Here is a 113,555-nt window from a genome sequence, read left to right as displayed (position 1 = left end):
ACGAAGCTCCCGTTCCCTATGATTTTTCGGACAAACCCGGATCGGGCAGGTTCACGCCTGCGATTCGGAATACGGTTAACGGTGTGTATGCCGTATCGGAAGGGGCCGACCGGTTCGGTGATCAGGTGGCGCTGCGCTGGACATACACCCACGATGGTGCTGATACGGTTCATTCGCTATCTATTTTCTCGGGCGTGGGAGCCGGTTTTTTCAGCCTGGAAATCAATCAGCAGGCCGATTCACTGGCTGTCAGCGGTTTCTGGCGGAAGCTGGTAAACGAGGATACCGGCCTCGCTCGTTTTACCTTAAAAGCTAAGCGAAACGGTCAATTACAACCCTATACGGGTCAGTCGCTGGAAGGCGACACGTTGGTGCTGGATGGGTATTATGACACGGGTACGGGCTCTCCCCAGCAAAAAATGACGCTGACCTACGTTCGTCCACTGAATCCGGAACCGTTCGAAGTGATTGCGCACCGGGGAGGGGGGCGTACGTCCGACCTACTGAGTGCTTCCGAAAACTCCCTCCGGATCATCCGGCTGGCCTCGCGGCTGGGTGCTCACGGTGTAGAGCTGGACGTTCAATACACCAGGGATAGTGTGCCGGTCTTGTACCATGACAACAAGCTGAATTTGCGGCTGGTACAGAAGAACGGGCTAAGTGGTACGATCAATCAGTATACCTATCAGCAGTTGAAGACGTTTGTGCGGCTCATTAACGGGGAGGAAATTCCAACGCTGGAGCAGGCCCTGCAAACTATCGTCGAGAATACAGCACTCGATTTTGTCTGGCTGGATTCCAAATTCGATGGCCCGATGGCCCGCGTACAGGCGCTGCAGCAACGGTATAACGAACGAGCAAGACAGGCCGGACGTAATGTGCGAATTGTGATTGGCCTTCCCAGCACTGAGGCCATTGCCGCTTATCAGGGGTTAGCTAATAAAGCCAATACGCCCATTCTCTGCGAACTGGATACGGCCACAACGCGTGGGCTGGGCGCCAATATCTGGGCACCCCGCTGGACTCTGGGGCCGCAGACGGAGGAAGTAAACGCCATGAAAGCTGAAGGACGCTCTGTTTTTGTCTGGACACTGGACGAAACACAGTTCATCGAGCGGTTTATCGGCGAGGGAAAATTCAATGGAATTCTGTCCAATTATTCGCCCGTGGTTGCCTATTATCATTACACCGCCCAATAATCCTATGAAGCCATTCATTGCTATGTTACTGGGGTTACTGCTGTTCGGTAGTAGTTTTTCCAGTCAGGCACAGTATTCGCCCCACGTCGATACGACGGGTGCCAAACGGGGACCGTATAATCTGGTGATCACGGTGGGCGGGGGTATTTCCTACTATCCCAAACACATTGGTATTCCGACTACGCTCGAACAAACGCATAATGGCCGCTGGGGGGGCCACTTACCATTCGGGCGATGTGGTACCCGGATCACCGCTTGCGGGCGGGTATCGAAACCGGTTGGACGACGTTGTATTCCTACCGCGGGCGGGTGAATGGGGAACGGGCGCGGGTTTACGTATCAGGGGTACCCATGCTGCTGGTGTTTTCAATGCCGCTGGCCTGGTTGAGTGGCACTGAGCGAAGTCTGGCCCGGCGGCTGGCCATTACGGGCGGTACGGGCGCGTATTTGATCAATTCCCGACTCAATTATCAGGGAATCGTCGATGCGCAGGAGCTTAGCATCGGCTGGATGGTCGCTGGTTCATACGTTCAGCCCGTTGGTAAACGGGTGCGAGTTGCAACTGAACTGAAGTGGCTAAACGCAACCGCTACACAGGATGCCGACTTTTCACTGCAACTTCAGTTGCTTTGGCGGGCCTTTTCGTGGTAAAAATGGTTATGTACATTAGGAGACCCTATGACGTAGCACTCCGATGATTGATAAGGTGATTACGATATGAGCGAGCAAAATCCGGAAGCGAAGATACTTTTCCTTAGTGATACCCAGGCACCTATGTTCGTAGAACGGCTGGTGCTACGTACCCATCAGAACACAAAAGCAACGCAGACAATTTTTGACGAAATCCTGCGGATTCGTCCTGATGTATTGTACTGGCTGGGCGACATTGTTTCGCTGGGGTTTCGTAATGACAAATGGCCAATGATTGACCGATTTCTGGAGAAATGCCGGGAGTTTGGTACGTCGGTGTATGCCATTATGGGGAATCATGACGTAATGGGACGCCCCAGAAAGGGTGCTCGCAACTTTCAGCGCCGATTTCCTGAACACGTGCACACGGGTTACGTGCAGATGACGGATCACATTGCGGTGATTATGCTGAATTCAAATTTCGCTACGTTGTCGGTGGCGGATATGGTAAAACAGCAGACCTGGTACGAGCAGACCCTGAAAGACCTGGACGAGAACCCGGACGTAAAAGTGGTAATCGTTACGTGTCACCACGCCCCCTACTCGAACAGCAAGCTGGTTGGCTCGTCGAAACTGGTTCAGCAACGATTCGTACCCTGTTACATCAAGTCGAAAAAAGCGCGGCTGTTTATAACGGGTCACTCCCACGCGTTTGAGCGGTTCCAGTTCGAAGGCAAAGAGTTTCTGGTAATTGGCGGGGGCGGTGGCCTGCGTCAGCCAATGAATACGTCACCCACCCGCCTGCCTGACCTGGCGTCGTACTATAAACCCATGTTTCACTACCTGGACGTTCGGCGTGAAGACGAAGACCTGATCCTGACATCCCACTGTCTCCACAGCGATTTTTCGGGCTTTGATGAATGTTACGGCTACCGGATTCGGGCTAACGCCCTATTTGAAGCCGAAAAAAGCGGTAAGGACGAGCGGGTTACGCCGTAGATAACTAGCGTTCCTCAATGCTGGCTGCGCCTAGCTCGGTAAATAGCGTCTCCCAGTATTGCGTAACGGCGGGATTGTTCTGTTTGGCGGAGGCATTGGGGGCGAAAGGCAGGATCATAGTAATGTCCGGATTGCCGATGGCATAACGTTTTAGCTGTTCTTTGTCGGCCATGGCCCAGTCGTCGGCCTGTGCGTTGCTCTGGGGTGGCTGAACCTCAAAATCCCGACGAAGCTCTTCACTGCCGGGCTTGGCTTTAACACTCTCCAGCATATCACTGAGATAATAAACTTTCACCGTAGCGCCCGTCTCACTAGCCTTTGTAATAACGGGTAGACTGGCCCATATATCCGTTGACTGGTTGGACGCTCCTTCATTTTCTTCGGCCAATTGTTGTAGAGCGCGCTGCCGGATGGTGGCTTTTTCCCGTTTTAGCATCAGTTCGAACTCGGTCTGGGCGGCTTCGCGGTCGGTGGGGCTGGCGCTGCTCACATCTTCCATTTCTGTTCGGGCCGTAAAGGAGAGTGCGCGGGCTTTAGAGGTATTTTCGTGGATATAATAGATCTCCAGTTTGTCGCCCTTTCGACGGATGTTCTGATCAATAATATCCGAAAGGGCCTGTTTGTATTTTCCAGCAACGAACGCCTGATTGACGTCAACGCTGCGGGTTTTGTCCAGAAAAACGAGCGTGTAAACGGGTTCGCTAACAACGGCTTTGGTTTTCTCGTCACCACTGGAGCAGCCGGTTGCCAGAACGACAGACAGGCCAAAGAGCAGAAGTTTTTTCATTGGATAAGCGTGTTACTTGAATGGAGCACGGTATAAAGTACTGTCAACGGATGGATCGGATTGCTGAAAATCAGTCTGTACCGTTTTCTGTAAAACGGCCCGCGTGGTCAGAAGGTTGTCTCGACTCTGGTAGATTTCCTCCCAACCCATAATCCGATGGGGGAACAAACGCTCGAATACAATCGTCAGTGTCCGGTCATTAGTGGGATATCTAATGGTGTAGGCCTGGAGGTATTCGCCGGGGTACAGTACGCCTTCGTAGTCAGTCAGACTTGTTTGCGCCAGCATAGGCATGAGCCTCCGTCGACGCAGCTGCGCGGTCAGGCTACCCGATAACAGGGTTACTTTCCCAACGGGTAGTTTGGCCGGATCGACCCGAATCTGACTCCAGATTTCGTCTTCCAGCACCGCGTCATCAACAGTATATCCTTTGTTGATAGCGCCAGTCGAGTCGGTGCTGATCTGGTAGCCGCCGTCTTGACGTATCAGTTGAATAACCCGCTGTCCCGTCCAGCTCTGTTCCGTGGAAACAACCTGTAACGAGCGTGGGAAAGACGGATTATTGATGGGGGTCGATACCGACGTCAGGAGCGAGTAGTCGTTACGTCCTACACGAAAGGTTCGGCTCAGATTGGTCAAAAAGGCAGGAAATGAGCCTGATTTTTCAAGGGAAGTGGTGTCAGAGGTAAACGCCAGTGTGGCCTGCCCCTTGTGAATAGCGCCATCCTGCGCTTGGTTGAGTCGGTAGTAACTTAGTTCGGTTTTGTGCAGCGGCCAGTACGCAGCAAAAGCAGGCGACGGTGGGGCCGGGGGAGGGGCTATTGGCACGGTAACCTTGGGTGTCATGGTTTTCAGCAGCGAAAAGGCTGCGACCACCACAATGGCCAGCGTCAATAGCAGCAGGTTTCTCGACATAAATCGGCGTATTGATGACGCCCAAGGCGTCTGGTTCGCAAAATTCAGGTTGTTTTGTCTATCTTACAACTGTTTGACCAACCGATCGTTTGCTTATGCGCTTACGTTTACTTGCCGCGAGTCTGTTCCTGTTTGCTGGTTTTGGCCATACTTCCCGGGCCCAGGTTGAGAAGGCACCCGCCCGCCACGAAGGTGAAGGCCCATTCGGCCGATTGATCGTTCGGGGTGTTACGTTGATCAATAGCACGGGTGCCCCGCCAATGGGCCCCGTCGATGTTGTAGTCGAAAAGAACCGCATTACGCAGATCAAACAGGTTGGTTATCCGGGTGTTCCCATCGACCCAAAATCTCGCCCGAAAGCATCGCCCGGCGATAAGGAACTGAACTGCGAAGGGATGTATTTGATGCCAGGCTTTATTGACATGCATGGGCACATTGGCGGGCAGGGACAGGGTACTCCGGCTGAGTACGTGTTTAAACTATGGCTTGGTCATGGCATAACTACCATTCGTGATCCGAGCTGTGGTAATGGGCTCGACTGGGTTCTGGAACACCGCGCAAAAAGCGACCGTAATGAAATAACAGCCCCGAGAATAAAAGCTTATACCGTTTTTGGACAAGGCGCAAAAGAACCAATCAGCACTCCCGAGCAGGCCCGGACCTGGGTACAACAGAATGCCAAGCGGGGTGCCGATGGGATCAAATTCTTCGGTGCTGAACCTGAAATCTTCAAAACGGCGCTGGCCGAAAATAAAAAGCTGGGATTACGGTCGGCCTGCCACCACGCGCAGCTCGAAGTAGCCCGAATGAACGCGCTGGCAACGGCCAAAGCGGGACTAACCTCGCTGGAGCACTGGTACGGTCTGCCCGAAGCGCTTTTCGACGACAAAACCATTCAGAACTATCCTGCTACGTATAATTACAACAACGAGCAGGACCGCTTTACGGAAGCCGGTAACCTCTGGCAGCAGGCTGCTAAACCCGGTACGGATCGCTGGAACAAGGTGATGGACGAGTTGATCGCTCTGGACTTTACGCTCGATCCAACCTTTAACATTTACGAAGCCAACCGTGAACTAATGCTGGCCCGGCGCGCCGAGTGGCACGAAGATTATACGCTACCCAGCCTATGGCGTTTCTACGGTCCCAGCCGAATTTCGCACGGATCGTACTGGCACTCGTGGGGAACAGAGCAGGAGGTAGCTTGGAAAAAGAACTACCAGCTCTGGATGGCCTTCATTAACGACTACAAAAATCGGGGTGGTCGCGTAACAACGGGTTCTGATTCGGGCTTCATCTACCAATTGTATGGCTTTGCCTACATCCGCGAACTGGAACTGTTACGGGAGGCCGGTTTCCATCCACTCGAAGTTATCCGGGCCGCTACGTTGAAAGGAGCCGAAGCGTTGGGCATGGCCGATCAGATCGGCTCGGTCGAAGTGGGCAAGCTGGCCGACTTTGTTATCGTCGATCAAAATCCGCTGGCCAACCTGAAAGTGCTGTACGGAACTGGAGCGATCCACCTGAACGATAAAAACGAAGTAGAGCGCGTGGGTGGCGTTACGTATACCGTGAAAGATGGCGTGGTGTACGACGCCAAGCAGCTCCTGGCTGACGTTCGTAAATTGGTTGCCGACGCGAAACAAAAAGAAAACTTCGAGATCTCTCAACCCGGCGTTCCAGCTAAAGCGGGCAAAGTTTCGGGCGGGAAGAATTAAGATTTAGGGGTAACGAGCTTTACTGAAGTAATCTCACTGATCTTCTTATTTCGTATTTGTTGTGTGGACCTCTGAGAATCTTGTTCAGACTGTTTCCAGCGACTAATTAACAATACTACTTGGGGGTATAGGTGAGTTGAACAACTACTGCTTGCTGGCCATCCCGGTTCGAGCGACGCCAGCCCAGTGCCAGCGGTAAGTGCTTATGCAGATATATTTCAAGGCCTAAAATGAGCTGCCCGTTTTCATTCTTGCCGCTAGCCCAGTCACCCAGTACATGTAGCTTTTCGTACCAGATACCGGCATCGAAACCTGCGTGCATGCCTATCGTTGTTCCATCGCCTAAATAACGATTATTGCCAGCATACCCACCGATTACTGTTTTGTAATGTTCATCAGCAAAACTACCTCCTAGATTCACATAGCCCCAACCCACCCATGAACTACCGTGTGCAGTAGGATACAGATTCAGGCCAGTTTGTCCACCTATTCCCAGATGCAGGTTCTCGGTTAAGTCAACCGTTTTCTGGGCGTTAACCAATAACAAGGGCGCGTAGGGCATTTGAGTAGTGGTATCATTACGTAGCCAACTGTGCTGCGGGGGGAGATAATCCAGGTTGTACAGGTTAACCCCAACTTCCCAGTCGCGACCCAGACCAACATTTAACGTAGTCGTCGAACGCCATTCCTCGCCGTTGATGTCTACCTGCTGCTGAGCCAGAATCTTGTGCTTGGGCGTCATGTCTGAGGATGGAACATTGAAGATTGTCTGCTGAGCCACTACGCTCGAGCTACAGGTCAGAAGACCTAGAATGAAAATCGCCGGTTTTGTTGCGGGTCTGCAACGTGGAAATGAGTTATTTACCTGTTTCACGGTTAGGGGCATAAACGGGTTTAGATTTGGGGGAGGCTTTCTAAAAAAGATTGACGGTCAGCAGTACCTAGAGGCCCATCTGCAAAAACTCACTTTCCCAGTTTTCAAAAACGGCCTCAATGCAATGGCCGCTCGTAAGATAAGTTGATAGCCGGGCGGCCGTAATTATTGAGATCATCATTAAAATCATGCCAGCCTATGTCCGGCCAGCGTCACCTCACCATGGTAGTGAAAATTAGAACCAGTGACAGACGGTTTTCGCGTAAAAATTTTTTCATCAGTAATCAGATTACGTAACGTTGAATGTTGCGTTGTTTCGGTTGGTAAGCACTAAATCTACGGTATCCGGATTTGTTACTGAAAGTCGTACATCGCATAGCATGACAAAACTTTTCTGGTTTTAACAAAGAGTTAGTTGTGTAACTCAACCGACTTTGTGTCAAAAAAGAAAGCCCCGATTTTGTTGTAAACCGGGGCTTTCTTTTTATTCCTTATTACTGTCGACTACCAGACGCTGGTCGCGGTTGGCGATTTCCCAGGCGGTGTAAAACACCAGTCGGGCTGACTTCTCGGCCAACTTGAAGTCGATTTTTTCGACGTCGTCTGTTGGCTGGTGATAGTCAGCGTGCAGGCCATTGAAGTAGAAAATGATGGGTACTTTGTGCTTGGCAAAGTTGTAGTGATCGGAGCGGTAATAAATACGTTGTGGATCTTTCGGGTCATTGTATTTGTAATCCAGCTCCATCTTCGTGTATTTCTGGTTGGCGTCTTCGCTGATCTTATGCAATTCCGACGACAGCTTGTCTGAACCAATTACGTAGATATAATTGTCCGACTTGCCCTGGTGCAGGTCATCGACCCGGCCCACCATGTCGATGTTGAGGTCGCAAACCGTTTTCGCCAGTGGAATAACCGGACTCATGTCGGCGTAGTATTCCGAACCCAGTAGCCCTTTTTCTTCGCCCGATACCGTCAGGAACAGGATTGACCGGCGGGGACCTTTGCCTTCGGCTTTCGCCCGCGCAAACGCCTGCGCAATCTCCAGCACCGATACTGTACCCGAGCCGTCGTCGTTCGCACCGTTGTTAATCTGGCCATCGGCACTGATACCAATATGGTCGTAGTGCGACGAGATAATCATCACCTCGTCCTTCTTGTCAGTTCCTTCGATGAAACCCACCACGTTCGATGATTCAACCTGCTCGTCTTTCCGTTCGGCTTTTACGCTGGCCGTTCCTTTCTGCGCCGACGTAACGGGTTTGTCCGATTTAGCCAGTTGGTCTTTCAGCTGAGCAACTGCCGCTGGCGTTGTGTTCAGCAAGGAGGCTCCCATATCGGCCGAAATCATGAAAACACCCACTGAACTGACGTTCTCGGCACCGGCTTTCAGACCAAGGCGGTTGAAACGACCCTGCAGAGCGCTCCGTTGCGACAGCATCTGCTTAAACGCTTCGGGCGTATCGGCCGAGATGATAAAGATCTGCGCAGCTCCTTTTTCTTTGGCCAGCTGGCTTTTTGCGCGCCAGCCGTTTGGACCACCCCATTTTGACGGCTCACTGGCACCGCCTACAACCGATTTTCCATCCGCCGTTTTTGGCTCGCCATCGAACAGAACAACCGCTTTTCCTGTAACGTCACGGTTCGCATAATCGTCATACGTACCGTCGGTGATGCCATAGCCCGCAAACACAGTTTCGTATTTCGTTTCGGTCGGTACGCTCAGCAGACCGTTGGTCAGAAAATCCTGCAGGTACGTAAAACGCTTGCCGTTGGCGCTGACGTAGAAGTCACCCCAGGTTTTTTTGTAGAGCGTGTACGGCTGAATATATCCAGTCTTGCTGTTGTTGCCCTTGACGATTGCTTTCAGGCCATTCGCGGCAAACTGACTGGCGATATAATCGGCGGCTTTCCGCTGACCACGGGTACCTGTTTCACGACCTTCCATATCGTCGGCCGCCAGAATACGCAGGTGCTTTTCGAGATCGGCGGCTGTGATAGTGTTGGCAAATTGTTGCTGAGCTACGCTCAAAAAAGGCAGGCCGAGTAAACCTGCGACAATCAATGCATAAGGAGATTTCATTAAAAATGGTTTAGTGTAAATTAAGGTTAGCTTGCGTGAAGACCAGCGATCTTAGAACCAACTGAGGGTACTAGAAGAAAGCGATATTGTAACGAGTATACAGGCTTTGATCAGTATGTATTTTGACCAAATCAGGCAAAGATAATAGTTATCATTCTACCAGACTATCGGGGTGCTTCGTAGCTTTTGTCGTGATCAGCAAAGGGAGCAACAAAAAACTCAGGCTACTAAGCAACAGATTGATGCCAAACCCAACCGCGTGAAGAAAGGTAGCCACGACGGCACCTTCGGCCGACGAAAAACCGTAAAGTACCAGAGCCCGGCTAACCAGGAAATGATAGGTCCCGATACCACCCTGTGTTGGAACGGCCAGACCGCCCAGCGAACTTACCGTCAGGATCGTCAGAGCCGCTGATGGCGGTAGATGTTGCGTAGACTCGACAGCCAAGAGCAGCAAGTAAGTAATGAGCCAGGAGAGGAGCTGATTCAGAAAGGTAAGCAGCATGAACAAGCCTGGCTGGGGGAGCTGTCGAATGGACATAAAGCCCTTCCCGAAGCCCAGTAACAGATTGAAAATTCGAATGGCAAACGGGTGTTGACGCACTAGTGGGCTACGTAGCGTCCGCCATGCTATCAGGCCTATTAAGCCAAACAGGCTAATAACACCTAACACCAAGTAGGCATTAGGTGCTGCCAGATCTAATCCTGCGAGGTAGTTACGCATCCGGCTGAACTCCAGAAGCAGGGTGAGCAGCATCACCAGCGCCAGCATAAACAGATCGACGATACGTTCGGCAACTACAGACCCAATTCCCTGCGAGAGTGGTATGCCATCAGTCCGCTGCAGGGTAGCGCAACGTGTTAATTCGCCGGAGCCGAGCACGATCATACTTGATATAATTCCTGTCTGCATGGCAATGGTTGTCCGGAAGGCGGTAGGGCGGTAACCCAGTGCCAGCAAGGGTTGCTGCCAGCGTTTACCCCGTAAAAAATAGCTGCAAACCGTAACTAGTCCAACCAGTGAAATCAGCCCATAATTAGCCTGCTTAAATTGCTCACTAATAGCCCGAAACGAGATGTCTTTGAGAGCATAAGTTAGCAAACCGATTGCCAGTACAACGGGTAATGCCTTCCGGACAAACGATTTTATCATAAAGGGAAACTAGCTTTTTTTGGAAACATACTACTGGATACTGGCAGAAATGGCACGGTATTGGTAGGTTTGCTTGCTGGTTATAGCCTGCAATTTAAGCCCCACAACTAGTTGCTTCTGTCTCCGTTGTTATGTCAAAGAAAAAAAAGGGCCGGCCTGTCGTGGCAACAGATACTCTTCCGACTCCGACTGGTCAGCCGAAAGCGAACCCAACCCCTCCCCCCCCGCAAGTTTCCTCTACTACGTCGCTTAAAACCGTAGAGCCGCTCAGTGCCCGTTCATTTGAGCTAATTCGGTTCGATAAACGGGTAAAATGGTTTTTAGGGATCTGTGCTGGACTGTTTCTGCTGCTATCGCTAGCCAAGATTCATGCAGTTTCTATCCCCATATGGAACCAGATGATGCCTGACGGGGGCGATCCGAAGCGGGGCGTTATCAGCGGGGAATCGCGTCGAATCCGGATGGATGATTACGCAGTCATGGCTCCCTGGATTCTTTCGCAGGCGAACCGGGGTATGCCTCAAGTGAATGAAACGATTGGCGGAGAAAAAGCACCTGTACTGGTTACGCCGACGAATCACTTCAGTGCCTTTTTTCGAATGGATTACTGGGGGTTTTTCTTTCTGAATGTGGAACAGGGCTATGCGTGGGCTTTTAACATGCGGGCTGTCATTTCCATTATAGGCGTTACGTTACTGCTGCTTCTGCTAACCGGTAATAATTTCTGGCTCTCGGTTTTTGGCAGTCTATGGCTATTCCTGTCGTCGGGTTCTCAATCCTGGACAGATATTCCGACGGTTATGATTGGTTCGGGGAGTATGACCGTTGTCGCTGTAATTTATCTGTTGTTTGGTCAACACCGAAGTCATATAGTAATTGCCAGCATAGGACTGGCTTACATGAGTCTTTATTATGCGTTTGTTCTGTATCCTCCTTATCAGATTCCGCTAGCCTATCTCCTGGTTTTGCTGACCGCTGGGTATTGCCTGACCAATTTTAACTGGTCTTTGGTTCGCATGTTATTGCCCGTTAAGATTGGCGGGGGGATACTAGCTGGGTTAAGCATTGGGTTTGTTCTCTACCAGTATTTTACAGATCTTAAACCGACAATTGATGCCATTACGAATACCGTTTATCCCGGTAAACGTAGCGAGTTGGGAGGTACTGGGTTTGTTGCTAACTGGTTTTCGGAGTATTTCAGCTGGCAGTACAAAGACACCCTGTTTCCCAGCAACTGGCTCAACCACTGCGAACTATCCCATTATATTACGTTCGCGCCCATTATTATTCCAGCTTTGCTGGTTGTCTTTGCCTTGTCGAGACGATTTGACTGGACGCTTGTTCTCGTCAGTGCGTTCGTGATATTCGGCTACGTTTGGATCGAAATCGGTTTTCCGTCCTGGTTGGCCAATACAACATTATGGAGCATGAGCCCGACGCGACGTGCTCAGATTCCCTTTGGGATCGGTAACGTTTTCTTGACGGTACTTTATCTGAATTTTCTGCCAACTGTTCAGCTACCCCGTGAACGTAAGACAATCTTGCTCACCATCGGAATAGCAGGTGTTATTGCTTTTATTGCCTACGCGGTCCATGTGAACGTTAACGACTCGGCAGGTTTCTTTAAAACGTATCAACTTTTTGTTCCTGCTGCGTTTTTTGTTGGATTGGGGATATTGCTTCTGCCTGTGTGGCAGCCGCCCTATAGAACGATCATCTTTGCGACAGGAATTCTGTTGTTTTTGCTGCCTAATGCAAAACTCAATCCTATTTCCAAAGGTCTTTCACCAATTACGGAGCACGTATTGTACCGAACCGTTCAGGAAATACACCAACGCGAACCAAATGCGAAATGGGTGGTCTTCGGTGGCCAGTTCGTTTCGTACATGGTGACCGCAACGGGAGTTGATTTACTAAGCGGAGTAAAATATACCCCGCCCCGTAAAATTCTCAGTGTACTTGATCCAACTGCGAAGCGCGATTCAGCCTACAACCGGTATGCCCATACGGTGTATAACACGTACATTGATCCACAGAAACCGGATACGGTTATTATGGCAAATACGTTTGAAGATGGTTACACTGTTGCCATGGATCCCTGTTCACCTCGTTTCAAAAAGCTTAATGTAAAATATGTCGTCTTCGACCATGAAGTCCAGCCAGTGGAGGTTCGTTGTATGAAACTGGTTTCGTCACTAGGTTCTTTGCATATCTATCGGATAAATGACTGAGCGGATGAATGAGCTCAAAATTTTGGTCATTGTGCCGTGTTATAACGAAGAGGAAGCCATAGCTACGGTAGTCGGAGAAATAAACGCGGTAAAAAGACAGTACGGCTTAAACTTATCGGTGTTAGCTGTTAATGACTGCTCGTCAGATCGTACGCTGGCTGTGCTTCGAACGCTGGATTGCTTGTATCTCGACCTGCCGGTTAATCTTGGTATTGGTGGGGCCATGCATGCCGGCTACAAATTTGCGTTTCGTAATGGCTATGATATCGCTGTTCAGATGGATGGTGATGGACAGCATCCGGCAGTTGAGTTGCCAAAGATCTTACAACCCATTTTTGAGAATAAAGCAGATGTAGTTATTGGATCTCGTTTTCTGAAAGGAACAGGTTTTCAGTCGTCGGCAATGCGCCGATTAGGTATCAACTACTTCAGGAGGCTAAACCAACTATTAATCGGACAAACAATTCAAGACAGTACGTCCGGTTTTCGGGCTTTCAATCGCCGGGCCTTAACAGTGGTCAATACGTATTATCCGGATGAGTACCCCGAACCGGAAGCCATCGTGCAGTTTGGTCTAAGCCAGTTACGAATGCTGGAGGTTGCGGTAGAGATGCGCGAGCGCCAAGGCGGGATTTCGTCCATAAATACCAGCAAAGCAGTATATTACATGCTAAAAGTTACTCTTGGGACATTGTTCGTTTATGCCCGCCTGCGGACGAAACGCAGCCGCCAACTAACCTAGCTGATGGAAACGATACCCGTAGTTATACAGATCATTGCGCTGACTGGGGCCAGCCTGTTCATGTTGTATGTCTTCCGACTGATTGTGCGTGGTCAGCTTCGGGAAGAATACTCAATTGTCTGGATTCTGTGCACTATCGTTCTGGTTGTTTTCTCGATCTGGCGACGAGGTCTGGAGCAAATTTCACTGGCACTAGGCGTATTTTATCCGCCTTCGCTTATTTTTCTGGCGGCTATCTTCGCTATCATAATCTTTCTGGTGCACTTGTCAGTAGTCATTTCCCGGTTGCAGAGTCACATTAAAAGCCTTACTCATGAACTGGCTTATCTGAAACAGGAGTTGAATCAACTCAAAATGCAGAATGAACATAAACCAGACGAGGCTTCCTTGCTGTCTGAATGATAAGGCATTATGGAGCTTCCTACTATCAGTGTCATTACGCCCTCTTATAACCAGGGTCGGTTCATTCGGCAGACAGTAGAATCGGTACTAAGTCAGCACTACCCGAAAGTAGAATACATCGTTGTAGACGGGCTATCAACGGATAGTACGCTGGCTATTCTACAGGAATATACCAACCAAATTCAATTAATTGCTGAACGTGACAACGGACAGACAGATGCGTTGAATAAAGGACTCCGGTTGGCCACAGGCGATATTATTTGCTGGCTTAACTCCGACGATTACTTTTTACCTGGCACGCTTCAGCAGGTAGGTGAGTTTTTTGCACGACATCCGCATCAAGTATGGCTGACCGCTGATTGTCTGATCGTTGATGAGCGTGGCAAGACCATTCAGGAGCCTATCCGCTATTACAAACGTCTACTACGGCAACTCCCGGCTTCTTTATATTTAGGCATGACAAACGCGATCTGCCAGCCTGCAACCTTCTGGCGACGATCTACGCATGAGCAGTTGGGATACCTGGACGAATCACTCCGCTACACGATGGATTACGATTGGTGGTTACGGCTGAAGAGTATACAACTACCGACTGTTATGAAACAATCTTTTACCGCTTTTCGAATCCATAGCGAGTCAAAGGGTGGTAGTCAGTTCATTGATCAATTTGACGAAGACTATTCAGTATTGACAAGACATGAATCCGGGAAACCGATTCAGTTACTTCATCAATTGCACAACAAATTAATAATAAGTGCTTACCGGCTACTAAAGTGAGTTTGCGCCCCAAAGTACAGCTCTCGTGTTTTCTGGAAGCCCAGCTGAAATCCGATGAAGGCGTAGATACCAACCCATTTTAACGGGTTTCGTGTATGGGCTAATGCTACCCCCAGCGCTTCCCGCGTTGATTTGTAAATGTTTCCTCCCGTGATATTGTCACTACGCATAGTGAATACGTGCACAAAGCGGTCGGTAAGGCAGGCCGTCTGACGGCGATCAGTTGTCTTTTCGATCATTTGTAGCCACAGGTCATAGTCCATGCAATAACGTAACTTGTCTTTTAACCGAATGCCATGCTGTTTGCAGAATCGGGGACTGAAAAAGACATTGCCGCACATGATCGAATCCGTGAACCACATTAAATGATAATCCAAGTCACGCTTGGAACGGTTCTCAAACTGACCAGATTCGGTCCAGTGAATTTTATAGCCACCGTAGCAGATAACCGGATTGATTCCGGTTGTAATACTATACTGAGTCAGGAAAGTATCAGCATCCTCCAGAACTCGGTTGTCCACTAAATAGTCATCATTACCCAGCCAAAGTGCGTAATCTCCAACAGCCGCCTGGATACCAATATTGACGGCATCCGATAGGCCGTGATCAACTGGCGTGCTAATGCGACGAATGCGTGGATCAGATAGACGCATTGTGTCGACAATACGATGCGAATTATCGGTCGACTTACCGTCAATGACTATAATTTCAAGATTTGTGTACGTTTGCTTCTGAGCGCTCTCAATACATCGTGCAATGAATTGATCACCATTGTAGTTCGGAATCAGGATAGTAAACAGTCGCTTCATGCTGTGGTATAAAGTCGCAGCCGTAACCTATTATTTTTTAACAAAAACAGCATCCTGCTGCAGGACAGCTCCGGTTTTAGGATCGATAAGCTGTTCTAGGGAGCCGTGGTAATCGAAACCTAGGTCGGATAGTAGCTGATACAGATCCCGGAAGGATGAATCGCCTTCGTAGAGGCTTTTTATTGACGTCTCAACTACGACAATGCTAGCTGACCTAATTACGTTATTACCTCCGGCGATTACATTTTTTTCGTACCCCTGCACATCAATTTTGACCAGCATACGAGTCTGTTTTGATAAGTTTAATTCAGCGGCAATATCATCTAGCCGGCGAATAGGCACACTGATCGTAGACGATTCTATCGTCTTGGGATAACTCTTGATATGTTCGTCCGACATCGGTAAGATAGACGAAGCAGGACTGTAGGCATTCTGGTGAAAATCGATCTGTCCGGTCTCGTTTCCTAGCGCGAAGTTGTGAACCGAAAGCGCAGGAAAAGCCGTTGCCACTTTTTTCAACTGCGCAAAACAATCCGGTATTGGCTCAAAAGAATGGACAACTGCTGCTGGGAATAACGTGCAGAAATTGATAGCTGCCTGTCCTACGTTGGCACCAATATCAAGGATCGTATTGATATGTAGATCGTGTATCCACGGGGCTCGGTAAGCACGATTGGGCTGAATCTGTAGACCATGAGGCACCCAGCGGATCAACCGGGGATTCGCCAGCAAAAACAGGGCATCATCCAGGTATTTTGTAAACTTCATAAAAAGCAGGTGCGCTGGAGATTAGATAGCTAGACAGTTATCGGATCGGTAAAAAACGGCTGTACGCATTCTAGTATAGACAATAGGTGAGCCCTCCGGAAGGCAATATGGTAAAATCCTTTTTAACAAGTTAAGACCGTTCTGCATCGCCTGACTGTATTCCAGGTTGTCAACAAGAATGACCTTGTCAGAGGCACCCAATCAGTAGAGTTGACGGTACAATTGTATTAGCCGTCTGGCAAATATCATGCAAGGTTTGGCGAAAGAATAGACAACCGGGTGTTTTTTTTAGGACTTTATCGGGGGAGGATGAACTACTGCAAGGTTTAAGCGAACCAACTATCAAATTCCGCATGTTTCACCGTAAATTTGAGTTTCCAAGCGAACGAAACGTGGGTTTCCCCAGTATGAAACTGAATCTTCACCAAACAGACTTGTTTGAAGACCGTCACCACGGTCAGACTGATGCGGCTCAGACCGAAATGCTGCAGACCATTGGTGTTTCTGCCATCGATGAATTAATTGATCAGACCGTACCAGCCGCTATCCGACTGGAAAAACCACTGGACTTACCGGCTCCGAAATCAGAAACGCAGTTTCTGGGAGATTTTAAGAAGCTGGCGAGTCAGAATAAAGTCTTTACTTCCTATATCGGCACGGGCTATTACGATACCATTACGCCCAACGTCATTCTGCGGAATATTCTCGAAAACCCGGCCTGGTACACGGCTTATACGCCTTATCAGGCAGAAATCGCCCAAGGCCGCCTTGAAGCACTGCTGAATTTTCAGACAGTTATTTCAGATTTGACGGGAATGGACCTGGCGAATGCTTCTCTGCTGGACGAAGGCACAGCCGCTGCCGAAGCGATGAATATGCTTCATGCTACCCGGCCAGCGTCGAAAAAAGGAGCAGATACGTTCTTTGTGTCAGAGCGCTGCCATCCCCAGACGATCGACTTACTACGTACCCGCGCTACGCCGGTAGGAATAAATATCCTGGTTGGCGATCACCGGATGGTTGACCTGACGAATGAGTCGATTTTCGGCGTGATCGTGCAGTACCCGGCGTCTGATGGTGAACTGTTCGATTATACTGATTTCATCGCGACGGCGCACGAACTGAACATAACGGTAGCAGTAGCGGCTGATTTGCTGGCGCTCACGATGCTTACTTCCCCCGGCGAAATGGGTGCCGACGTAGTCGTCGGTTCAGCGCAGCGGTTCGGTGTTCCCATGGGTTTTGGTGGCCCCCACGCCGGATACTTCGCTACGCGCGACGCTTTCAAACGGCAGATTCCAGGTCGGATCATCGGTGTATCGCAGGATGCTCAGGGTAAACCAGCCCTGCGGATGGCGCTGCAGACTCGTGAGCAGCACATTCGTCGCGAGAAAGCTACGTCGAACATCTGTACGGCGCAGGTACTGCTGGCCGTTATGGCAGGTAGCTACGCAGTGTATCATGGTCCTCAACGGTTAAAGGCTATTGGCGAGCGGGTACATGGCTTGACTAAAGTTTTCGTGACGGCGCTACGTCGTCATGGCTACACCGTCGTAACGGAAAATTATTTTGATACGGTCGCGATCGAAATCAACGATATCGAATCGTTGCTGAAATCGGCGCGGGCGGCACAGACAAACCTGCGCTACTTCTCGAATGATACTCATATTGGCGTTTCTTTCGATGAAGTGAAAACCCTACACGATGTCAGCGAACTGCTGGCCGTGTTCGGCGTAAAAGCCGACGTAAACGCGATTGCTGAAAGCCTGGAAATCACTTGGCCGGAGCGACTCGTTCGTCAGTCGGAATACATGACGCACCCGGTGTTCAATACGCATCATACCGAGCACGAAATGCTGCGGTACCTGAAATCGCTGGAAGAAAAAGACTTGTCGCTGGTTCATTCCATGATTTCGTTGGGTAGCTGTACCATGAAGCTGAATGCTACGGCCGAGATGATTCCGGTAACGTGGCCAGAGTTCGGAAGACTGCACCCATTCGCGCCGAAAGAACAGACGGCTGGCTATCAGCAACTGTTTAAGGACCTGAACGATTGGCTCTGCGAAATCACTGGTTTTGCGGCCATGTCGCTGCAGCCCAACTCGGGCGCACAGGGTGAATACGCCGGGCTGATGGTTATTCGCGCGTATCACGAAAGCCGGGGAGATAGCCATCGGAACGTATCGCTCATTCCGCAGTCGGCGCACGGTACTAACCCGGCCAGTGCGGTGATGGCGGGTATGAAAGTCGTGATCGTGAAGTGCGATGATCGGGGAAATATCGACGTGGCTGACCTGAAAGCTAAAGCGGCTCAGTATAGCAACGAGCTGTCGTGCCTGATGGTGACCTATCCATCTACCCACGGTGTATTCGAAGAGAGCATCAAGGAAATCTGCGCGACGATTCATGAGCACGGCGGGCAGGTATACATGGACGGCGCGAACATGAATGCACAGGTTGGCCTGACGTCGCCCGCTACGATCGGTGCCGATGTTTGTCACCTGAACCTGCACAAGACGTTCTGTATTCCTCACGGTGGCGGTGGGCCAGGTATGGGACCAATCGGCGTTGCGTCGCAGCTGGTCCCCTTCCTGCCGGGCCACGTTTGCCAGGGTACGACCGGTGCTGTTTCGGCAGCGCCTTACGGATCGGCCAGCATCCTGACAATTTCCTACGCCTATATTGCTATGATGGGTGGGGAAGGGCTGACCAACGCAACAAAACGGGCTATCCTGAACGCTAACTACATTAAGGCGCGGCTGAGCGGCCACTACGATACGTTGTACACCGGCACAAACGGCCGTTGCGCCCACGAAATGATCTTGGATTGCCGTCCGTTCAAAGCAGCGGCTGGTGTTGAGGTGGAGGACATCGCCAAGCGGCTGATGGATTACGGCTTCCACGCACCAACGGTATCGTTCCCAGTGGCAGGTACGCTGATGGTTGAGCCAACCGAGTCGGAATCGAAAGCTGAACTGGATCGTTTCTGCGACGCGATGATCGCCATTCGCAACGAAATCCGTGAGATCGAAAACGGCACCGCCGACCGCATGAGCAACGTACTGAAGCATGCGCCACACACAGCTGACGTCGTGCTAGTTGATGACTGGAGCCGGCCGTACAGCCGGGAGAAAGCCGTTTATCCATTACCTTACGTCCGGGCCCGAAAATTCTGGCCAAGTGTGAGTCGGGTTGATTCGGCCTACGGCGATCGGAATCTGGTCTGCGCCTGTGTTCCAACAGAAGCGTACGCGGAAACGGAAACAACCGAAGAACGCAGCGTAGCGCAGCAGGCGTAATTAAAAATTAAATTAATGCAGGGCCAGCCGTTGAAAACGGCTGGCCTTTTTTACGCTTCCTGCTCAACAGAATGGTGGGAGCTTTGGGGCGGAGCAGACTGGGTCAGTGTTTCTCGAACGAAGCTGCTTTTGAGGTGCTCGTAAAAAGAATGAGGGTCAACCAGCGAAGCCGCCCCCTGGGCCATCAGTCCACCCAGTAATAATTGAAAAATGGCCGAATGGCGGTCCGTCATTTCAAGCACTAGAATAGCGGCTGTAAAAGGGGACCGCACAACACCCGTCAGGAAACTGACCATACTGACGAGAATAATCAGATTATGGTCTGCCGGGTCAATGTCGATCAGCCGGGAAAGCCCATTTCCCAAGACGGCTCCCGCGCTCAACGACGTAGCAAAAACGCCACCGGCCCCGCCACTGCTGTAACTAAGTGCCATCCCCGCAAAACGGACCGGAAACAGGTACCAGGGTGGGTCGTTATCGGTAAAAAGGAGTTGATTGATAATGGGTTTACCGGTGCCGATGGCCGTAGGGCCAATCCAGAACGCCAGCCCAGCCAGTAACAGCCCGCACGCTGCTACCCAGCCTGCCTGGGCTGATAGGGTTTTAAAGCGACGGCGGTAATCATTGATCCAGAGTAGTGTTTTTGCAAACAGGGCGCCAGCCAGCCCGCAGACGATAGCCATCAGAATAACAATGCCCAGAAACCAGCCCGATGAAGCCGTAACTTTGGGGAAACCAAGATACAGATACGGGCCCAGAATAGCCTGCGCTGTCATACCGGCAATGATCACGGCCGAAAAGACCGCCGTTCGGAATCGGGTAATGTGGGTCTGCGTCAACTCCTCGACGACGAATACGATTCCGCCAAGGGGCGTATTGAAGGCTGCGGCTAGTCCGGCAGCTCCGCCCGTAATTAAGGCGATCTGGCGGGACAACTGGGGCCACCCTTTGGGTTGCAGGCGATTGATGGCCCGAAAAATGGCCGCCGAAATCTGGATGGTTGGTCCTTCCCGACCAATAACGCCCCCACCTAACAAAAGAATGAAACTGCTTAGTACTTTAACGAGAGCTACCCGAAGGCTCAGCAGGTAGGCTGTGTGGTGATGCGTTGTTGGGCTGGACAGCTCAATACCGGCCATGACCTGGGGAATGCCACTACCCCTGGCGGCCGGGGCAAACCATTTTACGAGAAACCAGGAACCCAGAAAGGCCGCTGGTGTGATCAAAAAGACCAGATAAGGCTGGGCGCTTAGCCAGGCGAAGCTGGTCTTTTCAGCCCAGATAAACAGTTCCTCGTAGCCAACGGCTACCAGGCCCGTTAGCAAGGAAGCTACCCAGAAGGGTAGACTTTGCAGAATAATTCGGCGAACGCGCTCATTGTACAGACGGCGGATAACATACTGGTCGAGCCAGGCCAGCACGCGTGCGTAGCGAGACGATTGATCAGACATTCATTGGATTGAGTAATTGATACGTGATTACTAGTTTAACAGTTCTGGCTATAAACTGATTAGATAAATATCGAATTATAAGCGGTTTTTAAGCCAGAACCGTCTGGAAAACAGATACTCAATACCGTATTTGGTTTAACGACGAGGTCGAAACAAACCCGAAAGTTTATCGGACGTATCACACGAGCCGCAAAATTCACGGGATTTTTGGGAAGGCTGCTGGTTTTTTGAGTTAGACAAAGAAACCCCTACAACTAATGGAGACACTCAACTTTAAAACCAATATTAAAACCAGTGATGATGTAGCGGCAGTAACGCTGGGGCTGAACAATATTGAACAGGTCGATGGCTGGAACATCGATACTGAAAACCCGGATTATCTACTGACAGTCCAAACTACCGATAATCGGATTGGTGACCTGGTTCAGCAGGCGGTTAATAAGGCCGGCTTTACGGCCGAGCCAACCGACGCTTAATCGTGAGGTGCCCCGGTTTTATTAGAAGCTGGGGCACCTCACTAGTATATCAATTCTTTACCCACTGCCGGGCTTGTTCCTGCTCGGAAAATTTGAAAAACTTGACGTCCAGGCCTGGGACAATGTTAGCTAGCCTGGCCGACAATCCAACCCAGGCTTTGTCGGTGACGACGGCCGCTTTTTCAAAATCGGTCAGATGAGCCAGGTCAAACTTTAAATCTTTCCAGAGCGCTTCCCACTCAATGCCATCAATTTCGATGTATTCAGCATAGACGCGCATTTTGTCGTGTTGTTCCAGGCGGGGCGTTAACTGGTCGTAAAGCGATTGAAGTTCTGCTGCTGTAACGGTTCCCTCAATATGGCAGCCGATTACATTATCGGCTTGAAGGTCAATGGGTGTAATCATGGTTTTGTCGATTAGTTGAGTACTCTAATAACCAGGTAGCAGCAGTCAGGTTTTCGAAAGCAGGAAAAGCCAGCTATACGGTCGAAAAAAGACTCTCGGAAGGCCCCTCCGGAGCTGGTTATTTCTCAATAAAACCAAATCATAATCGTTATTTGTAGTAGCCGCCCGGATTCCTTTTCTATCTTGGCGGCTGTATCGGTTTTTGCTCCGTTAACTTTATGAACATCAATACGTCGGCTACCTGGCTGGTGGCGTTGGGTATGGCTTTTGGCATGGCCGGTTGCAACTCAGCCATGCAGGCCTACAAGAAAGGCGTTCGGCATTACGACGCTGGCGAATATAATCTGGCTATCAGTCAGTTTCAGAAAGCTGAGAAAGGAACCATTGATCCCGCCCGGCTGAATTATTACCTGGCCGAGTCCTACCGTCTATCGAACCGGTTTGGTGATGCGGTCCCGTTTTATCAGAAAGCGGTGGAGGCCAACTCAACCGAACCCGATGTTCGGCTAAACTACGCTTACGCCCTAAAGTCGCAGGGTAATTATGGGGGGGCACTCGACCAGCTTCAGCAGTACGTAGCCAACGCACCGAAGACGACGCCCAAAAACACGCTCGATAAAGCCAAAAGCGAAATCGAGACACTAAAGGCGATCAATATCATTGCCCAGAAGAAAACGCCCATCAACCTTAAAAACATGGGTAATCTCAACTCACCGGGCACGGAATTCGCGCCGGTGGTGCGGGGGAATGAGTTGATTTTTACGGCGTCGCGTAAGGACGTAACGTACAAAAACAATGGCCTGCCGATGCTGGGCCTCTATAAAACTAAACTCGGTCAGCAACCCGACGAGACGGGCAATGCGCCGGAACTGTTCAGCACGAACGTATTCCAGAACGATGTCAACGAAGGAACGCCAGCGTTCTCGAAAGACGGAAAAACCATGATTCTGGCGCGGGGCAACAACGGAAAACGTAAAGGTGGACTGGACGTTGACTTATTCATCAGCCGGCTGGGGGCGGACAACAATTGGAGTCAGCCGTTGCGATTACCCATCAGCGATTCAACGGCCTGGGACGGCTCTCCCGCTTTCTCGGGTGATGGAAAGACGTTGTATTTTGCCTCGAACCGGGCCGGTGGCGCGGGCGGAACCGACCTGTACCGGACAAGTATCGACGCATCGGGCCGTTTTAGCCGCCCCGTGAATATGGGTCGCGACATCAATACGCCGGGTAACGAAATGTTTCCTTACGTTGGTCCCGATGCCAAGCTGTACTTTTCGTCCGACGGTCATCCGGGCCTGGGTAAGCTCGACATTTTCGTGGCTACCCGCTCGGGTGGTGTTACGCGGGTGGAAAACATGGGACAGCCAATTAACTCGGCATCTGACGATTTTGGTCTGATCTACACCGACGATGATAAAGGGTACTTAGCCTCGAACCGCGCTGGTGGCAAGGGCGACGATGATATTTACTTCTTCCAGGAAGGTTCGGGTGACGATTCAACCACGATTGCCCAGAACCCGCCAAAAGAAGGCGCGCCCAAAACAGTACGTTACTTCCTGGCTGGAACCGTCGGCAGTAACGATAATCCCAGTAATCCGCTCGACTCGGCCCGAGTACGGATTATCGACGACGCCACTGGTCAACCTATTGCCGAGGTCGTGACAGGGCAGCCCGGTACGTTCGGAAAATACCCGATACAGGAAGGGAAAGACTACACCATTTTGGCTGAGCGCCGGGGCTATCTGACCCATCGCGAGCCGTTTACGATGCAGGGTAAAAGCATTCCGCAGATTTTCCTGACCAAACCGCAGACCGATACGACGTTCAACGTAGCGCTGCTGCTTGATCGCTCAGAACTGAACAAAACCTTCGTACTGGAGAATATCTATTACGATTTGAACAAGTACAACATTCGTTCGGATGCCGCGCCGGAGCTGGACAAGATCGTAACGATTCTGAAAGACAACCCGACGCTGAAACTGGAGCTAAGTTCGCACACCGATGCCCGTGATACGGATGCTTACAATATGAAGCTCTCCCAAAACCGGGCGAAATCGGCGGTAGATTACATTGTGGCGCAGGGTATTGCGGCCGATCGGCTGGTGGCTAAAGGCTATGGCGAAACCCGTCTGGTGGTGAAAAACGCCAAAACCGAAGAAGAACACCAGCGTAACCGCCGGACCGAGATCAAGATTCTGGAGCTGTAAAACAGCGGGCGAGAAGTCGACAAACATAAGTGCGTGGCCATTGGTTGAACAACACATCAATCAATGGCCACGCACTTTTATATGGGTACTGATAAACTTCGACAAGTTATGGTGGTGTTCAGCGTCGTCTCGATGATCGTGATGAATGCGCTATCTAACACAGGCGTATTTGGAGGAAAGACGAACGCCGATATCTCCGCCAAATACGAAACGCTGATTACCCCGGCGGGCTACGCCTTTTCCATCTGGGGGCTTATTTTTTTGGGTGTGCTGGCCTTCGCCATCTACCAGGCGCTACCATCGCAGCGAACAAATCCCCGGTTTCGGGCGGTTGGATGGCTGGTTGTTATTAACGCTTTTTGCAACGCAATCTGGAGTCCTATCTTCAATCAGGAGTGGATTGGCCTGGCTTTGGTGGTGATCCTGGTTATGCTGTTTACGCTGATGATTATCGAACAGCGCTTACTCGCCCAGGCACGGGTACCTATCGTCGCCCCAGATTTAGATGCTACCCTGCCCGAATCGCCCGCCGGTCCGGCACAGACCTGGCTGGCCCGAATTCCTTTTTCAATCTACTTCGGCTGGCTGACGGTAGCCACGATCCTGAACGTAGCCGTGTATCTGAAAGCTACCCAGTTCAGTACGATGGGGCTGAGTGAGGCAACCTGGGCCGTGGCTGTTCTGATTGTTGGCCTGGTTGTTGGCGCTGTGATCTTTAACCGGTATCGTAGTATTGCCTATATTCTGGTGTTCGCCTGGGCCTATGCCGCTATTGCTGCCAAACAGGGCGACTATCCATTGGTGCAGGGCGTAGCGGGTGTGGGTGCTGTTGTCGCTATTGGCTTGGCTATAACCGGACTGGCTTCGAAAAAGACGCCCTCCTTTGCGTAACGGATGTACATACAAAACCGGCCCGATAGCATCATCTGCATACCGGGCCGGTTTTCTTTTACAGAACGTTTGCCTTAAGCGGCTGTTTCGTCTTCCAGCACCTTGATGCTGTTGATTTTGTCGCCCTGACGGATCTCATCAATAACGTCCAGACCTTCAATCACTTTACCAAAAACGGTATGGTTGCGGTCGAGGTGCTGGGTATTCTGCCGGTTGTGGCAGATGAAGAACTGCGAGCCACCCGTGTTCCGTCCCCGGTGCGCCATCGACAGGACACCCCGGTCGTGGTACTGGTTATCGCCGGTCAGTTCACAATCGATGGTATAGCCGGGGCCACCAGCACCAGTGCCGGTAGGATCACCACCCTGAATCATGAAGTTCGGGATAACGCGGTGGAACGTAACGCCATCGTAAAACCCTTTTTTGGCCAGCGTAATAAAATTGTTTACTGCTTTAGGGGCATCTTTCTCGAAAAATTCGATGAGCATAGTGCCCTTATCGGTATTCATTTCTGCCTTCATGGCTATCTACGTTGATTGTTTAACTAACAAAACTACAATGAATCGGACGTAAACGTTTCGTGACTTATCTGCTGGTACTGGCTAAGGCAGAGTAATATCAGATAAAAACTATCGATGATAAGGCTATTTATTGCCCGAATAATGCAATCACATATGCGCTAAATCTGGGTATATTGCGAAGGGGAACAACAACCATTCTTGAGAAACATAAAATATTGTTTGGTTTTAGCGCTAAACCATGCAATTATACCCGAAACAGTTTCAGTAACCGGGTACTAATACGGATGTAATTTTACTGCTTGTTCAGCTTGCAACAGGAAGAGAACAACAGCGAGCTTATTGTATGAAATTCATTTACCATGTTGTGCCTGTCAATGACTGGGCTGCCTCCGAAAACCAGCCTGTGTACACGGCGGCCAGTTTTCTAGTAGAAGGGTTTATTCATCTGTCCGAAAAGGAACAGGTTGCCGGCGTACTTGAGCGGTATTACAAGGGACGACAGGATCTACTGCTGTTACAGATCGCGCCCGACAGGCTGACGGCCGAACTGAAATACGAACCTGCGACGAACGCCGAGTACTTTCCACACCTGTACGGGCCTATCAATAAAGACGCCGTTATGGCCGTCGAAAAAATAATGCAAGATTAGTTCGCTAATGAAGAAACTAGTTACAAGTCTGTTTGTGGTCGGTATGCTGGTAAATCTGGCAACGGCGCAGACAACACCCCTGAATGCACCGGGCGGAGCCGTTACGCTCGATCCTGCTCCCGGTACAGTTAAACCGGCAACGCCTACGCCGACTACGGGTCCGGTTTCAACATCATCGGCGGCCCCAAATCCAAATGAGCCGGCACCTGCCCTGACAATTAGTGGTTTCCGGCGGTTCAATGACCCTATTCTCGAAGAATATATTCAGCAGGGACTGGCCAACAGTCCTAATCTGAAGACAGCGTTAAGCCGACTGGAGGAAGCCCGGATTCGGGTGCGGGTAGCTCAGTCGTATCTGTCACCTTCCTTACGCAGCTCGGCCCTGATTACTACACAGAGTTTGTCGGAGCAGCGCCCCGTGGCAGTCCCGACAGCGAGCGATCGACTGCCGCGTTTTCAGTTAAATACATTTCAACTGCTGCCTATCGATGTAAGCTACGAGCTGGATCTCTTCAAGCGGATTCGAAGCAGCATCAACGTGGCCAACCTACAGGCCCAGGCCAGTGATGCCGATTATCAGTCGTTCCGGCTAACCCTGGCGTCAGACATTGCCCGAACGTATCTGCTCATCCGCGGGAACGACACCGAACAGGCCGTTTTTCTGCGTAACATTCAGTCGCGCGACACAACCCTGTCTATCCTGCGCGAACGGTTCCGGGTGGGTCTCATCAACCAGATCGACGTACAGCGCGCCGAAACAGATTACGCCGGTTTACAGGTAACGCTGAAAGGTTTACAGCGCGCCCGGCTTGAACTGGTTAATGGCCTCGCTCAGCTGTGCGCGCGCAATCCGGCCGACTTTACGGTTCCGGTTGGAGTGTTGCCTGCGAGTGTACCATCGTATCCATACGCTACGGTCCAGGTTGAGCAGCTCCAGCGCCGGCCAGACCTGTTGCAATACAATCGCCAGAATCAGGTGGCTGCTGCACAAGTCGTGCTGCAGCAGGCCAGTACCCAGCCACGGGTCACGCTGGTAGGGTCGGGCGGAATCCTATCGGGACGGATCGGGCCCTGGTTTACGCCAAGCAGCGCTACGTATCTGCTGGGAATTAACGCGTCGGTCCCGATCTATGAAGGACACCGGGCTAAACAGAACATCGCTCTTTCCCGTCAGTTGGCGCAGACTAATCAGCAAACTTATGACCAGGCCCTGCAACTGGCCCAACGGGATGCCGAAACTGCCCTGGATAACCTGACGTTACTGCGCGAGCAGATCGACTTACAGGCGCAAACGCTGGCCCTGGCCCGCCGGACCGAACAATACAACCGGGAACTGTACATACGGGGACTAGCTACGTATCTGGAAGTCCTCGATGCGCAGCGCACGATCCTGACCGCCGAACAACAGACCGCTCAACTGCGTAGCCAGGAAGCGCAGTATGCGGTAGCGTTGCTGCGGGCTGTTGGGGGGGATTTTTGAGTAAACTTTCTGTTAATCAGTAGTCTGTTGCTTGATTAGTAAGGGCTGATGATGTAGCTTAGTACAATCGCTCCCTAAGAAACCTGTCAGTAAATAAACTTTTCTGAAATTTTTGGGTAAGATAGGGGCAACTTTGGGGAAGCTAATCCCTAGTTTATTGTTCATTATCAATGAATCACACATACGTCATTATTATGGCCGGTGGCATTGGAACCCGGTTCTGGCCATTTAGCCGGACCAGTTATCCAAAACAGTTTCACGACGTACTCGGTACCGGCCGCACGCTTCTGCAACAAACCGCTGATCGTTTCGACGGCATCTGTCCACCCGAAAACCTGTTTATTGTTACCAGCTCGCTCTACAAAGATCTTTGCCAGAAACAGCTTCCGCAACTAAGCGACGACCAGGTACTTTGCGAGCCAATTGCCCGAAATACAGCGCCCTGTATCGCGTATGCCTGCTACAAAATCGCGCAGCGTGATCCCAATGCAAACATCATTGTGGCGCCTGCCGATCATATCATTCTGAAAGAAGACGACTTTAAGCGGACCGTTCGGAAAGGACTTGATGCGGTTGAGGGCAATGATATTCTGGTGACCCTGGGCATTCAGCCAACGCGTCCAGACACAGGCTATGGCTATATTCAGTACATTCCTGAGTCGGGTGATGACATCAAAAAGGTGAAAACATTCACCGAGAAGCCCCACCTCGAACTGGCACGGCAGTTTGTCGATAGTGGAGAGTTTGTCTGGAATGCCGGTATATTCATCTGGAACGTACAGAGTATCATCAAATCGTTTGAGAACTGCCTCCCTGAGATTGCCGAGATTTTTGAAGAAGGTAAGTCCGTATATTACACCGACGGTGAAGAAGCGTTCATTGAGAAGGCTTATTCGATGACAGGCAGCATTTCCATCGACAACGGCGTTATGGAAAAAGCCTCGAACGTGTTCGTAATTCTGTGCGATCTGGGCTGGTCGGACCTGGGTACCTGGAAATCACTGTACGAGGTATCGGATAAGAACGAAGAATACAACGTTGTGGATGGCCACGTACTGTTGTACGATACCAAGAACTGCATCATTAAAACGCCGAAAGAACGCCTGGTTGCTATCAATGGCCTGGATGGTTTTATCGTTGCTGAATACGATAACGTACTGATGATCTGCCGGAAAGAAGATGAGCAGAAAGTCAAAGCGTTTGTGGCGGATGCCAAAGAAAAAGGTACGGAATTTGTCTAGGCATAGACGCTGACCGAATACACACTCGTTAGGAGTGCAGTGGCTGAACCATGGCCCGGTAACTGCCCATCAGCGGGTTGCCCGGCCGTGGTTCTGTTTTTCATTCTCCTGTTAACATGCTGATTTTTTTACGCGTTGCCGTTCTGCTGGGGCTAATCATGGGGCTGACTTACTGTAAAGATCCCAGTATGTCGTTTTCAACGGGCGCGGCTGATGCGCGTATTGCGGGTTCGTGGCGGTTGATCGAACGTCGTTTCCCGAAAGACTCGATTATCTCATACGTCATAAACGACACAACGACGCTCCGGCGCGATACGTCGTTCTATGTGACCCGGCGCTACCCGGCTACGCCACTACAAACGCTTACCTTCAATACGGATGGGACACTGAGCGCCAGCGGTTCAGAGATGTCATATTACTATCCTATCCGCCATTTTAGTATTGATGCAACCTATCCCGACAGCCTATCGCTGCGACTATACATCAATACCAACCAGGCCAATATTTTTTTCCGGCAGCCCATTGCGTTCCGGCAGGATACATTACTGATTACACCCAATTGCGAGGGCTACTGCTTCCTCAAATTTTTGCGTGTCCGGTAGCGAACTGCTTACCCGGCAAGCGGGGTTTTGGTAGTAATTCGCAAATTTGGCTGCTACCAGGGGTAGCTTTTATCCTATGAACAAAAATAGTCTATCGATTGGTCTGTTGATGCTTGGCCTTACGGCCTGCAATCCGGAACGCGTTCAGTACACATCGGAGCTGAAACAGGAGATGTCCGATATGAAGATCAAGAAGATCTCAAACGCCGATCTGCTCGAAACGATAAACACCGCTGGGGCAAAGATCAGTACCGTCATGGAAGACGAACTGACGGCTGCCCTGAAGGAAACAGCCGACCCGGCTAAGCGAGTTCAGCTCTGCCAGCTACAAAACTTGCCAAAAACGAAGGCCGTGGCGGAGCGGTACAAACTGGATATTAATCTGCTGGGCGCGGCTGATGTGAAGAACAAAGCACTGCAACCCAAAGAACAGCAGATTCTGGACGCATATCTGTACAATGCAGAACAGAAGCTGCCACAGACCCCTAACATTCAGCAGATTGACGATACGCTATTCATCTACAACCAGGCCGTACCTGCCCAAAGCCCGATCTGCGAAGTGTGCTTCGGAAAGCAGCAAACTCCACTGGCGGTCTGGCGGTTGGCATTTCACAAACGGGAGGTGATCCGGCACATGAGCGCCAGCCAAAAGAAGAAAAAGTCGGCACAGTAAAGTACCGCGACAGCTTATTGTACTACACCAGCTCACGCCGGTACATCTGGATTGTGTTTTCGAGTCCGAAATAGAGGGCATCGCTGATTAGGGCATGCCCGATGGAAACTTCCAGCAGACCAGGAACCTCCTGGGCGAAATACCGTAAATTTTCCAGGCTCAGATCATGACCCGCGTTCAGGCCGAGACCCAGTTCCTGCGCTTTTTGCGCAGCTTTCACAAATAAAGCCACAGCTTGTTCGGGGTTGTCGGGGTATTGGGTAGCGTAGGGTTCTGTATACAGTTCGATCCGGTCGGTGCCGACCATCTTGGCCCCTTCAACCATCCGCTCATCCGCGTCAACGAAAATAGACACGCGGATTCCGTCTTCTTTGAACGTATCGATCAGCTTTTTCAGGTGATCTGCGTAACGAACGGTATTCCAGCCTGCATTCGACGTAATCGCGTCCGGCGCATCAGGAACAAGCGTCACCTGATCGGGCTTCACCCGCTTCACCAGGTCAATAAACCGCTCGTCGGGATTGCCTTCAATGTTGAACTCAGTAGTTACAACGTCCTTTAGATCCAGTACGTCCTGATACCGAATGTGGCGCTCGTCAGGGCGGGGGTGAACCGTGATGCCTTGTGCACCAAAACGCTCGCAGTCGAGGGCCACCTTAACCAGATTGGGGTTATTGCCCCCCCGCGCGTTGCGGATGGTAGCAATTTTATTGATGTTGACGCTTAACCGTGTCATGAGAATAGCGAAAGAGTGAATGAGCGAATCGCCGGAGCGAAGCGAATAACGTTGTTTGACTTCGTAACTTTGCCAACGGAATGAAGGTTCATGCTATTTATTCACTCAATCGCTCATTCACTCTTTCGCTCATTAAAATATGACACTTAAACAACAAATCGACGCCGATATAAAGCAGGCTATGCTGGCCAAAGATCAGGGAAAACTACGGGCACTGCGTGCAGTTAAATCCATGATCCTGCTCGAAGAAACCAAAGAAGGCGCAACGGGTGAACTGAAGCCCGAAGACGAAACCCGCATCCTGACGAAAGCCGTTAAACAACGGAAAGACTCGGCCGATATTTACCGTCAGCAGAACCGCGAAGACCTGCTGGCTACCGAAGAGTCCGAGATTGCGGTCATTGAACAATATCTGCCTAAACAACTGACGGAAGAGGAATTGAAGGAAAAACTTCAGGCAATCATCAGCCGCGTTGGCGCTTCGGTTCCATCCGACATGGGTAAAGTAATGGGCGTTGCCACGAAAGAACTCGCTGGCCAGGCCGATGGCAAAGCCATCTCCGCCATGGTGAAGCAACTACTGTAAATAAAGAGCGAAAGAATGAAAGAGCGATTTGATGCGTCAGCTTTATTCGCGTCTGCACCTTTCGCTCATTCACTCTTTCGCTCTTTGGCTACTCTCGATCTGCTTATGTTTATTCCCCTGGCCTGGGGAGCGTTTAATGGCTATCGCAAAGGTCTCCTTATTGAGATCATTGGGGTTATTGCGTTTGTGGCGGCCATGATCGTGGGATTCAAATTCCTGTCGTTTGGTATTGATCTGCTGAGCCCTTACATCAGCCGGGAGATGGCCAGGCGATTGCTGCCGTGGCTGGGGTTCTCGGTTATTTTCTTTCCTACAGTTTTCATGATTAACCAGCTGGGGTTCTCGCTGCGTCGGTCGCTGCGGTACACCATCCTGGGTACGTTCGACAGCGTAGCTGGAGCGGCCGTCGGGCTTTTTACGTGGCTGTTTGGAATTAGTGTTATTCTTTGGTTGTTCAGCTATATGGGCGTCCAGATTCCTGATCGTCAGAAGGAAGGCGCTTTGTTATACCCGTATATCCGACCGATAGCCCCCAGCGTTATGGACAGAGTCGTGTTGTGGATGCCGAAAGGGCTGGAAGCGGGGAAAAAGTGGAAACAGGAAAACATAACGAAAGAGTGAAAGGGCAACGCAGTCTTGGCTGAGCCCTTACGTTCTTTCACTCTTGAGATTAATGAAACAGGACATACGGAAGCTAACCGCCCCCCAGCTGAAAGACTGGATGGGCCAGCACGGAGAACAGGGGTTTCGGGCCAAACAGGTACACGAGTGGCTCTGGAAAAAATCGGCCCTGTCGTTCGAACAGATGACGAATCTGTCGCTACCAACACGGGAACTCCTTAGTACGCACTTTGAGATTAGACCGCTCACTGTCGATCAGCAGCAGCACAGCAACGATGGTACGATCAAATCTTCCTTTCGACTGTTTGACGGAAACCTGGTTGAAGGGGTGCTGATTCCGGCGCTGCGGAACGCGGATAACGACAGAATGACGGCCTGCGTATCGAGTCAGGTTGGTTGCTCACTGACCTGTAAATTCTGTGCGACGGGCTACATGGACCGGAAACGCAATCTGGACGCTGCCGAAATATACGATCAGGTAGTTGCCATCGACCGGCAGGCCCGGACGAACTACGACGCACCCTTGTCCAACATTGTGTATATGGGGATGGGGGAGCCGTTGCTGAATTATAAGAACGTACTTGAGTCCGTTGATCGGATCACGTCGCCCGATGGGCTTGGCATGTCGCCGAAGCGTATTACCGTGTCAACGGCGGGTATTGCCAAGATGATCCGTCAACTGGGTGATGATGCCGTGAAATTCAATCTGGCCTTGTCGCTGCACGCGGCCAACGACCAGAAACGCAATCAGATTATGCCCATCAACGAGAGCAACACGCTGGATGCGCTGGGTGATGCGTTAAATTATTTCTACAAGAAGACCGGCACCCGCGTTACGTTTGAATACATCGTTTTCTATAACTTCAACGATACGCTGCAGGACGCTCAGGAGCTCTGGACGTTCACGAAAAAAGTACCGGCCAAGATCAATATCATTGAATACAATCCTATTGCAGAGGCAAACTTTAAGAACACCGATCCAAAAACGCTGGATCGGTTCGCCGATTTTCTTGATAGTAAAGGCGTAAACGTGAATGTACGCCGTAGCCGGGGTAAGGATATTGATGCCGCCTGCGGACAACTAGCTGGTAAAAAGTAGCAGCCTATAACTTTCAAAAGGGGTAACGTGTTAAATTCGTTACCCCTTTTTCGTGTTGGCTTAACAATTTGATAATATCCCTCTGCCGGGTTTGCCGTACTTTTGTGACACTCACCGGCTTGCGGACTTGCCGCCGGCCTCCTTACGAAGCGAAAACAACTCATGTTCGGATTAGAAACGGATGTTTTTATCCTCCTCTTTATCAGCCTCTTTGCCGCCTGTGCGTTTGAATTTGTTAATGGTTTCCACGATACGGCCAACGCAGTTGCCACTGTAATTTATACCAACTCTTTAAAACCAACGGTTGCCGTTGTCTGGTCGGGTATCTGCAACTTTGCGGGTGTGCTGCTGGGTGGTATCGGGGTGGCGATGGGTATCGTCAATCTGCTACCGGTCGAATTGTTAGTCGATCAAAATGTTTATCATAGCGTGGCTATGGTGCTGGCGCTCTTGCTTAGCTCCATCATCTGGAACCTGGGAACCTGGTATTTTGGGCTGCCCAGTTCCAGTTCGCACACGTTGATCGGCTCTATTCTGGGCGTTGGGCTCGCCTTCTCTACGTTGCCTGACAGCCAAGGTAACTCAGCCGTAAACTGGGAAAAGGCCATCGAAACGGGCGAAGCCCTGCTGCTATCACCCCTGCTGGGTTTTAGTATGGCCATTATTCTAATGTTCGTGTTACGTCGGTCAGTTCCGGACGATGTGAAAGATTCACTGTTTAAAGAACCCAAGAAAAATACCGAGCCACCTTCCTGGATTCGCGGGGTTCTGATTGCTACCTGCTCGCTGGTAAGCTTTTTCCACGGCAGCAACGACGGTCAGAAAGGGGTGGGGCTCATCATGCTTATTCTGATCGGTATCGTCCCATTCCAGTTTGCGGTGAAACCAGATATGGACCCCGCTTTGCTGCTGCCCAACATTCAGGCTATTCAGCAAACCACTGCCGTGCTGGATTCGAATCAGCTGGCTCCCGTTAACCGGGCTCGTCTGACCAAAACCATTAATGAACTGGCGGAGCTGAAAACGATGATTGATGGATCGACGGCCAGTGGCCAGATTCCTAACGAAAAGCGACTGGACGTTCGCCGGGACCTGCTGTTGATTAACAGCAACATGAACAAAATTATAGAGGATGAAGGAGCCAATCTGAGTGCCAGTCAGATCGCAACCCTGAAACACAGCCTGAGCGAAGAAAGTGGCCTGCGCCGGTTTACAGACTACGCTCCATTCTGGGTAATTCTGATGATTGCTTTATCACTAGGGCTCGGCACTATGATCGGCTGGCGCCGGATTGTCGTAACGGTCGGGGAGAAGATTGGTAAGCAGCACCTGACCTACGCGCAGGGAGCCTCGGCCGAATTGGTAGCCGCGAGTATGATCGGTATTGCTTCGGGTCTGAAACTGCCCGTGAGTACAACCCACGTACTGTCGTCGGGGATTGCCGGTAGTATGGTCGCCAGCAAAGGGATTAAAAACCTACAGGCTGGAACCGTACGTAACATCGCACTAGCCTGGGTCCTGACCTTACCTGTGTCGATTCTGCTGTCGTTTACGCTTTATATTTTCTTCCGCTGGGTAATGTAACCCAGACGGGATCATACAAATACCACGGGGCTAGACGTATGTTACGTCTGGCCTTCATTTTTTTATTGATCTTCCTTGTGCCAGACCGGGACGTCCTGTTCAATGGCATGGCGTACCTTGGCCACCAGCTCGTCGACGGTCTCGTCGGGGCTGAATTGTAGTGGTTCTTTAAACCGGACGCTCAACAGGGTGTTTCGCTTTTTAAATCGCAGGCCCTTTTTATCAAATGCGCGCCGGAAGCCGTTGATCACAACCGGAACAACAATCGGGTTATTGTTCTTGAGCAAGTGGCCTGTTCCCTTCCGAATAGGCGCATACGGGCTGGTTGTTCCCTGGGGGAAGCTAACGACCCAGCCGTGGGCCAGCGCTTTGGCAATTTTATCGTTGGCCGACGTATCAACCGCCCGCTGCACCTCGCGTCCTTCGGCTCGCCAGGAACGTTCGATGGTTAAGGCACCCGCTGCGGATAAAATGCGGGGAACCAAACCGTTATTCATAGTTTCGGCTGCGGCAACGTAATACTGCCGGGCGCGCGGCCCTAATAAATAAACGGGTGGAACCATTGTATTCTTGAACCCCCATTTTACGGCGCAGAAAATCTGGAAGAAGGCAATAACGTCGGCGAAATACGTCTGGTGATTTGATAGGAAAAGGACATTGTTGATCGGCAGATTCTCCAGATTTTCCGTTCCTTCAATCTCGATCCGGTTCACAACCGTGTAGCGCGCATAAGTCAGTGAACCGACGATACCAATTAATAGGCGCCGAAGCAGCAGCCAGTTGCCAAAAGGGTCGCGCTCGAAAAGTCCGAGAATATCCAGCGGCATCAGGAAAGCGGGTAAGTAGCTGAATTTGGTCGGCTTAACGTATTTCATGGGTTTACAGGAATCGCACTGGCTAATAAAGCCAAAAAACTGTTGCAATGTTTTCTGGTAAAAATACAATTGAGGGCCTACAAAGAAAACGCCCGAACCGGCGCTTTGCAAGTTCGGGCGTGGGAAAATACGGATAAGTGACTAAGCTAATGCCGTCTGCTGCTGAATCTGCGCGTAAACACTGTCCCACAGCGCAATACGGGCCTGCAACGCTGCTTCGACGGCTAACGTGGCTGATTCCCATTTCTGACTATCCTGACCGCAGAGTTCGGCCGTCATGGCTTTCGCCAGGTGGGAATGATGATCGCCATCTACTTCAATGTGCCGCTCGAGGTAATACGTAAAAAGACGCAGCTGTTCGGGTGACTGATCGCGTAACTGACGAACCAGTGCGATAAACATATCTGGAATCAGGTCTTCCCGCCCAAACGTAAAAACGGCGGCTACGTCATGGAGTTGACCTTTCCCAATCAGATCGAAGGTGTAACTAACGAACCGACGGCTTCCTTCCGGCAGAGTTGATTTGATCAGCGCATCCTGCACCGGGCTACCCTGTATCAACCGATCGATGAGTTCATCGATCTGATCGGTACTGGCGCCGGCTTCCTGCATGGCCTGGCGATACAGTTCAAAATGACTCATCCGCCGTCCTTCCGGATCGACGTCGCTTTCCTCGCCCGCCACAATTTCGTTGATCAGGTAACGGGTTTCCGGGTTACCAACGGGGCGCCAGGGTACGTCGACGCAGGTCAGGTTGCGCTGAAGTTCTTTCAACAGCGACATAAAGTCCCAAACGGCCCATACGTGCGATTCCATGAAGATGCGCAGATCATCCAGTGTATTAACCGAGGTATACAATGGATGGGTCGTCAGTTGCTGACGTAATGGCTCAATCTGGTTGGAGAGCCTATCTAAGTGCTCATTCATAACAGCTTACAAACTTTTTTATTGATGCATTAATCCTTTGAACAAACATGTTGTCAAACCGTCAGATTTCACAAAACACCAGCAGCGCCTATTGCCCACGTTTTACTCAATCTACTTTACGCTGACTATTTACCGGGCTTAACGGCCGTCTTACTTATGAAACGTTTTTTGCTTGCTGGCGCTTTTGCTCTTGGTCTTTTTTCCGCACAAACATCGCTGGCCCAGGTTCAGGTCGGGGTTCGGGGCGGGGCTAACTGGGGGTTTGCCTCGAAACCTGATTTCATCGATGGGATGACATCGGCACTCCGGCCGTCGGTAGGACCAACCGGTGCTGTCTTTCTCGATATTCCGCTGAGCGAACGTGTATCGTTCCGGCCTGAAGTTGCTTACGTACAAAAAGGAGTTATGGTTCGCGAGGGTGGCACATTTAATCTCTTCAACGTACCTATCACCGTCGGCGGGAAGATTGCCTACCAGTCGCAGAATCTGGAAGTTCCGCTGCTGATCAAAGTAAACCTTGCTGATGGACCTGTGCAGCCTTACTTCATAGCCGGGCCATCCGTAGGCTATGCCCTGGACGGTCGCATCCGGACGCGGGGAACGGGTTTTCTGTCGACAAAACCTTTTGATATGGAGGTGCCTTATGGCGGTGCGATGACTCGCTGGGACGTTGGTGCTGTTGGCGGCCTGGGGCTGTCGATGGATGCAGGAGCTGGGAAGATTTTTGTTGAAGGACGTTATACACACGGCTTTACCCGGCAGATTCAGGTGCCCATCGTGAACGTCAACGTTCGTAACCGGGGAGTCGCTTTATCGGTAGGCTATTCGTTTCCCATTGGCTATTAATGAATATACCCATCATTCACTTTATTAAGCGTTTTTGTTGAATCAACATGGTCAGTAAAGGCGGAGCCACTTGGCTCCGTCTTTCTTTTTTTTACAAATAATAAAAAGATCTACTTGTAGAAGTAGCCTATTTAGTGGTAGATGATATTCTATTACAATCTATAGAGAAACAGAATAGGTCGAATTTGATTGAGATTCCAGACTGGTAGCAACTTTGGTATTGCCGCCTGTCTGTTCATCCTTGAAACTGACAATCAGGTAAACAAACTTTCCGCTTAACTCCAGATGCGAGTCGACTAACTTAGCTTTGGAGAGTTGTTCTCTGTCGGATGGGTCAGTACGTTTTAAGGCCAGTTTTCTGGCAAAACTGCGTAGTTGTTCACCTTCCAGACTGCCGATGATTTTTCCATCATCAATTCGGGCAAAAAGTTCAGTAGGCTGTATCGGTTGCTTAAGAACCAGATCGGGGGTCCGACAGGATGAAGCCAGAAGGCCGGCCATAACTAGAGCAGCGTAAACGGATTTACTAATCATAAGACAGCATGTTGGATGTGAGATAAAAACGTAATCTGACAACAAGATAGAGATAAATGTAATCGGTGATCTGTTTTCCGGCTATGTAGCGTCAAAGCTTATCGGTAAGACAAATTTGACCGATACCGGTTTTCCGTTCACGGTACCCGGAACCCAGTTAGGCATACTTGATACGATACGAACAGCTTCCTGATCGGCTTCCAGGCCCAGGCCCTTCAAAACGACCAAATCGCTAACCGACCCATCTGCATTGACCACAAATTCGACGAAGACCGTTCCGCTCGCGGCACTGGATAACGGCTGTTGGATTTGGTCAACAAACCGCTGCAAAGCTGAAGCTCCACCGGGGAATATAGTGAACCCTAAAAACTGGACCAGTACCAAAGTTGGATGACGGGCCTAAATTTGGCCCCGTATGAAAGGCAAGAGTAAACGCAAGTTCACCGCAGACTTCAAGTTGAAAGTCGTCCTTGAGGTCCTCAAAGAGAAAGACACGTTAGCCGCTATCAGTAAGCGGTATGAACTTCACCCCAACCAGATTGCCGACTGGAAGAAGCTCTTCATGGAGCAGGCTAGCCAAGTCTTTGACAGGACAACTCATCTGGCAACGACTGCCGAGACGGATCCGGCTCCCCTCTATGAGCAGATCGGAAGGCTGCAAATGGAACTCAGTTTTCTTAAAAAAAACAGGGCCGCCTGAGCGGTTGACTCCATGAGCCTTATCCAACGTCGTGCCTTAGTCGATCCGGCTCACCCGGCCAGCATCCGACAACAGTGCCAGTGGCTTTCGCTACCCCGCTCGTCCTACTATTATCAGCCTTGTCCGGCCTCAGCCGATGAACTGTTACTGATGCGTTTGCTGGATGAACAGCACTTACTAACCCCGCAGTATGGGTACCGTAAAATGACTCTTTTTCTGCGCGATAAAGGGCATGTGGTCAATCATAAACGGGTGTTACGGCTAATGCAGATGATGGGTCTGGAAGCCATTTATCCGCGCCCGAACACGTCTCAACCTGCTGAAGGCCATACAATTTACCCGTATTTGTTGCGGCAGTTGAGCATTGTCCGGGTTCATCAGGTCTGGGCCACCGCACAGGCGGCCCTGCGATATCACCTATGTACCGATGGCCGAAGGTTATATGTACTTGATGGCGATCATCGACTTGTTTAGCCGCTACGTGTTGGACTGGTCGGTGTCGAATACAATGGATGCCGAATGGTGTAATGGACTACTCAAAAAGACACTGGCTACGTATCCGGCTCCGGTCATTTTCAATACCGATCAGGGAAGTTAATTCACTTCTGAAGCATTCACGGCCACGCTGAAAGCGGCTGATATTCGCATCTCGATGGATGGTAAAGGACGAGCTTTAGACAATATTTTTGTGGAGCGTTTATGGCGAACGGTAAAGTACGAACATCTTTACCTATATGCCTATCAAGATGGTTGGCAGTTGGAAAGGGGATTAAGCGACTTCTTTACGTTTTACAACCAGAAACGCTACCACCAGGCGTTAGCTTATCGAACGCCCGAAGCGGTATTCCAAGCCGGACAGTCAGCAGAAAATCAAGTGGACAAATCAATCAACTAACAACCTCGTTATTCAGCTTTCTAGTACAGACGAAGGGGTGCAGTATAGAAGACCGGGTTAATCAATTCTGAATCAGATGGCGTAGGTGTCCTATTGCTGTAGAGTAATCAATCACCTCAAAGGCTTTAAAAAGTAAGGTATTACGTTGTTTTACTAAAGCTGTTCCGAAAAGTTTCGGGATGGGACGGATCGTACGTTGTAACTGGTCTAACCGGAAATCTGTAGCTACTGATGTATATTCTTTCTGAGATTAAAGTAGTCTACTTCGAAATTTCCTTAGGACAGTTAAAAAGCCGTTAAATGACGAATTTGACAAGAAATAGTATTCATTGACTCTCAGAATAAGTATATTTACTGAATTGTTAACTCAGCTTACTACTGGCGACACCCGCTATGGCCTCATTTAATAATTTTGTCCACTCGACGGCTTCTGAACCGCACCGTATTCGGACTCGACAAATACTAAAATCACACCCTGAAATCAAAAAGCTTATTGGGCAGAAGAACCCGACAACATTCTGGGTAATTCTGGGCTGTGTAGCGATGATGACCGGCATGGCCTATCTGCTACGTGACCAATCGTGGTGGCTTGTTGTAGCAGCTGCCTGGTTTATTGGGGCATTCCCGGCGCATACGCTTTTCGTTTGCATCCACGAAGCGGCTCACAACCTGATTTTCCGCAAGCCGGCTGCCAACGCCTGGGCCGCTATTTTTGCTAACCTGCCAACGGTATTTCCAACGGCATTATCGTTCAAGAATTTTCATATCAAACACCACGCCTTTCAGGGAGTACACGAACTGGACGCCGATCTGCCCGACTGGTACGAAGCGAAACTGATTAACAACTACGCGATCGGCAAAGCCCTGTGGCTCCTGCTATTTCCGATTTTTCAGGTCATCCGTACGTTCCGGTGTCGTGAACTGGCCGTGTTCGACAAATGGGTTATTGCTAACATTGTGGTGCAGCTTACGTTCGACGTACTGGTAGTTGTGTTCTTCGGTTGGAAAGCGCTGATCTTTATGCTGCTTTGCCTGTTCTTCTCGGTTGGATTCCACCCGCTGGGTGCCCGCTGGATTCAGGAGCATTACTTGACGCTGGACCCAAATCAGGAAACGTACAGCTACTACGGCCAACTGAATGGTGTAAACCTGAACGTTGGTTTCCACAATGAGCACCACGACTTTCCGTCGATCCCCTGGAATAAACTGCCGCAGATAAAGAAATCGGCGCCGGAGTACTACGATACGCTGAAATTCCACACGTCTTACGTTCGGTTATTTTTCCGCTTTCTGTTCGATCAGGAAATTTCTCTGTACTCACGAATTGTCCGGAAAGAGCGCGGACGGGTTACGCTGGCCGACCAGTCGAAGCCTGATATGGAAATGACGCAGCCCATTTTGAATGAGAAGGTTGCCGCTTAAGTGGCTAACCCATTCGCCTAAAAAAAGCCATCGTTTGTAGCGATGGCTTTTTTTAGGCCCGCCCAATCTGAATCAGGCGGGCTATTGTATGATGTGATTAAGCAACGGCGGGCGTTACATCAACCAGTTCATGCCTCATCAGGTATTCAGCGATCTGAACGGCGTTTGTGGCGGCACCTTTACGCAGGTTATCAGCTACAATCCACATATTCACCGTTTTGGACTGACTCTCGTCGCGCCGGATACGACCAACGAATACTTCGTCTTTGCCATGCGCTGTCAGCGGCATTGGATATTCGAACTGTTTAGGGTTGTCCTGAACGATAACACCTTCGGCCGTGCTCAGCAGGTTAACCAGCTCGCTCAGATCAAATTCGTTCTCAAATTCAACGTTTACTGCCTCCGAGTGACCGCCAATCGTTGGGATACGTACCGTCGTGGCTGTCACCTGGATAGAATCGTCACCCATAATTTTCTTGGTCTCATTGACCATTTTCATCTCCTCTTTCGTATAGCCGTTATCGAGGAAAACGTCAATGTGTGGAAGCACGTTGAGATCGATCGGGTGAGGATACACTTTCGGCACATCCGCTTTCCCTTCGCGCTCCGCGAATAGTTGATCAACAGCCGCTTTTCCCGTACCCGTCACCGATTGATAGGTTGAAACAACAACCCGTTTGATTTTGTACCGGTCGTGCAGCGGTTTCAGTGCTACCACCATCTGAATGGTCGAGCAGTTCGGATTAGCGATGATTTTGTCCTCCGGTGTCAGGGTGTCGGCATTGATTTCAGGAACGACCAGTTTTTTGGTTGGATCCATGCGCCAAGCTGACGAGTTATCGACTACCGTAATACCGGCTTCGGCAAACTTAGGGGCAATGGCCAGGGACGTACTGCCGCCAGCCGAGAAAATCGCAACGGCGGGTTTGGTAGCAATGGCATCCTCAAAGCTAACGACCGTGTGCGGTTTACCCTTGAACAGCACCTGCTTACCAACCGAGCGCTCGGAAGCAACAGGAATAAGTTCGGACACGGGGAAGTTGCGTTCTTCCAATACTTTCAGGATTTCGCCACCGACTAGGCCGGTAGCCCCCACGACTGCGATTTTCATAATTTATTTGACGATTAATAGAAAATTGACCGCAAAAGTACGGCAAAAGTTTGACGGACAGCCATTTTAACCAGATAAAGTTGGGAAAGAAATAGGTCAGGAACCGAACACCCAATATCTATCCGGCGTGACGCAGCTATTTAGCCGAATGTCAGTCTCAACCACATCGTCGATTTGCTCAATCGGCGCGAACAGAGACAGGCCAATTTTCAGGCAATGGGGCTCGCACTGGGCCAGAAAGCGATCGTAAAAACCGCCACCATAGCCAACTCGGTCCCCCTGCCCATCGAATACAAGTAGTGGAACCAGCACGATCGAAAGTTCGTCTGGTTGGAGTTCCAGCCCATCGGCAGGAGGCTCGGGAATTCCCAGGCTATTGGCGAAAAAGGGCGTTTCAGGCGTAATGACGTAGTGCCGCATACACAACTGCGCCATGTCCGTAACCGGTACAGCAATCTGAATCTGTGGGTACCGGTCCCAAATCTGGTGAATAATAGACCAGGTATCGACCTCGTTATGCCGCTGAATGGGCAGAAACGTATGCAGTACTAACCGCCGATCCGCGACCAACGAACTAAGCTGAGCCAGCAACCTGGTTGCAATCTGCTGACTGCGCTGATTGACTTCATCGGCCGATAAAGCCCGTCGTTCGGCGAGATAGTGTTTACGCAGATCTGCTTTCAACATGCTAGGATTCCAGACAAATCTGCATCCGGTAGTCGAGCGGGTTGAACGTAGCCAGTAACTTATTCAGGAACTCCTTATCATTTAGATAGAACGTCAGGTAGTTCTCGCTACGTTCCTGCGGAGTACCGTTTGGGAACAGCTCATTTTTCACGGCCATCAGTTGTCGGACGCCGGTTTCCTGATTCCGTTCCTCAGCCCGGCGCATCTTCTTCTCCAGCCGGGCAACGGCGTTGGCAAAGCGCTTGGTTTCGGCTAAAACAGCTTTTTCGAGCGTCGGGTCAACCATCATAGCCTTGCTCAACATAGCGTCAAGCGCTTTGTTGATCGTCTTGTTCTCGTTATCAAACTTAAGAATGTGCCGCGTGTGGTGCTCGACGTAGGCCCGTTTAAGCGTAATATCGTCCTGAAACAGTTCTTCAGGCGTGAGGCCCAGCCGGAGTATTCGACGCGCGCTGACCGCTGGTACGTATAGGGCAAAGTTACGGGGCATCAGCAACGGAAATGGCGTTTCATAGTGATCAAAAACCCCTTTGAGCTGAAGCCAGTACGGCACCTCCGAGGGACCACCAATGTAGGCCAGGTTCGGCAGAATCGTTTCCTGATACAGTGGACGGAGGACAACGTTAGGGCTAAACCGTTCAGGATGCTCGTCGAGCTGAGCTAGTAGCTCGGCTTCGGTAAACTGAAGCGATTTATGCAGCACCCGATACGTACCGTCGTCGCGCCGTTCGAGCCGTTCGCGAAGCTGATCGTCCAGGTAGAACAGGTTGATGTCGCGGGGAGCAATAACAGTTTTGTAGCCCAGCTCTTCGAGTTGCTCAGTCCGTTGCTGAACCAGTTCCCCGGACTTCTGGATGAGCAATTCATCGCGCATGATGGGGGCAAAAACACGCTTCAGCTCCGCGTCGTCGGCATCCAAGCAGATAAGGCCCTCTGCCCCGAACAACTCATTGATGTAATAGCGAACGGCATCGGCCAGGGTTTCGTGGCTCAGATATGCTTTTTCAAACAGGACGAGTTTTTCGGGAATCTGAACGAAGAGAGACTTAAGTTCCTGCGGATTCATGCGCCCAACCGCGCCCCGTTGTTCTGTTTGCCAGGTGTGCGTACGCCCGAACAGCGAAAAATGGTTGATCTCAGCAAAGTCATGGTCTTCCGTCGCCATCCAGTACACCGGTACGAAATTATAATTCGGGTACGTTTCTTTCAGTTTCCGAGCCAGTTTGATCGTGGTGACCAACTTGTAAATGATGTACAGTGGCCCGGTAAAGATATTCAGCTGATGTCCCGTTGTGACGGCAAACGTGTTGGTATCGAGCAGGACCGAAAAATCTGGTTTGTGGTCAATGGACTGATACTGTCTATTCAGCGCATCGACCAGCACCTTACGCTTTTTCGGGTCAAACGAGCGATTCTGGATCTGCTCCTCAAAAGCGGCTAAATCAGGAAATTGACTGTAGAAGGAACGAAGACTATCTTTCTGAGCTAAGTAATCGAGGAAAAGCGGGGAAAACTGACCGGTTGATTCGAGCGGCAGGTACTGACAGTCCATGCAGGTTGGGATTTATTCGGCTCAACAAATGAAAAACCCGCAAGGTTCGGATGTGCTTGCGGGTTGTAAAACAAGAGTTCACTCAGTAGTTATTAGCAAACTCAACTGATTCTTAAGTGTAGGTAGATTATAATGGATAATATCCCAAATCAACGCTTTATCTACACCGAAATATTCGTGAATGAGCAGGTTCCTTAGTCCAATGACCTTCCGCCATTCAATTTCAGGATTTTCGATCATTGTCTGCTTATCAACGTGGTTGCAAGCTTCGCCAATAATTTCAAGCTGCTTGATACAGGCAAACTGCATCATAGAGTTTTCGAAGAAGTCAGCAAGCTCGATTTCTTCTATGGCATCAATAGCATGACCAATACGTTGTTTATTAGCGAACCGACCTTTCATAAATCAGTTCTTTCTCTTGCTCGATAAACGGACGGATTCGAGTCGACAGACCATTGGCAGAAACTAAGTCCACAGGTTTGTGTAAGTGATCTTCGAGATCAAGTTTCATCCCTACAAATTGTAAACCAATCGGCTGACTGTAATCGAGTTCTACCAGTAGGTCAAGATCGCTCAAATCATTAGCTTCATTACGGGCATAAGAACCAAACACATAGGCCCGTACGACAGGTTTGTCCTGTAGGTAGTGGCGAATGATGGTGAGTTCGTCTGCCGTTAATCTCATAGCTAGTTCATTGGTCAAAAGACCTCACCATAAAGGTCAAACTCTTCGGCCCGGTTGATCTTGACACTGGCGAAGTCGCCTAGCCGGACGTACTGCGAAGCGGGTACCAGGACTTCGTTATCCACTTCGGGCGAATCGGCCTCAGTACGACCAATGAAGTAGCCGCCTTCTTTGCGGTCGAACAGAACTTTATAGGTCTGACCCACTTTTTGCTGGTTCAGTTCATGCGAAATGCCCTGCTGAACTTCCATCAGCGCATCGGCCCGTTCCTGTTTTATATCAGCCGGAATATCGTCCGGCATTGAGAAGGAATGCGTGTTTTCTTCGTGTGAGTACGTAAAGACGCCAAGACGATCAAATCGCATGCGTTCAACGAAATCATACGTTTCTTCAAACATAGCATCCGTTTCGCCGGGATGACCAACGATCAGCGTCGTACGTAGTGTTATGTCCGGCACCCGGTCGCGAATGGTATGGATCAGGCTCTCAGTCTTCTCACGGGTAATCCCCCGGCGCATCAGCTTTAACAGTTCGGTCGAGCCGGTCTGTAGCGGCATATCCAGGTAGTGGCACACGTTGGAACTCTCCCGCATTACATCTAGTACCTCAAGCGGGAAACCGGATGGGTAGGCGTACTGCAGCCGGATCCAGTCAATACCTTCTACGTCAGCAAGTTGATTGATCAGGTCGGCCAGATTCCGTTTTTTGTACAGGTCCAGACCGTAGTAGGTCAGATCCTGGGCAATCAGAATCAGCTCTTTGGTACCACGTCGGGCCAGCGATTTGGCTTCTGTCACCAGATCGTCAATGGAGCGCGAAACGTGACCACCACGCATCAGCGGAATGGCGCAGAACGAACAGGGACGGTCGCAGCCTTCCGCGATCTTCAGGTACGCATAATGAGCAGGAGTCGTCAGCAGGCGCTCGCCTACCAGCTCATGTTTGTAGTCAGCGCGGAGCGTTTTCAGCATCCGGGGCAGCTCGTTCGTGCCGAACCAGGCATCGACCGTAGGCATTTCAACCTCCAGCTCATCTTTGTAGCGGTGTGATAGGCAGCCCGTTACGTACACTTTGTCAACGATTCCCGCGTCTTTAGCGTCGACGTAACGGAGAATCGTGTTGATCGACTCTTCTTTCGCGTTGTCGATAAAGCCACAGGTGTTGATCACCACAATGTTGGCGTCATCCTTTTTCGACTCGTGCGTCACGTCCATTCCATTGCCCTTGAGTTGAGTAAACAGCACCTCCGAATCAACCAGATTCTTCGAGCAGCCGAGCGTGACGATATTTATTTTATTGGTACGTACTCCTTTGGTTTTCAAAACAGCAAAATTTTCGAGCGTCAGTAGTTTCTAACGCTGATTATGAGTGGCAAAGTTCGGTGATTCTGACTTTCTTACGTAATCCAGATCGGTAGTCCACGTTGACGTATGCCAGATAATTGTTCGTGGGGTATTGCTGAAAAAGCGTTCCAGAAATTCTGTGTAGACGAATCCGCTGAGAAAAATAGAATTTACCTGAACGATCTGGTTATCTACTGTATAGATTAGAAAATACCCATAGCCACCCATTAGTTTACTGACCGTCCTCGGGTCTTTTATATGTTCCTCAATACGTAGTACAGAGTCAGGCGTAAGCACCCAGTCCCGAGTTGGACTTTGTACCGTAATGCTTGGTTGAAATGGATTAAGGGTGATAGAAACGTTTCGGGTAATTGTCCAGTACTGCCAGTCGAAATAAAAGTAGAAAGCTATAAAAGCCGTAGAAGCCAGAAAAACCAGGCACAAGAAATAGCCTACTAACATATCCTGCTGAATAGCTGCATTGAACGATATCCAGGCAAGAAGCGGCATCACTACCAAAAGTATAGCCAACATGCATTTCTCAAACTGAACAAAATACTGGCGAGCCGAAAAATGATACGTTCGAATTGTCAGCACTGGAGAGTTCTCACCAATGGTTTCGTCCGTGTACCGTAATACCCGGACAATAAACCAGATAAACGGAATAAAGACGATAGCCAGCAAAATGAAGAACGTCTCCATATATCTCCTAAAAAGCAGCCTGGTGAGAGATTGTAACGCCAATGGTTACCTGGCGGTTCTTCTGTACGGTAACCGGAAAAATGTTGTTCTGACTGTCAGACAGGTTTGCGTATAAGCCACCCGGCTCCTGCACGAGTACTGAGTACTGACCGGCGGGCAAGCTCACGCAAAACCGGCCATCCTTACCTGATTTCACGATCTTAACCGGCTGTTTGTTCCCTACCGACGTAATGAAACCTTTTTCGTTCGTTTGCACCTGACTCATGTTCAGCAGCGGGTAAATCAAGACATCACGTTCAACGGGTTCACCTTTCCGGGGGGGTGCATCGGGGCTGGGCATCTGATTGCCGCGTTTGACGATGACCATCCCACAGATCCCTTGTACGACGCTGGTTTCTGACACTTCTTTCTGTGGAGTTTGTTTCTGGGCGCAGGCAAATGCCGATAAGCATACAAGCGGCACTGCCAGCCAGCGTGTAAGGCTACGTGCCCAGAATTCCCGAGAAGACAAGAGTGCGTTACGCATAGGTCGTTTTCACGTACGTGAGAAAGTTTTCGGCGATTTTAACCACTCGTTGAATTTCATCAATCGGAAAATCGCCATCCATATCATAATCTGCCATTTGCCGACGCTCAAACAGAAGAGCAAAATCGTCTTTGTACATTTCTGGAATTTCACCTGTCTTTATAAAATGCAGGGAAAACATCTCGCGAGCGGCCGAATGACGTTTTGTAAAAACATCTTTGTCTGCGAGCAGCCCACGAACTAACCAGAAAAAGCAATACTAACTTGACGTGATGGCGCCATTGGGGAATTGCGTGGTCAATAACGTTTTCGCGTTCGATAGATAACCTTCAGCCTTCCTAATGCTGTAAAACAGATCCTCGCTCATAAATGCAGACCCCGTCTTTTCGTACCTGACGATAAAAAAAACGATTTGAATTGATCAGCTGGTCATTTGAGACAACTATTGTCGAGACCTCAATACCCGAATCATCAAATACTTCACTGATCGCGGGGCGAGTGTTGGCCGCTTCCATAAAAGCCGATACCTTTTCATCGTGCAGGACAACCAGGTAATCGATGTCCGTCTCTTCATGGAAATCGCCACGGGCGTAGGAACCATACAGAATAATTTTGGTTAATCGATCGCCGTAAACGCGCTGCATCAGCCGCGTAACGTCTCTATGCACAGCCTCCAAATCTGCTACGATTGCCATAACAAGTCGTTATCGCTTAAAGAACGAATCTACAAACTCCGTCTTATCAAACGCTTGTAAATCGTCTATCTTCTCGCCAACGCCAATGTATTTGACGGGAATCTTGAACTGATCAGATATGCCGATCACAACGCCACCCTTGGCTGTACCGTCCAGCTTGGTAATGGCCAATGCCGTTACTTCGGTTGCTTTCGTAAATTCAGTCGCCTGAATGAACGCGTTCTGACCCGTCGAACCGTCCAGTACGAGCAGTACTTCGTGCGGGGCATCGGGTGTGAATTTCTGCATAACCCGTTTGATCTTGGTCAGCTCGTTCATGAGGTTAACTTTATTATGCAGGCGACCTGCCGTGTCGATGATGACAACGTCGGCGTTCATCTCTGTGGCTTTTTTGACGGCATCAAAGGCAACCGCCGATGGGTCGGTGTTCATGCCGTGCGAAATAACCGGAACACCCACGCGGTCGCCCCAAAGTTTGAGCTGATCAACGGCAGCGGCCCGGAACGTATCACCCGCGCCCAGGACTACCTGTTTGCCCCGTTTGTGAAATTGGGCGGCCAGTTTGCCAATCGTTGTTGTCTTGCCAACGCCGTTGACGCCGACAACCATGATAACATAAGGCTTCTTATCGGCTGGAAGCTCAAAGTCCTCCGTTACGCTCGTGTTGCCTGATGTAGCAAGCAGGGCCGCGATTTCTTCCCGCAAAATCCGATCAAGTTCGTCGGTGCCCATGTACTTATCTCTGGCCACCCGTTCTTCAATCCGGTTGATGATCTTAACGGTCGTCTCAACCCCAACATCCGACGAAATGAGGACGTTTTCCAGTTCGTCCAGTACCTCTTCATCAACGGTAGCTTTGCCGACTACGGCGCGGCCGAGTTTGGAGAAGAAACTGTCTTTTGTTTTCTCCAGCCCTTTGTCGAGCGTTTCTTTCTTTTCTTTTGAGAAAAAGCCAAATAGAGCCATAACTAATAAGCAAACATCTAGGGTCAAAAGTTAAAAGAGCTGTTAACCAGTCCATTGGACTTTTGCCCTTCTTTTCAACAAAGCTATAACAAAAAAAGTCCCACATGCCGTTGGGCGGTGGGACCTGCTCGTTTTCCGAAAAAACTAGGTTAGGCTTTCAGGGCGGCCTGAACTTCGTCAACCGGAACCATTTCTTCTTTGAAGGTATAAGCGCCGGTTACGGGCGACTTAACGGCTTTGATAATCTTAGCGAAAGATTTACCGTTGTCCTTCGTTTTCAGGGTTGCAACTACCTTTTTTGCCATGTCTGTAAAGCGATAAGTGGTCTATATCTGGCTTATAAACAGATAGAACAGGCCACACGTTCCTTATTTAATTTCTTTATGCAGCGTTACCTTCTTCAGGAAGGGGTTGTACTTTTTACGCTCGATACGAGCGGGGGTATTTTTCCGGTTTTTCGTCGTGATATACCGGGACATACCGGGAACACCGCTGTCTTTCTGCTCGGTGCATTCCAGAATAACCTGGATTCTATTGGCGCCTTTCTTTGCCATTGCTTAAGTTCGTTTTCTCAATAAAGAGCGCAAAAATACGAAATGCGTTTCGATATGGCAAATGAATCTTTAAGAAAAAGCCATGATTTGTAGCTCATTAGCCCATGAATTACGAATTAGTTTTTGACTTTCGGCAGTGCGCTGGCGACCTTTGACCGTAGAATGGCAACCCAAACAATTCAATACGAATACGCACCCGGGCATTTTCGGGCATCGGCACCGGGTGTTTATCGGCCCGAGATGCTCGAGGAAGGCGAAATGATTCTCAATATGGGACCGCAGCACCCGTCTACCCACGGGGTTCTGCGGCTTGAGGTCGTTACCGATGGCGAAATCATCCGTGACGTAGTGCCGCATATCGGCTACCTGCACCGCTGTTTCGACAAACATGCTGAGTCGTTGCCTTTTAATCAGATTATCCCATTCGTTGATCGGCTGGACTATCTGGCAGCTATGAACTGCGAACACGCTTATGTAATGGGTGTTGAGCGCATGCTGGGCATCCAAAACGATATCCCTAAGCGGACCGAATACATCCGGGTGCTGGTTGCCGAACTGAACCGGATTGCGGCTCACTTTGTGGGCGTCGGTACGTATGCACTGGATATCGGTGCCTATACGCCCTTTCTCTGGCTCATGCGCGACCGGGAGCACATTCAACGCTTACTGGAATGGGTCACCGGCGCCCGGATGCTCTATAATTACATTTGGGTTGGCGGCTTGTTCTACGATCTGCCCGTTGGTTTTGAAGAGCGTTGCCGGGAGTTTGTGACCTATCTCAAACCAAAGCTGGTTGAGATGCAGCAGCTCGTGATCGAAAACGAAATCTTCATCAAACGTACTGCCAATGTAGGGGTGCTTCCACTGGATGTTGCCATCAACTACGGCTGTACCGGCCCGGTGCTGCGTGGATCGGGTCTGCGGTATGATTTACGCCGGGTCGATGGGTATTCGGTTTACCCTGAACTGGATTTTGATGTTCCCATCGGAATGGGTCAGATGGGAACAGTTGGCGACTGCTGGGACCGGAACAATGTTCGGGTGCTGGAGTGTTACGAATCTATCAAAATCATAGAGCAATGTCTGGATCAGCTCCAAGGCAATTATCGCCGGACCCGCGATTATGATCCGCAGGCGGTAGTGCCCAAGAAAATTCGTCCCAAGGCGATGGATTTTTACATCAGAGCCGAAAGCGCGAAAGGAGAATTGGGCTTCTTTTTCCGGACAGACGGTAAGTCAGACGTGCCGGTACGTTGCAAAGCCCGCTCGTGCTGTTTTCATAACCTGTCGGTCATTCCCGAAATCAGCCGGGGTAGTATGCTGGCCGATCTGGTCGCTGTTATTGGCTCGGTTGATCTGGTAATGGGCGAAGTGGATCGCTAAAAGTCAGGCTTCTACCAGCACAAAAATGTCCTGTGTGTTGCGTCCCAGTCCGTCATAATCCAGACCGTATCCAAGCACGAATCGGTTCTCAATCTCGAAACCAACGTACTGTAAATCTATTGGCTTTCTGAGCGCGACCGGTTTGAACAGTAACGTAGCAATCGACAGCGAAGCAGGTTGTTGGGCCTTAAGCTGATCGCAGATTTCGCAGATGGTAAAACCCGTATCGACAATATCTTCAATCACGATCAGGTCCTGATTGGCGACCGGTTCGTTTAAGCCAATGATCTGTTTCAATTGCCCCGTCGATTGGGTGGCGGAGTAGGAGGCAACCCGAATAAACGTGATCTCGCAGGTAATTGTTAGATGTTTGATCAGATCGGCGGCAAAGATGAAGGCACCGTTCAGAACAATGATGATACGTGGCTGGCGGGTTGCGTAATCCTGATTTATCTGCCCAGCAAGCTCTTGAATCCGGGCCTGAATGGTATCGGCCGTAATAAACGGAACGAAGGTTTTGTCTTTAATCGTTAGCATGTTGGTGTCAGCGCAAAATCAAAGATACGGCCACCAGTCCGACGCCAACAAAATTTCTTTAAAAATAAGCCGGTATAAACGGACTGTCAACGGATTACGTTGATAGAAGAAAATGAAATCCTGACGAATGAATAAACTACTGTTGACGGTATGGTTTGTGGCTATTGCTGCCTTGGCAAAGGCTCAACTCTACGATCCGTCGGCGTTTGATAAAGTATATGACGGGCTGCTGAAGCATCCCGGAGTACAGATTGAGTCGGCGGAGGCCATCAATCAGATGTACAACTACAAATTCTACGAAGCCGACAAGGAATTTCGGTGGCTGCACCTGCGGTATCCGAAACACCCTATGCCTTATTTTCTGATGGGTCTGGCCGAGTGGTGGAAAATTGTGCCCAATACGGATATTACCGGTTACGATGACCGCTGTTTATCGTATATGGACTCAACGATCACGCTGGCCGAAAAGCTGTATGACAATAGCAAGAACAAGCTTGAACCGGCTTTCTTTCTGGCAGCCGCCTATGCGTTTAAAGGTCGGTTATATGCCGAACGGAAGAAATGGGCCAAGGCAACCTTTGCGGGAAAAAACGCGCTGAAATACTTCGATCAGTGCAAAGGAAGCGCTGATTTCAGTCCCGAACTGTTGTTTGGCGATGGAATCTATAACTTCTACGCGCAGTGGATTCCAGAAAATTACCCGATCCTGAAGCCTATTCTGGCGTTCTTTCCCAAAGGGAATAAGCAGGTTGGCATTAAACAACTGGAGAAAACAGCCAACACGGCTTTCTACACCCGGGTAGAGGCCCGCTACTTTCTGGTGCAGATTTACAGCACAGAGAATCAGTATGATAAGGCGTATGATATGTCCAAGTACATGTATGAGCAGTATCCGGACAACCCATTTTTTGAGCGCTATTACGCTCGCTCGGCCTTTGTATTGGGAAAACTGGCAGAAGCCGAACGGATTTCGAAAGATATTCTGGTGAAAGTGGAAAAAACGCAGTCCGGTTACGAAGGCGTGAGTGGACGGACGGCAGCCTATATTCTGGGTTATATAAACCAGTTGTTTTATCACAACCCGACGGAAGCCAAGCGATATTACCAGATGTCAATTGACTTTGCCAAGAAAACCAATGCCCTGGGAGCAGGGTACTATTGGTCGTCAGTGCTGGCGCTGGGTAAGATTGCTATCCAGGAAAAGCAGTATGACCAGGCTCAAGCCTATTTCAAAGAAGTGATGGACAAAGCCGACCGGAAGTCCAGTCAGCATAAGGAAGCAAAAAAGATGCTGGACGAGTTGAAAAAATCGCGCCGTGAGGAACGTAGAAAGCAAAAGTAACAGCCATTAACCAAGCAAAATGCCCTACGGAAACGCGTTTCCGTAGGGCATTTTGCTTACTTGTCGTTTATGCTAATCAAGGGATAGGCAGCACTTTACTTTCCTTGAAGGTTGACATGATAACCATTGTTTGAGTGCTGGCTACCTCGTTAATTTCGTTAATAACGTCCAGCATCAGCGCCTGGTACGAGGCAATGTCCTTCGAAATAACTTTCAGCAGAAAATCGCCCGAGCCCGTGATGTGGTGACATTCGATAATTTCTGGAATACTATTAACCTTGTCGACGAACGACATCGTCGTGTCTTTTTTGTGGCCAACCAGTGTTACCATAACGAAGGTCGTTACGCCCAGACCAACTTTTTCCCGGTTCAGCTGCGCGTGGTAGCTCTGGATAATGCCTGAGGTTTCGAGCTTCTTCACCCGCTCCAGCGTTGGCGCAGGAGAAAGACCAATTTCCTTTGACAACTGAGCGTTAGTGATTTTGGCATTCGCCTGAAGAATTTCTAATACATTACGATCTATCTGATCTAATTTGTGGCTCATACGTACGTGAAGTCTGATTTATATTAGTAATAGGATAGTCTGATTTAATTACGCCTTAAACAGAAAAATCTAAAAACATGTTGGATTTTTTCAAAATTCAAAACGAAAAATACGTATCCTGACTTTTAGCGGCACAAAATTAAGGGTTTTCACTTAGTAGCCAAACAGACAAGTTACAAGCGGCAACCGTGCTTGATATGACTGTACCAACGCCTGTTGTCTGGCAAAAACAGAAGGCAGCGCAGGTATGGTAAATGGATAAGTACAGAACGTTTAGAGGGCTGAAGATAGGGAGTATATCCTTACGAAAAGAGGCTATTTGTTTGTTTTGGCCAAATTTTACAATACTTGTAGTTACTAAAAATAGCTTTTTGTGTATGAAAATGCGTAAAAAATCAGATTTGCCAACGAAAATATGCCCGGTTTGCAATCGGCCATTCAGCTGGAGGAAAAAATGGGAACGGGACTGGGATCAAGTAGTTTATTGCAGCGATGCCTGCCGATCATCAGGCAACCAGGCAATCAGAAAAAAAGACAAAACCACCGCTTAATAAACGCCAACAGCCAGACTATCCTTATTTTTGGCAATTAACTGTTTTGCCTGATGCGTCGAGTTGCTTACGCTGTTCTTTTCTGTTTCCTGGTTCTATTAGCGGGCTGCCGTCGGGCGAAGCCTGTAACCGTTCGAAAAGTGCCTCCCCGGCCGGTTGCCAAACAACCTGCTCCCGTTACGCAACGCCCCAATACGGTTAAATCAGAGTCAACGACCACCAAACAAAAGCCAAGCAAGCCGTTAGTACAGGCGGTCCCCATCGAAGTTTTCGATGAAGAGATTGTTTTGCCGACACCAGCACCACCCAAACGGGAGTTTCGGGCGGCCTGGATTGCTACGGTCGATAACATCGACTGGCCCAGTAAAAAAGGAATGCTGTCCGATAGTCAGCAACAGGAACTGCTGGCGTATTTCGACCAGCAACAGCAGACAGGGCTCAATGCCGTAGTAGTACAGATTCGATCGGCGGCCGATGCGTTTTATGCGAAGAGTTCTGAACCCTGGTCCGAATGGCTGACGGGGCGCCAGGGATTAGCCCCGGAACCGTTCTACGATCCGCTGGAATTCATGATCGAAGAAGCTCATCGGCGAGGTATGGAATTTCATGCCTGGTTTAATCTGGATCGGGCGGTTGCCAGTCCTAAAGCCAGTATTGCTCCAACGAATATTATGCATCAAAAACCGGAATGGATGCTGTCGTACGGTGGGCGCAAACTCTTCAATCTGGGTGTTCCGGCAGTACGCTCGTACATTGCCGGAATCGTGGCCAATGTTGTTCGGGAGTACGACGTCGACGGTATCCATTTCGATGATTATTTTTATCCGTATGCCATTCCGGGGCAGGTATTGAAGGACGACAGTACGTACCAGGCCAATTACAACGGCATGAAAAAGGACGACTGGCGACGCGACAACGTAACGAAGCTGGTTACCGAGTTGCGGGATTCGATTCGGGCCTATAAGCCCTGGGTAAAATTTGGTATCAGCCCTTTTGGTATCTGGAAGAACCAACGTAACGACCCGGACGGTTCGGCAACCAACGGTGGTCAGTCGTACTACGAACTCTACGCCGATACCCGAAAGTGGGCGCGCGAAGGCTTGATCGACTACATTGTTCCGCAGGTATATTTCAGTTCCGAGTTCAACCGGGTTCCCTATAAAACGCTGGTAGACTGGTGGACAAAAAACACGGGTAAAGCCCAACTTTACATTGGTCATGCTGCCTACCGGGTAGGAAAAGGCTCCGAACGTGATCCGGGCTGGTGGCGGGAAACCGAATTCCCCAATCAAATGCGTTACAACCGTCAGCAGCAACGGATACAGGGAAGTGTCTTTTTCAGCGCCCGGGATTTGAAAAAAAACCCGATGGCTATTCGGGATTCACTGCAAACCAATTTCTACCGGTACACAGCGCTGGTTCCAACAATGCCCTGGCTGGACAGTATCCCACCCATGCCACCTCGCAACCTGAAAGCCGCCGATACGGCAGATGGTGTTGAATTGACCTGGCATCAGTCGGCCGAGGCTCTGGACGGCGACGGGGCCAATGCGTATCTAGTGTACCGGTTTGATGGCCGTCAGGCGCACGTTAGACTCGACGATCCCCGCTTTATCATTGCCCGCTGCAACGGCGAGGAAACTACGCATTTTATCGACAAGACAGCCGAGCAGGGTAAGCGCTATACCTATGTCGTTACAGCACTAGACCGGCTCAACAACGAAAGCCGGGAAGTGCTGGTCCGAATCCGGTAGTTAAGCGTTGAAGGGAACCATAACCTGATCGATGGACAAAGCATCCGGAAAATAACTGACCAGTTTCAGCATAATGCCTTCGACAACAGCGTCGGGGCAGGAGGCTCCGCAGGTCAGCAGTACCGAAATCGGACGCGTAGCAGGCAAGAACTGTTCAGTAACGACTTCATCCTTCTTGGAGCTATCGTAATGCCGGATCAGCGTATCAGAGAGAATCTTTTTCTCGGATTCGATAAAATAGGTCGGGAGCTTTTCTTCGCATAATTCGACAATATGCGACGTATTGGATGAATTGTAGCCTCCCGCCACGATAGCGAAATCAGCCTCGTACGTCAGGAGCGCATACGTAGCATCCTGGTTGTCATTGGTAGCGTAGCAGAGCGTGTCGCGCGTGTTCGCAAAATGGGCGTCGACCTGGTCAGGAGCCAGACTGTATTTATCAATCATGACCTGCTTCAAATAATCGGCGATGCCTTGCGTGTCAGATGCCAGCATGGTTGTCTGATTAACAACACCAATTCGTTGCAGATCACGTTCGAGTTCAAAGCCCGCCGAATATTGTCCGGCAAACTCGGTATAAAACTGCTCGGCAGAGAGCTCTGCGGTGATATACATCGCTAACCGACGCGCCTGGGCCATATCTTTAACCACTACCGTCGCGCCATTTTCCTTGCTATGCGAGAACGTAGCGCGGGTTTCCTCATGACTGGGTTTACCGTGCACTACAATGGTGTAGTTTTTCTGCCCGATCTGCCCGGCTTTATTCCATACTTTCTCGACAAACGGACAGGTCGTATCGTATTTTGCTACGTCCAGTCCGATGGTACTGAGCTGCTGCTGGGTTTCGAGTGTCGTGCCAAACGCCGGTATAATGATCACATCGTCTGGTGTCAGCTCTGCCCAGGAAATAAGCTGCCTGCCGGAAGTATCCATAATGAATTGTACCCCCCGGCTCTGTAAATCAGCATTAACGTCCGGATTATGAATCATTTCGCTGAGCAGGAAAATTCGCTTCCCCGGATTCTCGGCAATAGCTTTATACGCAATTTCGACTGCGTTCTCGACCCCGTAGCAAAAGCCGAAATGCCGGGCTACGTAGAAACGAATCGGACCAAAATCGAGTAGAGTAGGGGTGAAATCCCGTTTCAGCTTGTCGCGTTTCCGCCTGAATTCCTTCAGGGGCGTAATAATATTACTTCGGTAGTAGGCTGGGATATCGAAAGATTTCATGAGACAGGACCTAATCCGGATAATTGGCGTACGTAGGTAAAACACCGACAGCCGGACCTTCGTTCGACACAAAAGTAAGCATTGTGGCCGGGGAACAGAAAGGACAGGGGAAATGGCGAAACGACTTTTAAAATATAAGAATTACGATGTTCATAGCATCACGACCGCTGCGGGGAACCCAGCTCGCTACAACGCCAATATTGTAACCTGGCTGATGCAGACCGATATGGGCGGCAAAGTACTGTCTGTTGCTCTTTACAAGACGGATTATACGATTGAGTTGGTTCGCGAGAGTGGTCTACTGAACGTCAACCTGCTGGCTAGTGATCAGACAAAACTGATCCGTAAACTGGGGCAACAGTCTGGCCGGGACAAGGACAAATTCAAAAACTTACCGCACAAGCTCGACGATCGTGGCTGTCCTTACCTGACCGAAGCCATTGGTTACGCGCAGTGTCGGGTGCTCCACTCCGTTGACGCGGGTGACCACGAACTATTTGTCTGCGAGGTATTAAAGCAGGTTGTATCAAATTCCGACAAGGACGTAATGACGCTCGCTTTATTACGCGAGAAAAAGTTAATCAGGGGTTAGCGCGCAGCAGTGAATTACCCAGAATATCATCCAGGTATTCCCGCGTGTTAGCCAGACGAGGTACTTTATGCTGACCACCCAGTTTGCCGCGCTGTTTCATCCAGGCGTAGAATGTTCCGCGGGGTACCGTATGGATAATTGGTTGCTTAAGTACCATATCACGGTAACGCTTGGCGTCGTAGTCCGAGTTGACCTGACGGAGTGTTTCGTCCAGAATTCTGTCGAATTTTTGCTGATCATACGGTTCCTGGGCAAACTCGATGACCCACTCGTGGCAGCCGTTGGCGCCGTTTGCCATATAAACTGGTCCAGCGGTATAGTCCGAAATGCGGGCACCAGTTTGTTCACAGGCGCGGGTAATGGCCTGCTCGGCGTTGTCGACGATCAGCTCCTCGCCAAAGGCGTTGATAAAATGCTTGGTTCGCCCGCTGACTTTGAGCCGGTGCGGATACAGCGACGTAAAGCGGACCGTATCGCCGATCTTATACCGCCATAGTCCACCGTTGGTCGAGACAACCAGGGCATAGTTTTTGTCCAGTTCTACCTCGTCAATGGTCAGTGCTTTCGGGAACGGCTGATCGGCTTCGTGGAGGGGGACAAACTCGTAGAAAATGCCGTAATCCAGCATCAGCAGCATTTCGCCGATGCGACTCAGGTCGTCCTGAATGGCGAAAAAGCCTTCTGATGCGTTGTAAACTTCCTGATAGAAAACACCTTTCGAGGGAAAAACCTGGTGTTGAAATAAGTTGCGGTACGGCTGGAAGTTGACGGCTCCGTGTACCATCAGTTCAAAGTTTGGCCAGACCTCCAGAATATTTGAGCAGCCTGTTTTAGCCAGAATCTTGTCGATCAATACCAGCCCCCAGGTGGGCGTCCCCAGCATGCTCGTTACGTTCTCATGCATGGTAACCTCTGCCATTCGATCGAGTTTCGCTTCCCATTCGTCCATGAGCGCGACGTCGATGGAGGGTGTCCGGATATATTGGGCCCAGCTAGGCAGGTTTTTCATTACGACAGCCGATACGTCTCCGGCCGCGCTGTTGACGCTGTAGGGGTTGGCATGAAGGCTGCCGCCGATTGACAAGCCTTTGCCTTCAAAAGTCCGGCTTTCGGGATTGTTGGCAATGTACATCGCCATCATGTCCTTACCACCCTTAAAATGGCTCTCGTCCAGCGACTCGGTTGTGACGGGGATAAACTTGCTACGGGCGTTGGTAGTGCCGGATGATTTGGAAAACCAGCGAACAGGCGAGGGCCAAAGCACTCGGTTCTCGCCTTTCATAACCCGCTCGATGTACGGAAATAGCTCTTCGTAACCCGAAACCGGCACCTGCTTCTGAAAATCCTGAACGGTTTTTATCGACTTGTAGCCGTACTGCCGCCCCCAGACAGTATGTTGTCCGGACCGGATGAGTTGCGAAAAAACCTGTTGCTGCACCGCGCCGGGATGAGTCATCATGCGCTCGATACGCGGCAAACGCCGTTTTAGGAGCCATTTCAGCGTGGTGTTGAGGAAAGTCATACTGGCAATTTATAGATAAACCGACATAGAACCGGATTTGGTGTAAAAACAGGTAAAGGTAAGGCTTGGTTTATAAATCCTTGGCCCGGTCTGGATAGTCCGTAATCAAACCATCCACACCCCAACGTTTCAAACGCTCCATATCACTACGTTGATTAACTGTCCAGGGAATAACCTGAATATGCTGCTCATGTAAATAGTCAAGCTGTTTTCTGGTCATTAACTTATGGTATGGACTGTAAATGTCAGGTTTGAAACCAAGCTCGTCCAGATTTTTCTCCGGTCCTCGTAAATTAGAAACCAGTGCCGACAGCCGAACGGTGGGGTACTTACCCGCGTCTATCTGTTTTTTCCATTGTTGCAGAATCGCAAAGTCAAAACTTTGAATCGTGATGCGTCCGGCCGGGAGCTGATCACGCAGTATGGCCTGGACCAGATCACAGAAAAGAGCGGGCTCTGGCTGGCTTTTGTTGTACTCAGACGGTTCACTCTTTAGCTCAATGTTGTACGAAACCGGTGGCCGGTTTCTCTCTTTTTGATAAGCTTCGGCAGCAGCAATCACCTCGGTGAGCAGTGGCTTATACGTGCTAAGTTTCTGTTGCTCCGGGAAAGCGCTATTGCCCCGTACACCTACGTCATAGCGTTTGATGTCGGTATAATCCATCTGAAAAAGAACCAGTTCTTTCTGGGATTTTTTGTCGACTGGATTCCCCGCCGGATCGGTGCTGAAATCGGCGTTCATATACGGGTCATGTGAGACAACTACCTGCCTATCCCGGCTGATGACGACGTCCATTTCCAGCGTGGTTACGTTCTCATCCAGAGCTCGTTTAAAGGCGGGAACGGTGTTTTCGGGCATTAGTCCCCGACAGCCCCGGTGGCCCTGTACGTCGAAGGAAGGAGCAGTAGGGAGTGTAGCCATAACCAGCGATAAACAACAAACAAGGAAACGGATGAACAGCATGACAGTTGAGTATGAGTATCCGAAGGTAAACAATCAATCCGCCAACGGCCAAATTACCGTTTTGTGAAGAAGCACCGTCGTGTACTATACTGCTTCGCGCGACTGCTTCACGCAAAAATTTTGTTTATGAGCGCGTAACGTGCAATTTGCAGCACCACGTTTCTGCCGTTCCTGTGAACTACGTAAAGGCTACTCTTTCGCTGGCAATCACCCTATTGCTGATCTGGGCTGCTAACCGCCCCTGGGGAGCAATCCCCGCTTTTGGCCCTTTGTTAAGTCCATTTACGGGCTTCTGGCGAAACGCAGAAACGATTTCCCGAGAGGATCAAACGATTACGCTGGGTGGCACGAAAGCGCCGGTTTCGATTGTGTTCGACGATCTGGCTATTCCACACGTCTTCGCCCAAAACGACTACGACCTGTATTTCGCGCAGGGCTACCTGACGGCCAGGGATCGGCTCTGGCAGATGGAATTTCAGACCCATGCGGCTGCGGGTCGAATTGCTGAACTGGTAGGCGAACAAGCCATTGAACTGGACCGCTTCAACCGGCGACTGGGGATGGTGTACGGTGCCGAACAGACCCTCAAAAAAATGCAGGCCGATCCGTCGTCCCGGCAAGTATTGAACGCCTATACTGCTGGGGTCAATGCCTGGATCAGCCACCTGAAACCGGCTCAGTACCCGATTGAGTACAAACTGCTGGGCTACGCGCCAGAACCGTGGACACCTCTCAAGTGCGCTCTCTTGCTGAAGCAACTCACCAGTACTCTGGCCAGTGGGGCCGATGATCTGTTGATGACAAATGTGTTCCGTCAGTACGGGGCAGGTACTACCGCCAATCTGTTTCCAGACTATCCAGCCCAGGAGTCACCTGTTATTCCTACTGGAACAAAACTGGATTTTACGCCGGTTCCGATCCCTAAAGTCCCGGCAGACAAAGGCTTTGGTGAGTCGATGGCATTGGCTGTGCCGCAGATAGGCATACACCGACCTCACCCGGAGATTGGGTCAAACAACTGGGCGGTTGATGCGCAGAAATCTGCCACGGGCCAGCCAATTCTGTCGAACGATCCCCATCTTGGCCTGAGCCTGCCGTCGATCTGGTACCAGATGCAGCTGGTGTCGCCAACGGTTAACGTGTATGGCGCTACGTTGCCCGGTGCCCCCCACGTTATTATTGGGTTTAATAAAAACGTAGCCTGGGGCGTCACGAACGTAGGAGCCGATGTCCTGGATTTTTACAGCATCAAATTCCAGGACAAATCGCGGAAGGCATACTGGCACGATAACCAGTGGAAATCCGTTCGGACCCGTATCGAAACAATCAAAGTAAAAGGCAGGCCGGTGATCACCGATACGGTCTATTATACCCATCACGGCCCTGTTGTGTACACCACTGGCATGGAATCGTTCCGGAAGAATATTCCGGTAGGATATGCCGCCCGCTGGATTGCGCATGAGCCATCAGACGAAACGGCCTGTTTTTATCGACTCAACCGGGCCCAAACGATGGCCGATTACCGTGAGGCCCTGTCACACTACGTAGCGCCCGCCCAGAATTTTATTTTTGCCAGCAATCAGAACGACATCGCTATTTCGCCGAACGGTCGTTTTCCGCTGAAATGGAAAGACCAGGGTAAATTTCTGCTCGACGGTACCGATCCCGCGAATGACTGGCAGGGCTTCGTACCCCCTAATCAGAATCCGTTCGTGAGCAATCCAGCCCGTGGCTTCGTTAGCTCAGCTAACCAGTCGTCTACCGATCCAAGCTACCCATATTACATCAACTGGGAGTTTGCTCCATCCGAACGTGGCCGGCGTATCAACCAGCGATTAGCCGAGATGGAGCAGGTAACTATCGACAGCATGCGCGCCCTGCAAAATGATAATTACAATCTCCGGGCTGCCGATGCCTTACCCGTCTTTCTGCCGCTGCTGAATGAAAAAAAGCTGACTCCTCCTCAGCATGCCGTCCTGGAAACAGTAAAAAATTGGCGATATAATAATGATGCGGGGGAGATTGGGCCGACGATTTTTCAGAACTGGGTAAACGTTTTTATGGATATGGTCTGGAAAGATGATTTTGAGGATAAAGGCCCTAAGCCTATGCGCTACCCCACTTTCGACCGAACGCTGGAATTGGTAAAAAAAACGCCAGCTGCGCCATGGTTCGACAATGTCAAAACACCAGCGAAAGAACAGCTCACCGACGTAATAACACAAAGTTTTAAAGCCGCCAGTGATACGCTGACTAAGAAAAAAGGGCCCATTGGTCCCGAATGGGCGTGGAGCATTTACAAAGGAACAGATATTCGACACCTGATTCCGGGATTAGATGCGTTCAGTGTACTAAACCTGGATATCGGTGGAGGGAGTGGCATTGTCAATGCTACGTCGGAACGATGGGGCCCCTCCTGGCGAATGATTGTTGCTGTCGGAAAGCAGCCTAGGGCCTATGGCGTTTACCCCGGCGGACAATCGGGCAATCCGGGTAGCCCTTATTACCAGAATATGATCGAAACCTGGCGTACCGGGCAACTGAATGAATTGCTGTATTTGCAATCGGCTCAGGATAAACATCCGCGCCTTATCCGAACAATAACGCTGAACTAATCCACCACACGTATGATCCAGGTTATTGCCATTGCCCTTCTGAGCTTACTGGCTCAATTATTTCTGCCCTGGTGGAGTCTGGCTGTTGTTGCCTTCGCCGTTTGTTTCGCCCGTAGTGGTGGAGCAGGCTGGGCGTTTTTGCAGGGATTAATGGGGGTGGCCCTTGTATGGCTGGGGTATGCTTTGTTTATCCACATCAATACCGATGGTATATTTACGGGTCGCATGGGGATGCTTCTTTTCAAAGCCGATGGGGCTGGGTTACCCCTGCTGGTTACTACGCTGCTTAGCGGGTTGATTGGTGGATTAGCCGGTATGTCGGGCTATCTGGTGCGACAAGCTTCAGGAAATCAGGCCTCAGCACATTAGTCATAAGGATTAAATCGGTTACCTTTGTCAAATAGATCATAACCAATTAATCTGTTTCCCGTGAAGAATGCCTCTTTAATTCTGAATGTAATCCTGACCATTGCCGTAGCAGTTCTGTATTATCTGCACTTCAAAGCCCATCCAACTTCAGAAGAGACCCCCATTGCCACACCCGCCGAAGCAAAAGGCCGTGCCCTTGTTTACGTTAACGTTGATTCGCTGCTGACTAAGTACGATTACTTCAAGGATACCCAGAAAGTATTGGAGAGCAAGCGTTTCCAACTGGAAAACGAGCTGGAAACCAAAGGACGTAACCTGCAGAACAAAGTAGCATTTTTCCAACAGCGGGCAGCTACCATGACTCAGGAGCAGGGCCGCGCTACTGAAGCGTCACTGCAGAAAGAACAGCAGGGAATCATGGCCTACCGCGAGCAGGCTGCCCAGAACCTGGCGCTGGAAGAACAGAACAAAAACAAGGAACTGTACGACCAGATCTACGACTATCTGAAGAAGATCAATGGGCAGAACAAGTACGAATTTGTACTGGGTTACACCAAAGGGGGCGGGATTTTGTTTGCTGATCCGGCTGCTGATCGGACAACCCCAATCCTGGACGGCCTGAACAAAGAATACAAAGCCAAACAGGCTGACAAGAAGAAGTAAGAAAATTTACTTTCGTTCTCTATTCCCCAAATAGCCTGATACGGGTTGTTTGGGGAATCGTTTTTAGGAACGATCCGGAAACACTAATTTTTTGCTGCCGGATAAACCTCTGTTGTTCTTCCGGCGTTTCTGCTCTTACCCGGCTACGTTTGTAGCCTTTGATGAATTATTATGGCTTCTGCTACTATTGTTAAACAGGTCGACATCCGAAATCGACGTGCTTCGTTCGAGTATTCATTTCTGGAAAAATACACGGCCGGTATTGTGCTGACGGGGACGGAAATTAAATCGGCGCGTCAGGGAAAAGTTAATTTACAAGATGCATACTGCCTGATCCTGAATGATGAGTTGTTCATTCGTCAAATGAACATATCACTCTATAACGAAGGTACTCACTATAACCACGAGCCCCTGCGGGATCGCAAACTCCTGCTGACAAAACGGGAAATCAAAAAGCTGAGCGAGAAATTAAAGGACCAGGGCCTGACCATTGTGCCTATCCGAATGTTTACAAACGAGCGGGGTTTCGCTAAGGTCGAGATTGCGCTGGCAAAAGGGAAAAAACTGTACGATAAACGTGATAGTATCAAGGAGCGCGACGTCAAGCGAGACATGCAGCGGGAGCGTTACTAAATTTTCCACAATTCTTGCGGGTATGTGGATAACTCTGTAACTTGCTACCTTACAGAGGCATTCAAACGCTATATGGGCAGGAAAGTATTAGTCTTAAATCAAGATTACAGTGCACTCAGCATCTGCTCCGTTCCAAAAGCATTTTTGCTGGTTTATTTAGACAAAGCAGAACTCGTGGCCGAATCAGAACAGTTCATGCTTCGAACCGTATCGGCCGAATTTCCGATGCCTTCCGTTATTCGTCTCCACCGCTACGTAAGTTTGCCCTACAAAGGTGTTATGCTTACCCGGCAGAATATTTTCAAACGAGACGGACACCGCTGTCAATATTGCGGCACAACCGATGAGCTGACGCTCGATCACGTAATGCCCAAGTCCCGTGGTGGTAAAACCAGCTGGGATAACCTTTCTACCGCTTGCAAACGGTGCAATTCTCGCAAAGGTGACTATACCCCGGAAGAGGCCAACATGAACCTCCGGCAAAAACCATTCAAACCAACATTCCTCGTTTTCCTTCGGGAGTTTTCGGGGTCGCTGGAGCAAAGCTGGATGCCCTTCCTGAGTAAGAAATCAAAAGCGTTCCAGTAGCAATCACACAAAAGCAGCCGGGTGCGGACAAAAGAGCTATGGCTTCTTTTATCCGCACCCGGCTGCTTTTTCCTCTAACTCAAAGAGTTTTGGGTTATAGAAACTTTTTTAACAGCGCATTTGCTATCTTTGCAGTCCTTTTGCGAACGCAAAAAAAAATCAACCAAAAGTCAGTCCGCCATTGACCCACGGGCTGATGTACTGAGGGGGTCAGGAAACCATTTTTATGAGCAAAACGCAGCAGCGCGAACTACCGGCATTTGATTGGGACCGGGCAGACAACAAAGGTTTTGGGAGCGGCTATTCGGACACCGAGCGTGACCGGATGCTGGAAATGTACGACAATACCCTGTCGGAAGTAAAAGAGAAAGAAGTGGTAATGGGAACCGTGGTGGGCATTACAGACCGTGAGGTGCTGCTCAACATTGGCTTCAAATCGGACGGGCTTGTGCCAGCTTCAGAATTCCGCGACATGCCGGAACTGAAAATGGGCGACGAAGTGGAGGTTTACGTAGAAAATCAGGAAGACCCCAATGGTCAGCTGGTGCTGTCGCGTAAGAAAGCGAAAGTAATCACGGCTTGGCAGAAAATTCAGAAAGCGCTGGACGAAGACCTCGTTATCGACGGCTTCGTAAAACGCCGGACGAAAGGTGGTCTGATCGTTGATATTTTTGGCATCGAAGCGTTCTTGCCAGGTTCGCAGATTGACGTTAAGCCAATCCGTGACTTCGACGTATTCGTTGGTAAGAAAATGGAAGTTAAGGTCGTTAAGATCAACTACGCGAACGATAACGTAGTCGTTTCGCACAAAGTCCTGATCGAAAAAGACCTCGAAGCACAACGCGCTCAGATCCTGAACAACCTCGAAAAAGGTCAGGTACTGGAAGGCGTTATCAAAAACATGACCAACTTCGGTGTATTCATCGATCTTGGTGGTGTTGATGGCCTGCTGCACATCACGGATATCTCGTGGGGTCGTATCAGCCACCCATCTGAGGTTCTGCACCTCGACCAGAAAGTTAACGTGGTTGTTCTTGACTTCGACGAAGACAAGAAACGTATCTCGCTGGGTATGAAACAACTGCAGGCGCACCCATGGGATGCACTGCCAGAAGACGTACAGGTTGGTTCGAAAGTAAAAGGCAAAATCGTTAACGTTGCTGATTACGGCGCCTTCCTGGAAATCATGCCAGGCGTTGAAGGTCTGATCCACGTATCAGAAATGTCGTGGTCGCAGCACCTGCGTAACCCACAGGAATTCCTGAAAGTTGGTGACGAAGTTGAAGCAGTCGTGCTGACACTGGATCGCAACGAGCGGAAAATGTCGCTGGGTATCAAACAACTGACTGAAGATCCATGGACTCGTCCAGAACTGCGTTCGAAATACGCCGTTGGCACGAAGCACACGGGCGTTGTTCGTAACCTGACGAACTTCGGCCTGTTCCTGGAACTGGAAGAAGGTATTGATGGTCTGGTACACGTATCGGATCTGTCTTGGACCAAGAAAATCAAACACCCATCGGATTTCATCAAAGTTGGCGAAAACCTGGAGGTAGTTGTTCTGGAACTGGACATCGAAAACCGTCGTCTGGCCCTGGGCCACAAGCAACTCGAAGAGAACCCATGGGATACGTTTGAGTCTGTCTTTGCCGTTGGTACGATTCACCGTTGTACCATCATCAGCAAAAACGACAAAATGGCTACCCTTGAATTGCCTTACGGTATCGAAGGTTTCTCGTCGCTGAAAAACCTGTCGAAAGAAGATGGTACGTTCGCTGAAGTTGGTGAAACGCTGGACTTCAAAGTGACGGAGTTCTCGAAAGAAGAAAAACGCATTATGCTGTCGCACACGAAAACGTGGCAGGAGAAGAATGAGCCCGTTAAAGAGCCGAAACAGCCAAAAGCTGCGCCTGCTAAAACGACCTCGACTTCGAACCAGTCAGATCGTGGTGCAACCCTAGGTGATCTGGACGCACTGGCTGCCCTGAAAGAACAGATGGAAGGCCGTAACTAATTCAGTTACGTAGGTTGATTATAACTCCCCCAGCGTCGCAGGATGCTGGGGGAGTTTTGTTTTCAGATCCTGTGAAGGCCAAAGAAAAATTAACTCATCCCAATGGGTTCTTAATAAGAAAAGCGTATGTTTGCACTCCCGAATGCATGAGCTGTCATGTAAACGGTATCCGGTTCCGTGGCCGAGTGGCTAGGCAGAGGTCTGCAAAACCTCGTACAGCGGTTCGAATCCGCTCGGAACCTCATCAAATCAGAACAATTTGTTTCTGTAATAAAGTGCTCCCGAATTGAAGCCAACAATGAGCTGATTCAGGAGCACTTTTTTTTTCTCACCTGCTATTTCTTGATCAATTTCCAGCAGTCAAGGCGATTTTGTTCAGTGCTTAATTAGAAACGATATAAATAAAAAATCAGAGATCAAATATCTGAATAGCACCTTTTGCCTATACAGCATTCGTGTGCTACTTTTGTGGACCAATGAAAAGTCAGTTGTGGTCATGTTGAACAACTCAATAAATATAGTTCATAAAATGAGTCGCTTATCCAAGCTTTACGGAGTTGTTGCTTTATGGTTAGCCATAGGATTTAGTGCTGGTCAACTTCATGCACAGGATCCAGCATCGTCGACTGATGGGAGCAATAGTGGCGGGGGTGGCGGCCCAGCTGCAGCTACACCCGCAGGTGGCGGAGGAGGTGGTGATGCCGAAAAAGGAAAAACGCTGTTTAATAATAACTGTGCTCAGTGTCACGCTGTAACTGAGGAAACCGTTGTTGGCCCTGGTCTGAAAGGTATTCAACAACGTGCCCCTGGAAAAGAATGGCTGTACAAATGGATCAAAAACTCATCGGCAGTTATTGCCAGTGGTGATGCCTACGCCAACCAGGTTTTCAATAAGTTCGGTCAAATTCAGATGACGAGCTTCCCCAGCTTATCTAATGAAGATATTGACGGAATCTTGGCTTACGTTGAACAGGCTAGCGCTCCACCAACAGCAACGGTAGGAGGTGCCGGCCAGGCCCAGGAAACAGGTGGTGGTGGTTCTGCTGCTCAGAATGGAGGCAATGCAGCTTCTGGCCCATCTGAACTATTCACTGTGGTTCTAGTCGCTCTGTTAGTCGTAATGGTGCTGGTACTGGCTGTTCTGCTAGCTATCGTAACGATCCTGTCTAAAGCAGTAGCTCCTACGGCCGAAGGTGAAGCTGTTCCTGCTACGTCGCTGAACCAGCGCATCCGCATGGGCATGTCGAACGCTTTTCACAACTCGACGCTCCGTTCGATTGTGATCTGGTTGTTCCTGTTAGTCGCTGTGAAAGAAACACTGGATGGCGCTTATAGCATCGGTATTCAACAGGGATATGCACCTAAGCAGCCAATTGCCTACTCGCACAAACTACACGCGGGTCAGTACAAAATCGATTGTAACTACTGCCATACTGGTGTTAACAAAGGGAAAAGCGCCACTATTCCTGCCGCTAATATCTGTATGAACTGCCATGGCGTAATCAAAAAAGAGTCACCAGAAATTCAAAAGATTTACGCAGCTATTGAGCAGAACCGTCCTATTGAATGGATTCGCGTTCATAACCTGCCTGACCTGGCTTACTTCAACCACGCTCAACACGTGAACGTAGGTAATGTACAGTGTCAGACCTGCCACGGCGAAATCGAAAAAATGGAAGTTGTTGAGCAGCGGTCGTCCTTAACGATGGGCTGGTGTATTGACTGCCACCGGAAGACGGAGGTGAATGCAAAAGATAATGCTTATTATGATAAGCTGGTTGCATTGCACCAGAAGCAAAGCAAAGAACCGCTTAAAGTGGCCAACATTGGTGGTTTGGAATGTTCTAAGTGTCACTACTAACATCGACCCAACCAACACTTACCGCAATAAATACGCATGGAAAATACAACCAAACGGTATTGGAAAGGTGTCGAAGAGTTACGTAACGACGCTACTTTCGTAAAAAATGCCAATAGTGAGTTTGCTGATCCGGAAACGTCTTCGGATTTGGATGGTGGTTTGCTTGGTGGTGGTAATACACAACGTCGCGACTTCCTGAAAGTGATGGGTTTTGGTATGGCTGCTGTGTCCCTTGCTGCCTGCGAAACGCCCGTCCACAAAGCGATTCCATATATTAAAAAACCTGAACTTTCATTCGCATCTATTTCCGACTACTACGCTTCCAGCTATTCTTACGGTGGAGATTATGCGAGTATTCTGGTAGAAACCCGCGAAGGCCGGCCCATCAAAATTGAGGGTAACCCACAGTCGAGTGTAAGCAAAGGTGGAACAAGTGCTCGGATTCAGGCTTCGGTTCTGTCGCTGTACGACAACGACAAGCTGAAAGGTCCAAAACGGGGCGAAACGGACGTCGATTGGGCAACTATCGACCGTGAAATTGTTAGTCAGTTAAGTTCGGTGGCGGCACAGGGTGGCGCTATTCGGCTTATTACCTCAACAGTATTGAGTCCGGCTACCAAAGCCGTTGTTGCCGCATTCAAAACGAGGTATCCATCGACGAGCCACATCATGTATGATGCAAACTCGGCCGCTGGTATCGTTCAGGCGAACCAATTATCGTTCGGGAAAGCGGTTATCCCTTCGTACAATCTGAGCCGAGTGCAGACCATTGTCGGTATCTGCTCTGACTTCCTAGGCTCGGGCATCGCTTCGAACGAAAACGCAATTGATTACGCAGCCACACGTCGGGTAAGCAAAACGAAAACCGACATGTCACGTCACTACCAGTTTGAAACTGGTTTGTCACTGACGGGGGCTAACGCAGATTACAGAACAGCGATCAAACCTTCACAGGAAGGTCTGGTTGTAGCCGCTCTGTACAATAAAGTAGCGGCTAAGTTGGGCGGTACGTCTGTGAGCGCGCCAAGCATTACGGTCGATAATCTGGACAAAGCAGCTAGTGACCTGGCTCGTTCGCGGGGCCGCGCCGTGGTGATGGCAGGTTCTAACGATCCTAACGTTCAGGTGCTGGTCAACGCGCTGAACTCTCTGTTGGGTGCTTACGATTCAATTATCAATCTGAATGCTCCTGTCAACTACGCGCAGGGTAGCGACGTTCAGATGAACGCATTCATCGACGAGGCAAAAGCTGGCCGTGTGGGCGCTGTGTTCTTCTTTGAGTCAAACCCAGTTTATGATCACCCACGGGGAGCTGAGTTGGCCGAAGCACTGCCAAAAGCTAAACTTTCTGTTTCGTTTGCTGATCGCGCTGACGAAACGGCTTCTCTGGCAAAATACATCGCCCCTGCTCCTCATTACTTGGAGTGCTGGAATGATGCTGAACCAAAACAAGGATTCTATAGCCTGGCGCAGCCTGCTATCACGAATATCTTCAAAACCCGTCAGTTCCAGTCTAGCCTACTGAAATGGGCTGGACAGCCAAGTGACTTCCAGACATTCCTGAAGAATTTCTGGCGTTCAAACTACTATCCAAAAGCTTCTGGCTTTGGTTCGTTCGATGAGTTCTGGGTTAAATCGCTGCACGATGGCGTATTTGAGCCAACTGCTGCACCAGCCGCTGGTGATGCTACGTATGCCGGAAACACGGCTGCTGCCGCTTCGGCTATCGCACAACGTTACAAGCCGTCGACCGGCATGGAACTGTCTCTGTATGAAAAACCAGTAATGGGAACTGGCTTTATGGCCAACAACCCATGGCTGCAGGAAATGCCGGATCCCGTGTCGAAAGCGTGTTGGGACAACTACGCAGCCATTTCGCAGAAGACGGCTCACGATATGGATTTGTCACAAAACGATTTGGTTACAATCACGGTTGGTAACAAATCGGTTGAACTGCCTGTCCTGATCCAACCAGGTCAGGCTGACAACACTGTATCAGTAGCTATCGGCTATGGCCGCGAAAAAGCTGGCAAAGCGGCTAACGGCGTTGGTAAAAACATGTACCCATTTGCTTCATTTGTAAATGGGTATCTGAATCTGTCGTCAGTTAGTGCGAAAGTCGAGAAAGCTAGTGGCAGCCGCGAAATTGCGCAGACCCAAACGCACGAAACGGTAATGGGCCGTCGGGCAGTACTGCAGGAAGCTAAACTGGCTGATTACAAAAAGAACCCGAAAGCGGGTCGTTACGAACCCATTGTTCATACTTCGGAAGGCGAAAAACAAGCCGACGAGATTTCGCTCTGGAATGGATACGGTAAGCCAAACCATTCATGGGGTATGGTTATTGATCTGAACTCCTGCTTCGGCTGTGGTTCCTGCGTCATTGCCTGCCAAGCCGAGAACAACATTGCCGTTGTTGGACGTCAAGAAGTGCTGAATCGTCGGGAAATGCACTGGCTGCGTATTGACCGCTATTACAGCAGCGATGCGGATGCTGAAGATGTACGCGGTCTGGAAGTAGCATCAGCTAACCCAGAGGTTACGTTCCAACCAATGCTGTGTCAGCACTGCAGCAATGCACCCTGCGAAACGGTTTGTCCAGTATTGGCAACGACTCATAGCACAGAAGGTCTCAATCAGATGACCTACAACCGGTGCGTCGGAACCCGTTACTGCGCGAACAACTGCCCTTACAAAGTGCGTCGTTTCAACTGGTTTAAATACCCAGATAACGAGAATTTCGATTACAACTTCAATAATGATCTGGGCAAAATGCAGATCAATCCAGACGTAACCGTTCGGTCGCGTGGGGTTATTGAGAAATGCTCATTCTGCGTACAACGCATTCAGGAAGGCAAACTAACCGCGAAAAAAGAACGTCGCCGGTTAATGCCTGATGAAGTGCAGACTGCCTGCTCGCAGGGCTGCCCAACGAACGCTATTGTATTCGGTGACATGAATAATCCTGAAAGCACAATTTCTAAAATGCTTCAGGAAGAGATCGAAGGCCGTGCGTTCCACGTCCTGGAAGAAATTAACGTGAGACCACAAATCTCGTACCTGACAAAAATCCGCAACAAGGACGAAATGCCTAAGCAGGAGACCCGTCAGGAGTCGCATGCGTAACCTCAATAAAATGTGACAACGCGTTACGCTCTGTAATCGTAATCGCTTTGATCGTGTAACGTGAATCGAATAAAACTAAAGTAAGAATATGTCGCATGTAACATCAGCTGTAAGAACTCCCCTTGTCACCGGCGGTAAGACCTATGCCGACGTGACGGAGGATATTAGTAAGCAGGTGGAAGGAAGCCCTACTCGTGAGTGGACGATTGCTTTCTCCATTGCTGTTGTTGTGCTTATTTACGGTACTGCCTGTGTCTTCTGGACCTGGTGGGAAGGATTGGGCGTTTGGGGACTCAACAAGTCGATCGGCTGGGCCTGGGACATTACCAACTTCGTATGGTGGGTAGGTATCGGTCACGCCGGAACACTAATCTCCGCTATTCTTCTCCTGTTCCGTCAGAAATGGCGGACGGCTGTAAACCGGGCGGCTGAAGCTATGACGATTTTCGCCGTTATGTGCGCAGCAACCTTTATTCTGATGCACATGGGCCGCCCCTGGTTGGCCTACTGGGCGCTACCATTACCGAATACGTTCGGTTCATTGTGGGTGAACTTCAAGTCGCCACTGGTATGGGACGTATTTGCTATTAGCACGTACTTCACCGTTTCGCTGGTTTTCTGGTACATGGGTCTGCTACCTGATCTGGCTACGATTCGTGACCGCGCCCGGAGTAAAGTATCTCGTTACATCTACGGCGCTTTCTCGCTGGGCTGGAACGGTTCGGCTAAAACTTGGGCTCGCTATGAGTATATCAGTTTGATCCTGGCTGGTCTGTCGACCCCACTCGTACTTTCAGTACACACGATTGTGAGTATGGACTTTGCTACGTCGGTTATTCCCGGCTGGCACACCACGATTTTCCCTCCTTACTTCGTTGCTGGTGCTATCTTCTCTGGCTTTGCCATGGTGCAAAACCTGATGCTGATCATCCGGGTGGTATTCCGTCTAGAAGATTACATCACCCTCGAGCACATCGAGTCGATGAACAAAGTCATTACGCTGACAGGTTCGATCGTAGGGGTTGCCTATCTGACAGAGTTCTTCATTGCCTGGTATTCGGGTAATGAGTTCGAATCATACACTTTCATCAACCGGGCTACTGGTCCTTACTGGTGGGCGTACTGGGCAATGATGACCTGTAACGTAATTTCGCCACAGCTGTTCTGGTCGCGCGCAATCCGCCGGAGCATTGTATGGACGTTCGTGCTGTCTGTTGTGGTAAACATTGGTATGTGGTTCGAACGTTTCGTAATTATCGTATCGTCGTTGCACCGTGATTACCTGCCATCAAGCTGGGCGATGTTCCACCCAACCCTGTTTGATATCAGTGACTACATTTTCTCATTCGGTCTGTTCTTCACGCTGTTCCTGGCTTTCTCAAAGTTCCTCCCAGTTGTGAACATGGCTGAAGTCAAAACGGTCATCAAGTCTTCGTCCGAGAAATTACCAGCTTCTGTATCGGGTGTGGCTAAAGGGGAACGCGTTACGAACCCAACATTTAACAAAGACGCAGAATAACTAATAAGCCTGGAGTTGAAGGGCTCCGGGCTTACATTTTAAAAACTGAATAAGCACTGAACATGTCAGACGTAAACGGTAAATTCTTAGTCGGTATCTACGATGATGACGACGTAGTGCTCGAAGCCGTTAAAAAAGTTAAGAAGGCGGGCGTTCGTATCCAGGAAGTGTATTCGCCTTTCCCAATTCACGGATTAGACGTAGCCCTTGGGCACCCCCGCTCCCGGCTGGGTATCGCTGCCTTCCTTTTCGGACTGACAGGAACGACGACAGCGCTGTTATTAACCGCTTACACGGAAAGTTTCGACTGGCCAATGATCGTAGGGGGGAAAGATTCGTACTCACCAGTGATTTATGTTCCCGTTATTTTTGAGCTGACAGTTTTGTTCAGCGCCCTGGGAATGGTTGGTACGTTTCTGATTTCAAATGGACTTGGACCCACAACAAAGCCATTGATGTACGATCTGCGGACGACTGACAACAAATTTGCTATGGCTATTGACCTGAGTAAGAATAATCTTCCTGAGGCAGACATTGAGCAGATTCTAAAAACTTCAGGAGCTGCTGAAGTAAACATTAAGCAGTTCTAATTTTTCCAAAGGGCATGAGCACGAACTATAAAGGTATAGCAACGCTGGCCATTGTGGGGCTAATGTTTACGGGAGTTGCCTGTAAGCGGAGCCACGACAGTACCGGTCTTGAGTTTGCACCGCAGATGTACGACGCTGTTGGTTACGAACCATACCGTCAGGTTAAAGAGAATTCCATTAATCCGGAAGGGCTGAATATGCGTCTGCCCGCTCCCGGTACGGTAGCCCGGCCAAACTATATGACGAAGTTTGGCTCAGGTGATAGCGCTAAAACGGACTTAATGCTGTATAATATCCCAAAAGACAGCATTGAGATTGCTGAACGTGTGTTAACAAACCCGATTCCAGAAAACGAAAAGAACCTGGCTGATGGTAAAGTTTTGTACACGCGCTATTGCTCACACTGCCATGGTGAAACCGGTAAAGGTGATGGCACGGTAGGCAAAGAGTATAAAGGGGTTCCCAGCTACTCGGCAGATGCGTATAAAACGATGAATGATGGGCATATTTTCCACGTGATAACAAATGGTAAAGGACGTATGTGGCCTCACGGCTCGCAGATCACGCCCGACGACCGGTGGAAGATTGTGCAATACGTACATAAATTACAGCAAGGATAATTAGTATCGCAAAATCCCGCTTTAACGAGATTATCGAGTTAAAAACTGGGAACAATAAACCAGAGAATGGCATCGGCTCACGCATTACCGTCACTAGACGAACAATTTGAATTTACTGACCAGTCCAAGCGTCGGCTTCTTATCGGAATAGGCGCTGGTGTTGCTTTGGTTGCACTTGGCGCTTTTTTGTTGGCGTCGGGAGCCGGTGGGCATGAGGCACATGATGCAGCCACTCACGCTGCTCAAGGTGCAGATGCCCATGCCGCTCATGGTGCGGAAGCCCATGGTGGTCACCACGAGTATAAATGGACAACCCGGATCTGGGCTAACCTGTGGCTTAATGCTGTCTACTTCATTGGCGCTTCGGTTATTGGGATGTTCTTCATCTCCTACAACTATCTGGCACAGGCGGGCTGGTCTTCAGCGTTCAAACGCGTGCCTGAGGCAATGCCTGCATACGTTCCATACATGGGACTTGTTCTGCTAGCTGTATTCTTTCTGGCAGGTCAGGATCTGTTTCACTGGAAGAATCCTGCCCTATATGATCCAACGAGTCCGGAGTATGATCATATCATTGCTGGTAAAGCGGGTTTCCTTAATACACCATTCTATTTGATCCGTCTGGTAGTATATATTGGTTCCTGGTACTGGCTGTGGACAAAAATCCGTGATTTCTCGCTCAAGGAAGACTTAGAGGGCGGTACTGAATATTATGAAAAGAGTATCAAATATGGTGTTGCCTTCCTGGTAGTGTTTGCGGTTACTTCGTCGACATCGGCCTGGGATTTCGTAATGTCGATTGATACCCACTGGTTCAGTACTATGTTTGGCTGGTATACACTGGCTAGCTGGCACGTAACGGGTCTAGCAATCATTACGCTAACCGTTGTAAGCTTGAAAGAGCGCGGTTATCTGAAACTAGTGAATGAAAGCCATTTGCACGATTTGGGCAAGTTTATGTTTGCTTTCAGTATCTTCTGGACGTACGTTTGGTTTGCTCAGTTTATGCTGATTTATTATGCTAACTTGGCGGAAGAAACGATCTATTATCGTGAGCGTTTCAGTGGTTATGGAGGCTTTTATAAAGCACCATTTTTCATTAGCCTGTTCCTAAACTTTGTCTTTCCATTTCTTGTTCTAATGACAAGGGATGCAAAGCGGACTTATATCTTTTTGAAGCTGGCTGCTTGGGGAATCATCATCGGACATTACTTCGATTTTTACACCAACATTATGCCTGGAACAGTGGGCGGTCATGGTGGATTTGGTCCTGTTGAGTTCGGTATGATATTGATTTTTGCATGTGGTTTCATGTGGTCACTTTCGTCACAGTTGACTAAGGCTAACTTGATTCCGAAGAATCACCCAATGCTGGAAGAAACCTTACATCACGACATCTAATTCTATAATTTGCTTACAGCATGGTTTATATAATCGCTATCTTATCGGTAATCTTTCTGGGGCTGGCTATTATGGTCGTGTCCCGAATGGCTGCGGTAGTTAAGAGTGCAAGTGGATCCGTTGAAGAAGGCCAGATTGGCATGAGCAATAAAATCAATGGAGCTTTGTTCTTGGTATTCCTGGTACTTGGAATAATCGGCGCAATCTGGTCTTACCTGCATTCGGTTCAGTATTTCTTACCAGAAGCTTCTACGGAACACGGTCGTCGTACGGATTTCCTATTCTGGTTGACGATGGGAATTATTACAGCTGCCTTCGTGATTACGAACACGTTGCTATTTACTTTTGCATGGAAGTATCAATACAAGAAGGGCCACCGAGCTGCTTACTATCCGGAAAACCATAAATTGGAGTTAATCTGGACGGTTATTCCAGCTGTTGTGATGGCTGTACTTGTATTCTCAGGATGGCGTGCATGGCGTGACATCATGTCTGAAGCGCCAGCTGATGCTCAGGTTGTTGAGATCGTTGGTAAACAGTTTAACTGGATCGTTCGGTATCCAGGCGTGGACGACAATAAGCTGGGAGCTTACAATTATAAGCTGATTAACAGCAGCAACGAAACGGGAATTGACTATACAGATGAAGCTTCGTTTGATGATTTTACGTCACCATCTGAGCTGCACATTCCTGTTAATAAGCCAGTTCTCTTAAAGATTCGGGCTCGTGACGTGCTGCATAGTGTTTTCATTCCTCACTTACGGGTAAAAATGGATGCTGTTCCTGGTATGCCAACACGTTTCTGGTTTGTTGCTGATAAAACCACGGATGAAATGCGTAACGTTACAGGCAACCCTGATTTTAAGTACGAAATTGCCTGTACTGAAGTGTGTGGACGTGGTCACTTCTCAATGAAGATTAATCTGGTTGTTGAAGATGAAGCTTCTTGGCAAGCTTGGTGCAAGGAACAAAAGCCTTTGTTGAATACAACGCCTGAACTGGCCGATCGCATTCCAACGTCTCTAAAAGCAAAAGCAGCTAAATACTTGCCTACAGAAGGTACGCAAGAGGCAGCAGCCCCTGCTGATAGCACAACAGCACGCGTTCAGCCAAGTGGTGGAGCTTCACTGGTGACAGCAACTATTCGATAATTCTTAAAACTACTATCAACCAAATACTATGGCGACTGTAACAGGTAATTCGGCGACCGTGGCTCATCACATTGAGCACGACCACCATGAGCCGCAAAGTTTTTGGCGCACATACATTTTCTCTGAAGACCATAAGATGATTGCGAAACAGTACCTGATTACGGGTATCTTGTGGGCAATTATTGGTATCAGTTTATCTGTGATGTTCCGCCTTCAGCTGGGCTTTCCAGATATGAAGCTGGGATTCCTACGGCCAATCTTAGGTAACTGGATTGACAATAATGATAAGTTAGACCCAGATTTTTATTTGGCGCTAGTCACAATGCATGGTACCATTATGGTATTTTTTGTATTGACAGCTGGTCTAAGTGGTACGTTCTCTAACTTCCTGATTCCACTACAGGTGGGAGCCCGTGATATGGCATCTGGGTTCTTGAACATGTTGTCCTACTGGTTCTTCTTTATGGCTGGTGTGCTTATGTTTGGTTCGTTGTTCATTGAAACAGGACCTGCTGCTGGCGGCTGGGTAGTTTATCCGCCATTAAGCGCACTACCACAGGCACACAAAGGTTCAGAGTTGGGTATGACTTTATGGCTGGCTAGCATGGCCCTGTTTATTGTGTCGCAGTTGTTAGGTGGTATTAACTATATCACGACTGTTATCAATTTGCGTACACGGGGGATGTCATTTAGCAAACTGCCTCTAACCATATGGGCTTTCTTTTTAACGGCTATCTTAGGACTTATCTCGTTTCCTGTTCTTCTATCGGCGGCTCTGTTGCTGATTTTTGACCGGAGCTTTGGCACTAGCTTTTACCTGTCTGAAATCTATGTCAAAGGTGAGGCTCTGCCAAACGTTGGTGGTTCGCCGATTCTATTTCAGCATTTGTTCTGGTTCTTGGGTCACCCAGAAGTATACATTGTACTGCTACCAGCCTTGGGTCTAACATCGGAGATTATCGCTACAAACTCTCGTAAGCCAATCTTCGGTTACCGTGCTATGATCGCGTCTATGATTGGTATCGCCTTCTTAGCGTTCATCGTATGGGCTCACCACATGTTCGTGACTGGTATGAATCCGTTCCTCGGGTCGGTGTTCATGTTCTTAACGCTGATCATCGCAGTACCGTCGGCAGTAAAAGCGTTTAACTACATTACTACGTTATGGCGCGGTAATATCCGGTTCACGCCCGCGATGCTGTTCTCAATCGGTCTGGTATCGTTCTTTATCTCAGGTGGCCTGACTGGTATCATCCTAGGTAATGCTGCGCTTGATATTCAATTGCACGATACTTACTTCGTGGTAGCTCACTTCCACTTGGTAATGGGAGCTGCTTCGGCCTTTGGTTTGCTAGCGGGTGTTTATCACTGGTTCCCGAAAATGTTTGGGCGGATGATGAATGAGAAGCTGGGTTATGTTCACTTCTGGTTGACATTTATCGGTATCTATCTGGTATTCTTCCCAATGCACTATGTTGGTATCGCTGGATTCCCTCGTCGGTACTACGCATTCACCAGCTATGATTTTACGAAGAATATCTTCGCTGATATGAATTCTTTCATCAGCTTGGCAGCTATCTTCACCTTCGGCGCTCAGTTTATTTTCCTTGTGAACTTCTTCTATAGTATTTTCAAAGGAAGACGGGCTACGCAAAATCCGTGGAGAGCAAATACGTTGGAATGGACTGCGCCCGTTGAACCTGGTCATGGTAATTGGCCCGGCGAAATTCCAGCTGTGTATCGTTGGCCATACGATTACAGCAAGCCAGGTGCTGTTGAAGATTTTATACCTCAAAACGTGCCTTATTCGCAAACACCTGAATCAAATCTACCTCACGAGATGGAAATGATCGGGCTTGAAAAGGAAATTGAGGCTCAAAATTTGAATGACCAATTCAAGCAACCTCACTAATTCTAAAAAACGGCGATTCCGGACTCTGGCGTTTCTGACAGTAATACTTATATATCTGCTCGTTCTGGCGGGGGGTATTGTCAGAGGAACAGGGTCCGGAATGGGCTGTCCAGACTGGCCGAAGTGTTTCGGTTTATGGATACCCCCAACGCATATCTCACAACTGCCAGCAAATTACCAGGAGATTTACGGCGCTAAGCTGAAGGGCGAGGTTGAATTCAATGCCACAAAAACATGGATTGAGTACGTCAATCGCTTGATTGGAGCCTTAACTGGCTTTGTCGTCTTTGTAACCCTGATAGCATCGCTAATTTATCTGAAAACAGATAAATCAATTGTATTAGGAAGCTTTGCTGCTTTCTTCTTGGTAGGCCTGAATGGATGGTTAGGAGCCAAAGTTGTGTCAACAGAACTTGCCCAATATTTGATTACTATTCATTTTCTACTGGCAATTTTTGTTGTTTTTGCGCTCCTATATGTATTTGTTCGCGCTGACGCTAACACAAATACAGAACTATCCAAAAACCAGTATGATACGCTGAGCCGATTGCTCGTTATTACACTGCTGGTTTCAATCATCCAGATCGTATTGGGGACGCAAGTACGAACGGCCTTGGATCAGGTTGTCAAACAACTTGGATACAATCAGCGAATGAGTTGGGTCGATAATCTGGACTGGCGTTTCTACGTCCATCGCTCTTTTTCAATACTAGTTCTTGCTTTGCACATTGCTGTAATTTATCAGATACGCAAAGTGAGTAAAGGTAATGCCATTCATAAACTGGGGGTTGCCATGATGGCAATTGTCATAGCTGAAATAACATCAGGGATTATAATGGCCTATGGTGGAGTTCCAGCTGCTATGCAGCCAATCCATTTATTACTGGCTGTTGTTATGATCGGTTTACAATACACCGCCTGGCTACGGATCATCCCACAGAGCAAGCAAATAGAAAGTCAGCCGGAAACTATTTCTTTCCAACGTTTATAGTATGCAGCGAGTATTTGTGGTAAGTGAAGTTGGGATAAAAGCTAAAGCATATATTGAATTAATTAAGCTCAAGCTTACGCTAGCTGTTGTATTTTCGGGCGTATTTGGATATTGTCTGGCAGTATCTGAAGTCAATTGGATAAAGATAGTACTCTTTACAATTGCTTCTTTAGCAATCACAGGAGCGGCTAATACTGTCAATCAGATCTTTGAGCGCGAGTCGGATAAGCTGATGAAACGTACCGCGGTTCGTCCGCTGCCAACGGGTCGGCTGACAACAAAAGAAGCAGCGACATTCGCCTTTTTACTATTCAGCATTGCAGTATACATTTTTGCCGAAGCTTTCAACGTACGCGCTGCAGCTATAGCTGTATTATCGTTCCTGCTGTATGGATTTGTTTATACACCTCTGAAGTCAAAAGGACAGATTGCGGTGTATATCGGCGCGTTACCGGGGGCTTTCCCACCGATGATTGGCTGGGTTGCAGCCACAAACCATTACGGTTGGGAGCCTGGAATCCTGTTCGCTATTCAGTTTCTGTGGCAATTTCCGCACTTCTGGGCGATTGGCTGGCTGGCTTTCGATGATTATCAGAGAGCAGGTATGCAGATGATGCCGGGTAAGGCAAAAAATCGTAAGACCGCTTTTCGAATGATGGTCTACACGATATTTCTGATTCCGCTTTGCTGGCTGCCGTTTCTATTAGGAATTACAGGCGTATTATCAGCAGTTGTTGCCACGATTGGTGGAATCTTGTTTTTAGCTCAAACGTTTCATCTAATGAAGACCTGTACGGACAAAGCAGCTTTGCAAATGATGTTTGGATCATTGCTATATCTGCCCGTCGTTCAGATTGCATACCTATTAGATAAAATTTGATGATGTCAAACCAAATCGCTGATCCAGTTTCTTTTGTTGAAGAGCCAGAAGAAACCCTATCAATGAATCCCCGCAAATTCATTTTGTGGTTGTTTATTGTCAGTATTATTATGCTTTTCGCTGCTATGACAAGTGCCTATCTGGTACGTCGAGCAGAAGGTAACTGGCTGGAGTATGATATTCCACCGGTTTTTACTTATAGTTCGGTCGTTTTGGTGATTAGCAGCCTGACGATGCACTGGGCATATTTAGCGGCAAAAAAAGATAACTTTGGCAGTTTGAAGATAGCGATATCTGTTACTTTTGCACTTGGGATAGCATTTCTCTACATGCAGTTCCAGGGATGGGTAGAACTGGTAAATCAAAAGGTTTTCTTTGTCGGTAATCCCGCAGGTTCGTTCATGTATATATTTACGGGCTTGCATGGGTTCCACCTCATTTCCGGGCTTATTGTTCTGATTTTTGCACTGGTAGCAGTTTTTAAGATCCGGATTCACGCTAAAAGCATGAACCAGATTGAAATAGCAGCTACTTACTGGCATTTTTTAGACATTTTGTGGTTGTATTTGTTTTTCTTTTTAGTCTACTTTCATTGATAATTTTTTAGACGCATGGCGGCTACTGCGACAACACACACTGTAGCAACTGATTCAACGTTCGACAAGAAAACCTGGATGGGTGGTGTCGAACCAATGAATGCCAGTTATGGCAAGTTGATGATGTGGTTCTTCCTGATCTCGGATACGTTCACCTTCTCAGCATTGCTGGTAACGTACGGGCTGATTCGTTACAGCTATCCTGCCTGGGATCCGGCAATTTATGGAGAGGTCTTTAAGTTCTCGAACTTGTATTGGCCGATTCCTGAAATGGTGTATAACGCAGTACCGTTCGTACATGGCGTTCATCTGCCGCTGATTTTCGTCGGTATTATGACGTTTATCCTTATCTTCAGTAGCGTGACGATGGTACTAGCCGTAGAAGCTGGCCACCGGATGGATCGCAAGGATGTGGAGAAATATATGCTTTGGACAATCTTGGGTGGTTTCACCTTCTTGGGTAGCCAGGCATGGGAATGGAGCCACTTTATTCACGGAACCGAGCAAGGTACGGTAATAACTGAGCTTATTAATGGAGAAACAGTAAAACGTACAATATTCGGTGCGAACCTTGTCGAGAACCAATACGGACCTCCTGCCTTTGCTGACCTGTTCTTCTTCATTACCGGTTTCCACGGTACCCACGTATTTAGTGGTGTCGTTCTGAATATCCTGATTTTCTACCGGGCTGCAACTGGTCTTTATGCTCGTCGTGGGCATTACGAAATGGTTGAGAAAGTAGGTCTTTACTGGCACTTTGTCGATCTAGTTTGGGTATTCGTTTTCACGTTTTTCTACCTGGTATAAGTTTTTACAATCATGGCTGATCACGCACATCACGATCACGACGAACACGCTGGAACTGAAGTTGCTCCAGCAGAAACAGGTGTCATCTGGCGGACATTTATTATTCTGTCGGTTATCACTGCCTTTGAATTTACACTGGCTTATATCATGCCTGCTGGTACGCTACGTACTTCAATTTTCGTAGGAATGACGCTGATAAAAGCATTTTATATTGTAGGTGAATTTATGCACCTGAAGCACGAAGTTAAAAGCTTGATCTGGGCCATTTCAATTCCTGTAATTTTTGTTGTATGGCTACTTGTAGCATTGATGACAGAAGGTGAGTCGATATTTGAATTAAGGTAGTTATGAGTAACACCAAGAAAGCCGGGATCCTGCTAGTCGTACTGCTGGTCCCGGCTTTGCTGTATCTTTTTCTGCGGTTTGGTACGCAAAATCATTACGCTTTACCGCGCTATCTGCCCAAGATAGACTCTACGAAGGGAGAGCCCTTGATGGGCCAAGTTAAGCAACCCGACGGACGGGAGATTGAGGATACAATCTATAACCACATCCCGCCGTTCAAACTGATTGATCAGGATAGCAATGTAGTGGATCAGTCAATTGTCAAGGACAAGATCTACGTGGCCGATTTCTTCTTTACGCGTTGTGGTACAATCTGTCCGAAAATTGCTTCCCAGTTAACCCGCGTGCAGGATGTCTTCCGGTCGAAAGACGACATCCGATTTCTATCGTTCAGCGTTGATCCGGAGCATGACCAGCCAAAAGAGCTGAAGGAGTACGCCAGGAAACACGAAGCAATTCCCGGAAAATGGTATTTCCTGACTGGTAACAAAGCCGAAATCTATGATCTTGGCCTACATGGATTTTATTTACCTGTAGTCGACGCTGGCGTGAAAGACGGCAAACCAGACGAAACTTTTATTCACAGCGAAAAGTTGGTTTTAGTAGACAAGTCTGGTATTGTAAGAGGTTTTTACGACGGTACGGACAAGGAAGATGTTGATCGGCTAATCCTGGAAATCAGGGTATTGCTGGACATCTACAGCAAAGAGCAATAAATTTATGGAAACAATACAGCCAGTACATGAACAAAAAGCTAACCGGGTCATCAACATTTTATCGCTGGCTATTCCGATTGCCGTTGCTGTATTATTAGGCATTCGGCAAAAGGTTGATCTGGGAGCGTGGACAGATTATCTACCACATATTAACGGTGTCATTAACTCACTGACCTCCCTGCTTCTACTTGTGGGTTTTTATTTTATCCGGCAAAAGAACGTAGCGGCTCATAGACTCACAATGTTGACAGCCTTTGGACTGGGCTCTATTTTCCTGGTAAGCTACATCCTGTATCACTTAACGCATGACTCAACGCCATTTGGGGGGCAAGGCTGGATCAGACCTGTATATTATTTTTTGTTGGTTTCGCACATTGGTTTATCCGTCATCGTTGTCTGGTTTGTGCTGCGAGCCGTCTATTTTGCCCTGAGTAATCAAATTCTGAAGCATAAGCAGACGGTGAAGTGGACCTTCCCGATCTGGCTGTATGTGAGCATCACTGGGGTAATTGTGTATTTATTGATTAAACCATATTACATACATCAACTGTAGAGTTATGAAAAACAAACTTGTGTGGTTGGCTCTTATATTTTTTCTGGTGTTTACTCCTGACCTGATGGCACAGTGTGCCATGTGCCGGGGAACGGTAGAAAGCACAGTGAGTAATGGACGTAGTGTAGTTGCGTCGCAATTGAATTTGGGTATACTTTATCTGCTGGTGGTACCATATCTGATTGTTACGTCGATTGGTTATTTGTGGTATCGTAATAGTAAAACTGAGCATGGAAAGCGACTCGAAATTGCAGGCCGCGTCAAAAGGGCTTTGTCCTAGATGCCACCAGGGAAAGATTTTTAAGAAGCCGTTCTACAATTTAAAAAGGTTTGATGAAATGTATGAGCACTGTCCGCATTGCGGGTTGCGGTACGAAGTTGAGCCAGGATACTTTATCGGAGCTATGTACATCAGCTACGCCATATCAGGTGGAGTTGCGCTGGTGATGGGCTTTCTACTATTTTATTTTGGCGGTGATCCCGACGGGTGGGTATATGCCGCAGCAGTAGCCCCAGTCATGGTATTGATCGCGCCGGTCAACTTCAGAATATCAAGAATTATCTGGCTGTACTATGTGGCTGGGATTAAATACGAGAAAGGGCTGTAAGGCCCTTTTTTTGTGCCTTATTCTTAGCATTGGGCATACGTCGAAAAATATAAACTTTTTTTTTAGGTGCATGCAACCTGCCTGGCTCCTCTGTGCATCTTACTAGTGAAATGTGATTACTATGCTACGGATTATACCTTTTTTCACGACAGAAGCGCAATTAATCGCTGCGTTGAAGCGGGGGGAAAACCGTGCGCATAAGCTGGTATACGAACGATTTTCCGGCAAAATGCTGGCTGTCTGTACTCGCTACTGCACCAATCGGGATGACGCCGAAGAGGTTATGCTTGATGGTTTCATGCGAGTCTTCGAAAAGATAGGCCAGTTCCGGGAGGATGGCAGCTTCGAAGGCTGGATTCGGCGGATCATGGTAACAGAATCCCTTATGTTCCTGCGCCGGAACAAGCAATTACGTCAGGAGGTAGCACTAGATGATATGCTGATCGAACCTGATTACGACTGGGCCGATGCAACGCTGAATGAAAATGATCTTCTTGGGTTGATTGGACAACTGCCCGAAGGGTATCGTAGTATTTTCAACTTGTACGCTATTGAAAGCTATACCCATGCGGAGATAGCTGAACTGCTAGGTATATCAGAAGGAACATCAAAGTCTCAATTAAGCCGGGCTCGTGCTTTGCTACAAGCCAGCCTGAAAAAATTAGAACAGCAACAACACAATGAACGAACCTATCAAAAAACAGCCAGTTGACGAGCTTTTTGCCCGAAAGCTGGCTAATCTGTCGCTACCACCCGATGAGCGGGCGTTCAACCGTTTGCAGGCGCGTATGGCCCAGCAGAGGCAACCCGAGAAAGTCGTTTTCTGGCACACACCCACATTCCAGCGATCTGTTGCCGCAGCCGCCTGTATTGTGCTGGTCGCTACGTTGGGATGGTATGCTCAGTCTACAAATCAGGATAGGCATGCTGCCGTTAATACTCAAAAAACGATTGCCAGACATATCCAACAAGTACGGCCTGTAGAACAGGAAAAGCCAGAGGTTTCAGAAGCCGTTGCGCAACAGACTGCGCCTGACGTACAGTTTACAAAACCTGTTCCCAAATTAAATCAGGAGATCGGAGAGCCCGTAATTTCTAAAGAACGTATTATCGAAGTAGCGACGATAAGTAAGCCCAAAGCTAGTAAATCGCAGGTAAGCTTAACAAAAGAGAAGACCGGCCCAGCCCCTAACGTAATCGAACGTAAGAGCGAAGAGCAAGTGGCGTCTGTAATACTGACACCCGCAAAAGATGATGAAACGCCTAAGCCAGCTGCGAGTGCCCCAAGAACATTGGTCGTGACGATCGCAGAACCCGACGTACTGGTAGCTGCCAAACAAACGGCGCAGGAAGCCGACCAGAAAGTGGTATCGGTTAATCAAAACACAAGCGAAACGGGGGCGGGTAAATTCTGGCGGAGAATTCAGCAGATCAGAACGGGCGAAACCGCCGTGGCTAATGCCGCTGTGGGCGATAATGATGAAAAAGGCCTTCTCGACCGGGCCTATAGTGAAATAAAACACAGCTTTCAGAAGAATAAACCCGCCAGACAATGAAACGAACGTTTATCCTGAGCATACTGGCTTTCTTTAGCCTGATGAGTGTGCTAGCTCATGCCCGGCCCAGCGCTGATTCACTGGTCATTCAGTTCGCGAACCGGACCAGAATGGTTATCTACGCGCCGGACAAAAACGGAATCAAATCCCTGTCTGCTTACGATCTGAACAAAATTGTGCGTGATATGGGCATGAAACTGGATACCCTGCCCGATGGGAAAACAGCAGTATCGCTTAATGAGCAGGAAGGCGAAAAGTACATCAAAGACACCGTACTGATCGTAACCCGCCGGAAAGGCGACATCAGCGTTGTCATTCGTGATTCGGAGAAAGTGGATACGGACTCGGTCAAGCACAAAGCGGAGTATCAAAAGGCCACATCTAATCGGCAACGGAGCCGGAAATCAGACCGACAGCGGGTGAGTTTTGAAGGCCTTGGAATTGGATTAACTAATTTGGTGCAGCGTTCGAGCCTCCCGGCCTATCCCGAAGATAGTTACAAGCTGAAGCCAATTGGATCACGCTATATAGCCTTGGCGTTTGGCAGTATGCCAACCATTGCCGGAGGTAAACACGTATCCCTGAAGTTGTATTACGGGCTGGAAGTGGCCTGGAACAATTTCATGTTTGAGGAGAACGTAATACCCGAAAAAACGCCCGCGGGCATTGTCTTTACGCCTGCTGGTCGGGAGCTAAGTAAATCGAAACTGACAGTATGTACGCTGGGAATTCCCATCGTGCCTCGATTGACGTTTTACAACGATAACGGCCGGAAATTAGGTCATTTTGGGGTGGGTGTCTATGGCAACTATCGTCTGGATAGCTATCGGAAGATCAAAGAAGAGGACGGGGGCGTTGACCGTCGACATTCTGACTTCGGGTTGAAAGACCTGCGTTATGGTTTGATCGCTCACATCGGTATTCGACGTACCGGATTCTTCGTTAAATATGACCTGAGTCCACTGTTCGAACCAGGCCAGGGACCAGATGTTCGTGCGATCAGCTTTGGCCTGAGTTTATAAAGCATAACAAATAGACGCTTAACCGGATTGATGTCTTTACTACGTTTGTAGAGCCATCAATCCGGTTATTTTTTATCATGTCAAAAGGACGCGTGTCAATCATAGGTTGCGGCTGGCTGGGAACACCCCTGGCCGAACGACTGGTCAGTGAGCAGTATCTCGTCAAGGGAAGTACCACTACAGAGAGTAAAATGGCGATATTGGAAGAAAAAGGTATTGAGCCTTATTTGCTCCAGTTTGACCCCGCGCCCATTGGTGACCTTGACAAGCTGCTGGAGGCTGACTCTATCGTTATCCTATTGCCGCCAAGAGCCGGGAAAATGGGCGAAGATTTTTATCCGCAGGAGATTAAGCTGTTAACACAGGCTATGCAGAAGTCGTCGGTAAAACAGGTTATTCTGGTTAGCTCTACTTCCATTTACCCAGAAAACAATCAGGTTGCGGTTGAAGACGATGTCCAAACGCCTGGTCAATCAGCAGCGCCGGCTTTGGTCGACGGCGAACAGGCTGTTTTAGCGATCCAGCCAGATCGAAACGTTACGGTCGTGCGCTTCGGTGGGTTGCTGGGCTACGACCGAATCCCCGGCAAATATGTCGCTGGTCGTACGGTCAATACGGGCGCTGTCCCCGTCAATTACATACATCGGGATGATGCCGTTGGCATACTGATGGCTATACTGTCGGAAAAAGTTACCGGCGTGTTCAATGCCGTGGTGCCGGAACATCCTTCCCGGAAAGCGGTTTACCTGAAAAACTGCGCGGATTTTGGCTTTGAGTCCCCAACGTTCGTTGAGCCAGAAACGCCGGTGCTTTACAAAATAATCAGCGCGGAGAAACTGGATCGGGCGATCAATTACTCGTTCAAATACCCCAATCCGCTAGGGTTCTTTTATCAACTAACGGAGTAGCTGACGCAGACGAGGCATCAGGAAACCTCCCGAGCGTTGATCGCCGGGCGCTGTAGCGCGGTTCAGGGCACTAAGGAACATAAAATACCCCTGCTGCTGCCAGGCCCGGAATCGCTCGCTGACCGACGGATCGTGCTGGGGCAGATAAGTCATAAACTGGTCGAGGTTGAAATGGGTAGCACCTAGGCCAACACCAACCCGCTGTCCGTCGATCGCATTACAGGCCTGCTCGAAATGGTTAGGCTGCGGAATCATCAGGGCAGGTTTGCCCAGATAAGCGGCCTCACAAACCGATTCGAAACCCGCCGTGGTTACAATCGCTTTGCAGCGACTCATATAATTCAGAAAGCGTTTGCCATCAATGGCATGATACGTCAACGTTTCATCAATAACCTGATCGGGGCTGGTAGCGCTGGCGTGGAAGGCGTCCATTTTTAAATCGGGGCGTTCCTGGTGGGCTCGCTCGAGTTCTGATCGAAGGCCGGGCTGCGTTACGTAGGCCAGAACAAAATTCCCGTCCATAGGCTTCAGCGAAGCCACTTCCTGACGTAACAGGGGCGGTACAACCCGCACACGGCGCTGAGGAAAATCGGGCTGTTTATCGAATGACAAGGCCAGCAGTTCTTTTGCGCCGAAACAGGTTAACAGCGTATTGATTTTAAAGGCCTGTCTGTACATCCATTGCCCCTTGGGGCACTGAAAGTTCGGGTGGAAAGCCAGATACTGGTGTGCGATGCAAATCATCGGAACCGATGGTTTCAGCAGCGCATACGTAAGCCCACCCAGCATTTCGTAAAAATTGATGACTACGTCGGGACGTTTCGTTTCAATAATATCCCGTACCTGTTTCAGACTCTTCCAAAACGGACGTATTGACCGAATAGCCTGTAATGTAGTTTTGGTTGGTTCAAGGGCGTTTGTACCAGCGTTGTATACCAAACCCGGGCTGAACACAGGTGTGATGGGCGCGGAGAATGCTTCCCTGAAAAACGCTGGAACCTCCCGCTGCGGAGTTACGCCCACAATGGCGCCTATTACGTCGTGACCAGCTGTTTTTAAAATCTGCTGCATCGACAACGCCTGAGTCAGATGGCCACGGCCTTCCCCCTGAACCAAAAAAAGAACATGCATAGCTACAAAGTGAATTTAAGAAGGGTTAGACCATTTTTTCAGCTGGCTTGAAACGGGATTCTTCATCATCTTCCGACAGATCAGAGGTGTAGTAAAGCAAGCTCCAGTTTCCGTCGTGATCTTCGACCAGCGCGCTTAGAGACTCCACCCAGTCACCGGAGTTCATATAAATAATACCGTCGAACTCGTGGATGGCAGGCTGGTGAATATGGCCGCAGATAACCCCGTCGCACTGACGGGCCTTGGCCAGTTCAGTGAGTTTCTGTTCGTAGTCGGAGATGTAATTGACGGCTTGCTTGATACGGCTTTTGATACGCTGCGATAGCGAATAGTAGGGTAGACCCCGCCAGGATCGATACTGGTTATAAAACTTATTTGTCCAGAGCAGGAACGTGTAGCCTATGTCGCCCAGATAAGCCAGCCACTTCATCTGCGACGTAATGGAATCGAATACATCGCCGTGAGTGATATAGAATCGTTTGGTACCTGAGGTGAGCGTATAATCTTTTCGGATCGAAAAGTTCTTGCCCACTTTGAGCGGCATTACCTGATCCAGGAAGTCGTCGTGGTTGCCGCGCAGGTACACTACTTTTGTGTCGTAGTGAACGATTTGCTTTAAAACCGTTTTAAAAAATGCGGTGTGTTTCTTTTTCCAGGTACCATACTGCTTTAACTGCCAGCCATCAATGATGTCGCCATTGAGAATAAGCTTCTGGCAGGAGTAGTTGCGTAAAAAATCGGTAGCCTCCTTGGCTTTCGACCCGGTAGTGCCGAGGTGGATATCAGAAAGCACAATCGTCCGGAACTGCGTACTTGATTTCATAGACGAAACTACCCATCGTCTATGAACTGGTCGTTACTGGATTGTTACCAAATTGGTAAAATTATACCTTTAATAAGGTGCTAGTTTACATTGACTTAACAAACAGATCAGATGGAGAATCCAGTGTTGATTTTTGGGGCTGGCAGTATTGGATTGACTGCCCTGGACCTGTTCCAGCGGAACGGTGTCATCGTGTATGGGCTGCTGGACGATAAGAAAGAGTTACACGGTAAAGAGTTTGGGGACGTGTCGGTACTGGGCGAAACCGACGACGATGGCTTTCTGAAACTGATCGGTCAGAAGTGTGAAGCCTTCGTCGCTATTAGTGATGTGCGCGTTCGGAAACGGCTGGTGAAGATGCTGAACGACCGCCGGAAGGTGCAGCCTGTGAACGCCATCCATGATAAAGCCATTGTATCGACGCTGGCAACCCTGGGTCACGGTAACCTGATTGCGGCTAACGTCGTCATAAACCCGTATGCTGAAATTGGCCAGCATTGCCTGTTGCAAAGCAACGTAGTGATCGACACCCAGGCCAAGCTGGGCAACTACGTCCATGTTGGTACGGGAAGTATCATCAACAGCAACGTAACGATTGAAGAAGGGGCATTTGTGGGGACAGGCGTAACGATTGTGGCGGGTGTAACGATTGGTAAAAATGCCCGTATCGGAGCAGGTTCGGTAGTAATTGAAGACGTTGACGCAAACCTTACCATCTTCGGTAATCCGGCGAAACCGCTATAAAAGAAAGAAACCCCTGCCAGCGCTGGCAGGGGTTTCTTTCTTTTTACATAGACAGTAACGGTCTATTCTACGTACAGCACCTCGTTGGCGAGGAAATCCTGATACGTTTTTTCCAGACCATCCCGCAGTTCGGTTTTGTGTTTCCAGCCGAGGTTATGAATCCGGGAAACATCCATCAATTTACGGGGAGTGCCATCGGGTTTTGAGGTATCCCAACGCAGCTCGCCTTCGAAGCCAACCACGTCTTTTACGGCTTCGGCCAGTTCACGAATCGTTACGTCCTCACCGGTACCGATGTTGACGAACAACTCATCGTTGTATTCCTCCATCAAGAAGACGCAGGCGTCAGCCAGGTCATCTGCGTGCAGAAATTCGCGCCGGGGCGAACCGGTTCCCCATACTTCAACCGATGGCTGGTTGTTGATTTTTGCTTCGTGAAATTTACGGATCAACGCGGGCAGTACGTGCGAACCCTGCAGGTCGTAATTGTCGTTTGGACCATACAGGTTCGTTGGCATGGCCGAGATGTAATTGCAGCCATACTGGCTTCGATATGCTTCGCACAGCTTAATGCCCGCGATTTTAGCGATGGCATAGGGCTCGTTTGTTGGCTCAAGCAGACCAGTCAGCAGATATTCTTCCTGTAGCGGCTGAGGGGCCATCTTAGGATAAATGCAGGACGAACCCAGGAACAGGAGTTTTTTTACGCCCGTTTTGTAGGCACTCTGGATGATGTTGGCTTCAATGATCAGGTTATCGTACAGGAATTCGGCACGATAGATGTTATTAGCCAGAATACCGCCCACTTTAGCCGCAGCCAAAAAAACGTACTCAGGTTTTTCTTCCTCGAAGAAATCGGCTACGGCCACCTGATTGCGCAGGTCCAGTTCGGAAGAGGTACGCATAATCAGGTTGGTGTAACCTTCTGCCTGTAATTTGCGGACGATTGCCGAACCGACCATTCCGCGGTGTCCAGCAATATAAATTCGGGCCTGTTTTTCCATAAATAGTTGGTAACCAACAAGCCGCCAGACAACCCGGCGGAGGGATTAATAATAATAGTAATTGGTAAAGCGTTGCAAAAATAACAAACTTCAGGCATCTATTTGTTGGCCCATTATGTTTGCTCATCTGTTAAAACGATCTCTTCTCCTGATTTTATCAACCGGGCCAGTTATGTCGGCTGTCTGGGCGCAGACAACTGCCCCTTCGGCGTTGACAACGGCTTCTACTCCGGTGCTGGCGCCGTCAGGTTCGCCAGCACCGCCTTTCTCCTCCGTACCTTCGTCGATGACAACGCTGGGGCTGCCGTCGCCGGCAAGTCTGAAAGAGCAGAAAGATGCGTATATCAGCAACCTGATGCCCGATCTTGGGCTGAAAATTAAGTCGCTCAAGAAGTCAAAAGACAGAAAGAAAAAGGTATCAAAAACCGACTATGAAGGTCTGGCAATGATTAAAGCCTATACCAAACTCGGTAGCGGTGACCGGACGATCGTCGAAGAATTTCACGTCCTGAAAGATAACGATGCCGCTAAGCCGCTGGCCTACGTTCGGGAGATATACCGCTATTACCCACGTGATCGTCGGGTGACAAGTTCAATAGTGCGCGACGGATCGACGGGATTGCTCCTGCATGGCCCCTACAAACGGTTCCAGAATGGCGAATTAGTAGAAGAGGGGCATTACTACGCCGGAATGAAGGATGGCCGCTGGGAGCGGTATGATTCAAAATTTACGCTGCTGGATAAAACCTTTTGGCATCGGGGCCTGCCTGCTGAATCAAAAGTAACGTACTATGATTCTACCCACCACAAGGTCAAAGAGATTATTCCTATGGAATACGGGAAAGTGAAGGGTACGTACATGGCCTTCCACGAGAACGGCTTACTGGCCGAAGAAGGCAAATACGACAATGGCGTGAAAATAGGCCGATGGACAGAGTTCTACCCAATTAATCCCAGTGGCCGTCGGATGCGCCACAAACTGACCCAGTATGGCAGCGATCAGTGGGATAAAGACTTCGAAAGCTTCGTGATTACGGAGTGGGACGAAAAAGGGAAAGTTATTTACGAACACTCGAAGGAGAAGGTTGTCGAAGCCGAAGAGTCCGACAATTAACGCTATTTGAATACGCCCTGCGGGTCGGGAAGTTTAGCCAGCAGATCGTTCAGATACGTTAAATCAAGCTGCGACAAGTCAATTTCCCGGGCCTGGTGAAAATATTCCCAGGCTTTCGGATAATCGGCCCGAAGGAAACTGATCAGCGATAGTTTCTGATAGGCTGTTGCATTGGGTTTCAAAGAAACGGCCTGCGTCAGGTGAGTCTGGGCGTCGTCCAGCGTACGTTTATCCTGTTTCTGCTGGAAGTGCTTGATCTCGACGGTTGCCAGATCTGTCAGCAGTACCATATTACTGTCTGCAATCATAAGCCCTTTCTTCAGCATTCGGATAGCATCGACCAGGTGATCTTTCTGGTAGCAGACAACGCCCAGCCCCCAGTATGCATCAACATTTTTGTTGTCGAGCAGCCACGATAGGTTGAAGCGGTAAGCCGCCGTGTCCAGCTGACCATCCGTAATATAATCCCAGCCCCGGGTGGAAAAGAATGCACTGGCTTCAGACCGGCTCGCAAAGTTGCGGTCGCAGTCGTTCAGGAAATGAATTTCCTGGTCAATCTGACCTGCTGTTTTTGTCCGCTCGCCAAATAACGGAAGTATGTTGAGGGAAGCCTGACTGACGGTAGCAGCCTCCGTTACCGCAGCCCCGGCGTCGTTGGCGATTGTTTCGTCGCCCGGGCGTTCTGGCTTCGACTGACGAACGGTGTCACCTGAACGCGCCGACGTAATAAGCGGTCTGGTTTGTGCCGCCGACAAAAGGGGCAAAACCATTAAGCTCCACTGCATCAGATTCATTCGAACACGCATAGTCATTACTATACACCACGGGTCTATTGTTCCGGTAGAACGAACGGAGAATCTAAATTAGTACGTTTTAACTAAATTACCGCCTGCCGCCCCGAGATCCTGACCGCTTTGACGAACCAGATCCAGAGCTGGATTTGGTTCGTGTATTAGACGGTGGCCGTGCCGTCGTTTTACGGGCTATTGCGGCTTTTTTGGCTTTCTGTTTCGCTTTACCGGCAGCCGTATTCTTTTCCTTTTTCTCGTGGAAAGCACCCAGGAAATCTGGATTTTCTTTCCGGCGCTGCTCGTCAATTTCGCGAAGCATAGCCTGACTCTCGTCGAAAGGGGTTTCCGTAACAAAGACCTCGTCGGGCATGGGCTGACGAGGAATCGGCATCTTGATAATCTTTTCGATTTTCTGGATGTGATAATTCTCCGCCGGGGTCATGAACGTAATAGCCTCGCCGGTATGATTAGCCCGGCCAGTTCGGCCAATGCGGTGAACGTAATCTTCGTAGATGAGCGGTACGTCGAAATTTACTACGTGGCTAACCTCCGCTACGTCAATACCGCGCGCAACAACATCGGTAGCGACCAATACTTTGATGTTGCCTTCTTTAAAGGCATCCATCGAGTTGATGCGTGTGTTCTGGCCTTTGTTGGCGTGAATGACTCGGATGTTATCTCCCTCGATTACCTTCCTGGACAGGAACTTGTAGATATTCTCGGCGTGCTCTTTGGTACGGGAAAAGATGATGACCCGCTGGAACGTATCCTGGTTGATGAGGTGGTTCAGCAGATTAATCTTCGTCCGGAAGTTGGGTACTTCATACAGGACTTGATCAACCATTTTGGCCGTCGATGCCTGAGGGGTAACCTCTACTTTCATCGGCGCTTCCAGGAACTCCGACGACAGCCGCTCGACCCGTGCCCCGAATGTAGCAGAGAACAACAGATTCTGTCGCTTCGTTGGAATCACTTCGAGAATAGACCGGATCTGCGGCATGAAGCCCATATCCATCATTTTATCGGCTTCGTCCAGCACCATAGTCCGGATATCCTTGGTCACCAATTCACCCATCCGGTAGAGATCCATGAACCGACCGGGGGTAGCGACCAGAATATCCACCCCTTTTTGCAGAGTTTCGATCTGTGTTTTGGGGCCAAGTCCGCCATAAACAGCCAGATGACGCAGATCGGTATATTTAGCCAGTTCCTTAACAGCTTCATTGATCTGAATGGCCAGCTCACGGGTTGGAGCGAGAATCAACGCCCGTGGGTTTTTACCCTGCGCGTATTTGATCTTCATCAGCAGCGGCAGCAGGTAAGCCGCTGTTTTGCCTGTGCCGGTTTGGGCAATCCCCAAGACGTCGTGATTCCCCAGACTCAGCGGAATAGTTTTCTGCTGAATTGGAGTAGGCTCTGTATAACCAGCGTCGGCGACGGCGTTCAGCAACTGTCGATTCAGCTCAAATTGCTCGAAAGAAGTAATATCCATAAATCAGTGCGGTTGGCAGTCTATCTGTCTGATCAGAACTGCTTAAGAATTCGCTCTACGCCACTAACGTAGCCCGACCCAAACAGATTCACGTGAACCAGTAAGGGGTACAAATTGTAAATTGCCACCCGGTCCTCGAAGCCGTCTTCCAGCGGAAAGGCTTCGTGGTAGGCATCATAAAAGCGCTGATCAAACCCGCCAAACAACTTCGTAAACGCCAGATCAGCTTCGCGGAAACCGTAATAAACCGCCGGGTCGATCAGAACGGGCTGCCCCGCTTCTGACACCATGACATTGCCTGACCAGAGGTCGCCGTGCAGTAACGCCGGGCGATCAGCCGGTAACAGGTCGGGCAGTCGCTCGCGAAGCCGGAACAGGGCATCGTATGATTTTTTCGACAAAAGCTCCCGGTATAAGGCCATGCCAGCCTGGGGCAGTAAGCGTTGCTCAAAAAAGAAATCGAACCCGTTCGCCGTCAGTGTATTAGTCTGAGGTAATGAGCCAATGTAATTATCGAAATGCAACCCAAACTTCGGCTGGGTATGCGAATGAATAACGGCTAACGAATGGCCGAGCGCGTCCCAGGAGGCATTTGTCGCCGGGCCAGGATCGATGTATTCCAGAACCAGGTAAGCCTTGTCCATCTCCCGGCCGAAGCCAATAACCTGCGGAATAGATAACGCATCGGTTTGCCGGAGCAGGTCCAGACCCCGGGCCTCCACCTCAAACATATCTGACTGATCGGCGTGGTTCCATTTGATGAAGAAAACACCCTCCGACGAAAATACCTGCGCCGACATATTGATGTCGCCACCCGATAGAAACTGCGCTTCGATAACTTCGACGGACTGCCCTAGCGTCTGGTACAGAATACTTTCAAAAAAGGAAAATTGCTCGTCACCCCAAAAATTCATAATAAACTACGTCGCCGGTTGCTCCACCGTAATACGTAACGCAAAACGAACAGGAACGGGCCAAGACTTGTCAAATTAAGTAGCTTTGTCTAACAATTGGTCGGCGTATGAACCAACAAATTAAAGACCTGTACACGATTGCCGGCAAGGTCGACCGGCGTATTATTGGCCTCATGTCGGGGACGTCGTTGGACGGCCTCGATGTGGCACTCTGCCGGATTACGGGCAGTGGTCTGGCCACGCAGATCAAGCTGGAGCAGTTTCAGACCGTACCGTATGCCGATAGGTTTAAAACAGCTGTTCGGACGATCTTTGCCAAAAAGGAAATTGATTTTGAACAGCTTTGCCTGCTTAATCCGTACATCGGCCGCTTGCACGGGCAGATGATCCTGGACTGCCTGCGCCAGTGGCAGATCGAACCGGCTGATATTGATATCATTGCCAGTCACGGTCAGACCGTTTACCATGCACCCAAAAGCCAGCACCAGCGGGATAAGTTCCCGAATGCAACGCTGCAGATTGGCGACGGCGACCACGTAGCGGTCACAACGGGCATCATAACCCTTAGCGATTTCCGGCAGAAACACGTGGCCTTAGGCGGAGAAGGGGCTCCGTTGGCTGTTTACGGCGATTACTTCGTGTTCTCGAAAGCTGGCGAAAACCGGCTGCTTCTAAACATCGGCGGTATCGGTAACTTCACCTACCTACCCGCCGACCAGGACGCCAGCGCTGTATTTACGACCGATACCGGCCCCGGCAATACGTTGCTTGACGCCTTCGCTCAACGGCTGCTGGGAACGGCTTACGATAAGGATGGGCAACTGGCCAGCCAGGGGACCGTGAACGAGACGGTGCTGGACGCACTGAAACTAAATTACTTCTTTGGCGCGCCCTTTCCAAAGACTACAGGGCCGGAAGTGTTCAACGTAGCGTATGTCGAAACTGTGCTAGAGAAAACGGGGGTGACTCTGACTGATGCTGACTTGATGCGAACGCTCGTCCAGTTCTCGGCCGAGACCATCACGGAGGCCATTCAACGGGTGATACATCCCAATGAGACATACCACGTATACCTGAGTGGGGGAGGGGCGCATAACCCGGTGCTGGTAGCCGCTATTCAACAACTACTTCCCGACTGTCATTTCGGACGTACCAACGATATTGGTGTGAGCGGTGACGCCAAGGAGGCCGTGCTTTTTGCCGTGCTGGCCAATGAAACCCTGGCGGGCAGCACAACCTCCTTTGGCGAGCGGCAGGGCGTTCCTACCGCTTTTATGGGGAAAATCAGTTTTCCACGCTAACTGCTTTTGGGGCGGAAAACCTTCATCACTTGTTCGTTCGTTGTCAGAAACGGGCCGCCGATCAGATCAATACAGTACGGAATCGCCGGGAACACCACCGAGAGGCACTGACCAATGGCGGTCGGTTTGCCGGGCAAGTTCAGGATCAGCGACTGATTGCGGATACCAGCCGTCTGGCGGGACAGGATGGCGGTTGGAACGTATTTCAGGCTTTCCTGCCGCATCAACTCGCCAAAGCCGGGCAGCATCTTCTGGCAGACGGCTTCGGTGGCCTCGGGCGTTACGTCGCGGGGAGCGGGTCCGGTACCGCCGGTCGTGACAACCAGGCAGCAACCTTCGGCATCGGCCAGCTCGATCATCGTAGTTTCGAGCTGGTCCTGCTCATCGGGAATAACCCGGTACACAGGTTCCCATTCGCAACTCAGGTACTCGGTTAACAGACTGACGACGGCCTTACCCGGAATGTCTTCGTAAACACCAGCGCTGGCCCGGTCTGATACGTTGATTATACCAATTCGGATCACGGTTTTTTCCGTTTAAGGGCCAGATCATGTGCCGTATCATAATACGACCGCAGGTTATTCCAGTCAAATACTTCGGCAATGCTCTCTACGCGGTTGCGTTGCGCAATCCGGTCGCGCTGAGCCATTCGAACAAAGCGGAATAGCACGTTTGCGAGCTGATCGGCTGCCTCGTCAAAGTTCTGGGTACGGCGGTTGATCACGTAAATACCCCGGTTTTCGTAATCTCGCATGATCTGCATGATGAAATCACCAAAGCCCGACTGGTCACTCGTTACGGTCGGAATTCCCCGCACGACGCACTCCAAAGGCGTGTAACCCCAGGGTTCGTAATAGCTGGGAAAAACACCGAGGTGGCAACCCCGCACGAACTGACTGTAGTCCAAGCCGAACAGCGGGTTCGTCGAGGCAATAAAATCCGGGTGGTAAACAATTTTAACCCGATCGTATTCATTATTGACCAGGTTGGCCTGCCGGATAAACCGCGTCATGTCGTCTTCCTGAACCAGGTTGTGCGTAACAAACGGCGGCAGGTGTTTTGTTTTCCAGCTTTGTACGGTACGTCGTAAGCGCAGGCGCCAGTACTCATCCACGAAGTTATTCAGGTCGGGCAGTGCATGATCGTACTGATCGGAGGCAGCCGCATGGAATAATCGCTCCCCCACTTGCTTCTCGATGCTTTCGCAGGTTTCCTGAATCTCATCCAGCAGCGCCCGCGAGTGGAGTACGTCGGGATTGATTGACGTATACGGCTGCTTCGTTACCATGAACATAACGACAGTCATATCCATGTTGGCCTCCCGCATCCGGTGATTCAACCGAGCCAGCGCTTCCAGCGTCAGGTCGTAGCCTTTGTTAGAGAATTCAAAGCGGCCCGATGTAAAGAAGTACAGCGTCTTTTCCAGATCAAAGGAGTAATTCTGGAAGAAGTGGCCCATGACGAACTCATGGATCTTGTCTTTGTATTTGACGTGCAGATTCTGAAACTCATGGACGGCTGCAAACCGGGTAATATTAAGACCATTTGGCAGAATCAAATCCGGATTGCGTCCCAGGAAAACTTCACACTCCCGCGCCGTTACGTCACTGACCGTTGTGAATACGTGAGCCTGCTGCGCCGACAGCCGCTCAATCGTAGCCTGCGTGTCGATGCCATAATGAAGAGCCTCGCGCTTCCAGTCAAAAAACGGCAGCTTTCCGTAGAAGCCAGCTTCGTTCTGCGCGAGGTAACGACCCAGCATGGTAGCGTGCGTCGTGAAAACCGTAGCTACCCGGACGTTGTCGCGACGCAGATCGGGCAGGCCGGTGCTGGCCATCCACTCGTGGAAGTGCGCAACAAAATCTACCCGATTGGCGTGATCTTCGGCAAGCAGCGTAATGAAAATGCGAACCAGTTCGCCGAAGGCCAGCGTCTGATTAACAAGATCCTCAACGTTAAGCGTCGATAGCTGAAAATTCTGCCAGAGCTGCGCTTTTACGTAATTCAGATGGTCGGCGTTGACGCTGGCAATGTCAAATAGCACAACGCGGGGCCGTCCCGTCACCAGCCAGTGACCGTATTGAACGTTAAAGCCCATCTCGCGCATCCGCCTGACAGTCTGCCCGATGACGGTAGCGTCTGAGTCGACGATTGGTTCAAATTCGGAGGTGGCCCGCTGCGGGAAATAAGGGCCAATGGCTACGTAGTTGTCATCCCATTTCTCGACCATCGCCGGGACCTTCGAGCGGATGACGGTGTATATGCCACCTACCTGATTACAAACCTCCCAGGCAATTTCTAGCAGTAGCTTCCGCTTTGACGTTGAAAATACCGATTCCAATCTAGTACGTAGTTTTGGTGTTATTGATTTTGATCAATTTTTTATGATCAAAATGATAAATTATGATTCTCAAGTAAAACACATCTCTTGGCACCTTGTTCGTCAGCGGCAAAAACTGGACGTACTTTTTTTATAAAAAAACAGGCCACATTCAGATACCCAGACAGATACGAAGAAAAATGGGAGGTGTTTACTCCAAATAAGAACGGCAACTCACCGAATTCTACTGATTCAGCCAGTATATTCGTTCCGAAACGGAGCAGGGCACCGGCTCAAAGTAAAGTAATAAACGCTATTCGTTCACTACTATTAAAGCGAATTGTTCATCTAAATCGCGCAACGCGATCGCCAAAATAAGGAGGGAGGCATTTTCTGGCCACCAGCCGGTAGCGTACGCCGATTATTCGATAGAGGTATGACTGATATCACTAAGCATATTTTACTAATGGACGGGCCTGACAATAAGGGCTTAATCTACCATGTTACCAACGTACTGTACAGACATGATCTGAATATCATCCATAACGATGAATACGTGAGTCCAGGAGGCCGGTTTTTTATGCGAACCGAATTTGAAGGTACTTTTAACACTGATGCGCTACTGGCCGATCTGAAAACACAGCTTCCGGAAGGTATCACGCTACGCCTGAATCCCAAGAAGAAAAAGAATATTGTTGTGCTGGTTACCAAAGAGCACCATTGTCTGGGTGATCTCCTGATCCGGTACGCCTTCGACGAACTGGATGCCGACGTGCTGGCCGTGATTAGTAATTACAATGTACTGCAACCATTGGTCAGCAAGTTTGGAATTCCATTTCACTACGTATCGCACGAAGGCAAAACCCGCGAGCAGCACGAAGAAGCCATTTTACGTACGCTGGCTATTTACGAACCCGAGTATTTGGTGCTGGCCAAATACATGCGCGTACTAACGCCTGGTTTCGTCAATCACTTCCCCAACCGGATTGTCAACATTCACCATTCATTTCTTCCAGCTTTTGTTGGCGCTAATCCATACCGGCAAGCGTACGAACGCGGGGTAAAGATTATTGGTGCTACGGCACACTTCGTCAATAACGACCTGGACGAGGGACCGATCATCGCGCAGAATGTAAAGGATGTCAACCACCGCCACTCAGCGGCTGATATGGCCGCCGAAGGGAAAGATGTAGAAAAGATCGTATTGTCGCAGGCGCTCAAGCTGGTCTTCAACGATCGGGTATTTATCTCAGGGAATCGGGCCGTCGTTTTGTAAGAAAGCTGTTTGTTCAAGCACCCGGCGAATCTTTTCAGCGTCTGCTTCGTGTCGTTCGTACTCGCCCGGCGTGTTGCTGGCCATCGATACCAGCGGGTGCCGGTGTTCCATGAGGCTTTCGGTACGCTGGCTACCACTCATGTGCAGCGCGTCGACGCCGGTTTGAACAAGCATATAGGCGTTGGTGGCCGATACGCCGGCACCAGCCATGATTTCAATGCGCTTACCAGCCTGCTCGACCAGTTTTTTTAGCAATTCGGCGCCGGCTTCGGCAGTTGGCCGCTGACCGGAGGTAAGGATACGTACCGCTCCTGTACGAATAACGGCTTCCAGCGCTTCGCTGGGGTCGCGTGTCATGTCGAACGCCCTGTGAAACGTAACCGGCAGGGGTTTCGCCAGTTCTACTAACTCTTTGGTGTTTACTTCATCAACGGTGCCGTCGGCATTCAATACGCCCAGCACAATCCCATCGGCGCCTAATGACTTAGCGAGTTCAATATCGGCGCGCATTACCTCCAGTTCCGTTTCAGAATAAAGGAAGTCGCCGCCCCGCGGACGGATCATCACGTAAATAGGAATGGTGACCTGCTGCTCAACCAGTTTGATCAATCCCGCGCTGGGCGTAGTGCCGCCTTCAGCCAGACCACCACAAAGTTCGATGCGGCTGGCACCAGCTTCCTGGGCTGTCAGGCAGGACTGTAAGGAAAAGGAACAAACCTCAAGTGTCATAGCTATGAGAGTAAAGTGTCGGTCGGGCCAACCTATCAAAAATGAACCGTAAAATCTTTTATTTTCGATTGGAAAATCAAAAAAAGTGCTTTATTTAACCAACAGCAAACAAACAGGCGTTCGGTGAGTTATGGCCTAAATCCTATTCACTTTCATTAGTGAACATTTTTAACGAAAAGAGCTTGGATATTAACGCTTTTTTTACTTTTGCACCCTCATTGAAAAAGTAGTCATTAAATACGGAACAAACTATGTACTGGACTCTAGAATTAGCCTCCTATCTGGAAGATGCCCCCTGGCCTGCTACCAAAGACGAACTGATTGATTATTCAATTCGCTCCGGCGCCCCATTAGAAGTAGTAGAAAACCTTCAGGAGCTGGAAGACGACGGACAGCCATATGAGAGCATCGAGGAAATCTGGCCGGACTATCCGACTAAAGATGATTTCTTCTTCAATGAAGATGAATATTAGCCTCCGGCGAATCTCAAACAAAAAGGCGTAACCATTGGGTTACGCCTTTTTGTTTTCTGACTAATTCTAAGCTTTATTCCGTCTCAGAAGCCGCCTGTTTCTGCTTCACCGGGCGATCATACTTCTTCGGGGCATAGAGAAAACCGAAAGCCTCGGCCCCCTCTTTCGTGTGCACTTTGTGATGGACGTAGTGCGCCCGCATGATTCGCTGCATATACCGGCCGCTGGTATCAATTTTCGTTTTCACCCGACGATGGACAATAACATCGTGGAAGATAAAGTAAAAGGCGCCGTAGAGCGTAACACCCGCGCCGATCCAGGCCAGAAACCGTAATTCTTCTATTTCTACTCCCGTTACGATCAGGCTGATAGCAACGGTGGCAAAAACGACCGCAAACAGGTCATTCCACTCAAGAAAACCTTTATGGTGATTATGATGGTCGCGGTGCCAGCTCCATAAAAAGCCATGCATAACGTATTTGTGGGTGAACCAGGCAACCCCTTCCATAAACAGGAAGGTTCCTATAACCAGGGCAACGTTTACCAGCATTTTTGTGTTTATTAGACAATGAAAGTTAAGTCCGCTGTGCACTGATAACGGTTTGTAACGTTGAAAAGTTGGCCGTGCAGGGCTTACTTTCCAAAGCAAAATAGAGATACCAGACGAAGACTTGCAAATTTGTGGAAAAGCCGTATCTTTATCCTAATTCAGTAGTCAACCAGCTGAACCCATCGGTTATGGACTATCAGGCGCTCAAAAACCTGGTGAGACGGGGAGAGGGTAGCAATTTAGAGTTCAAGCTGAAAACAAACCACCCCGAGAAAATCATCAAGGGCGTGGTTGCCTTTGCCAACTCCAACGGCGGCATCATGCTGATTGGTGTTGGTGATGACAAACGTATCGCCGGGCTGAAATATGCCGACGAAGACGAGTATCTGCTCGTCCGGGCGATTCATAAATACTGCTTCCCCCGCATTTCCTACACCATTGATCGGGTACAACTTCCCGACGAGCGGGAAGTACTGGTCATTCGGGTTCCCCCCAGCCTGGACCGCCCCCACTATATTCTGCCCGATCCGGCCGAGCCCGAAACAAAAAAGGTGTATGTCCGCGTTGCCGATAAATCGGTACAGGCCAGCCGCGAAGTGCGCGAAATCCTAAAAGGTAGTCAGGCCGACCGGAATATTCGATTTAGCTACGGCGAGAAAGAACGGAAACTGATGCAGCACCTGGGCGAACATAACAGCATTACGGTCGATCTGTTCGCATCCATTGCCGGTATTTCCCGCAAGATTGCCTCCCGAACACTAGTGCTGCTGGTACTGGCTAACGTGCTGGAAGTACACCCCAGCGATATTGTGGATCAATATACAACGCGGGTCCTGTCCTGATTCATCAGGACAGGACCCGCATCTGTTCAATCTTTGTAGATCAGGACCTCACTGCTGCCGTCGGCTTTGATATAACCCCGGTACATGCCCTCTGAGTTGAACGGCATTGCGAAGTTGCCTTTCCGATCCAGAGCAATGACACCGCCTTCGCCCTTACGTTCGACGAGCTTTTTCATCACTACCTCATCGGCCGCTTTTTTGACGCCGTAGCCTTTGTACTCCATTAGCGCCGAAATGTCGTAACCCACCACCGATCGGATGAAGTATTCGCCGTGGCCGGTAGCTGATACGGCGCAGGTGGCATTGTTAGCGTATGTGCCAGCACCAATAATGGGGGCGTCGCCCACACGACCATACCGTTTGTTTGTCATGCCACCGGTGGACGTAGCAGCCGCCAGATTGCCGAACTTATCCAGCGCAACACAGCCAACGGTGCCAAATTTTTTGCCTTCGATGAAGATTTTGTCGTCGATCAACGCGCCGGTTGTGTCGCCGGAATGATCGAGGGATGTTTTCTCATCTTTCAGAGCTTTCTGTAATGCGTTCCAGCGGGCTTCGGTGTAGAAGTACGACGGATCGACGATTTCCATGCCCTGTTTTTTAGCGAAGGCTTCGGCCCCGGTGCCGATCATCATGACGTGTTCCGATTTTTCCATCACCTTGCGGGCGGTGCTGATCGGGTTTCTGATCGTCGTTACACTGGCAACGGAACCCGCCATCAGGTTTTTACCGTCCATAATGGCCGCGTCCATTTCGTTTTTTCCTTCGTGGGTAAAAACCGCACCCTTTCCGGCATTGAACAGGGGCGAATCTTCCATTACCCGAACCGTAGCCTCCACCGCGTCCAGGCTGGTACCCCCTTTTTTCAAGATAGTATACCCGGTCTGTAGGGCCTGGTTTAGCACCTCGCGGTATGCCTTTTCTTTTTCGGGCGTCATGTTTTTCCGGGTAATGGTGCCCGCTCCGCCATGAATGACGAGGGTTATGTTGTTCTGGGCGGTTGCCAGGAGGGTTGATGCCAACAGGGAAACAGTCAGGAAGAGGAGTTTCATAATCGGAAAATCTTACAGATTAGTGGCCCATTTATGCTGAGCTTTCATGACGTGTTCAATCACGTCGCGAACGGCACCGTGGCCGCCCGGTTTTGGCGAAATATATGCGCAGATGGCTTTTACTTCATCAGCCGCGTCGGCGGGGCAGGTGGCTAATACGTCCGGGCGGTTGAGAATTGGGTGGTCAGGCAGATCGTCGCCCATGTAGAGAATTTCAGATTCATTCAGCTTGTCTCGTGTTACGTAACCCAGAAAGGCATCCAGCTTGTGGCCGGGAGGGCCACCCATGAAAATATCCTTCACGTTCATTACCCCCAGCCAACGACGCACGCCATCGGCGTTGGCCGACGAGACAATTCCTACGCGGAAACCGGCTTCAATAGCCTGCTCAACCGCATACGTATCTTTGATATCAAATACCCGGTAACATTCGCCGGAAGCCAGCAGATGAACCTGTCCGTCGGTGAAAACACCGTCGACGTCGAATACAAATGTTTTGATTTGGGCAAAGCGTCCCTGCAGATCAGTCATGGTACAAGTTTAGCGAAAACCGCCCGACTGTTCCGTATTTTTGTTCAATGAATACACATTCCCTTCCCCCGGCGTTTCAGGAGCAGATGCAACAACAACTCGGGCCTGATTTCCCGGCTTTCGAACAGGCTCTGGAGCAGGCGCCCCCCGTCAGTATCCGCGTGAATCCCAGGAAGAATAAGTTTGATACGTCCGGTCTGGCACCGGTGCCCTGGTGTGCCGAGGGGTTTTATTTGCCCGAACGCCCAAATTTTACGCTGGACCCTTTGTTTCAGGCTGGTAACTACTACGTCCAGGAAGCATCGTCCATGCTGCTGAGCGAAGCGATTCGGCAAACCGTCAATCTTAATCGACCGCTGCGGGTGCTGGATCTGTGTGCGGCACCGGGCGGAAAAAGTACCTTGCTGGCATCGCTGCTGTCGCCGGACAGCCTGCTGATCTGCAATGAGGTGATTAAAAGCCGGGTATCGGTTTTACGGGAGAATCTGGACAAGTGGGGGTATCCGAATGTAGTTGTCAGCAATCATGACTCGGAAGACATGCCTAATCTGGCGGGTTTTTTCGATGTAGTCGTGGTAGATGCGCCCTGCTCCGGCGAAGGTTTGTTTCGGAAAGACCCCAGCGCAATGGATGAATGGTCGGAAGCCAACGTGCAACTCTGCTCGGGCCGGCAGAAACGAATTCTGGCTGCGGCTGCTCCGCTGCTGGACGAAGGTGGAATTCTTATCTACAGCACTTGTACCTACAACGACGCTGAGAACCGGGAAAATGTACAGTTCCTTACAGAGAACGGTTTTCGTACCCGTCCACTTGACCTACCCGATGAATGGAACGTAGTAGAGAAGGAAACTGACAAAGCGGTTGGGTACCAGTGTTACCCGCACCGGGTTAAGGGTGAAGGCTTTTTTATCAGTGTGTTTAAAAAAACAGCCTTTACGGCAGCGGTCAAACTCGACGCCCGAACGTTTCGGAGCATTCGGGCGCTACGCCCCCGCGAAACTGCAACGGCCGCTAAATGGCTCCAGAATCCGGGTGACTTCTCGTTCTGGGAAAAACCTAATGGCGACGTAATGGCCTTGCCCAAATCGCTGGAAAAGCAATTCCTGTTTCTGGACAGTGCTATACGTAACAAAGGATTTGGATTGGCGATGGGTCAGTTTAAAGGCACTGATTTCATTCCATCGCACGCCCTGGCGCTAAGTACCGCTCTCAACAAAGACCTGCCCGCTGTAGAACTAACCAAAGAAAACGCACTCCGGTATTTTAAGAAAGAAAACCTGGTCTTCGACGAGCCGGTGAAAGGCTGGCTGCTGGCGCAGTACGAAGGGCAGAATCTGGGCTGGGTGAAAGGTGTGGGTAATCGGGTGAACAACTATTTGCCCAAAGACTGGCGTATCCGCATGGATATAAAAGAATACGTATGAAACGGCTGCTATTGATTGTTGGGCTGGTATTGGCCGTACTGGTAATTGGTTATTTGGCAGGACCATCTGCCCATCACGAATTGATAAAAGACGAAGAAATTACGCTTGATCCTGATCTCGTCAGGTTGGAACAGACTATTGCCGAGTCGGAACGGAACGCCAGCCTACGGCCCGACAACGAAGCCCGAATTATCTGGGCTGATAGTACAAAGAAAGTAAAAACGCCCTACAGCTTGGTTTATATCCCCGGTTTTACGGCCAGCTGGGTCGAGGGCGATCCCGTCCACCGGCAATTGGCGAAAGCCTTTGGGTGTAACCTTTATTTAGCGCGTACAGCCGAACATGGTGTTGACTCCCAGGATGCGCTGAAAACTATGACCCCCGCCAGTTATGCGGCCTCTGCCGAAAGGGCGCTGGCTATTGGCAAGGCGCTGGGAGAGAAAGTTATTGTCATTGGTACATCGGCAGGTGGTATGTTGTCGCTGTATCTGGCGGCTCATCATCCCGAAATTTACGGTCTGGTTCTGTACTCTCCCTGCATCGCTACGGCCAATCCGGCCTTGCAGCTAGTCACCAAACCCTGGGGCAAGCAACTCATGGATCAAATTTTCGGGGGAGAACACGTTACCGTGACCTGGCATGCCCCTGAGCGCGCCAAATACTGGTTGCAGACGTATCATACGAACGGTCTGCTAACCTTGCAAACCATGCTCGACGAGTTTATGACGCCCGGTCAGTTTCAGAAAGTAAAACAGCCTGTCTTTCTGGGATACTATTACAAGGACGAAGCTAACCAGGACAAAGTCGTTTCTGTACCAGCCATGCTTGCTATGTACGACCAGCTGGGGACAGCAGTAGATCAGAAGCGGAAAGTTGCTTTTCCTGAAGCCGGGGAGCACGTAATTGCCTCCCATCTTACATCGGGTGACGTGAACGGGGTTTATCAGGCAACAAAGATGTTTATGGAACAGGTACTGACGGTACCACTGCAGACGGACTCCGTAACCGCAAAGGCTATGCTCCCCAAAAAATAATTTAACTTTGCTCCATCATTTGCGGTAATAGCCACGTAACTACTGGCAGACTACCTAACTGACCGAAACTAATTTAAAATGGCATACGGATTATTAACTGGAAAGCACGGCATCATTTCGGGTGCCCTGGACGAAAAATCAATCGCCTGGAAAGTTGCCCTGAAGGCAAAGGAAGAAGGTGCTACGTTTACTCTAACCAACGCTCCAATCGCAATGCGGATGGGCGCCATCAAGGAGCTGGCTCAACACTGCAACGCTGAGATTATCCCGGCTGATGCTACGTCGGTGGAGGATCTTGAAAAGCTGTTCACGCAGTCGACCGAGATTCTGGGTGGAAAAGTTGATTTCGTGCTGCACAGCATCGGTATGAGCCCGAACATCCGGAAAGGGAAGGCGTACAACGACCTGAACTATGACTGGTTCAAACAAAGCCTTGATATATCTGCGCTCTCATTCCATAAAATGATGCAGACGGCCTACAAACTGGATGCGATCAACGAATGGGGCTCGGTTGTAGCGCTGACCTACATGGCGGCTCAACGGACGTTTCCGTTCTATACGGATATGGCCGATGCCAAAGCAGTACTGGAGTCGATCGCTCGGAGTTTTGGGTATCGTTACGGTAAATACCGCAAAGTGCGGGTAAATACGGTGTCGCAGTCGCCAACGCCTACTACGGCTGGTGGAGGTATCGGTGGCTTCGACAAATTTTATGACTACGCCGACAAGATTGCGCCACTGGGCAACGCGTCTGCCGATCAGTGCGCTGACTATGTAGTTACACTTTTCTCTGACCTGACCCGTATGGTGACCATGCAGAACCTGTTCCACGACGGCGGCTTTTCCATGACCGGCGTTTCGGAGGAGATTATGGATATGGTTAACAAGGGATAGGATCTATCTGGAGAAAGGGAAAAAGAAACAAGGAGAAAAGAATTGCCTGTAGAGTGAGCAACCTTTTCCCTGTTCCTTTTTCCCTTTCTTTTTGTTCCCTAAAACCGTATCGCCTGCGTCAGATACGTTTCCCGGTTGTCGCCGTTGATTTGAATGGTGGCCGTCAGCGGCTTCGCGTTCCAGTCGATCGTTACCAGCCCGTAATTTAGTTTGGACACCATCGGTCCTACGCGGTGGCGATTTGCTTCTTCGTGCGGAGCCGATACATGCGTCAGGCCGCTGCTCGTGATGTCATACAGCTCATAACCCAGGCCCGGTACACTCACGCGGGATACCTCCGCCATATGCCGGTCGCCACTGATCAGAAAAGCGCCTTTCGGTTTCGTTTTGCCCAGCAGGTTCAGGAGCCGTTGCCGCTCGGTTGGGAAGTTGGCCCACTTCTCGTAAACATGCTCTTCGGGCAAAACCTGAATACCACTACCGATGATGTGTACGTCGGCATCGGAGTTGGCCAGCTCTTTCTCCAGCCACTGCCACTGCGTTTCGCCCAGAATTTTCCCTGTTGGATCGGCTACATTGGTTTTTCCTTCTTTTTTCAGCGGATCGCGGAAGTAACGAGCATCCAGGAGAATCACTTTGACTCGCTTTCCTTTTGGGCCATACGTATGAGCTGAGTAAGCTCCTTCCCGTTTGCGCAGCGGGCTGTTGGCGGGTTCGTCAAGGAAATCCAGCATTACCTGTTGACTTTCCTGCCGTTTAGGATACTCTTTGCCGCCATCGTTCACGCCGTAGTCATGGTCGTCCCAGATACCAATAATCGACGCCGTTTGTCGTAATTGCTGATAAACCGGATTTGATTTCTGTATAGTGTACTTGGCTCGCAGCGTATCCATATTTTCCGAGTCCCCGTAAATGTTGTCGCCAAGCCAGACCCATACATCCGGTTTCTGGGCGACAATATCGTCCCACAGCGGTTGCGGCAGACTTTGACGGCTACAGGAGCCGAAAGCAATTGTCGTGACGGTTTTTTGGGAATCTAACGTAACTATTGCTGGCTTATCGGTTCGGCATCCGACCAGTGCCAGACAGCTGAGTAAGCCTAGCGTAGTAAAGGTTTTCATGCGATTTTTTGAATTAGCTACCACGTAAAAATAAAGAAGCCGGTCTGATAGTTGACCGGCTTCTTTATTTGTTAACAGGCGTAAATGTCACTCGTCCCAGCTTCGGACAATTCGGCTACCGTTTTCGGTGGCTTCGGCACGAATAAACGTATCGACTTCCTGTTGCAATTCGTCAACGTGCGAAATGATACCTACGACCCGGTTTTCAGAACGTAGCGCTTTCAGAGTTTTAAAGACTGTCTGAAGTGCGTCTTTATCCAACGTACCAAACCCTTCGTCAAGAAAGAACAGATTTTGTTTGGCCTTCGTCAGGTGCTGGATATTATCCGACAGGGCCAGCGCAAGTGACAGGGCCGCCTGAAATGTCTGTCCGCCCGACAGCGTTTTGACGCTACGTATCTCGCCCCCGTTGAGGTAGTCGCGCACCTGAAAACTGTTTTTATCGTCCAGTTCAAGTTTCAGTTGGTTATTGGTCAGTTTGAAAAACCGCTCATTGGCCGACTCGCAGAGGTTCCTGAGATAAACTGACGAAACATAGTTGACGAAACCCTGTGCCCGGAACAGTTCGTCCATTTTTTTTAGATCCTGCCGACGGAGGTCAAGTTCGTCATATCGCTTCTGATGGGCCTGTTTCTGTTCCCACTGCGCTTCGAGCGTTGTCAGGATGATAGTTGACCGTCCATGTTCCTTGTTAAACTCGTCTTTCTGCGCCTGTAATGTTGCCAACTGCTGCTGGATTGTAGTTAACGCAGCCGGATCGAAAGGATGCTCGGCTAGTTCGGCTTCCAGCGTTTCGGCCTGTAGCTGTAAACCGCTACGTTTCTCATTATACTCGTTAATCCGCTGCCGTTCCCGCTGGACATCTAAGGCGGATCGCAGGATCCGATATACCTGCTCCCGATCCAGACTATGATTCGAGAGGTTTTTGTCAATGGTGGCTTCCAGCGTCTGAATTTCCTGCGCAACATCGGTTAATTGGTTGGCGAGTTCCTGAATCTGAACCTGCGTACCCGCCAATTCTTTTTCGGCATCTCCTTTCTTCCTGTCGGCATCCTCAAAGTCGAGCTTGGTCTGGCTATACACCCGATCCAGCGACTCGCGTAGGTCAGCGATCTGAACCAAATCCCATCCGTTTACTTCGTCGAATCGGAAATACGCCAGGGATTCTACCTCTCCTTTCAACTGACCGTTCAAACCCGCGATATCGTTGTCAGCTTCGGTAACTTTTTGGGTCAGCGTAACACAATCTCGTTCGGCTTCTTCAATAAGTTTATCCAACTCCCGCACCGCTTTCTGAGCAGCCTGAAGCTTTTGCTGACTGTCACTTTCCCGCTTAATAGCCTGCGTAACGGCACCTTCCTGATCTTTCGAGAACTCAGGCCAAACGAATGTATTTTCGTGTGCTGTCAGCTGCTGAACAACTTCTCCACGCTCCTGAATCAGACGTTTACCATTGGTTAGTTCGCTACGTAGCTGTGTAGTAAGCTTCGTAATCGTCAGTTGGAGCGTTGTCGTGTCCTCAATGCGTTGCACCACTTTCTGCAACGCTGCCTGACTGCGTTCCACATGGGCATCCTCAGCGTTGCTTTTATGACGGGCCGGATGGTGGGCCGATCCGCAGAGCGGACAAGGCTCTCCGTCGTTTAGCGCGTCGGCATACTTCCGCAGTTCATCCTGAACTAGTATCTGCCGGTGTTTCTGTTCGCGCTCTTCACGGATGGTCTTCAAACGAGAGAGAGCTGCTTCAATCTGGTCTGGCAGCGTTTTGAGCGTTAGCTCGGTCCATTCCTGTGGGAAGCCGGTTAACGCTTCATCTTTACGTTGCTTAATCTGCTCGACGGTCTGATCATATTTTTCCAGGGCGATCTGTAAATCGTCAGCCTGTTTTTTGAGTGGTTTATAGGCCGTAAACCAGTTCTGTACTTTGTATAACCGTTCAAGATTCGACGTTTGGCCAAGAGCGGTATCCAGTATCGCCTGTTGGCTGGCGCGCTCTTCTTTATGACGATCAAGGTAGCTCGTTTGCTTTGTAAGCGTTGCCGTCAGGGAGTCCCGGTTCCGCAACTGCTGATTAATGGACTGCTGCAGCGTTCTGATTTGCTGAACAGTGTCCAGTTCGTCGATCTTCTGTAATAATTCATTACGTGTTTCGTAGGCCTTTTTCGCGGCATCGTACAATCCCTGCAAACCAGCGAGCTGCTTCGTTACGGTGTTGAATTTGTGCGTTGCCGTCTGCTGGGCTTGGGTAAGCGAGTCCTGCCTGCTTTTGAGTTTTTCAAGACTAGCCAGATCGGCCTGAAACAGTAGCAAACAGGTTTCATAAATCGCAATATCACGTTCAAGCTGGTGATACGTGGGTGCCTGTCTGAGAAGCTGGCTAAGTTCCTGTTGAAGTGTCGCTAGGGCTCTGCTCCGATCCCGACTATCGAGCAGTCGCTTTTCGCTGGGAAGGAGTAGCTGAATCTCATCATCTTTCTGCGCCAATGATGCCAAGACACGGGTAATATTGGCTTTGGCCAGGTCAATTACTTCCGGATTCACCGCGTCTAACGGAGCTAATAAGCCACGCAATTCCGAAAGCTGTTCATCGTTTGCTTTGCTCAACTTACCAACCCGGCTCGCTAGATCGTATTGATCAAGCTTGAACAGCCGGTTCATCATCTCTGTCCGCTCCCGGGGACTTAGCTCCAGAAACTCCCGAAACTGGTTTTGAGGAATAATGATTGTCCGCTTAAAATTATCATAATCCAGACCAAGAATTTCCTTCGATAGGAGAGCGATATCTTCCTTTTCATTGCCGATTGGCATCCAGTTGCCCTCCTGCTGAATGAACATCCGACGTTCGCCGGGTCCTACTTCATGGTGCTTTTTGGCATTACGTTTCGCTTCGTACGTGAACTTGTACAGATTCTGCTCGGGTCCAGCCTGAAACTCGAAATCGATAAGCAGATGCTTCGATTTTAGGTTCATCATGTTGTACTGGCGATTGTCCCGGCTATTCAAACGTTCAGTTTCGCCGTACAAGGCAAAGCTGATGGCTTCGAGCAACGATGTTTTGCCGCTTCCTACTTTACCAAAAATTCCAAATACATTAGACTGGATTAATTGCTGAAAATCAATTTCCTGTTTATCCTGGTATGAATAAAGTCCTTGAATCGACAGCTTAATGGGTATCATTCAGATTCGGTTGCTAAAATCTCTTTGAACAGTTGCTGAAGCCGGTCGTTTGGCTCCTGTCCTTTGTTCTTACTCTTAAAATAATCAGTAAACAGCGACTCCATACTCTGGGTCAGATCAATTGTCTGGGTTGTTTCCTGATCGGCAAGCTCAACATCCCGAACATCGGGAATGATAGTTACCAGTGATTGGTGCGCCTGCTGAAGCGCACGACGTTCTTCGCTGGTCAGATACGTCGGCGTTTGCAACGTAATTTCAGCGTAACAGTTCGGATTATCCTTTAACCAGTCAACCGCTTCGGCTACCTGCTTGAAGCGGGGGCGTAATAGCCGTTTACCCGTTTTCAAAGGAATTGGCGTCACCAGCACTGGCTCACTCGGCTCGGCGTCTACCAAGACAACGTATTTCTGCTGGTCAGCTTCGGCAAAACTGTATGCCAGGGGGCTACTACTATAAACAACAGGGCTGAAGCCACCGGTAATTGATTGGTACCGGTGTAAGTGTCCAAGTGCCGTGTACTGCACCTGCGGAGGAATCATATCCGTATAAACCACTGAGGCACCACCGACCTGTAAAATGCTACGTTCATCATCCGATTCTTCGGGTTGTTCACCGCCCCGCTTCATCATGAATAAATGGGCTGTTAGTAAATTAATACCTCTGTCATCCATATACGTATCGGCCAGTGTAACCCAGTGCTGCCGGAGCTGCTCCCGAAGTTCATCG

The 113,555-nt window shown here is 49.6% G+C and carries 117 protein-coding genes and 1 tRNA gene (2 of these 118 only partly in view); 69 read left to right on the top strand and 49 right to left on the bottom strand.

The genetic code is table 11. From position 1 onward, the window contains the following. The 4 genes from HU175_RS02440 to HU175_RS02430 all read left to right on the top strand — a co-directional run. Positions 1–1,199 carry the 3' portion of a glycerophosphodiester phosphodiesterase gene (locus tag HU175_RS02440; RefSeq protein ID WP_176565071.1) on the top strand. The gene continues 70 nt to the left of window position 1, outside the view, so 1,199 of the gene's 1,269 nt are visible here — the last part of the coding sequence; its start codon lies off the left edge, out of view; the stop codon is at positions 1,197–1,199. Between the two features lie 4 nt (positions 1,200–1,203). Next, positions 1,204–1,512, top strand: a complete 309-nt coding sequence (locus HU175_RS24750; RefSeq protein ID WP_228724298.1) for a hypothetical protein — start codon at positions 1,204–1,206, stop codon at positions 1,510–1,512. Then, on the top strand, positions 1,488–1,850 hold the full coding sequence (locus tag HU175_RS24745) for a hypothetical protein (protein ID WP_228724297.1): 363 nt from the start codon (positions 1,488–1,490) through the stop codon (positions 1,848–1,850). Before HU175_RS24750 ends, HU175_RS24745 begins: the two co-directional genes overlap by 25 nt. A 66-nt stretch (positions 1,851–1,916) precedes the next feature. Then, positions 1,917–2,828, top strand: a complete 912-nt coding sequence (locus tag HU175_RS02430) for a metallophosphoesterase family protein (RefSeq protein ID WP_176565070.1) — start codon at positions 1,917–1,919, stop codon at positions 2,826–2,828. A gap of 4 nt (positions 2,829–2,832) precedes the next feature. On the opposite strand, the gene HU175_RS02425 is transcribed toward HU175_RS02430, so the two are convergent. Together HU175_RS02425 and HU175_RS02420 are read right to left on the bottom strand one after the other, a co-directional pair. Continuing rightward, the gene (locus tag HU175_RS02425) at positions 2,833–3,615 is read right to left on the bottom strand and encodes a hypothetical protein (RefSeq protein WP_176565069.1); all 783 of its coding nucleotides are present in this window, start codon (positions 3,613–3,615) and stop codon (positions 2,833–2,835) included. A gap of 12 nt (positions 3,616–3,627) precedes the next feature. After that, a complete protein-coding gene (locus HU175_RS02420) occupies positions 3,628–4,530 on the bottom strand; it encodes a hypothetical protein (RefSeq protein WP_176565068.1) in 903 nt (300 codons plus the stop codon). Between the two features lie 95 nt (positions 4,531–4,625). Between HU175_RS02420 and HU175_RS02415 the strand changes: the two genes are divergently transcribed. Next, the gene (locus HU175_RS02415; protein WP_228724296.1) at positions 4,626–6,248 is read left to right on the top strand and encodes an amidohydrolase family protein; all 1,623 of its coding nucleotides are present in this window, start codon (positions 4,626–4,628) and stop codon (positions 6,246–6,248) included. A gap of 115 nt (positions 6,249–6,363) precedes the next feature. Here HU175_RS02415 and HU175_RS02410 read toward each other — a convergent pair whose 3' ends face one another. The 4 genes from HU175_RS02410 to HU175_RS02400 all read right to left on the bottom strand — a co-directional run bounded on the left by HU175_RS02410 (position 6,364) and on the right by HU175_RS02400 (position 10,355). Then, positions 6,364–6,990 (bottom strand): hypothetical protein, encoded by a 627-nt coding sequence (locus HU175_RS02410; RefSeq protein ID WP_228724295.1) that lies wholly within the window; start codon positions 6,988–6,990, stop codon positions 6,364–6,366. A 199-nt stretch (positions 6,991–7,189) separates the two neighbouring features. Then, positions 7,190–7,300, bottom strand: a complete 111-nt coding sequence (locus HU175_RS25010; RefSeq protein WP_317167807.1) for a DUF6766 family protein — start codon at positions 7,298–7,300, stop codon at positions 7,190–7,192. A gap of 306 nt (positions 7,301–7,606) precedes the next feature. Next, positions 7,607–9,202: a M28 family peptidase gene (locus HU175_RS02405; RefSeq protein ID WP_176565067.1), complete on the bottom strand. Its 1,596-nt coding sequence runs from the start codon at positions 9,200–9,202 to the stop codon at positions 7,607–7,609. Between the two features lie 151 nt (positions 9,203–9,353). Next, positions 9,354–10,355, bottom strand: coding sequence for a lysylphosphatidylglycerol synthase transmembrane domain-containing protein (locus tag HU175_RS02400; protein WP_176565066.1), 1,002 nt, complete (start codon positions 10,353–10,355; stop codon positions 9,354–9,356). Between the two features lie 131 nt (positions 10,356–10,486). On the opposite strand from HU175_RS02400, the gene HU175_RS02395 reads away from it, so the two are divergent. From HU175_RS02395 to HU175_RS02380, 4 genes are read left to right on the top strand one after another with little or no spacing between them, the layout of a single operon-like run. Further along, positions 10,487–12,586, top strand: coding sequence for a hypothetical protein (locus HU175_RS02395; protein WP_228724294.1), 2,100 nt, complete (start codon positions 10,487–10,489; stop codon positions 12,584–12,586). Between the two features lie 4 nt (positions 12,587–12,590). Then, complete coding sequence (locus HU175_RS02390) at positions 12,591–13,328, top strand: glycosyltransferase family 2 protein (RefSeq protein ID WP_228724293.1); 738 nt, start codon at positions 12,591–12,593, stop codon at positions 13,326–13,328. 3 nt (positions 13,329–13,331) lie between these two features. Continuing rightward, positions 13,332–13,730 (top strand): DUF2304 domain-containing protein, encoded by a 399-nt coding sequence (locus HU175_RS02385; protein WP_176565064.1) that lies wholly within the window; start codon positions 13,332–13,334, stop codon positions 13,728–13,730. A 9-nt stretch (positions 13,731–13,739) separates the two neighbouring features. Continuing rightward, positions 13,740–14,507 carry a glycosyltransferase family 2 protein gene (locus HU175_RS02380; protein WP_176565063.1) on the top strand — a complete coding sequence of 256 codons (768 nt, stop codon included), beginning with the start codon at positions 13,740–13,742 and terminating at the stop codon, positions 14,505–14,507. On the opposite strand, the gene HU175_RS02375 is transcribed toward HU175_RS02380, so the two are convergent. Together HU175_RS02375 and HU175_RS02370 are read right to left on the bottom strand one after the other, a co-directional pair. After that, positions 14,489–15,316: a glycosyltransferase gene (locus tag HU175_RS02375; RefSeq protein ID WP_176565062.1), complete on the bottom strand. Its 828-nt coding sequence runs from the start codon at positions 15,314–15,316 to the stop codon at positions 14,489–14,491. The genes HU175_RS02380 and HU175_RS02375 overlap by 19 nt on opposite strands. A 30-nt stretch (positions 15,317–15,346) precedes the next feature. Next, positions 15,347–16,084 carry an FkbM family methyltransferase gene (locus tag HU175_RS02370; RefSeq protein WP_176565061.1) on the bottom strand — a complete coding sequence of 246 codons (738 nt, stop codon included), beginning with the start codon at positions 16,082–16,084 and terminating at the stop codon, positions 15,347–15,349. Positions 16,085–16,491: 407 nt separating this feature from the next. Between HU175_RS02370 and gcvP the strand changes: the two genes are divergently transcribed. Further along, entirely contained in the window at positions 16,492–19,383 is a 2,892-nt protein-coding gene (gene gcvP / locus HU175_RS02365; RefSeq protein ID WP_176569099.1) for an aminomethyl-transferring glycine dehydrogenase, read from the top strand. Positions 19,384–19,433: 50 nt separating this feature from the next. On the opposite strand, the gene HU175_RS02360 is transcribed toward gcvP, so the two are convergent. Further along, the gene (locus HU175_RS02360; protein WP_176565060.1) at positions 19,434–20,834 is read right to left on the bottom strand and encodes a chloride channel protein; all 1,401 of its coding nucleotides are present in this window, start codon (positions 20,832–20,834) and stop codon (positions 19,434–19,436) included. A 257-nt stretch (positions 20,835–21,091) separates the two neighbouring features. On the opposite strand from HU175_RS02360, the gene HU175_RS02355 reads away from it, so the two are divergent. After that, positions 21,092–21,310: a copper chaperone gene (locus tag HU175_RS02355; protein WP_176565059.1), complete on the top strand. Its 219-nt coding sequence runs from the start codon at positions 21,092–21,094 to the stop codon at positions 21,308–21,310. A gap of 49 nt (positions 21,311–21,359) precedes the next feature. Here the strand turns inward: HU175_RS02355 and HU175_RS02350 are convergent, their stop codons facing one another. Further along, complete coding sequence (locus HU175_RS02350; RefSeq protein ID WP_176565058.1) at positions 21,360–21,716, bottom strand: STAS/SEC14 domain-containing protein; 357 nt, start codon at positions 21,714–21,716, stop codon at positions 21,360–21,362. A gap of 218 nt (positions 21,717–21,934) precedes the next feature. Between HU175_RS02350 and HU175_RS02345 the strand changes: the two genes are divergently transcribed. Next, positions 21,935–23,926, top strand: a complete 1,992-nt coding sequence (locus HU175_RS02345) for an OmpA family protein (RefSeq protein ID WP_176565057.1) — start codon at positions 21,935–21,937, stop codon at positions 23,924–23,926. A gap of 63 nt (positions 23,927–23,989) precedes the next feature. Then, positions 23,990–24,817: a TspO/MBR family protein gene (locus tag HU175_RS02340; protein WP_317167782.1), complete on the top strand. Its 828-nt coding sequence runs from the start codon at positions 23,990–23,992 to the stop codon at positions 24,815–24,817. Positions 24,818–24,891: 74 nt separating this feature from the next. Here the strand turns inward: HU175_RS02340 and HU175_RS02335 are convergent, their stop codons facing one another. Then, the gene (locus HU175_RS02335; RefSeq protein WP_228724292.1) at positions 24,892–25,338 is read right to left on the bottom strand and encodes a peptidylprolyl isomerase; all 447 of its coding nucleotides are present in this window, start codon (positions 25,336–25,338) and stop codon (positions 24,892–24,894) included. 343 nt (positions 25,339–25,681) lie between these two features. Between HU175_RS02335 and HU175_RS02330 the strand changes: the two genes are divergently transcribed. The 5 genes from HU175_RS02330 (at position 25,682) to HU175_RS02310 (ending at position 29,983) form a co-directional block, all read left to right on the top strand. Continuing rightward, on the top strand, positions 25,682–25,987 hold the full coding sequence (locus HU175_RS02330) for a DUF952 domain-containing protein (protein ID WP_176565056.1): 306 nt from the start codon (positions 25,682–25,684) through the stop codon (positions 25,985–25,987). Positions 25,988–25,994: 7 nt separating this feature from the next. Next, a complete protein-coding gene (locus tag HU175_RS02325; protein WP_176565055.1) occupies positions 25,995–27,467 on the top strand; it encodes an efflux transporter outer membrane subunit in 1,473 nt (490 codons plus the stop codon). Positions 27,468–27,637: 170 nt separating this feature from the next. Continuing rightward, positions 27,638–28,708: a mannose-1-phosphate guanylyltransferase gene (locus HU175_RS02320; RefSeq protein ID WP_176565054.1), complete on the top strand. Its 1,071-nt coding sequence runs from the start codon at positions 27,638–27,640 to the stop codon at positions 28,706–28,708. 116 nt (positions 28,709–28,824) lie between these two features. Beyond that, the gene (locus HU175_RS02315) at positions 28,825–29,310 is read left to right on the top strand and encodes a hypothetical protein (protein WP_176565053.1); all 486 of its coding nucleotides are present in this window, start codon (positions 28,825–28,827) and stop codon (positions 29,308–29,310) included. Positions 29,311–29,386: 76 nt separating this feature from the next. Continuing rightward, the gene (locus tag HU175_RS02310) at positions 29,387–29,983 is read left to right on the top strand and encodes a hypothetical protein (RefSeq protein WP_176565052.1); all 597 of its coding nucleotides are present in this window, start codon (positions 29,387–29,389) and stop codon (positions 29,981–29,983) included. Positions 29,984–30,005: 22 nt separating this feature from the next. Here HU175_RS02310 and HU175_RS02305 read toward each other — a convergent pair whose 3' ends face one another. After that, positions 30,006–30,719 (bottom strand): pyridoxine 5'-phosphate synthase, encoded by a 714-nt coding sequence (locus HU175_RS02305; protein WP_176565051.1) that lies wholly within the window; start codon positions 30,717–30,719, stop codon positions 30,006–30,008. A 139-nt stretch (positions 30,720–30,858) separates the two neighbouring features. On the opposite strand from HU175_RS02305, the gene HU175_RS02300 reads away from it, so the two are divergent. The 4 genes from HU175_RS02300 to HU175_RS02285 all read left to right on the top strand — a co-directional run bounded on the left by HU175_RS02300 (position 30,859) and on the right by HU175_RS02285 (position 34,609). After that, positions 30,859–31,305, top strand: a complete 447-nt coding sequence (locus HU175_RS02300) for a GatB/YqeY domain-containing protein (RefSeq protein WP_176565050.1) — start codon at positions 30,859–30,861, stop codon at positions 31,303–31,305. 105 nt (positions 31,306–31,410) lie between these two features. Then, positions 31,411–31,926 (top strand): CvpA family protein, encoded by a 516-nt coding sequence (locus HU175_RS02295; protein WP_176565049.1) that lies wholly within the window; start codon positions 31,411–31,413, stop codon positions 31,924–31,926. Between the two features lie 52 nt (positions 31,927–31,978). Then, a complete protein-coding gene (rlmN, locus tag HU175_RS02290) occupies positions 31,979–33,025 on the top strand; it encodes a 23S rRNA (adenine(2503)-C(2))-methyltransferase RlmN (protein WP_176565048.1) in 1,047 nt (348 codons plus the stop codon). A 162-nt stretch (positions 33,026–33,187) separates the two neighbouring features. Continuing rightward, positions 33,188–34,609: an inorganic phosphate transporter gene (locus HU175_RS02285; protein WP_176565047.1), complete on the top strand. Its 1,422-nt coding sequence runs from the start codon at positions 33,188–33,190 to the stop codon at positions 34,607–34,609. A 62-nt stretch (positions 34,610–34,671) separates the two neighbouring features. Here the strand turns inward: HU175_RS02285 and HU175_RS02280 are convergent, their stop codons facing one another. Then, entirely contained in the window at positions 34,672–35,484 is an 813-nt protein-coding gene (locus HU175_RS02280; protein WP_176565046.1) for a lysophospholipid acyltransferase family protein, read from the bottom strand. A 141-nt stretch (positions 35,485–35,625) separates the two neighbouring features. Then, positions 35,626–36,411 (bottom strand): DUF3050 domain-containing protein, encoded by a 786-nt coding sequence (locus HU175_RS02275; RefSeq protein WP_176565045.1) that lies wholly within the window; start codon positions 36,409–36,411, stop codon positions 35,626–35,628. A 156-nt stretch (positions 36,412–36,567) separates the two neighbouring features. On the opposite strand from HU175_RS02275, the gene HU175_RS02270 reads away from it, so the two are divergent. Next, complete coding sequence (locus HU175_RS02270) at positions 36,568–37,257, top strand: porin family protein (RefSeq protein ID WP_176565044.1); 690 nt, start codon at positions 36,568–36,570, stop codon at positions 37,255–37,257. 159 nt (positions 37,258–37,416) lie between these two features. On the opposite strand, the gene HU175_RS02265 is transcribed toward HU175_RS02270, so the two are convergent. Both HU175_RS02265 and HU175_RS25070 read right to left on the bottom strand, forming a co-directional pair. Beyond that, positions 37,417–37,791, bottom strand: coding sequence for a hypothetical protein (locus HU175_RS02265; RefSeq protein WP_176565043.1), 375 nt, complete (start codon positions 37,789–37,791; stop codon positions 37,417–37,419). Positions 37,792–37,872: 81 nt separating this feature from the next. Continuing rightward, positions 37,873–38,049: an energy transducer TonB gene (locus HU175_RS25070; protein ID WP_410528593.1), complete on the bottom strand. Its 177-nt coding sequence runs from the start codon at positions 38,047–38,049 to the stop codon at positions 37,873–37,875. Positions 38,050–38,206: 157 nt separating this feature from the next. Here HU175_RS25070 and HU175_RS02255 point away from each other — a divergent pair, with 157 nt between their 5' ends. From HU175_RS02255 to HU175_RS02235, 5 genes are all read left to right on the top strand, one after another. Further along, complete coding sequence (locus HU175_RS02255; protein ID WP_176565041.1) at positions 38,207–38,491, top strand: transposase; 285 nt, start codon at positions 38,207–38,209, stop codon at positions 38,489–38,491. 12 nt (positions 38,492–38,503) lie between these two features. Continuing rightward, positions 38,504–38,965: an IS3 family transposase gene (locus tag HU175_RS02250; protein WP_176565040.1), complete on the top strand. Its 462-nt coding sequence runs from the start codon at positions 38,504–38,506 to the stop codon at positions 38,963–38,965. Next, on the top strand, positions 38,919–39,089 hold the full coding sequence (locus HU175_RS02245) for a DDE-type integrase/transposase/recombinase (protein ID WP_176565039.1): 171 nt from the start codon (positions 38,919–38,921) through the stop codon (positions 39,087–39,089). Before HU175_RS02250 ends, HU175_RS02245 begins: the two co-directional genes overlap by 47 nt. Before the next feature lie 27 nt (positions 39,090–39,116). Beyond that, positions 39,117–39,386 (top strand): integrase core domain-containing protein, encoded by a 270-nt coding sequence (locus HU175_RS02240; protein WP_317167806.1) that lies wholly within the window; start codon positions 39,117–39,119, stop codon positions 39,384–39,386. 393 nt (positions 39,387–39,779) lie between these two features. Further along, positions 39,780–40,808, top strand: a complete 1,029-nt coding sequence (locus tag HU175_RS02235) for a fatty acid desaturase (protein WP_176565037.1) — start codon at positions 39,780–39,782, stop codon at positions 40,806–40,808. Between the two features lie 97 nt (positions 40,809–40,905). Here HU175_RS02235 and HU175_RS02230 read toward each other — a convergent pair whose 3' ends face one another. From HU175_RS02230 to rpmG, 13 genes are all read right to left on the bottom strand, one after another. Next, a complete protein-coding gene (locus HU175_RS02230; RefSeq protein WP_176565036.1) occupies positions 40,906–41,919 on the bottom strand; it encodes an aspartate-semialdehyde dehydrogenase in 1,014 nt (337 codons plus the stop codon). Between the two features lie 96 nt (positions 41,920–42,015). Beyond that, positions 42,016–42,606, bottom strand: coding sequence for a 5-formyltetrahydrofolate cyclo-ligase (locus HU175_RS02225; protein ID WP_176565035.1), 591 nt, complete (start codon positions 42,604–42,606; stop codon positions 42,016–42,018). Between the two features lies 1 nt (position 42,607). Next, on the bottom strand, positions 42,608–44,158 hold the full coding sequence (gene bshC / locus HU175_RS02220) for a bacillithiol biosynthesis cysteine-adding enzyme BshC (RefSeq protein ID WP_176565034.1): 1,551 nt from the start codon (positions 44,156–44,158) through the stop codon (positions 42,608–42,610). 78 nt (positions 44,159–44,236) lie between these two features. Further along, the gene (locus HU175_RS02215) at positions 44,237–44,560 is read right to left on the bottom strand and encodes a DUF86 domain-containing protein (protein WP_176565033.1); all 324 of its coding nucleotides are present in this window, start codon (positions 44,558–44,560) and stop codon (positions 44,237–44,239) included. Beyond that, a complete protein-coding gene (locus tag HU175_RS02210) occupies positions 44,541–44,843 on the bottom strand; it encodes a nucleotidyltransferase family protein (RefSeq protein ID WP_176565032.1) in 303 nt (100 codons plus the stop codon). The genes HU175_RS02215 and HU175_RS02210 overlap by 20 nt, the downstream gene beginning before the upstream one ends. Positions 44,844–44,857: 14 nt before the next feature. Further along, entirely contained in the window at positions 44,858–46,165 is a 1,308-nt protein-coding gene (rimO, locus tag HU175_RS02205) for a 30S ribosomal protein S12 methylthiotransferase RimO (RefSeq protein ID WP_176565031.1), read from the bottom strand. Positions 46,166–46,195: 30 nt separating this feature from the next. Continuing rightward, positions 46,196–46,888, bottom strand: a complete 693-nt coding sequence (locus tag HU175_RS02200) for a hypothetical protein (RefSeq protein ID WP_176565030.1) — start codon at positions 46,886–46,888, stop codon at positions 46,196–46,198. Positions 46,889–46,895: 7 nt separating this feature from the next. Continuing rightward, on the bottom strand, positions 46,896–47,414 hold the full coding sequence (locus HU175_RS02195) for a hypothetical protein (protein ID WP_176565029.1): 519 nt from the start codon (positions 47,412–47,414) through the stop codon (positions 46,896–46,898). Further along, the gene (locus HU175_RS02190) at positions 47,407–47,646 is read right to left on the bottom strand and encodes a HEPN domain-containing protein (RefSeq protein WP_176569096.1); all 240 of its coding nucleotides are present in this window, start codon (positions 47,644–47,646) and stop codon (positions 47,407–47,409) included. Before HU175_RS02190 ends, HU175_RS02195 begins: the two co-directional genes overlap by 8 nt. 106 nt (positions 47,647–47,752) lie before the next feature. Next, on the bottom strand, positions 47,753–48,109 hold the full coding sequence (locus tag HU175_RS02185; protein ID WP_176565028.1) for a nucleotidyltransferase domain-containing protein: 357 nt from the start codon (positions 48,107–48,109) through the stop codon (positions 47,753–47,755). Positions 48,110–48,118: 9 nt separating this feature from the next. After that, positions 48,119–49,075: a signal recognition particle-docking protein FtsY gene (gene ftsY / locus HU175_RS02180; protein WP_176565027.1), complete on the bottom strand. Its 957-nt coding sequence runs from the start codon at positions 49,073–49,075 to the stop codon at positions 48,119–48,121. Positions 49,076–49,224: 149 nt separating this feature from the next. Then, the gene (locus HU175_RS02175) at positions 49,225–49,380 is read right to left on the bottom strand and encodes a DUF4295 domain-containing protein (protein WP_176565026.1); all 156 of its coding nucleotides are present in this window, start codon (positions 49,378–49,380) and stop codon (positions 49,225–49,227) included. A gap of 63 nt (positions 49,381–49,443) precedes the next feature. After that, positions 49,444–49,629, bottom strand: a complete 186-nt coding sequence (gene rpmG, locus HU175_RS02170; protein ID WP_012929817.1) for a 50S ribosomal protein L33 — start codon at positions 49,627–49,629, stop codon at positions 49,444–49,446. 162 nt (positions 49,630–49,791) lie between these two features. On the opposite strand from rpmG, the gene HU175_RS02165 reads away from it, so the two are divergent. Then, positions 49,792–51,012, top strand: a complete 1,221-nt coding sequence (locus HU175_RS02165) for an NADH-quinone oxidoreductase subunit D (RefSeq protein WP_176565025.1) — start codon at positions 49,792–49,794, stop codon at positions 51,010–51,012. Between the two features lie 3 nt (positions 51,013–51,015). Here the strand turns inward: HU175_RS02165 and hpt are convergent, their stop codons facing one another. Continuing rightward, positions 51,016–51,549 carry a hypoxanthine phosphoribosyltransferase gene (gene hpt / locus HU175_RS02160; protein WP_176565024.1) on the bottom strand — a complete coding sequence of 178 codons (534 nt, stop codon included), beginning with the start codon at positions 51,547–51,549 and terminating at the stop codon, positions 51,016–51,018. Positions 51,550–51,676: 127 nt separating this feature from the next. Here hpt and HU175_RS02155 point away from each other — a divergent pair, with 127 nt between their 5' ends. Further along, positions 51,677–52,891: a tetratricopeptide repeat protein gene (locus tag HU175_RS02155; RefSeq protein WP_176565023.1), complete on the top strand. Its 1,215-nt coding sequence runs from the start codon at positions 51,677–51,679 to the stop codon at positions 52,889–52,891. Between the two features lie 76 nt (positions 52,892–52,967). Here HU175_RS02155 and HU175_RS02150 read toward each other — a convergent pair whose 3' ends face one another. Next, on the bottom strand, positions 52,968–53,435 hold the full coding sequence (locus tag HU175_RS02150) for an Lrp/AsnC family transcriptional regulator (RefSeq protein WP_176565022.1): 468 nt from the start codon (positions 53,433–53,435) through the stop codon (positions 52,968–52,970). 254 nt (positions 53,436–53,689) lie between these two features. Here HU175_RS02150 and HU175_RS25065 point away from each other — a divergent pair, with 254 nt between their 5' ends. Together HU175_RS25065 and HU175_RS02140 are read left to right on the top strand one after the other, a co-directional pair. Next, a complete protein-coding gene (locus HU175_RS25065; protein ID WP_410528576.1) occupies positions 53,690–53,986 on the top strand; it encodes a DUF2256 domain-containing protein in 297 nt (98 codons plus the stop codon). A gap of 53 nt (positions 53,987–54,039) precedes the next feature. After that, positions 54,040–55,740: a glycoside hydrolase family 10 protein gene (locus HU175_RS02140; RefSeq protein ID WP_176565020.1), complete on the top strand. Its 1,701-nt coding sequence runs from the start codon at positions 54,040–54,042 to the stop codon at positions 55,738–55,740. Here HU175_RS02140 and HU175_RS02135 read toward each other — a convergent pair whose 3' ends face one another. Further along, a complete protein-coding gene (locus tag HU175_RS02135; protein ID WP_176565019.1) occupies positions 55,741–56,970 on the bottom strand; it encodes a 4-hydroxy-3-methylbut-2-enyl diphosphate reductase in 1,230 nt (409 codons plus the stop codon). 112 nt (positions 56,971–57,082) lie between these two features. Here HU175_RS02135 and HU175_RS02130 point away from each other — a divergent pair, with 112 nt between their 5' ends. Beyond that, entirely contained in the window at positions 57,083–57,562 is a 480-nt protein-coding gene (locus HU175_RS02130) for a flavin reductase family protein (RefSeq protein WP_176565018.1), read from the top strand. On the opposite strand, the gene HU175_RS02125 is transcribed toward HU175_RS02130, so the two are convergent. Next, positions 57,552–59,084, bottom strand: a complete 1,533-nt coding sequence (locus HU175_RS02125) for a GH3 auxin-responsive promoter family protein (protein WP_176565017.1) — start codon at positions 59,082–59,084, stop codon at positions 57,552–57,554. The two genes, HU175_RS02130 and HU175_RS02125, sit on opposite strands and share 11 nt — an antisense overlap. A 70-nt stretch (positions 59,085–59,154) precedes the next feature. After that, positions 59,155–60,006 (bottom strand): glycerophosphodiester phosphodiesterase family protein, encoded by an 852-nt coding sequence (locus HU175_RS02120; protein WP_176565016.1) that lies wholly within the window; start codon positions 60,004–60,006, stop codon positions 59,155–59,157. 215 nt (positions 60,007–60,221) lie between these two features. Here HU175_RS02120 and HU175_RS02115 point away from each other — a divergent pair, with 215 nt between their 5' ends. From HU175_RS02115 to HU175_RS01985, 27 genes are all read left to right on the top strand, one after another. Continuing rightward, on the top strand, positions 60,222–62,663 hold the full coding sequence (locus HU175_RS02115; protein ID WP_176565015.1) for a penicillin acylase family protein: 2,442 nt from the start codon (positions 60,222–60,224) through the stop codon (positions 62,661–62,663). Between the two features lie 12 nt (positions 62,664–62,675). Beyond that, the gene (locus tag HU175_RS02110; RefSeq protein WP_176565014.1) at positions 62,676–63,032 is read left to right on the top strand and encodes a hypothetical protein; all 357 of its coding nucleotides are present in this window, start codon (positions 62,676–62,678) and stop codon (positions 63,030–63,032) included. Between the two features lie 60 nt (positions 63,033–63,092). Continuing rightward, on the top strand, positions 63,093–63,695 hold the full coding sequence (locus HU175_RS02105) for an OmpH family outer membrane protein (protein WP_176565013.1): 603 nt from the start codon (positions 63,093–63,095) through the stop codon (positions 63,693–63,695). A gap of 171 nt (positions 63,696–63,866) precedes the next feature. Then, a complete protein-coding gene (smpB, locus tag HU175_RS02100; protein WP_176565012.1) occupies positions 63,867–64,328 on the top strand; it encodes an SsrA-binding protein SmpB in 462 nt (153 codons plus the stop codon). A 72-nt stretch (positions 64,329–64,400) separates the two neighbouring features. Then, positions 64,401–64,916: an HNH endonuclease gene (locus tag HU175_RS02095; protein ID WP_176565011.1), complete on the top strand. Its 516-nt coding sequence runs from the start codon at positions 64,401–64,403 to the stop codon at positions 64,914–64,916. Between the two features lie 226 nt (positions 64,917–65,142). Continuing rightward, positions 65,143–66,930: a 30S ribosomal protein S1 gene (gene rpsA / locus HU175_RS02090; protein ID WP_176565010.1), complete on the top strand. Its 1,788-nt coding sequence runs from the start codon at positions 65,143–65,145 to the stop codon at positions 66,928–66,930. Positions 66,931–67,101: 171 nt separating this feature from the next. Then, positions 67,102–67,172 (top strand) — tRNA-Cys (locus HU175_RS02085). Between the two features lie 287 nt (positions 67,173–67,459). After that, a complete protein-coding gene (locus HU175_RS02080) occupies positions 67,460–68,791 on the top strand; it encodes a c-type cytochrome (RefSeq protein ID WP_410528575.1) in 1,332 nt (443 codons plus the stop codon). 36 nt (positions 68,792–68,827) lie between these two features. Further along, the gene (locus tag HU175_RS02075; protein WP_176565009.1) at positions 68,828–71,917 is read left to right on the top strand and encodes a TAT-variant-translocated molybdopterin oxidoreductase; all 3,090 of its coding nucleotides are present in this window, start codon (positions 68,828–68,830) and stop codon (positions 71,915–71,917) included. A gap of 88 nt (positions 71,918–72,005) precedes the next feature. Continuing rightward, the gene (gene nrfD, locus HU175_RS02070) at positions 72,006–73,436 is read left to right on the top strand and encodes an NrfD/PsrC family molybdoenzyme membrane anchor subunit (RefSeq protein WP_176565008.1); all 1,431 of its coding nucleotides are present in this window, start codon (positions 72,006–72,008) and stop codon (positions 73,434–73,436) included. A 62-nt stretch (positions 73,437–73,498) separates the two neighbouring features. Then, complete coding sequence (locus HU175_RS02065; protein WP_176565007.1) at positions 73,499–74,026, top strand: DUF3341 domain-containing protein; 528 nt, start codon at positions 73,499–73,501, stop codon at positions 74,024–74,026. 14 nt (positions 74,027–74,040) lie between these two features. Next, the gene (locus HU175_RS02060) at positions 74,041–74,646 is read left to right on the top strand and encodes a c-type cytochrome (RefSeq protein ID WP_176565006.1); all 606 of its coding nucleotides are present in this window, start codon (positions 74,041–74,043) and stop codon (positions 74,644–74,646) included. A gap of 66 nt (positions 74,647–74,712) precedes the next feature. After that, positions 74,713–76,047, top strand: a complete 1,335-nt coding sequence (locus HU175_RS02055) for a quinol:cytochrome C oxidoreductase (RefSeq protein WP_176565005.1) — start codon at positions 74,713–74,715, stop codon at positions 76,045–76,047. 20 nt (positions 76,048–76,067) lie between these two features. Continuing rightward, positions 76,068–77,198: a cytochrome c oxidase subunit II gene (locus HU175_RS02050; RefSeq protein WP_176565004.1), complete on the top strand. Its 1,131-nt coding sequence runs from the start codon at positions 76,068–76,070 to the stop codon at positions 77,196–77,198. A gap of 28 nt (positions 77,199–77,226) precedes the next feature. Continuing rightward, positions 77,227–79,110: a cbb3-type cytochrome c oxidase subunit I gene (locus HU175_RS02045; protein WP_176565003.1), complete on the top strand. Its 1,884-nt coding sequence runs from the start codon at positions 77,227–77,229 to the stop codon at positions 79,108–79,110. Continuing rightward, a complete protein-coding gene (locus tag HU175_RS02040; RefSeq protein ID WP_176565002.1) occupies positions 79,085–80,101 on the top strand; it encodes a COX15/CtaA family protein in 1,017 nt (338 codons plus the stop codon). Before HU175_RS02045 ends, HU175_RS02040 begins: the two co-directional genes overlap by 26 nt. Before the next feature lies 1 nt (position 80,102). After that, positions 80,103–80,981: a heme o synthase gene (gene cyoE / locus HU175_RS02035; protein ID WP_176565001.1), complete on the top strand. Its 879-nt coding sequence runs from the start codon at positions 80,103–80,105 to the stop codon at positions 80,979–80,981. Between the two features lie 2 nt (positions 80,982–80,983). After that, a complete protein-coding gene (locus HU175_RS02030; protein WP_176569094.1) occupies positions 80,984–81,577 on the top strand; it encodes a heme-copper oxidase subunit III in 594 nt (197 codons plus the stop codon). Positions 81,578–81,592: 15 nt separating this feature from the next. After that, complete coding sequence (locus tag HU175_RS02025; RefSeq protein ID WP_176565000.1) at positions 81,593–82,384, top strand: cytochrome c oxidase subunit 3; 792 nt, start codon at positions 81,593–81,595, stop codon at positions 82,382–82,384. Between the two features lie 12 nt (positions 82,385–82,396). Beyond that, complete coding sequence (locus HU175_RS02020) at positions 82,397–82,729, top strand: cytochrome C oxidase subunit IV family protein (RefSeq protein ID WP_176564999.1); 333 nt, start codon at positions 82,397–82,399, stop codon at positions 82,727–82,729. A gap of 2 nt (positions 82,730–82,731) precedes the next feature. Further along, complete coding sequence (locus HU175_RS02015; RefSeq protein WP_176564998.1) at positions 82,732–83,445, top strand: SCO family protein; 714 nt, start codon at positions 82,732–82,734, stop codon at positions 83,443–83,445. Positions 83,446–83,449: 4 nt separating this feature from the next. Continuing rightward, positions 83,450–83,998, top strand: coding sequence for a DUF420 domain-containing protein (locus HU175_RS02010; RefSeq protein ID WP_176564997.1), 549 nt, complete (start codon positions 83,450–83,452; stop codon positions 83,996–83,998). Positions 83,999–84,228: 230 nt separating this feature from the next. Then, positions 84,229–84,606 (top strand): DUF983 domain-containing protein, encoded by a 378-nt coding sequence (locus HU175_RS02005; protein WP_176564996.1) that lies wholly within the window; start codon positions 84,229–84,231, stop codon positions 84,604–84,606. Between the two features lie 121 nt (positions 84,607–84,727). Continuing rightward, positions 84,728–85,318 carry an RNA polymerase sigma factor gene (locus HU175_RS02000; RefSeq protein WP_176564995.1) on the top strand — a complete coding sequence of 197 codons (591 nt, stop codon included), beginning with the start codon at positions 84,728–84,730 and terminating at the stop codon, positions 85,316–85,318. Beyond that, positions 85,287–86,162 (top strand): hypothetical protein, encoded by an 876-nt coding sequence (locus HU175_RS01995; RefSeq protein WP_176564994.1) that lies wholly within the window; start codon positions 85,287–85,289, stop codon positions 86,160–86,162. Before HU175_RS02000 ends, HU175_RS01995 begins: the two co-directional genes overlap by 32 nt. Beyond that, complete coding sequence (locus HU175_RS01990) at positions 86,159–87,184, top strand: hypothetical protein (RefSeq protein WP_228724289.1); 1,026 nt, start codon at positions 86,159–86,161, stop codon at positions 87,182–87,184. The genes HU175_RS01995 and HU175_RS01990 overlap by 4 nt, the downstream gene beginning before the upstream one ends. 77 nt (positions 87,185–87,261) lie before the next feature. Further along, a complete protein-coding gene (locus tag HU175_RS01985; RefSeq protein ID WP_176564993.1) occupies positions 87,262–88,092 on the top strand; it encodes an NAD(P)H-binding protein in 831 nt (276 codons plus the stop codon). Here HU175_RS01985 and HU175_RS01980 read toward each other — a convergent pair. Both HU175_RS01980 and HU175_RS01975 read right to left on the bottom strand, forming a co-directional pair. Continuing rightward, on the bottom strand, positions 88,081–89,223 hold the full coding sequence (locus HU175_RS01980) for a glycosyltransferase family protein (RefSeq protein WP_176564992.1): 1,143 nt from the start codon (positions 89,221–89,223) through the stop codon (positions 88,081–88,083). The genes HU175_RS01985 and HU175_RS01980 overlap by 12 nt on opposite strands. 25 nt (positions 89,224–89,248) lie before the next feature. Further along, positions 89,249–90,046 (bottom strand): UDP-2,3-diacylglucosamine diphosphatase, encoded by a 798-nt coding sequence (locus HU175_RS01975; protein ID WP_176564991.1) that lies wholly within the window; start codon positions 90,044–90,046, stop codon positions 89,249–89,251. 111 nt (positions 90,047–90,157) lie between these two features. Here HU175_RS01975 and HU175_RS01970 point away from each other — a divergent pair, with 111 nt between their 5' ends. Further along, positions 90,158–90,790: an acetyltransferase gene (locus HU175_RS01970; RefSeq protein WP_176564990.1), complete on the top strand. Its 633-nt coding sequence runs from the start codon at positions 90,158–90,160 to the stop codon at positions 90,788–90,790. A gap of 62 nt (positions 90,791–90,852) precedes the next feature. Here HU175_RS01970 and HU175_RS01965 read toward each other — a convergent pair whose 3' ends face one another. Beyond that, the gene (locus HU175_RS01965; RefSeq protein WP_176564989.1) at positions 90,853–91,794 is read right to left on the bottom strand and encodes a GDP-L-fucose synthase family protein; all 942 of its coding nucleotides are present in this window, start codon (positions 91,792–91,794) and stop codon (positions 90,853–90,855) included. A gap of 172 nt (positions 91,795–91,966) precedes the next feature. Between HU175_RS01965 and HU175_RS01960 the strand changes: the two genes are divergently transcribed. Beyond that, positions 91,967–92,908 carry a toxin-antitoxin system YwqK family antitoxin gene (locus HU175_RS01960; RefSeq protein WP_228724288.1) on the top strand — a complete coding sequence of 314 codons (942 nt, stop codon included), beginning with the start codon at positions 91,967–91,969 and terminating at the stop codon, positions 92,906–92,908. Positions 92,909–92,910: 2 nt separating this feature from the next. Here HU175_RS01960 and HU175_RS01955 read toward each other — a convergent pair whose 3' ends face one another. From HU175_RS01955 to HU175_RS01945, 3 genes are all read right to left on the bottom strand, one after another. Continuing rightward, positions 92,911–93,714, bottom strand: coding sequence for a tetratricopeptide repeat protein (locus HU175_RS01955; RefSeq protein ID WP_176564988.1), 804 nt, complete (start codon positions 93,712–93,714; stop codon positions 92,911–92,913). Positions 93,715–93,790: 76 nt separating this feature from the next. Further along, entirely contained in the window at positions 93,791–95,191 is a 1,401-nt protein-coding gene (locus HU175_RS01950) for a DEAD/DEAH box helicase (protein WP_176564987.1), read from the bottom strand. Between the two features lie 32 nt (positions 95,192–95,223). Further along, on the bottom strand, positions 95,224–96,105 hold the full coding sequence (locus HU175_RS01945; protein WP_176564986.1) for a fructosamine kinase family protein: 882 nt from the start codon (positions 96,103–96,105) through the stop codon (positions 95,224–95,226). Positions 96,106–96,212: 107 nt separating this feature from the next. Here HU175_RS01945 and HU175_RS01940 point away from each other — a divergent pair, with 107 nt between their 5' ends. Beyond that, entirely contained in the window at positions 96,213–97,406 is a 1,194-nt protein-coding gene (locus tag HU175_RS01940; RefSeq protein ID WP_176564985.1) for an anhydro-N-acetylmuramic acid kinase, read from the top strand. Here HU175_RS01940 and mog read toward each other — a convergent pair. Beyond that, positions 97,403–97,930, bottom strand: a complete 528-nt coding sequence (mog, locus tag HU175_RS01935; RefSeq protein WP_176564984.1) for a molybdopterin adenylyltransferase — start codon at positions 97,928–97,930, stop codon at positions 97,403–97,405. The genes HU175_RS01940 and mog overlap by 4 nt on opposite strands. Next, positions 97,927–99,747 carry a glycogen synthase gene (locus HU175_RS01930; protein ID WP_176564983.1) on the bottom strand — a complete coding sequence of 607 codons (1,821 nt, stop codon included), beginning with the start codon at positions 99,745–99,747 and terminating at the stop codon, positions 97,927–97,929. Before HU175_RS01930 ends, mog begins: the two co-directional genes overlap by 4 nt. 415 nt (positions 99,748–100,162) lie before the next feature. On the opposite strand from HU175_RS01930, the gene purU reads away from it, so the two are divergent. Continuing rightward, a complete protein-coding gene (purU, locus tag HU175_RS01925) occupies positions 100,163–101,002 on the top strand; it encodes a formyltetrahydrofolate deformylase (RefSeq protein WP_176564982.1) in 840 nt (279 codons plus the stop codon). Here purU and HU175_RS01920 read toward each other — a convergent pair. Next, the gene (locus tag HU175_RS01920; RefSeq protein ID WP_176564981.1) at positions 100,976–101,731 is read right to left on the bottom strand and encodes a copper homeostasis protein CutC; all 756 of its coding nucleotides are present in this window, start codon (positions 101,729–101,731) and stop codon (positions 100,976–100,978) included. The two genes, purU and HU175_RS01920, sit on opposite strands and share 27 nt — an antisense overlap. Positions 101,732–101,982: 251 nt before the next feature. On the opposite strand from HU175_RS01920, the gene HU175_RS01915 reads away from it, so the two are divergent. Then, the gene (locus HU175_RS01915; RefSeq protein ID WP_009284883.1) at positions 101,983–102,204 is read left to right on the top strand and encodes a DUF2795 domain-containing protein; all 222 of its coding nucleotides are present in this window, start codon (positions 101,983–101,985) and stop codon (positions 102,202–102,204) included. Positions 102,205–102,277: 73 nt separating this feature from the next. Here HU175_RS01915 and HU175_RS01910 read toward each other — a convergent pair whose 3' ends face one another. Further along, the gene (locus HU175_RS01910) at positions 102,278–102,754 is read right to left on the bottom strand and encodes a sterol desaturase family protein (protein WP_176564980.1); all 477 of its coding nucleotides are present in this window, start codon (positions 102,752–102,754) and stop codon (positions 102,278–102,280) included. Between the two features lie 173 nt (positions 102,755–102,927). Here HU175_RS01910 and HU175_RS01905 point away from each other — a divergent pair, with 173 nt between their 5' ends. After that, the gene (locus tag HU175_RS01905) at positions 102,928–103,596 is read left to right on the top strand and encodes a helix-turn-helix domain-containing protein (RefSeq protein ID WP_176569091.1); all 669 of its coding nucleotides are present in this window, start codon (positions 102,928–102,930) and stop codon (positions 103,594–103,596) included. 26 nt (positions 103,597–103,622) lie between these two features. Here the strand turns inward: HU175_RS01905 and HU175_RS01900 are convergent, their stop codons facing one another. Further along, entirely contained in the window at positions 103,623–104,648 is a 1,026-nt protein-coding gene (locus tag HU175_RS01900; protein ID WP_176564979.1) for an isoaspartyl peptidase/L-asparaginase family protein, read from the bottom strand. 12 nt (positions 104,649–104,660) lie between these two features. Continuing rightward, positions 104,661–105,179: a KdsC family phosphatase gene (locus HU175_RS01895; protein WP_176564978.1), complete on the bottom strand. Its 519-nt coding sequence runs from the start codon at positions 105,177–105,179 to the stop codon at positions 104,661–104,663. Positions 105,180–105,226: 47 nt separating this feature from the next. Here HU175_RS01895 and HU175_RS01890 point away from each other — a divergent pair, with 47 nt between their 5' ends. The 3 genes from HU175_RS01890 (at position 105,227) to HU175_RS01880 (ending at position 108,531) form a co-directional block, all read left to right on the top strand. Further along, complete coding sequence (locus HU175_RS01890; protein WP_176564977.1) at positions 105,227–106,603, top strand: methyltransferase RsmF C-terminal domain-like protein; 1,377 nt, start codon at positions 105,227–105,229, stop codon at positions 106,601–106,603. Further along, entirely contained in the window at positions 106,600–107,637 is a 1,038-nt protein-coding gene (locus HU175_RS01885) for an alpha/beta hydrolase (protein WP_176564976.1), read from the top strand. The genes HU175_RS01890 and HU175_RS01885 overlap by 4 nt, the downstream gene beginning before the upstream one ends. A gap of 78 nt (positions 107,638–107,715) precedes the next feature. Next, entirely contained in the window at positions 107,716–108,531 is an 816-nt protein-coding gene (locus tag HU175_RS01880) for an enoyl-ACP reductase (protein WP_176564975.1), read from the top strand. 98 nt (positions 108,532–108,629) lie between these two features. Here the strand turns inward: HU175_RS01880 and HU175_RS01875 are convergent, their stop codons facing one another. From HU175_RS01875 to HU175_RS01865, 3 genes are all read right to left on the bottom strand, one after another. Continuing rightward, positions 108,630–109,652: an alkaline phosphatase D family protein gene (locus tag HU175_RS01875; RefSeq protein WP_176564974.1), complete on the bottom strand. Its 1,023-nt coding sequence runs from the start codon at positions 109,650–109,652 to the stop codon at positions 108,630–108,632. 87 nt (positions 109,653–109,739) lie between these two features. Next, a complete protein-coding gene (locus HU175_RS01870; protein WP_176564973.1) occupies positions 109,740–112,829 on the bottom strand; it encodes an AAA family ATPase in 3,090 nt (1,029 codons plus the stop codon). Continuing rightward, positions 112,826–113,555 carry the 3' portion of an exonuclease SbcCD subunit D gene (locus tag HU175_RS01865; protein ID WP_176564972.1) on the bottom strand. The gene runs 497 nt beyond the window's last position, so the window shows 730 of its 1,227 coding nt (coding positions 498–1,227); its start codon lies beyond the right edge, outside the window; it ends in the stop codon at positions 112,826–112,828. Before HU175_RS01865 ends, HU175_RS01870 begins: the two co-directional genes overlap by 4 nt.

Source organism: Spirosoma sp. KUDC1026 (assembly GCF_013375035.1).
Classification (GTDB): domain Bacteria; phylum Bacteroidota; class Bacteroidia; order Cytophagales; family Spirosomataceae; genus Spirosoma.
The sequence above is the reverse complement of the archived record's forward strand: the minus strand, read 5'-3'. Positions and strand labels throughout refer to the sequence as shown.

Excerpts from the sequence above, each read along its gene's own strand:
- HU175_RS24750 (WP_228724298.1), top strand. The coding sequence starts at position 1,204 with ATGAAGCCATTCATTGCTATGTTACTGGGGTTACTGCTGTTCGGTAGT.
- HU175_RS02430 (WP_176565070.1), top strand. The coding sequence starts at position 1,917 with ATGAGCGAGCAAAATCCGGAAGCGAAGATACTTTTCCTTAGTGATACC.
- HU175_RS02425 (WP_176565069.1), bottom strand. The coding sequence starts at position 3,615 with ATGAAAAAACTTCTGCTCTTTGGCCTGTCTGTCGTTCTGGCAACCGGC.
- HU175_RS02420 (WP_176565068.1), bottom strand. The coding sequence starts at position 4,530 with ATGTCGAGAAACCTGCTGCTATTGACGCTGGCCATTGTGGTGGTCGCA.
- HU175_RS02415 (WP_228724296.1), top strand. The coding sequence starts at position 4,626 with ATGCGCTTACGTTTACTTGCCGCGAGTCTGTTCCTGTTTGCTGGTTTT.
- HU175_RS02410 (WP_228724295.1), bottom strand. The coding sequence starts at position 6,990 with ATGACGCCCAAGCACAAGATTCTGGCTCAGCAGCAGGTAGACATCAAC.
- HU175_RS25010 (WP_317167807.1), bottom strand. The coding sequence starts at position 7,300 with ATGATCTCAATAATTACGGCCGCCCGGCTATCAACTTATCTTACGAGC.
- HU175_RS02405 (WP_176565067.1), bottom strand. The coding sequence starts at position 9,202 with ATGAAATCTCCTTATGCATTGATTGTCGCAGGTTTACTCGGCCTGCCT.
- HU175_RS02400 (WP_176565066.1), bottom strand. The coding sequence starts at position 10,355 with ATGATAAAATCGTTTGTCCGGAAGGCATTACCCGTTGTACTGGCAATC.
- HU175_RS02395 (WP_228724294.1), top strand. The coding sequence starts at position 10,487 with ATGTCAAAGAAAAAAAAGGGCCGGCCTGTCGTGGCAACAGATACTCTT.
- HU175_RS02390 (WP_228724293.1), top strand. The coding sequence starts at position 12,591 with ATGAATGAGCTCAAAATTTTGGTCATTGTGCCGTGTTATAACGAAGAG.
- HU175_RS02385 (WP_176565064.1), top strand. The coding sequence starts at position 13,332 with ATGGAAACGATACCCGTAGTTATACAGATCATTGCGCTGACTGGGGCC.
- HU175_RS02380 (WP_176565063.1), top strand. The coding sequence starts at position 13,740 with ATGGAGCTTCCTACTATCAGTGTCATTACGCCCTCTTATAACCAGGGT.
- HU175_RS02375 (WP_176565062.1), bottom strand. The coding sequence starts at position 15,316 with ATGAAGCGACTGTTTACTATCCTGATTCCGAACTACAATGGTGATCAA.
- HU175_RS02370 (WP_176565061.1), bottom strand. The coding sequence starts at position 16,084 with ATGAAGTTTACAAAATACCTGGATGATGCCCTGTTTTTGCTGGCGAAT.
- gcvP (WP_176569099.1), top strand. The coding sequence starts at position 16,492 with ATGAAACTGAATCTTCACCAAACAGACTTGTTTGAAGACCGTCACCAC.
- HU175_RS02360 (WP_176565060.1), bottom strand. The coding sequence starts at position 20,834 with ATGTCTGATCAATCGTCTCGCTACGCACGCGTGCTGGCCTGGCTCGAC.
- HU175_RS02355 (WP_176565059.1), top strand. The coding sequence starts at position 21,092 with ATGGAGACACTCAACTTTAAAACCAATATTAAAACCAGTGATGATGTA.
- HU175_RS02350 (WP_176565058.1), bottom strand. The coding sequence starts at position 21,716 with ATGATTACACCCATTGACCTTCAAGCCGATAATGTAATCGGCTGCCAT.
- HU175_RS02345 (WP_176565057.1), top strand. The coding sequence starts at position 21,935 with ATGAACATCAATACGTCGGCTACCTGGCTGGTGGCGTTGGGTATGGCT.
- HU175_RS02340 (WP_317167782.1), top strand. The coding sequence starts at position 23,990 with ATGGCCACGCACTTTTATATGGGTACTGATAAACTTCGACAAGTTATG.
- HU175_RS02335 (WP_228724292.1), bottom strand. The coding sequence starts at position 25,338 with ATGAAGGCAGAAATGAATACCGATAAGGGCACTATGCTCATCGAATTT.
- HU175_RS02330 (WP_176565056.1), top strand. The coding sequence starts at position 25,682 with ATGAAATTCATTTACCATGTTGTGCCTGTCAATGACTGGGCTGCCTCC.
- HU175_RS02325 (WP_176565055.1), top strand. The coding sequence starts at position 25,995 with ATGAAGAAACTAGTTACAAGTCTGTTTGTGGTCGGTATGCTGGTAAAT.
- HU175_RS02320 (WP_176565054.1), top strand. The coding sequence starts at position 27,638 with ATGAATCACACATACGTCATTATTATGGCCGGTGGCATTGGAACCCGG.
- HU175_RS02315 (WP_176565053.1), top strand. The coding sequence starts at position 28,825 with ATGCTGATTTTTTTACGCGTTGCCGTTCTGCTGGGGCTAATCATGGGG.
- HU175_RS02310 (WP_176565052.1), top strand. The coding sequence starts at position 29,387 with ATGAACAAAAATAGTCTATCGATTGGTCTGTTGATGCTTGGCCTTACG.
- HU175_RS02305 (WP_176565051.1), bottom strand. The coding sequence starts at position 30,719 with ATGACACGGTTAAGCGTCAACATCAATAAAATTGCTACCATCCGCAAC.
- HU175_RS02300 (WP_176565050.1), top strand. The coding sequence starts at position 30,859 with ATGACACTTAAACAACAAATCGACGCCGATATAAAGCAGGCTATGCTG.
- HU175_RS02295 (WP_176565049.1), top strand. The coding sequence starts at position 31,411 with ATGTTTATTCCCCTGGCCTGGGGAGCGTTTAATGGCTATCGCAAAGGT.
- rlmN (WP_176565048.1), top strand. The coding sequence starts at position 31,979 with ATGAAACAGGACATACGGAAGCTAACCGCCCCCCAGCTGAAAGACTGG.
- HU175_RS02285 (WP_176565047.1), top strand. The coding sequence starts at position 33,188 with ATGTTCGGATTAGAAACGGATGTTTTTATCCTCCTCTTTATCAGCCTC.
- HU175_RS02280 (WP_176565046.1), bottom strand. The coding sequence starts at position 35,484 with ATGAAATACGTTAAGCCGACCAAATTCAGCTACTTACCCGCTTTCCTG.
- HU175_RS02275 (WP_176565045.1), bottom strand. The coding sequence starts at position 36,411 with ATGAATGAGCACTTAGATAGGCTCTCCAACCAGATTGAGCCATTACGT.
- HU175_RS02270 (WP_176565044.1), top strand. The coding sequence starts at position 36,568 with ATGAAACGTTTTTTGCTTGCTGGCGCTTTTGCTCTTGGTCTTTTTTCC.
- HU175_RS02265 (WP_176565043.1), bottom strand. The coding sequence starts at position 37,791 with ATGATTAGTAAATCCGTTTACGCTGCTCTAGTTATGGCCGGCCTTCTG.
- HU175_RS02255 (WP_176565041.1), top strand. The coding sequence starts at position 38,207 with ATGAAAGGCAAGAGTAAACGCAAGTTCACCGCAGACTTCAAGTTGAAA.
- HU175_RS02250 (WP_176565040.1), top strand. The coding sequence starts at position 38,504 with ATGAGCCTTATCCAACGTCGTGCCTTAGTCGATCCGGCTCACCCGGCC.
- HU175_RS02245 (WP_176565039.1), top strand. The coding sequence starts at position 38,919 with ATGGCCGAAGGTTATATGTACTTGATGGCGATCATCGACTTGTTTAGC.
- HU175_RS02235 (WP_176565037.1), top strand. The coding sequence starts at position 39,780 with ATGGCCTCATTTAATAATTTTGTCCACTCGACGGCTTCTGAACCGCAC.
- HU175_RS02230 (WP_176565036.1), bottom strand. The coding sequence starts at position 41,919 with ATGAAAATCGCAGTCGTGGGGGCTACCGGCCTAGTCGGTGGCGAAATC.
- HU175_RS02225 (WP_176565035.1), bottom strand. The coding sequence starts at position 42,606 with ATGTTGAAAGCAGATCTGCGTAAACACTATCTCGCCGAACGACGGGCT.
- bshC (WP_176565034.1), bottom strand. The coding sequence starts at position 44,158 with ATGGACTGTCAGTACCTGCCGCTCGAATCAACCGGTCAGTTTTCCCCG.
- HU175_RS02215 (WP_176565033.1), bottom strand. The coding sequence starts at position 44,560 with ATGAAAGGTCGGTTCGCTAATAAACAACGTATTGGTCATGCTATTGAT.
- HU175_RS02210 (WP_176565032.1), bottom strand. The coding sequence starts at position 44,843 with ATGAGATTAACGGCAGACGAACTCACCATCATTCGCCACTACCTACAG.
- HU175_RS02200 (WP_176565030.1), bottom strand. The coding sequence starts at position 46,888 with ATGGAGACGTTCTTCATTTTGCTGGCTATCGTCTTTATTCCGTTTATC.
- HU175_RS02195 (WP_176565029.1), bottom strand. The coding sequence starts at position 47,414 with ATGCGTAACGCACTCTTGTCTTCTCGGGAATTCTGGGCACGTAGCCTT.
- HU175_RS02185 (WP_176565028.1), bottom strand. The coding sequence starts at position 48,109 with ATGGCAATCGTAGCAGATTTGGAGGCTGTGCATAGAGACGTTACGCGG.
- ftsY (WP_176565027.1), bottom strand. The coding sequence starts at position 49,075 with ATGGCTCTATTTGGCTTTTTCTCAAAAGAAAAGAAAGAAACGCTCGAC.
- HU175_RS02175 (WP_176565026.1), bottom strand. The coding sequence starts at position 49,380 with ATGGCAAAAAAGGTAGTTGCAACCCTGAAAACGAAGGACAACGGTAAA.
- rpmG (WP_012929817.1), bottom strand. The coding sequence starts at position 49,629 with ATGGCAAAGAAAGGCGCCAATAGAATCCAGGTTATTCTGGAATGCACC.
- HU175_RS02165 (WP_176565025.1), top strand. The coding sequence starts at position 49,792 with ATGGCAACCCAAACAATTCAATACGAATACGCACCCGGGCATTTTCGG.
- hpt (WP_176565024.1), bottom strand. The coding sequence starts at position 51,549 with ATGCTAACGATTAAAGACAAAACCTTCGTTCCGTTTATTACGGCCGAT.
- HU175_RS02155 (WP_176565023.1), top strand. The coding sequence starts at position 51,677 with ATGAATAAACTACTGTTGACGGTATGGTTTGTGGCTATTGCTGCCTTG.
- HU175_RS02150 (WP_176565022.1), bottom strand. The coding sequence starts at position 53,435 with ATGAGCCACAAATTAGATCAGATAGATCGTAATGTATTAGAAATTCTT.
- HU175_RS25065 (WP_410528576.1), top strand. The coding sequence starts at position 53,690 with ATGGATAAGTACAGAACGTTTAGAGGGCTGAAGATAGGGAGTATATCC.
- HU175_RS02140 (WP_176565020.1), top strand. The coding sequence starts at position 54,040 with ATGCGTCGAGTTGCTTACGCTGTTCTTTTCTGTTTCCTGGTTCTATTA.
- HU175_RS02135 (WP_176565019.1), bottom strand. The coding sequence starts at position 56,970 with ATGAAATCTTTCGATATCCCAGCCTACTACCGAAGTAATATTATTACG.
- HU175_RS02130 (WP_176565018.1), top strand. The coding sequence starts at position 57,083 with ATGGCGAAACGACTTTTAAAATATAAGAATTACGATGTTCATAGCATC.
- HU175_RS02125 (WP_176565017.1), bottom strand. The coding sequence starts at position 59,084 with ATGACTTTCCTCAACACCACGCTGAAATGGCTCCTAAAACGGCGTTTG.
- HU175_RS02120 (WP_176565016.1), bottom strand. The coding sequence starts at position 60,006 with ATGGCTACACTCCCTACTGCTCCTTCCTTCGACGTACAGGGCCACCGG.
- HU175_RS02110 (WP_176565014.1), top strand. The coding sequence starts at position 62,676 with ATGATCCAGGTTATTGCCATTGCCCTTCTGAGCTTACTGGCTCAATTA.
- smpB (WP_176565012.1), top strand. The coding sequence starts at position 63,867 with ATGGCTTCTGCTACTATTGTTAAACAGGTCGACATCCGAAATCGACGT.
- HU175_RS02095 (WP_176565011.1), top strand. The coding sequence starts at position 64,401 with ATGGGCAGGAAAGTATTAGTCTTAAATCAAGATTACAGTGCACTCAGC.
- rpsA (WP_176565010.1), top strand. The coding sequence starts at position 65,143 with ATGAGCAAAACGCAGCAGCGCGAACTACCGGCATTTGATTGGGACCGG.
- HU175_RS02080 (WP_410528575.1), top strand. The coding sequence starts at position 67,460 with ATGAGTCGCTTATCCAAGCTTTACGGAGTTGTTGCTTTATGGTTAGCC.
- HU175_RS02075 (WP_176565009.1), top strand. The coding sequence starts at position 68,828 with ATGGAAAATACAACCAAACGGTATTGGAAAGGTGTCGAAGAGTTACGT.
- nrfD (WP_176565008.1), top strand. The coding sequence starts at position 72,006 with ATGTCGCATGTAACATCAGCTGTAAGAACTCCCCTTGTCACCGGCGGT.
- HU175_RS02065 (WP_176565007.1), top strand. The coding sequence starts at position 73,499 with ATGTCAGACGTAAACGGTAAATTCTTAGTCGGTATCTACGATGATGAC.
- HU175_RS02060 (WP_176565006.1), top strand. The coding sequence starts at position 74,041 with ATGAGCACGAACTATAAAGGTATAGCAACGCTGGCCATTGTGGGGCTA.
- HU175_RS02055 (WP_176565005.1), top strand. The coding sequence starts at position 74,713 with ATGGCATCGGCTCACGCATTACCGTCACTAGACGAACAATTTGAATTT.
- HU175_RS02050 (WP_176565004.1), top strand. The coding sequence starts at position 76,068 with ATGGTTTATATAATCGCTATCTTATCGGTAATCTTTCTGGGGCTGGCT.
- HU175_RS02045 (WP_176565003.1), top strand. The coding sequence starts at position 77,227 with ATGGCGACTGTAACAGGTAATTCGGCGACCGTGGCTCATCACATTGAG.
- HU175_RS02040 (WP_176565002.1), top strand. The coding sequence starts at position 79,085 with ATGACCAATTCAAGCAACCTCACTAATTCTAAAAAACGGCGATTCCGG.
- cyoE (WP_176565001.1), top strand. The coding sequence starts at position 80,103 with ATGCAGCGAGTATTTGTGGTAAGTGAAGTTGGGATAAAAGCTAAAGCA.
- HU175_RS02030 (WP_176569094.1), top strand. The coding sequence starts at position 80,984 with ATGTCAAACCAAATCGCTGATCCAGTTTCTTTTGTTGAAGAGCCAGAA.
- HU175_RS02025 (WP_176565000.1), top strand. The coding sequence starts at position 81,593 with ATGGCGGCTACTGCGACAACACACACTGTAGCAACTGATTCAACGTTC.
- HU175_RS02020 (WP_176564999.1), top strand. The coding sequence starts at position 82,397 with ATGGCTGATCACGCACATCACGATCACGACGAACACGCTGGAACTGAA.
- HU175_RS02015 (WP_176564998.1), top strand. The coding sequence starts at position 82,732 with ATGAGTAACACCAAGAAAGCCGGGATCCTGCTAGTCGTACTGCTGGTC.
- HU175_RS02010 (WP_176564997.1), top strand. The coding sequence starts at position 83,450 with ATGGAAACAATACAGCCAGTACATGAACAAAAAGCTAACCGGGTCATC.
- HU175_RS02005 (WP_176564996.1), top strand. The coding sequence starts at position 84,229 with ATGGAAAGCGACTCGAAATTGCAGGCCGCGTCAAAAGGGCTTTGTCCT.
- HU175_RS02000 (WP_176564995.1), top strand. The coding sequence starts at position 84,728 with ATGCTACGGATTATACCTTTTTTCACGACAGAAGCGCAATTAATCGCT.
- HU175_RS01995 (WP_176564994.1), top strand. The coding sequence starts at position 85,287 with ATGAACGAACCTATCAAAAAACAGCCAGTTGACGAGCTTTTTGCCCGA.
- HU175_RS01990 (WP_228724289.1), top strand. The coding sequence starts at position 86,159 with ATGAAACGAACGTTTATCCTGAGCATACTGGCTTTCTTTAGCCTGATG.
- HU175_RS01985 (WP_176564993.1), top strand. The coding sequence starts at position 87,262 with ATGTCAAAAGGACGCGTGTCAATCATAGGTTGCGGCTGGCTGGGAACA.
- HU175_RS01980 (WP_176564992.1), bottom strand. The coding sequence starts at position 89,223 with ATGCATGTTCTTTTTTTGGTTCAGGGGGAAGGCCGTGGCCATCTGACT.
- HU175_RS01975 (WP_176564991.1), bottom strand. The coding sequence starts at position 90,046 with ATGAAATCAAGTACGCAGTTCCGGACGATTGTGCTTTCTGATATCCAC.
- HU175_RS01970 (WP_176564990.1), top strand. The coding sequence starts at position 90,158 with ATGGAGAATCCAGTGTTGATTTTTGGGGCTGGCAGTATTGGATTGACT.
- HU175_RS01965 (WP_176564989.1), bottom strand. The coding sequence starts at position 91,794 with ATGGAAAAACAGGCCCGAATTTATATTGCTGGACACCGCGGAATGGTC.
- HU175_RS01960 (WP_228724288.1), top strand. The coding sequence starts at position 91,967 with ATGTCGGCTGTCTGGGCGCAGACAACTGCCCCTTCGGCGTTGACAACG.
- HU175_RS01955 (WP_176564988.1), bottom strand. The coding sequence starts at position 93,714 with ATGCGTGTTCGAATGAATCTGATGCAGTGGAGCTTAATGGTTTTGCCC.
- HU175_RS01950 (WP_176564987.1), bottom strand. The coding sequence starts at position 95,191 with ATGGATATTACTTCTTTCGAGCAATTTGAGCTGAATCGACAGTTGCTG.
- HU175_RS01945 (WP_176564986.1), bottom strand. The coding sequence starts at position 96,105 with ATGAATTTTTGGGGTGACGAGCAATTTTCCTTTTTTGAAAGTATTCTG.
- HU175_RS01940 (WP_176564985.1), top strand. The coding sequence starts at position 96,213 with ATGAACCAACAAATTAAAGACCTGTACACGATTGCCGGCAAGGTCGAC.
- purU (WP_176564982.1), top strand. The coding sequence starts at position 100,163 with ATGACTGATATCACTAAGCATATTTTACTAATGGACGGGCCTGACAAT.
- HU175_RS01920 (WP_176564981.1), bottom strand. The coding sequence starts at position 101,731 with ATGACACTTGAGGTTTGTTCCTTTTCCTTACAGTCCTGCCTGACAGCC.
- HU175_RS01915 (WP_009284883.1), top strand. The coding sequence starts at position 101,983 with ATGTACTGGACTCTAGAATTAGCCTCCTATCTGGAAGATGCCCCCTGG.
- HU175_RS01910 (WP_176564980.1), bottom strand. The coding sequence starts at position 102,754 with ATGCTGGTAAACGTTGCCCTGGTTATAGGAACCTTCCTGTTTATGGAA.
- HU175_RS01900 (WP_176564979.1), bottom strand. The coding sequence starts at position 104,648 with ATGAAACTCCTCTTCCTGACTGTTTCCCTGTTGGCATCAACCCTCCTG.
- HU175_RS01895 (WP_176564978.1), bottom strand. The coding sequence starts at position 105,179 with ATGACTGATCTGCAGGGACGCTTTGCCCAAATCAAAACATTTGTATTC.
- HU175_RS01890 (WP_176564977.1), top strand. The coding sequence starts at position 105,227 with ATGAATACACATTCCCTTCCCCCGGCGTTTCAGGAGCAGATGCAACAA.
- HU175_RS01885 (WP_176564976.1), top strand. The coding sequence starts at position 106,600 with ATGAAACGGCTGCTATTGATTGTTGGGCTGGTATTGGCCGTACTGGTA.
- HU175_RS01880 (WP_176564975.1), top strand. The coding sequence starts at position 107,716 with ATGGCATACGGATTATTAACTGGAAAGCACGGCATCATTTCGGGTGCC.
- HU175_RS01875 (WP_176564974.1), bottom strand. The coding sequence starts at position 109,652 with ATGAAAACCTTTACTACGCTAGGCTTACTCAGCTGTCTGGCACTGGTC.
- HU175_RS01870 (WP_176564973.1), bottom strand. The coding sequence starts at position 112,829 with ATGATACCCATTAAGCTGTCGATTCAAGGACTTTATTCATACCAGGAT.